The following is a 115,343-nucleotide window of genomic DNA, read 5'->3' on the forward strand; positions in this document are numbered from 1 at the left end:
CGTCCACCGGATGTCTCATCTCCCCGTTCATGACCTCGCCGACTGCCCGGTGAGCCGTAGGTCACACCATCCGCCCGGGAGCGGTCGGCGGTGGGTCCGGAACTCGTCCCGCCCTTTGCCGTCTCTCGGTGTCCCCATCACCTCTGGGTGGATACGATGCGTTCTGGTATGGCGTATCCACCACCGTGATCCACCTCAGAGGAGGCGGCGGCCGTGCGATCAGTGAATCGCAGCCACCTGGTGACAGTCGGGTTGGGGCTTGGCGCTGTCGGCGGCTTTGTCGGCAGCCTGTTCCGAGAACGGAGTGCGCTGGCAGCCGCGCGTGATGCGGCGGGCGAAGGAAGTGAGGAACCGCCTACATGGGGCGAAGGCTCGTACCGCTCACACTGGACAACCTTCCGGATCTCCCCAGGCGCTGCCGATCGTGTGTCTTCTGGGAACTTGATCCGGTCAGCGGGCAAGCTGCGGTAAAGGCCGGCCGGCCTGAACTCGAGAAAGAGTCCTGGATTTCCGCGGTGCTGTTGGAGTGGGGATCCTGCGGTCGGGTCGTCTACGTGGACGATGTCGCGGTCGGCTTCGTTCTCTACGCGCCGCCTGCGTACGTGCCACGTTCCACCGCGTTTCCGACCAGTCCCATATCCCCTGATGCCGTGCAGCTGATGACCGCACTGATCGTGCCGGGGTTTCAGGGACAGGGGCTGGGCCGCGTGATGGTCCAGACAGTGGCCAAGGACTTGCTGCGACGCGGCTTCAAAGCGATCGAGGCTTTTGGTGATGCGCGGTGGAAGGAACCGGCCTGTGTGCTGCCGGCCGACCATCTCCTCGCGGTCGGCTTCAAGACGGTGCGTCCACACCCCGCGCATCCACGGCTGAGGCTCGAGCTGCGTACGACGCTCTCCTGGAAGGAGGACGTCGAACTGGCACTGGACAGGCTGCTGGGCGCCGTGCAGAAGGAACCGGTGCTACGGCCTCTCTGACTGCCCAAGGCGCCCTGCTTCATGGCAGCACGCAGCGAAACGGGCCTACCCCGTGGGGTAGGCCCGTTTCACGTGAAACACTCAGCCGCTACTTCTGGACGATGAAGCCCTCGAGGTCGCGGAGGATCGCGGCCTTCGGCTTGGCACCGACGATGGTCTTGGCAACCTCGCCGCCTTGGTAGACGTTGAGCGTGGGGATCGACATCACGCCGTACTTCGCCGCAGTGGCCGGGTTCTCGTCGATGTTGAGCTTGACGATCTCGATGTCGTCGCCGTACTCGGCCGCGATGGCCTCCAGCGACGGCGCGATCTGGCGGCACGGGCCGCACCAGGCAGCCCAGAAGTCCACCAGTACGGGCTTCGTGTTCTTCAGGACGTCCTCATCGAAGGAGTCGTCGGTCACGTTCTTCAGGGCGCCGGCCACGGCGGCCTCCTTAACTTCGCGGGGGTGTGGGTTGGGGGAAGTAGTCAGACTGCCGGGGTCTTCTCCGGCTCGGGGAGCTGCTCGTCGGAGAGCGCCGCCAGGAATCGCTCTGCGTCGAGAGCTGCTGAGCAACCGGTCCCGGCGGCTGTGATGGCCTGACGATAGGTGTGGTCGACGACGTCGCCTGCGCCGAAGACACCCTTCAGGTTGGTGCGCGTCGAGGGAGCCTCGACCTTGAGGTAGCCCTCGTCGTCGAGGTCGAGCTGGCCCTTGAAGAGCTCTGTGCGGGGGTCGTGGCCGACAGCGATGAACAAGCCCGTAACGGCGAGCTCGGAGGTCTCGCCCGTCTTGGTGTTGCGCAGGGTGAGGCTGGAGAGCTTCTGATCCCCGTGGACCGTGGCCACCTCGCTGTCCCATGCGAACTTGATCTTCGGATCGGCGAAGGCGCGCTCCTGCATGGCCTTGGAGGCCCGGAGGGAGTCGCGGCGATGAACGATGGTGACGGACTTGGCGAACCGGGAGAGGAAGGTCGCCTCTTCCATGGCCGTGTCGCCACCGCCGATCACGGCGATGTCCTGGTCCTTGAAGAAGAAGCCGTCGCAGGTGGCGCACCAGGAGACACCGCGGCCGGAGAGGGCGTCCTCGTTGGGCAGGCCGAGCTTACGGTGCTGGGATCCTGTGGTGACGATGACGGCCTTGGCGCGGTGCACCGTCCCTGCGGTGTCTGTCACGGTCTTGACGTCTCCGGAGAGGTCCACCGACACCACATCGTCCGGGATCAGCTCCGCGCCGAAGCGCTCCGCCTGGGCGCGCATGTTGTCCATGAGCTCCGGACCCATGATTCCGTCCTGGAAGCCCGGGAAGTTCTCCACGTCGGTGGTGTTCATCAGCGCACCACCAGCGGTGACCGCGCCCTCGAACACCAGCGGCTTCAGCGACGCGCGAGCGGTGTACAGGGCGGCGGTGTAACCAGCCGGCCCGGAGCCGATGATGATCACATTACGGACGTCGCTCACGGGTTCTTCCTCGTCTCTGCGGACTGCCTACTGCCTACTGGGGTCGGTTCCACGACTCTCACCCCACCCAACGGATCCTACGGGGCATGCATTCCCGCGATACCGGTCCGGCTCCCGGCGAGGTCCTCAGGAGCGTGTGTAGGAGTGCGTGCTCAGCAACTGCCCCTTTGTCTCCGGCGCGGAATCGACGCATGTGGCGTCGACAACATAGGCCTGCACGAGGCTGGAGTCGGTTGCATGGGGCAGGACCACGAGGAAAGCGGCTACTCCTTCGTACTGACCTTCTTCCATGGCCAGGGCAGGCACGTTCCGGCCGATGCCCTGCTCGATGCACGGCGGAACTTCCACGATCGGTGCACGCAGGGGAGTGCGGGGGGACGCGCCCCCGGGAGACACGTCTCCCGGGGACGACTTGGTGTCCAGGGACGGCTTGTCTGGTTCATAGCCCGGAGTGGCGGAAGCCGACGCCTCGCTCAGAAGCGAATGGACGCGGCCTTCGAGCGTGCCCTTCGAAAGGTCTTCTTCGCTCTTCTCCGCGGCGCTGACCCCACGGTCTGCCGTCGAGCCGGCCGAATCCTGCGACGGTTGAAGCGACTGAAGCAGGAAAATGCTCACGCCCACGGCCGCAGCGCCGAATGCGGTACCAAGGATCATTGTGCGCCGCCGACGCAGGGAGGGACTCCGGCCGGGGCCGGTAGCGCCACGAGGACGACCGGCGGGCCGGGGCACGGACGTGCCCGCAGCCGGCAGGTCATGTGTTTCACGTGAAACACGGATCTCGGCGGTCGGCTTCGTGGCTGCAGACGTCGCCTCTGAGGCCAGCGCCGCGTCGATCCGGGCGCAAACGTCATCAGGCATGTGCTCACTGCGGGGAAGGACCTCCCCCAGAAGCGAGCGGACCTCTTCGAGGGAGGCGCGGATGTCGCCGCAGTCCGCGCAGGTGTCGATGTGGTGGCGGAGTGCCGCCTCACGGGACGGCGGGAGAAGACCCTCGGTGAGGTCGGAGATCTCCGACACGTCCGGGTGCTGAGCTGAGTCAGCTGTGGATGTCATGCAAGCCCACCTCCACCCTTCACAGCAGCAGGGTTGGTGTCGCCTGCGTCTCTTGGTCCTGACGCCGGTGGGACGGATGGCCCCTGCGTCCGGTTCCCTTCCATGGAGTCGTCCTTACCGGCCCCTCTGTTGCTGCGCAGATGGCTCAGCAAGGGGAGGAGCCTGGCCCGTCCCCTCGCGCAACGGCTCTTCACGGTCCCGGTCGGAACATCGAGGATGCGCGCGGCTTCTGCAACGGGAAAAGCCTGCATATCCACGAGGACGAGGGCAGCGCGTTGTTCGGCGGGCAGAGTGGCCAGTGCCGCCAGGAGCTCGCGATGCAGGTCCTGCCGCATAGCGGGCGCCTCGGCGGATTCGTGAGGCTCCATGAGCTGATCGAGCCGCTCGGTGTCGTCGACCGGCGTGGCCTTACGCGAAGCCGCCTTGCGAGCACGGTCCAGGCAGGCGTTCACCGTGATCCTGTGCAGCCAAGTGGTGACGGCGGACTGGCCACGGAAGGTGTGGGCGGCGCGGAACGCGGACACCAGGGCGTCCTGCACCGCGTCGGCGGCCTCCTCGCGGTCACCCAGCGTGCGGAGTGCTACCGCCCAGAGACGGTCACGGTGTCGCCGTACGAGCTCACCGAAGGCGTCCGGGACGCCTGCGACGTGCTGGGCCAGGAGATCCTGGTCGCTTGTGTCGGCGAAACTGGCGTCGTCCAACAGTGAGCCCCCTCCCCTGATGCCGTCAGCTGGTGACCTTGATATCCGAGATCTTTCCTCGGTAGTTCCCGCCATCACTCAACGGCAACTTGGTCAGCCAGACCAGAAGGTATCGCGCCTTCACCTGCTTGTCGGGTTTGAGGGACACGTTTGTTCCGGAACCTTGCGCAACCTTGGTGAAGCCGTCGGGCATCTGGGGAACGGACGAATCTTCGGTGGTCCTCAGCTCGACGGAGGTGCTACCGCCGAGGAAGGACACATCGACCGTGCCCACCTGCTGAACTTCACCGAGGTCGAGAACGACCCCGACACCCTTCTTGAGCCCGCCGAAACCGGCACTGTAGTAGCCGTCGGTGCTCCAGTAGGAGTTCTTGTCCCCGTCATAGATGTTCTTTATGGTGGCAGGCTTCTCGGACCCGTCAGCCAGCGGATCGTAGTCCCGGGCTCCCACGACAGTCAGGGGCTTGCTGGGTGCTACGGCGTTGTTGTTGTCGCCGTCGTCAGTGGTCTGCGTGGGGGTCGGGTCTCCGGAGTCGTTGTCCCGGTCGAGCACCGTCTCCGCCAGTTGCCAGCTGCCGAGGCCCAGAGCCGCGATGAGCAGCGCGGAGACGGCCCACTTGAGTGCCTTACCGGTACGGCTCTGCAAAGGAGGCGGAGGAACCGCGATGACAGGTTGAGTGGCGGACGACGGACGCGCGGACGGGCGCCCGTAGGTGCCCTGCTGGTATGTCGTGCGCTGATACTCGGGCGGCGCCGTGAAGGCCGGCTCCGGGGGCAGGATGCGCGGCATGGCCGCCACGGCCTTCGCCAGCTCGTCAGGGGTGGTGCACGGCTGTTCCTGTCGCGAGGCGGTGGCGCCGTCATTGGCGAGCGCACGCATGGCGAGTTCGGACAGGCCTCGGTGGACGCCGGCCCGCACCTGGTCCGGAGGGATCAGACCCAGGTCCTTGGGGAGACCTGAAAGCCCGTACGCGTCGCTCTCGTAGGGCCAGCGCCGGGTCAGTGCTGCATAGAGGAGCGCGCCGATGGCCTCGGTGTCCGTACGCAGTGGCTGGTCGGCGGTGATGCCGCGCAGCGCGGCGTTCACCGCGAGCCCGCGAATCCGGTACTGCCCCGTTGAGCTGCGCAGTACGGCGCCGGGGGTGAGGCGCAGGTGCGCGAGCCCTTCGCGATGGGCAGCGGCCATGGCCTGGGAGATCTGGCTCACGAGCTGGTACGCATCGTGGGCGTCCATGGGACCGGCCGCCAGCAGTGCCGTGAGTTCCGTGGCGTCGGGGAGCCATTCATGGACGACGTAGACGAGGTTGCCCTCCTCCACGGCGTCCAGGACCTGGACGAAACGTGGGTCACCGAGGAGCGCGGAGGAGCGGGCCGCGGCCAGCACCGAGCGAGCGCGCGGATGGTCGGCGGGCAGAAGATGAACCCCCACCGCACGGCGCAGCTTCTCGTCCACGGCCCGCCAGCTGCTGAATCCGTCCAGCCGAGTGACGCACTCCTCGAGGCGGTAGCGTCTGGCCAGTTTGTGGCCGCTGTGCATATCGGGCGATGCCGGTGCGGCGGCCGAGCCGTCTCGCCCGCTGACCGCGTCCGTCGAAGTCACGCTCTCTGCGTCCTGGGTTTCTGCCGTCCCGTCGGTCGAGGCCGCGTCCGCCTTGGCGGTCAGCGGCTCGTCGCCGCTGTTGTCGGCCACGTCGACAGCGGCCGTGCTACGTTCCGCCACCGTCGTTCCTGCCTCCCCATCCGTTGCGCGATGCCAGCCAGCTCTGCACAGTCATGCCAATTGTGCCCACACTCCGACGCTATGCACGACACGCGGTGTCCAGCGATGGTTGTGCGGGCCGGAGCGTGTCTCAGCGTCCGAGCCGTCCCCGGACCATGCCGACCATGCCGTTGAGCTCTTCGATACGCATCTTCTTCGCCGCGACGAAGAAGATGCCGATCAGGACGACGCTGCCACAGACCAGTGCGACCACGGAGCCGCCTGCGCCGTCCCCGAGGGCCTCGAGAAGGGCGAAGCCCACGCCGCCACCGACCAAGGCCGCCGGGATAGCGGCCAGGCAGAGACGGGCGTAGGTGCGCACCACGCGGGCGCCGTCGAGGTCGCCGCCGAGCCGGTTGCTCAGTCGTCGCCAGGCGATACCGACGCCGACCGCGTAGGCCAGCCCGTAGGAGGCCGCCATCCCCACGACTGCCCACTGGGCCGGAAGAATCACGTAGCAGAAAGCCGAGGCCGCCGCGTTGACCGCTGCGACGATGACCGTGTTGTAGAAGGGGGTGCGGGTGTCCTCGTACGCGTAGAAGCCACGCAGCACGACGTACTGCACGGAGTACGGGATGAGGCCCAGGCCGAACGCCATGAGGATGAAGCCCATGGACCGTGCGGCCTCGGTGCCGCTGGAGGCGTAGAGCAGGGTGCACATCGGCAGCCCGAGCGCGAGGAAGGTGAACGCGACCGGCACGATGGCCACGGCCGAGTTGCGCAGACCTTGCGAGATGTCGTCGCGGACGGCCCCGGGATCGTTGTCGTGCGCGGCGCGGGAGATGCGGGGCAGCAGGGCCGCCATCACCGAGACGGTGATGATGGCCTGCGGCATGCCCCAGATCAGCTGGGCATTGGAGTAGGCGAGGAAGCCCGCGCCGTCCTTGCCCGACAGCTTGCCGGCTGAGGTCGCCAGCTGCGTGACGACGATGACGCCTGCCTGGTTGGCCAGGACGAAGAGCACTGTCCACTTGGCGAGCCTGACCGTCTTGCCGAGCCCGTGACCCTTCCAGTCGAAGCGGGGACGGAAACGGAACCCTGCCTCCCGGAGGTACGGGATCATGGCCAAGGCTTGGACGACCAGGCCGAGCAGCGTACCGATGCCGAGCAGGCGGATACCCTCGGCAGGGATCGTCTCCACGTCCATCCGGGATTCGGCCGACGAGCCGTAGACCCAGATGAACAGGCCGAACGTGACGATCATGACGATGTTGTTGAGGACCGGGGTCCACATCATCGCGCCGAATTTCCCGCGGGCATTGAGGATCTGTCCCATGACCACGTGCACGCCCATGAAGAAGATGGTCGGCAGGCAGTAGCGGGCGAAGGTGACGGCCACGCTGTTCGCCGCCACGTCGTTCGCGATGGTCGGCGACATCATGTGGATGAGCCACGGAGCGGCGAAGACGGCGAGCCCGACGATCACGCCGAGGGTGACCATGACCAGGGTCAGCAGCCGGTTGGCGTACGCCTCCCCGCCGTCCTCGTCGTCCTTCATGGACCGGACGAGCTGAGGAACGAAGACGGAGTTGAGTCCACCGCCCACTGTCAGGATGTAGATCATCGTGGGCAGGGTGTACGCGATGGTGAAGCTGTCACCGAGCAGCGCCGCACCCAGTGCCGCGGTGATGACAAGGCTGCGGACGAAGCCGGTCAGCCTCGACGCCAGGGTGCCCGCCGCCATCAGCGCACTGGACTTCAGTATCCCGGAGGCACGGCCGCCTGACTTCGGTGGCACGGGTGCCGGATCCGCCTCGGGCTCGGCCGGAGGCCCGGGAGGCCGACCCGAGCCTTCCTGGTCTCGGAAGAGGTGAGCGAAGGCGTCCTGTTCTCCACGGTCACCGGAAGCCTGAGTGACCAGGTCGTCCACTCCCACGTACTGGGTGGTCGAGGCGTTGTCGCCGTACGGAAGATGCCGGGAGGGGCCTGAGGGCTCCGGTGGCGGCGTCTGGGCCCACAAGCGGGGGTCCGGGGCGTGCTGGGCCGCAGGAGGCTGCTGGTAGAGGGCCTGCGGCTCCTGATAGGTGCCGGGAGGAGGCGGCGGATGCGACGCGCGGTCGTACAGCGCCTCCGCCACCGGATCCTGCGCGGCCAGGTCCCGGGCGCGATACGGATCGTGGTCGTACGCGTGCTGCAGGTAGGGGTCGGGTGCCTCCCCGTCCCGGCCGGCGTCCGGTGGCTCAGGCTGGCCACCGGACGATCCAGCTCCGCCCGCGCCTTGGCCGCGGTCACCGTCGTACGGCGCGTTCATCGAAACCCCACCTCATTGTCCCCGGCCGACAGGCCCCGACAGACATCGCTCAACGGTCCACTTTCTCACCCGGGCCCGATGGGCCCCCGCTTTCCGGACCGGTGTCCGGCGTCGGGTCACTCGGCTGCTCGGGTTCACCGCCGTCGCTTCCCGCTGCGCCTCCCGCAACTGTTCGCTTGCGGTGGGTGTACATCCTGATGCCCGCGAGGACGAGCAGCAGCAGTCCGCCGGCGATCACCAGGAGCACCGTCGGTGTGACTTCCGAGACCTTCACGGTGAAGGTCATCTCCTCGCCGTACGGTGCGCCGTCCGCGGTGAACAGCCGCGCCTTTACCTGTGCCTGTCCGTTGGCGTTGGCCGAGGCGTCGAATTTCACCGACTGGCTGTGCCCGCCCGCGATCTTCACAGGCAGTTCGGCCACCGATCCGCCGTCGTTGAGCTTGAGCCGCGTGGCATTGCCCGACGTCAGGCGGAGTACGAGGTGATCCACACCCTGCACCAGCTTGTTCTGAACGGTCACTGGGATCGTGGCGCTGCGTCCGGAGAGGGTCACGTCCGACTTCGCGATCAACTGGACCTCGTTGGTGAGGCCCCGCAGATAGGTGCGGACAGCGTCACGGTACCGCTGAGCCTCCAGCGGCTTACCGCGCCATGACGTCGACACGGAGCGGTTGATCGCGTTCCCGAAGGGGGTCACCACCCGGTCGGGCTGCGTGAGGATGACCTGGAAGCTGTTGAGTGATTCCTGTGTCGTCCTGATGTCCTGGAACGCCTGTGTGGGCAGCTCCTGGCTCCGCAGCTTCTTCGGGTACTGGGAGGCCCCCGGCACCCTGGTGGTGGCCTGGGCATCGGGCTTCTGCTCAGCTGCCGCGGTCAGGTCGAGGGGCTGCGTCCAGCGCTCCGCGTTGAGTGCCTGCAGAGCGCGCGCCATGGTCTGTGCCTGTGCGGCGGTGGGCATTCGCTGAGGGGCGACGACGATGCTGCGCTCGGTGTCGGGGGCCTGCTCCGTCACTGCCAGCGTCTGGGCCAGAAATCTCTGGACGGCGAGGGTCGAGGCACCGGCCGAGGACATGTCGCCGGTGAACGCGGTGGAGAGCCGGTAGTCGGAGACGACGGCGGTGGTGCCACCGCCGATAGGCCGGGCCGAGGTCGGTGTGTAGGGCAGCCCTCCGGACTCCTCGAGGCTGTCGCTGCGGGCGATGACCCTGTGCGCGCCCGCTGAGGTGGCGACGTCCACGACCGAGGGATCGATCGCACCGTCCACCGGCCAGGCGAAGTCGGTGGACGGCTTCACGTGCAGGATGGTCTCCACGGTCAGGCCTGCGACCTCGGTCGCCGTCTGCAGATGGCTGAGGGCTCCTGAGACGTTCTTTCCGCGGTGGGCGATGGACGCCAGGTCGGGGTCGGCGAACGGCAGTGCCACCACCTCCCCGTCCTCCGCGGCCCCTTGCAGGTCCGCGAGCCACTTCTTGGCGATGCTCTGATTCGTCCCCGCGACTGTGGTGTCACCGGATTTGACGCGGTAGTTCTTCGTCATCGCATCGACGGAGGCCAGCAGGTCGGGGTCGACCACCCATGTCACGGGGAGCTGCCGCCCCAGTGAGACCAGTTGTTCCAGACGGCCGCCCGGAGCGAGTTCGAGGGCAAGATCGTCGTTGGCGAACACGGGCGTCTGCTGTTCGTCGGAGCCCGTCTCGGCCGTGATGTGTGCCGACGCGATCAGTGGCCAGAGGAACGTGAGTTTCGTCTTGCTCTCGGTGTCCTCCTGCTGCCACGGCAGGAAGGTCCGCTGGATGCCGAGCACCTGGTCGTAGGCGTAGTCGCTGGTCCGGCCCGTGAGCGACACTCCGAGCTGATACACGCCCTCGGCGTCCAGGTCCAGCTTGTCCACCGGAACGGCGAGGGTGAAGTCCTGGCTGACCCCGGAGGCGAGTTCAGCGACCTTCAGGGTGTACGCGCCGCCGAGCTTGAGGGGATCACTGCCGGGCAGGTACCCGGTGCGCTTGGCGGCCTCGTCGACAGCACCCCTGCCGGACAGCCTCGGCCCGACGCGCAGGTCGACCTCGGCGTCCGTGACCGTCTGTTTTCCCTTGTTGGTCAGGGTGCCCGAGACCGTGAGGGTGTCCCCTTCCACAGGCGCGCCGGGAGCCAGGGTGTCCAGGGACACGTCGACGGTGCGCGAGCCGGTCGGAGCCTTCGTCGCGGCCTCGGCGGCCCCGGCAGAGGGCGCCACAGGACCGGCCAGGAGGCCGGCGATCAGCGGTGCCCCGACGATCAAGGAGGCTGTGCGCCGGAGCCACCGGCGGGCAGGGGAGGGATTCGTCCCCTGAAAGTCTGCCGCCTCGGCCACGCGTATCCGTCCCTCGTCGTCGTCAGGCTGGTGCCGGCCCTGCCGGTCTCTGCTTCCCCGCATGGTAACGATGTGCCCGACACCTGAGTGCCGGGGACCGTGCCACATGATCGGGAGAGTCTCGCAGGGCCGCAGGAAGTGATGACGCCCGGGCCGGTCCGGGCACGTACCCTTTTCTGTTGTGCCGAACGCCAATGAAGACAGCCCCCGTGCACTGAGCCAGGTGCAGCACCGCGCAGTCAGCGAACTGCTGCGGGTGTCCCCCGTCGCCGATGCCCTCGCCGTCCGATTTCAGGAAGCCGGATTCGGCCTCGCTCTCGTCGGCGGATCGGTCCGCGATGCGTTGCTCGGCAGGCTCGGAAACGATCTCGACTTCACGACCGACGCCCGCCCGGAGGACGTACTCAAGATCGTCCGACCATGGGCCGACTCGGTCTGGGAGGTCGGAATCGCGTTCGGCACCGTCGGCTCGCAGAAGGACGGATACCAGATCGAGGTCACGACCTACCGGTCGGAGGCGTACGACAGGACTTCACGCAAACCTGAGGTCTCCTACGGAGACTCGATCGAGGAAGACCTCGTACGCCGAGACTTCACGGTGAACGCCATGGCCGTCGCGCTGCCGCAGAAAGAGTTCATCGACCCGTACGGCGGCCTCGATGACCTTGCCCAGCGTGTGCTGCGCACTCCAGGCACACCCGAAGCGTCCTTCTCCGACGATCCGCTGCGCATGCTGCGTGCGGCCCGCTTCGCCGCACAGCTGGACTTCGAGGTGGCCCCGGGCGTCGTGAAGGCCATGACGGACATGGCAGGGCGTATCGAGATCGTCTCGGCCGAGCGGGTCAGGGAGGAACTCAACAAGCTGCTGCTCTCCGGTCACCCCCGTAAGGGTCTGGGGCTGCTCGTGGACACGGGCCTCGCCGACCGGGTGCTCCCCGAGCTCCCGGCGCTGCGCCTGGAAAGTGACGAGCATCACCGTCACAAGGACGTCTATGAGCACTCCCTGACTGTTCTCGAGCAGGCCATCGACCTGGAGGAGGGCGGGCCGGACCTCGTGCTGCGTCTCGCTGCCCTGCTCCACGACATCGGGAAGCCGAGGACGCGGCGCTTCGAGAAGGACGGCCGGGTCTCGTTCCACCACCACGAGGTGGTGGGAGCCAAGATGGTCAAGAAGCGGATGTCCGAGCTCAAGTACTCCAATGACATGGTCAAGGACGTCTCGAAGCTGGTGGAGCTGCATCTGCGCTTCCACGGATACGGCGACGGGGAGTGGACGGACTCGGCGGTGCGCAGGTACGTACGCGATGCGGGGCCTCTGCTCGACCGCCTGCACAAGCTGACCCGCTCCGATTGCACGACGCGGAACAAGCGCAAGGCGAACGCCCTGTCTCGAACCTATGACGGTCTTGAGGAGCGCATCGGGCAACTGCAGGAGCAGGAGGAGCTGGAAGCGATCCGGCCCGACCTGGACGGCAACGAGATCATGCAGATCCTGGACGTACGGCCCGGTCCTGTGATTGGTCAGGCCTACTCATTCCTGCTGGAGCTGCGGCTGGAGAACGGCCCGCTGGAGCGCGATGCCGCTGTCGCGGCTCTCAAGGAATGGTGGGCGGCGCAGGACTGACGCCGGCTGTGGCCGGACCGCTACCGAAGCTTGGAAGGCTCTTCATGTTTCACGTGAAACATGACGGACGCGCGAGTACCGGCCTGGAGTGGCGTCGAGGGAGGGGCGTTGTTTCACGTGAAACAACGCCCCTCATCCCTTGGTGGGGGCCTGCCGGACACCGATGCTTACGCGTCGCCGGTGAAGCATGAGCACCGAGACGATGGCGTAGAGCACGGCGACGGTGAGCACCACGACGACAGACCGGCCGTCAGGGGGAAGCGCGAGGACGGACATTGCGGCGGCTGCGACGAAGGCGACGTTGAACAGCACGTCGTAGATCGAGAAGACTCGTCCGCGGTAGGCGTCGTCCACCGAAGTCTGCACCTCGGTATCCGTTGCGATCTTCGCCCCCTGGGTCACGAGACCGAGGATGAAGGCCGCGGCCAGCATCGGGGCAAGAGTGAACGGTAGCCCCAACGCCGGCTCCAGGAGGGCGGCTGCCCCGGCGCAGCCGGCCAGCCAGCCGTACCGTCCGAAGCGCCCGACGGCCCACGGGGACATCAAGGCCGCCGCGAAGTAGCCGGCGGCGGATGCGCCCAGTGCGAGGCCGAGGAGGGTAAGTCCGTCCGACTCGTCGTCGGACCAGGCGTAGCGGCACAGCATCAGCACCATCACGGTCAGCGCTCCGTAGCAGAAGCGGAGCACCGTCATGGCGGCCAGTGCGTATGCGGCGTCCTTCCGTTCGGCCAGATGGCGCAACCCGGCGGCGAGCCCTCGCGCAGTCGCGTTGAGTGCCTCCCGCAAAGGCACATGGTCCAGATTCCTGTCCGGTCCGAGAAGTGTGCGCGGGAAGGCCAGGGAGACCACTGCCGAGAGGAGGTAGAGGGTCGCCCCCAGCAGGACCACGGCGGCATCGGATCCGTCCGTCAGGAGCCGGATGGCCAGCGCGAGACCTCCGCCCGCGGTGGCGGCCAGCGTGCCGGCTGTCGGGGAGAGGGAGTTGGCAAGGACGAGCCGTTCGGTGTCGACGACGCGAGGCAGGGCTGCGGAAAGTCCAGCCAGTACGAAGCGGTTGACGGCGGTGACGCAGAGGGCGGAGGCATAGAACAGCCAGTCCGGAACGGGGCTCAGTAGTAGCAGAGCTGTGCAGCAGGCCAGCGTCGCACGCAACAGATTGCCGTAAATGAAGACCTGGCGGCGGGGCCAGCGGTCGAGCAGAACTCCGGCGAACGGGCCGATCAGCGAGTACGGCAGCAGCAGCACGGCCATGGCGGAGGCGATGGCGGCCGGCGTTGCCTGGTTCTCCGGTGAGAAAACGACATAGGTGGCGAGCGCTACCTGGTAGACGCCGTCGGCCGACTGTGAGAGAAGCCGTACGGCGAGCAGGCGACGGAAGTTCCGAAGGCGCAGGAGCACGCCCAGATCACGCACGACAGGCATGTGAGCAAGGGTCACACAGGTGGGGGGTCCTCAGGCGTATTGCCCGGGGACCCCCCACATGAAGAAGCGCCACTGAATCAGTGGACCACTGGGTCAGCGCTCGACGTCTCCGTTGATGAACTTCTCGACGTTCTCGCGGGCCTCGTCGTCGAAGTACTGGACCGGCGGGGACTTCATGAAGTACGAGGAGGCCGAGAGGATCGGGCCGCCGATACCGCGGTCCTTGGCGATCTTCGCGGCACGCACGGCGTCGATGATGACCCCGGCGGAGTTGGGGGAGTCCCAGACCTCGAGCTTGTACTCCAGGTTCAGCGGAACATCACCGAAGGCGCGGCCCTCGAGGCGCACGTACGCCCACTTGCGGTCGTCCAGCCAGGCCACGTAGTCCGAGGGGCCGATGTGGACGTTGTCCGCACCGAGCTCACGGTCGCGGATCTGTGAGGTGACGGCCTGCGTCTTCGAGATCTTCTTGGACTCCAGGCGCTCACGCTCGAGCATGTTCTTGAAGTCCATGTTGCCGCCGACGTTCAGCTGCATCGTGCGGTCCAGGATGACGCCCCGGTCCTCGAAGAGCTTCGCCATCACGCGGTGCGTGATGGTGGCGCCGACCTGGGACTTGATGTCGTCGCCGACGATCGGGACACCGGCCTCGGTGAACTTGTCGGCCCACTCCTTGGTGCCGGCGATGAACACAGGAAGGGCGTTGACGAACGCGACCTTGGCGTCGATGGCGCACTGCGCGTAGAACTTCGCAGCCACCTCGGACCCGACGGGCAGGTAGCAGACCAGGACGTCGACCTGCCTGTCCTTGAGGGTCTGGACGATGTCGACGGGGGCGTCGGCAGACTCCTCGATGGTCTCGCGGTAGTACTTGCCCAGGCCGTCGTGGGTGTGCCCGCGCTGAACGGTCACGCCGGTGTTCGGCACGTCGGCGAGCTTGATGGTGTTGTTCTCGCTGGCGCCGATGGCGTCCGCGAGGTCGAGGCCGACCTTCTTCGCGTCGACGTCGAAGGCGGCGACGAACTCGACGTCGCTCACGTGGTATTCGCCGAACTGGACGTGCATCAGACCGGGCACCTTGCCGGCCGGATCGGCGTCCTTGTAGTACTCGACGCCCTGCACCAGTGAGGCGGCGCAGTTGCCTACGCCGACGATGGCTACGCGAACCGAACCCATGCCGATTGCTCCCTGTGTGTTCTTGGTGTTCCCCGATGACGCCTTGCGGATCTGCGGGGATGTCACTTGGTGTCGTCGGACGGATCCGGTCGGGTGTCATCCCGGTGCCGGGGCAGGCCGCCCGTCTCTCCTGATGTGTCCGTGTCCTGCCGAGAGGAGCCCTCGGGTGAGGACCGTCGCCGGTCCCGCCCCGACCGCTCGCTCTCGATGAGCTCGTTCAGCCAGCGAACTTCGCGTTCCACGGACTCCATACCGTGTCGCTGCAGCTCGAGCGTGTAGTCGTCGAGCCGTTCGCGCGTGCGGGCGAGGGAGGCTCGCATCTTCTCGAGGCGCTCCTCCAGCCTGCTGCGGCGTCCTTCGAGTACGCGCATCCGCACCTCGCGCTCGGTCTGCCCGAAGAAGGCGAAACGAGCCGCGAAGTGCTCGTCCTCCCAGGAGTCCGGACCGGTGTGCGAGAGCAGCTCCTCGAAGTGCTCCTTACCTTCTGCCGTCAACCGGTAGACGATCTTGGCGCGGCGCCCGGCCAGCGAGGAAGAAGGGGCGGCCCCACGGCCCGTGGCCGGTGGTGCGACCGGAATACTTCCCGGCTCCTCGATCAACCAGCCGTTGGCGACCAGCGTCTTGAGGCAGGGGTAGAGGGTTCCGTAGCTGAAGGCGCGGAAGATCCCCAGCGAGGTGTTGAGGCGCTTGCGCAGCTCGTACCCGTGCATGGGGGACTCGCGGAGCAAGCCGAGTACGGCGAATTCGAGGATGCCGGAGCGTCTGCTCACCTTCGCCTCCTCATGCGTTCGATGCTGCCTCCGCGGGCCTTGAGACCCACCTTATGCCGTGCTGATGTATCGACTCGATACATCAGCACGATAGATCGACTCGTGATGTTCGACAAGGGGGCGTTTCGTGAGCGGCGTCACATCCTCGATTCATAGGGAGCGACTTGCGTAATTTGGGGTGAAGTTCGGTCCACAGAGGTTTTTGACCGTGCGTAGTCTGTGCGGCATGCAGACCACCGGGAACCGCGAGGCGCCACCGTGCGTCAGTTATCGCGGACTGCCGGATGCACTGCGGGTGAGCCTCCCGCAGGGCTCGGCCGTAATTCGGGGGGACCGGATCTCAACTGCCGCTTCCAGGCGCTCTCGCCTGCCCGAGGAGTAGTCGTTCGATGAGCGAGCACCGTCGCAAAGCGCCGCAACCTCAAGGTAGCGGGCGCGCAGCGGCCAGACGAGCCGCCCAACAGCCTGCTGGACGCCGCACCGATGCGTCACGCAGAGCAACGCCAGATTCATCGTCAGTGATGCACGATGAGGAACAGTCCTACGGCGGCCGTGCCGAGGCCCGTCGTGCCGCCCAGCGCGGCGGCAGACGGCGGGGAGGTGGCGACAACAGTGGTCACGAGGGCCGGGGCCCCGAGGGCTCCGGCAAGAAGCGCTTCATCGACTACCCGCGGACCGGGAAGTACGGTTTCCGCCGCTGGGTTCCGTCGTGGAGGCTGGTCTCCGGTCTGTGCCTGGGATTCCTGGGGCTCATGATGGGGGCGGCCGGCATCGCGTACGCGTTGGTGGTGCCACCCGAGGTCAACAAGCTGGCCAAGGCACAGAACAACGTCTACTACTGGGCCGACGACACACAGATGGTCGCTACAGGTGGGTCCGTGAACCGCCAGACGATCGAGTACGCCCAGATCCCCGCAGCGATGCGGAACGCCGTCATCTCGGCGGAGAACAAGTCGTTCGAGAAAGACAGGGGCATCGACCCCATGGGTATCGCCCGCGCCGTCTACAACATGGCCAAGGGGGGTGACACCCAGGGCGGTTCGACGATCACCCAGCAGTACGTGAAGAACTCCATGCTCTCTCAGGAGCAGACGCTGAGCCGCAAGGTGAAGGAACTCTTCATCACCCTCAAGGTCGGCGAGACGGTGCCGAAGAACGAGGTCATGCAGGGCTACCTCAACGTGTCCTACTACGGGCGGGGCGCCTCCGGACTCCAGGCGGCGGCACGTGCGTACTACGACAAGGACGCAACCGAACTGGACGAGAGCGAGTGCGCCTTCCTGGCGACCCTCCTCAAGGGCGCGAGCTACTACGACCCCGCTGGTGCCCCCGAGGTCGACCCGGTGAAGGCCTCCGCCAAGGAGAACACCCGGCGGGCCAAGGAACGCTGGACGTGGATCCTCGACGAAGAGGTCAAGGACGGCCACCTGAGCGCGGCCAAGCGCGCGACGTTCGACGAGTTCCCCATGCCGAAGCCGCCGAGGAAGGACGCCAAGCTGGGCGGCCAGACCGGGTACCTGGTCGACCTCGCCACGAAGTACTTCCTTGCGCACAACGACCAGGGTGTCACCGAGAAGGAACTGGCCCGGGGCGGCTACGAGATCCACACGACCTTCAAGAAGAGGCAGGTCGACCAGCTCGAGAAGTCGATCAAAAAGGTGTACGCCGCCAAGATCGACCCTGACAAGCGTCCCGACAAGGACACGCACGTGGAGTTCGGCGGTGCGTCGGTGGACACCGCGACGGGTGCCATCGTCGCCACGTACGGCGGCCAGGACGCGACGGAGCACTACACCAACAACGCCGACGCGACAGGTGCACAGGTCGGTTCGACGTTCAAGCCGTTCGTCCTGGCTGCTGCGATGCAGTACGGGAAGCGCAACCCCGAGGGCGGTACTGACCAGAGCGAGTCGGAGCGCACGCTCGTCTCGCCGAAGAGCACCTACAACGGCGACAACAAGCTGAGAATCAACCAGTACAACGGCGAGGTCTGGCTGAACGACGACGGTAACCCGTGGTTCCAGACCAACGACGGCGACAAGAGCTACGGAGACATCAGCCTCCGGTACGCCATGCAGGAGTCCGCCAACTCCCCCTATGTCCAGCTCGGGATGGATGTCGGCACCGACAAGGTGAAGCAGGCAGCGATCGCGGCTGGGCTGCGTGACGACAGCTACATGGCGAACTCGCACGTCCCCTCGTTCTCCATCGGTACGTCCTCGCCGAGCGCTATCCGGATGGCCGGTTCCTACGCCACCTTCGCCACCAGTGGTAAGCAGCGGGAGCCCTTCTCGGTCACCGAGGTCAAGCACGCGGGCAGTGTCATCTATCAACACGAGACGGTGCAGAAAAACGCGTTCCCGAGCATCATCGCGGACAACGTGACCGATGTGCTGAAGAACGTCGTCGAGAACGGAACGGGCACGCCGGCGCAACTCCCCGGACGAGATGTAGCCGGCAAGACGGGCACCACGGACGGCAACAAGTCGGCCTGGTTCGTCGGCTACACCCCGCAGTTGTCGACAGCCGTCAGCATGTTCCGGATGGACGACGACGAGACGAACAAGGACCGCGAGTTCCTGGAGATGTACGGCACGGGCGGCGAGAAGTCCATCCACGGTGCCTCGTTCCCCGCGCAGATCTGGCACGACTACATGGCCGAAGCGGTCAAGGGCACGAAGGTCGTCAAGTTCCCGAAGGCGGAGCCGTACGGCGACACGCTCTGGGGCGGCGGCGCGGTCAGCCCGAGCCCGACGCCGAGCCCGACGCCTTCGCCTTCGGAGACCACTGAAGAGCCCGCGTCGCCGTCTCCCACTCCGTCGTCTCCGTCCCCCAGCCCGAGTGAGACCTGCGCACCGCTCGACTGGGAGTGCAAGAACAACGAGAACGGCGGGACCACCAACGGCAACGCCAACGGCGGGACCACGGACGGTTCCACCGACGGGGGGACGGACGCGGGAACCACGGACGGCGGAACGGACACCGGGACGACCGAGGGAACGACCGACGGTACGACCGCGGGCGAGGAGAACGGCCGCGGCGGGATCTTCGGCGGCGGCGGATAGTGCTCGTTCGGGGAGCGCGGTGATGCCTGCGCCCCCGGGGACCCCGTCAGGGGGCCGCCGGACGCGCGTATGAGGGCCGTCGACACCTTCCAGGTGTCGACGGCCCTTCGTGTGTCCCGGACGTGGGCCACACCCGCCCGCAGCGCCGTACGGCAGGATGTGCGGCATGCCAAGCGCAGAAGACACGAGCGTGCACCAGGAGCCCTCCGTCGTACCGCCCACACGACAGGACGAGATCGCCGCAGCGGGCAGCGAGCTGATCGGTGGGCCTGCGGGCCGCTGGGCACGGTTCGGATCGGGACCGCTGACACCGGTGCGCGTCATCGTGCTCGTGGCGATCGGGATGTTCGCGCTCGGCATGGTGCAGAAGATCCCCTGCTACGACTGGGCATGGTTCCGTGGCACCAGCTCGCAGTACACGCACGCGTGCTACTCCGACATCCCGCACCTCTACGTCGGGCGGGGCTTCGCCGACGGCCTGGTGCCGTACGTCGACCGCCTCACCGGCGACATGGCGTACCTCGAGTACCCCGTCCTGACCGGCCTCTTCATGCAGGTCGCGTCCTGGCTGACGCTGACCCCCTCCTCGGACCCCGTGCAGCAGCGCGAGCAGATGTACTGGATGGTCAACGCGGGCATGCTGATGGTCTGCGCCGTGATCCTCGCGGTGTGTGTCGCCCGTACGCACCGGCGTCGCCCCTGGGACGGCCTCCTGGTCGCGCTCGCCCCCGCACTCGCGCTCACCGCGACGATCAACTGGGATCTGCTCGCCGTCGCGCTGACAGCCGCGGCGATGCTCATGTGGTCCCGCGGCAGGAACCTCTCCTTCGGCATCCTCATCGGTCTCGCGACCGCCGCCAAGCTTTACCCCGTGCTGCTCCTCGGGCCCCTGCTGGTGCTGTGCTGGCGGGCCGGGAGGTGGCGGGAGTACGGCTCGGCGTTCCTCGGCGCGGCGGCGGCCTGGCTGCTGGTGAACCTTCCGGTGATGGCGTACGCCCCGGAGGGGTGGAAGAAGTTCTACACGTTCAGCCAGGAACGGCAGATCGACTACGGCTCGTTCTGGCTGATCATCACGCAGCGCACCGGCCGGCCCATCGACGTCGGCACGGTGAACACGGCCTCGGTACTGCTGATGATCGTGCTGTGCGCGGGGATCGCAGGGCTGGCGCTGACCGCCCGGCGCCGGCCGCGCTTCGCCCAGCTCGCCTTTCTGGTGGTGGCGGCCTTCATCCTGACGAACAAGGTCTACTCACCGCAGTACGTGCTCTGGCTGATCCCCCTGGCCGCGCTGGCCAGGCCCCGCTGGCGGGACTTCCTCATCTGGCAGGCCTGCGAGGTCATGTACTTCCTGGGGATCTGGTTCTACCTCGCGTACACGACGAGCGGCGACAAGCACCAGGGGCTGCCGCAGGAGGGCTATCAGGTCGCGATCGCCCTGCATCTGCTGGGGACGCTCTACCTGTGCGCTGTGATCGTCAGGGACGTCCTGAGGCCGGATCGGGACCCCGTACGGCGCGACGGGTCCGACGATCCGTCGGGCGGAGTGCTCGACGGGGCGCCGGATCGTACGGCGCGGCTCGTTCAGGTGCGTTCTCGGCCGGCCCGGCACGAGGCACCCGCGGTCGAGGGACCGCGGGTGGAGTGGGGCACGGCCGGCAGAGCGGCCTCCGACTGAGGAGGGGCCGGGGCTACCGGTCCACGAGGCGGTCGAACTGTGTGGTGGTGTGGCGCAGATGTGCCACCAGTTCGTCGCCGACCTTCGGCTCCTGCGCGTCCGAAGGGACGAACAGGATCGACACCTGCATGTGCGGCGGTTCGGCGAACCAGCGCTGTTTGCCCGACCAGACGAACGGTGACAGGTTGCGGTTGACCGTTGCCAGCCCGGCACGAGCGACGCCCTTGGCGCGCGGCATCACACCGTGCAGGGCTTTGGGCGCCTCCAGACCGACTCCGTGGGAGGTCCCTCCGGCGACGACCACCAGCCACCCGTCGGACGCGGCCTTCTGCTGGCGGTAGCCGAAACGGTCCCCCTTCACGACGCGCGTGACGTCGAGCACCGCACCGCGGTACTCCGTCGCCTCGTGGTCGCCGAGCCAGAGCCGCGTGCCGATGCGTGCGCGGAAGAGCGTCTGCGGGAACTGCTGCCGGAGCCGCGCCAGCTCCTCGGCCCGCAGATGGCTGACGAACATCGTGTGCAGCGGAAGCCGGGCGGCGCGCAGACGGTCCATCCAGCCGATGACCTCCTCGACCGCGTCCGAACCGTCCGTGCGGTCGAGCGGCAGGTGCAGCGCGAAGCCCTCGAGGCGTACGTCCTCGATGGCCGCGTGCAGCTGCCCGAGCTCCTCCTCCTTCACCCCGTGGCGCTTCATCGAGCTCATGCACTCGATGACCACGCGCGCGCCCACCAGAGCGTGCACACCGTCCACGGAGGAGACGGAACGGATGACGCGGTCGGGCAGCGGTACCGGCTCCTCACCTCGGCGGAAGGGCGTGAGCACCAGCAGGTCGCCGCTGAACCAGTCCTTGATGCGGGCGGCCTCGTACGTGGTCCCGACGGCGAGTGTGTCGGAGCCGAAGCGGATCGCCTCGTCGGCCAGCCGCTCGTGGCCGAAGCCGTATCCGTTGCCCTTGCACACGGGGACGAGGCCGGGGAACTGGTCCAGAACGGACTTCTGGTGCGCCCGCCAGCGCGCGGTGTCGACGTAGAGGGAGAGCGCCATGGCCGGCCCGGAACCTTTCTGGTGGCTGCGGTGTAAGTGAGAGAGAAGAGGAACTGATGGACGGGGGCAGGGATGCGGTCAGCGGCGGGACATGTACATATCGAGTGCCTTGTGCAGCAGCTTGTTGAGGGGGAAGTCCCATTCGCCGACGTACTCGACGGCCTCGCCGCCGGTGCCGACCTTGAACTGGATCAGACCGAAGAGGTGGTCGGTCTCGTCCAGCGAGTCGCTGATGCCGCGCAGGTCGTAAACGGTCGCGCCCATCGCGTACGAGTCGCGGAGCATCCGCCACTGCATGGCGTTGGAGGGCCGGACCTCGCGCCCGATGTTGTCCGAGGCGCCGTAGGAGTACCAGACGTGCCCACCTACGACCAGCATCGTCGCCGCGGACAGGTTCACACCGTTGTGCCGGGCGAAGTACAGCCGCATGCGGTTGGGGTCCTCGGAGTTGAGCACCGACCACATGCGCTGGAAGTAAGAGAGCGGACGCGGCCGGAAATGGTCGCGCACGGCGGTGATCTCGTACAGCCGCTGCCATTCGGCGAGGTCCTCGTAGCCGCCCTGGACCACCTCTACACCGGCCTTGTCGGCCTTCTTGATGTTGCGCCGCCAGAGCTGGTTGAAGCCCTTGAGCACGTCCTCGAGGGAGCGGTTGGCCAGCGGCACCTGGAAGACGTAGCGGGGCTGGACGTCTCCGAAGCCGGCGCCGCCGTCCTCGCCCTGCTGCCAGCCCATCTTCCGCAGCCGGTCCGAGACCTCGAAGGCGCGCGGTTCGATCTGACTGGCCTCGACGTCACGCAGCCGCTTCACATCGGGATCCTGGATCCCCGACTTGATGGCGGCCGAGTCCCAGCGCCGGATGACCACCGGGGGCCCCATCTTCACCGAGAAGGCGCCCTGCTGCTTCAGGTGGGCGAGCATCGGCTGGAGCCAGTCGTCCAGATTCGGGGCGTACCAGTTGATGACCGGCCCCTCGGGGAGGTAGGCCAGATAGCGCTTGATCTTGGGCAGCTGGCGGTACAGCACCAAGCCAGCGCCGACCATCTCGCCGTTCTTGTCGAACCATCCCAGGTTCTCCGAGCGCCATTCGGTTTTCACATCAGCCCACGCCGGGACCTGGCAGTGACTGGCCGAAGGCAGATTCTGGATGTACGCCAGATGCTGCTCTCGGCTGATGGTCCTCAGGGTCAGGCTCATGCGGGGCGCTCCTCGGCAGGTGTGTCCCCATCGGTCAGGGGCTCCGGCTCTCGCGCCGAAGCCTACTGTGACCGAGAGGCGCCCGGTCTGGCCCGTCTGGACCGTACCGGCCGCCACCCGAGTGGGACTGCCTGGCTGGGCACCGCTGGATCGAGCCGGCCGGGACGCCCGCGGATCTGCCGGTCAGGTGACGACGCCGCCGAAGAGGCCGCCGTTCGCCATGCCGAGGAAGAAGCCGACGGCGGACGCGCCCAGCCCCATGATCAGACCGAACCGCTGCCAGGTGGTCCTGGAGATGTACTGCCCGTAGGCCCCGGTCAGAATGCCGATCAGCCCGGCCCACGAGCTGATCAGGTGCAGGCTGTGGAACATTGCCGTCACGAACGCGAGGACGCCGAGGACCCCGGTCACCGCCATCAGAACTTCCTGGAGCGGATGCGGCCGGCCGTCCGTAGCGAAGAGGGATCCGGTGGCCGGGCGGGCATCGGAGGTCCGGCGGTGAGCGGGCCGGCTACCGGCAGGTCGGGCTGTCTGTGCCATGGAGCACCTCCTGGCGGGGAAGGGCGGCGCAATGTAGTGCCTCTCACACCGCATCTGTCTTGATTGTGCGCCCTGAACACCGGATTTCAACCGGAAGCCGGTCTGCGGGTACTCTGTACGGTCTGCACCGGTGTCTGCCTCGAGCCAGCGCTGCGGCCCCCCTCCTCGACTCTCGAAGACGGGCGTTGTCAGTGGCGGCTGTTTTACTCGGAGACACTGTTGCTTACGCATCACGACCCTCCTGCCACGGAACGACCGTGGCCGCTGAGTCCAAAGGAGGTGGGTTCCACATGCGTCACTACGAGGTGATGGTCATCCTCGACCCCGATCTCGAGGAGCGAGCAGTCTCCCCGCTGATCGAGAACTTCCTCTCCGTCGTCCGTGAGGGCAGCGGAAAGGTTGAGAAGGTCGACACCTGGGGCCGTCGTCGTCTCTCTTACGAGATCAAGAAGAAGCCTGAGGGCATCTACTCGGTCATCGACCTGCAGGCCGAGCCTGCGGTCGTCAAGGAGCTCGACCGACAGATGAACCTGAACGAGTCGGTCCTCCGGACCAAGGTCCTCCGTCCCGAGATCCACTGAGCATCTAGCTCAGCGGTAATCGGGTTCGAGTAGCAAGCAGCCAGAAGCAATCCCCGCCGAGAGGTTCACCCATGGCAGGCGAGACCGTCATCACGGTCGTCGGCAATCTCGTCGACGACCCCGAGCTGCGCTTCACCCCGTCCGGTGCGGCGGTCGCGAAGTTCCGTGTCGCGTCCACTCCCCGCATCTTCGACCGGCAGACCAATGAGTGGAAGGACGGCGAAGGCCTGTTCCTCACCTGCTCGGTCTGGCGTCAGGCGGCGGAGAACGTCGCGGAGTCGCTCCAGCGAGGCATGCGCGTCGTCGTGCAGGGCCGGCTGAAGCAGCGGTCCTACGAGGACCGTGAGGGCGTCAAGCGCACGGTCTACGAGCTGGACGTCGAGGAAGTCGGCCCCAGCCTGAAGAACGCCACGGCCAAGGTCACCAAGACCACAGGTCGAGGTGGCCAGGGCGGCGGCCAGGGTGGATACGGCGGTGGCCAGCAGGGCGGCGGCAACTGGGGCGGCGGTCCCGGTGGCGGTGGCCAGCAGGGCGGCGGCGGTGCTCCCGCCGACGACCCGTGGGCCACCAACGCTCCGGCCGGTGGCCAGCAGGGCGGGGGCCAGCAGGGCGGCGGGGGTGGCTGGGGCGGAAACTCCGGCGGCTCCGGCGGCTCCGGCAACTCTGGCGGCGGCTACTCGGACGAGCCTCCCTTCTAGGGATGCTCGTACCCCACTTCTTGATCACACAGGAGAAACACCATGGCGAAGCCGCCTGTGCGCAAGCCTAAGAAGAAGGTCTGCGCGTTCTGCAAGGACAAGACCCAGTACGTGGACTACAAGGACACGAACATGCTGCGGAAGTTCATTTCCGACCGCGGCAAGATCCGTGCCCGCCGCGTGACCGGCAACTGCACGCAGCACCAGCGTGACGTCGCCACGGCAGTCAAGAACAGCCGTGAGATGGCGCTGCTGCCCTACACGTCCACCGCGCGATAAGGGAAGGGTGACCGAATCATGAAGATCATCCTCACCCACGAGGTCACTGGCCTCGGTGCCGCCGGCGACGTCGTGGACGTCAAGGACGGGTACGCCCGTAACTACCTGGTTCCGCGTGGCTTCGCCATCCGCTGGACCAAGGGTGGCGAGAAGGACGTGGCGCAGATCCGCCGCGCCCGCAAGATCCACGAGATCGCGACGATCGAGCAGGCCAACGAGATCAAGGCCAAGCTCGAGGCCGTGAAGGTCCGTCTGGCTGTTCGCTCCGGCGACGCCGGCCGTCTCTTCGGTTCCGTCACCCCGGCTGACATCGCCTCGGCGATCAAGTCTGCCGGTGGTCCGGATGTCGACAAGCGTCGCGTCGAGCTCGGTTCGCCGATCAAGACGCTGGGCGGACACCAGGTGTCTGTCCGTCTGCACCCCGAGGTTGCCGCGAAGCTCGGTATCGAGGTCGTTGCTGCCTAAGGGCACAGCTCAGCAGAGCTAGGTGAAGGGTCGCACCTCTGGGTGCGGCCCTTCGTCGTTTCACGTGAAACGGTTCTCTACCTGTCGAGGCCCTGTCGATGCCAGGTCGGGCGTGCGGAGCGTCAGCGCACGGCTCCGGTCACGATCCAGCGGCCGGACCTCATGCGCATCCAGAGCGTCACCAGTCGGACGGTCATCATCAACGTCATCGCTCCCCAGAGAGCGGTGAGGCCTCCTCCGAAGCGGGGGACGAGGACGGCAACCGGAGCGAAGACGGCCAGCGTCACCACCATGGCCCAGGCCAGGTAGCGCCCGTCGCCCGCTCCCATCAGTACTCCGTCGAGAACGAAGACCACCCCGGAGATCGGCTGGGAGAGTGCGACGACGAGGAGCGCGGGCAGCAGAGTGTCCTGCACGGATGAGTCGCCCGTGAACAGCGGGACGAACAGCGGCCTGGCAAGCACGATCACTGCCCCGAGTACCACCCCGGAAACGATCCCCCACTGAACCATCCGGCGGCATGCCTCGCGGGCGCCTTTGGCATCGTTCGCGCCCAGATAGCGGCCGATGATGGCCTGACCGGCGATGGCGATCGCGTCGAGCGCGAATGCCGTAAGGCTCCAGAGAGACAGGATGATCTGGTGGGCGGCGATATCCGTGTCGCCGAGCCGGGCGGCGACGGCGGTGGCGATCATGAGGACCGCTCTCAGTGAGAGCGTGCGAACCAGCAAGGGCACGCCTGCCTGGGCGCTGGCCCGGATGCCCGCAGCGTCGGGACGCAATGATGCCCCGTGTCGACGCGCCCCGCGGACCACGACGATCAGATATGCGAGCGCCATGCCCCACTGCGCGATGACCGTGCCCCATGCGGATCCTGCGACTCCCAGCCCGGCTCCGTAGACGAGTCCGACATTGAGGGCTCCGTTGGCCGTGAATCCACCGATGGCGACGTAGAGCGGCGTCCGGGTGTCCTGAAGGCCGCGTAGCACTCCCGTCGCCGCGAGTACGACGAGCATCGCAGGAATGCCGAAGCTGGAGATACGCAGATAGGTCGTGGCGTACGGCGTCGCAGTGTCGGATGTCCCGAGAAGTTCGACCAGCAGGGGTGTCAGAGGGAGCGTCACAGCGACGACAGCGGCACCGATCAGCAGAGCGAGCCAGATGCCGTCCATGCCCTGGCGGATGGCGGACGCCAGATCACCTGCGCCGACCTGGCGGGCCACCGCGGCGGTGGTGGCGTAGGCCAGGAAGACGAAGACGCTCACCGCGGTTGTCAGCAAGGCCGCGGCGACCGCCAGGCCGGCCAGTTGCGGAGTGCCGAGGTGGCCGACGATGGCACTGTCGACCATGACGAAAAGAGGCTCGGCAACGAGCGCGCCGAACGCCGGAACGGCGAGTGCGATGATCTCGCGGTCGTGCCGGCGGCGGGAAGGTGGCTGAGCCGTGGGCGCCTGGGTCATGGAGGCCAATCTAATCTTCCACAGGTAACGGATGCAATGCGCTACTGATCCTTACTCTGCTCGGGTTGTCGAGTCCGGTGCGGGGCTGTTTCCCCTGATCTTGAGCTGAGGGCAAAAGTTTTTCTCTCCCACAGCCAGTGGATTGAGAAACGCCAGCTCAGGGGGGTCTTTCGTGGCTCGATATGAGTTTGTCCACAGTGCTGTCCCCCGGTCCGTGCACAGGATCCGACCGGTTCTCCACAGCATCTGGTCCGTCATCCACAAGCCCTGTGGATAACCAGATTGGCTGACGGTGCGGACCGGCCTACCGTGGTGCGGCGCCCGCACTCCGTTCCGGCTTGGAAGTCTCCAGAACTTGACGCGCTGGAACCGGAGTCGGGCGTCTTGTTTGTCGGTGCCGTGCCGTAAGAAAGAGTGGCACGGCTAGGTCCGCGAAGCGGACGGGAGGAGGTGGCCCGGTGAGCATTCCCGAGCCTTTGGACGATCCCTGGGCCGATGTCGGTCCCGGTGACCGTCTGCCCGTTTCCCGTCAGCGGCGCGGAGAGGGCAAGGGCCGCGACGAACAGCACGAACGGGGCAGGGAGAGCGGCTGGGACGGTGGGGTGTCCGGCTTCGAGCGAGTGCCTCCGCAGGATCTCGACGCCGAGCAGTCAGTCCTCGGCGGCATGTTGCTCTCGAAGGACGCCATCGCGGACGTCGTGGAGATCATCAAGGGCCATGACTTCTACCGCCCCGCGCACGAGACCGTCTACACGGCGATTCTCGACCTCTACGCCAAGGGTGAGCCGGCCGACCCGATCACGGTGGCGGCCGAGCTGGTCAAGCGCGGCGAGATCACCAAGGTCGGCGGGGCCCCGTACCTGCACACGCTGGTGCAGTCCGTGCCGACGGCGGCCAACGCCTCGTACTACGCGGAGATCGTTCACGAGCGTGCCGTGCTCAGGCGTCTTGTCGAGGCGGGCACGAAGATCACCCAGATGGGATACGCCGCCGACGGGGACGTCGACGAGATCGTCAACTCGGCGCAGGCCGAGATCTACGCCGTCACTGAGCAGCGCACCAGCGAGGACTACCTGCCGCTCGGCGACATCATGGAAGGTGCCCTCGACGAGATCGAGGCCATCGGTTCCCGCAGTGGCGAGATGACCGGTGTACCGACCGGATTCACGGACCTCGACGCCCTCACCAACGGGCTGCACCCGGGCCAGATGATCGTCATCGCGGCCCGTCCCGCCATGGGTAAGTCCACTCTCGCGCTGGATTTCGCCCGCGCCTGCTCGATCAAGGGCAATCTGCCAAGTGTGATCTTCTCGCTCGAAATGGGGCGCAACGAGATCGCGATGCGCCTGCTGTCCGCCGAGGCCCGGGTGGCACTCCACCACATGCGCTCCGGCACCATGACCGACGAGGACTGGACCCGGCTCGCCCGTCGGATGCCGGATGTCTCCGCTGCTCCGCTCTACATCGACGATTCGCCGAACCTCTCGATGATGGAGATCCGTGCGAAGTGCCGTCGTCTGAAGCAGCGCAACGACCTGAAGCTCGTGGTCATCGACTATCTGCAGCTGATGCAGTCCGGAGGGGCCAAACGGGCGGAGAGCCGTCAGCAGGAGGTCTCGGACATGTCCCGGAACCTCAAGCTCCTCGCCAAGGAGCTGGAGCTTCCCGTCATCGCCCTGTCCCAGCTGAACCGAGGACCTGAACAGCGCACGGACAAGAAGCCGATGGTCTCCGACCTGCGTGAGTCCGGCTCCATCGAGCAGGACGCCGACATGGTGATCCTGCTGCACCGCGAGGACGCGTACGAGAAGGAGTCCCCGCGCGCCGGAGAGGCGGACCTGATCGTGGCCAAGCACCGAAACGGTCCGACGGCGACGATCACCGTGGCGTTCCAGGGCCACTACTCCCGCTTCGTGGACATGGCGCAGACCTGACCCACGCGGTTGTACGTTTCCAGATCCTGTGGCCGCCTTTCCGCCGGCGATGGCCCACCGGCTCCACACACCGAGAACCTTTCGGGAAGCGGTGGGATGTGCGAGAGGGATCCGAAGCGTGGCGCGGGCCGCCGCAGCTGAGCTCCATGGACCGGCGTCTGAGCGCCGGCCGCAGAAGATCCTTCGGCGGCAACCCAAAGACCCCAGGTGAACGCCTGCTCTCTCAGACGGTCCCGGTGAACCAGGAACCCCAGATCCCATTCATGGGTTTCCGCAGACTCGACTTTCGACCACGTCGGCCGCTCAGCCCCGCCGTGAGCCTTCTCCCGGCATCCCTGGACGATCTTCCAGAAGGAAGCGATGCCCACGGCGGGCATGACGGCAGGCGTTCATGACAGGCCTACGACATCGGGTGCGGGAGCAGCGCGGTGATGGGTCGCGAAATCCGTCTCCGGTGCGGGCGCCGGGCCGCCATCATGCTGAGATGGCCCACGACATTGTTTTCTTCCGCGCTCCCGACGATGACAGTGCCGCTGCGACGCGCCGGCGGGGACCCGGTCAGGCATTTGAGTCTGTGAACTGCCGTTTCATCGAGCCGGACAGTGCCATCGCGGAGTGGGACATGTACTTCGAGGAGCCCTCCTCCGGGGCCCCGCCGATTGAGCAGCTCTTGGGGTGGTCGTGGCCGGAGTGGGTCGTTCCCCCGTTGAACGATGGCGTCGAGGTGTTTGCTCTACCGCCGCGATTGACTCTGGCGCTGGCCTCCGCCAGTCCCACCGAACTGGAGGAGCTGGCAGATCGCTGGACCGCAAGGCTCAGGTCTGCCGACGGGGACGATATGACCGACGATGATCTACTGGCGGTCCTGCGGGGAGTGTCCCGGCTGGCGAAGTCCGCGGTGAGCACGGGTGGTGGCCTCTACAGCTGGAGCTTCTGACTGTCCCGTGAACCCACAGCGGTTACGAACGGTTGGCGGTGCTTGACGCCGGTCTTCACCTGCCCGAACGGGCAGGTCTTTCCCGTCCAGGTGAGGCCGCTGCGCCGACGGGCCGAGCGATGTGCAGTGGGTTCGTCAGGCCGGCAACGCACGGGTCATCCTTGGGTATGACCTCTTCCGAAGCCCTGCTCCCCGGCACCCGGCGTGCCTTGCTGCACCGCGTCGCCACCGCACAGTCCCAAGGCCGTTCCCCTTCCCTCGTGGCCGCGGTGCAGCGGGACGGCGGGATCGCCTGGAGCGGTGCACGCAGTTGCGTGGACGGCCATGAGCCCGATGGCGATACGCAGTACAGGATCGGCTCCATCACCAAGACGTTCACCGCCGTGCTGGTACTGCGTCTGCGGGACGAGGGGCTCCTGGATCTGGGTGATCCCCTGGAGAAGCACCTTCCGGGCACGGACGTGGGGGACGTGACCATCTTTCAGCTGCTGGGCCACAGCGGGGGGCTGAAGGCCGAGACGCCCGCCCCCTGGTGGGAGAGGACGCCGGGTGCCACACGTCCGGAGCTGAGGGACGTGCTCGGCGAGCGGCCGGTTGTCCACCCGGCCGGCCACGGGCACCACTACTCGAACCCTGGTTACACGTTGCTCGGCTCGCTCGTGGAGAGGCTGTGCGGTGACTCCTGGGCCGAGGTGCTGCGCCGCGAGATCCTGGAACCCCTGGGGATGGACCGTACGACTCCCCAGGCGGTCGCCCCGTATGCCGGCGGCTGGGCGGTACACCCGTGGGCCGACGTCATGCTGCCCGAGCCGGCTGCGGACCTCGGAGTGATGGCGCCGGCCGGGCAGCTCTGGTCGACCACCACCGATCTTCTCCGCTTCGCGGCCTTCCTGGCACACGGGGACGAACGGGTCCTGCGTGCGTCCTCGGTGGCGGAGATGCGTGCTCCGGCCGCTCCGCCCGAGGCAGGTGACTGGGCCGGCACGTACGGCCTCGGTCTTCAGGCCGTACGGCGTGGGCATCGCACGTTCCTCGGTCACTCGGGGTCGGTGCCGGGCTTCCTGGCCACAATGCTGTTCAGCATCGAAGACGATGTGGCGGCCGTGGTGCTCACGAACGCCACCTCCGGTCCGCTGACGGGTGCGGTCGCCGCCGACCTTTTGCACATCGTTGCCGAGGCGGAGCCCAGGATCCCGGAGGCATGGCGTCCGCTGCCCGAGGTCGACGAAGAACTGCTGGCCCTGACCGGGCCCTGGTACTGGGGTACGCAGGTCCACAGCCTGAGGCTGCTCGCGGACAGGGGGCTCGAGTTCCAGCCGCTCCAGGGCGTGGGTCGCGCGGCCCGGTTCCGGGCATGCCCCGACGGGACCTGGACGGGTCTGAACGGTTACTACGCGGGGGAGACGCTCCGCGTCGTACGCGCCGACGACGGCTCGGTGGACCACCTCGATCTGGGGTCATTCGTCTTCACGCGGGAGCCGTACGACCGTGGCGCAGCCATTCCCGGTGGCGTGGACGAAGGCGGCTGGCGAGGGCTGACCACCTGAGATGCCAGGGCGGCGTTTCACGTGAAACGCGACATGCCGCCCCAGCCACGGCCGTGCTCATCGGGGTGAATCGATCAGCTCGTCAGCTCGTCAGCTCGCGTTCCAGGGGCGTGCGGAAGCGTGGGGTCATCCGGCTGTCGCCCGTCCAGGCCGACAGCCGGGCAGCCTCTGCCTCGATGAGCAGTGAAGCCTCACGACCGATGTCGGACAACAGACGCCATACCAGCTCGCCGTCCGGGCGCTGGGCCCAGCCACCCACGATCCCGCCGTTCCACCACACCGTGGGGCCGATGTTGCCGGCACGGTCGAAGAGCGCGGCACGATGATCGGCCGGCAGATGGAAACCGCGATCGGCCCAGCCCATCCCGCTCGGGTCCAGACCGGGGAGCAGAGCCGCCCAAGGCTCCGGAGGAGGTTCCGTGGCGTGATCGCCCGGGGCGGCCCAGCCGACGGCTCCGCCGGCGAGCAGGACCTCCTCGGCGCCGACCGCGGTCAGGGCCTTACGCGTCTCGCGGATACCCCAGCCGGTCCACCACTTCAGATCGCCTTCGGTCGCCGGGCCGTAGGACCGGAGCCATCGTCCGGCCACCTCTGCCCTGGCCTCGGCCGCATCCGACGCAGGCCACGGTTCGGCCGCCGTCCAGCGGAACTGGCTGGAGGTCCATGAACCGCGGGGCAGGTCCCGTCGTAGGCGGCCATCCGCGGCCAGCACTCGAATCACCCGGGAAGCCACTCCCTGCACCGTCTCCTGCTTCGTCCCGGGAAACACGGTGATCTTCGTGCGCAGGGCGGGTACGGCGGCCGAAAGCTCGCTGCCCGTGGCACGGCCCCGAGCGGCGAGAGCAGCGAGCGTCTGCCGCTCGGTATCGGCGAGCCACCGCTCGTCGAGCCCGTTGCCGTCCTCCCGCAGGTGCCGGAGGAACTTCTGGCGTTCCTTGGCCGCCACCGGCCGTGCGCTCGACGCGTCGACGGCAGGCGCGACGTCCGTGGACATCGTGAACAACGTGTTCCGCATGGACAGCAGCCGCACCAGTGAGACGTCCTCGTACAGCGCGCGCTCCACTGCTCCGATTCCGGGGTCGGCCAGCCGCGCGCAGATGGAGAGATAGACCGTGGCGGCGTCGGTCGCATGCAGGGCGACGACGGCGTCGGCCACGTCGACCGCAGAGGCGGCCCGTACGGACGGAGCCAGGAGGTGCCGACGTCCGAGCCTGATCCTGCGCTGCTCGTCGCTGACGCGGTACACGTATGCCTCCTGGAGTGGCGAGCCGGCCCGAACCCCCATGGTTCACAGAGCGAGTTTGAACCCCACATGGCTCGAGGTGAAGCCGAGCCGTTCATAGAAACGGTGGGCATCGGTACGGGTGGCGTCCGAGGTCAACTGCGCCAACTGGCAGTCCTGACGCCTTGACTCGTCGACCGCCCACTGGATCAGCTGGGTGCCGAGGCCGCTGCCGCGCTCGTCAGCGTGGACGCGGACACCCTCGATGACGGAACGGGTCGCACCGCGTCGGGAGAGCCCGGGAACGATCGTGAGCTGGAGCGTCCCCACGACGCGGCCCTCGCGCACGGCCACGACCAGATGCTGGTTGGGGTCGTCGGCAAGCCGTCGGAACGCGGCCTGATAAGGGCCCAGGTCGTCCGGGGACTCGCGCTCGGCACCCAGAGGATCATCGGCGAGCATGGCCACGAGGACGGGGATGTCGGCGAGTGTTGCGGGACGTATGTCGAGATCGCTCATGATCGGCAGACTACGCAGAACCGCTGTCTCAGGCAGGGACCTTGAGCGCCTCGACCGTGCGGACCAGTGGAGCTAGCTCCGGGTTCTCGGCAGCTTCGTCGAGAGCGGCCCGCAGCGCGGTGTCGTTCGTCGGCCGGGCCTCGTTCAGCAGCGCGAGGCCTGCCTCGGTGACGTCCGTGTAGATGCCTCGCCGGTCCGTGTCGCACAGATACCGGGTCAGCAGTCCACGGTCCTCCAGCCTGGTGACCAGCCTGGTGGTGGCGCTCTGGCTGAGGACCACAGCATCCGCCACCTGCTTCATCTGCAGGTGGCCGCCCGTGCCGCTGTGCTGGCGGCTCAGGACGTCGAGCAGGGAGAACTCGCGCGCGCTCAGGCTGTGGCGGGACTGCAGGGCCCGCTCGATACGGGCCTCGATCTTGCCGTGCAGCAAGGAGAGGGCGCACCAGCTCTGCGCGAGGGCCGTCAGTGCGGGATCTGCCGCTGTCATGGGTCTCTCCTCCGTGCGGGAGCTGCTGCCTGCCTCCAGGATAGGGCACGAGTGCAATAGTCGGCGCTTGCCACTAGGCAGCGTCTGCAATTATTGTGGACGCCCGTAAGGTGCACACGCAATCTTCAGGAAGTGACACTCATGCCGCTCGCGCTCCTCGCCCTCGCCATAGGGGCATTCGGAATCGGCACCACCGAGTTCGTGATCATGGGATTGCTTCCCGACGTAGCGGCGGACTTCCAGGTCTCGATCCCCGCAGCTGGGTTCCTGGTCACGGGATACGCCCTCGGTGTGGTTCTCGGTGCTCCGCTGATGACCGTCCTGGGAACCCGGGTGACCAGAAAACGCATGCTGATGTTCCTGATGGTGCTGTTCATCGTGGGGAACGTGATCTCCGCCCTCGCCCCCGTCTTCGGCGTGATGCTCGCCGGACGGGTGATCGCCTCACTCGCTCATGGAGCCTTCTTCGGCATCGGATCGGTCGTGGCTGCGGATCTGGTCGCTCCGGAGAAGAAGGCGGGTGCCATATCCATGATGTTCACGGGGCTCACCGTCGCCAACGTCGTAGGGGTACCACTGGGGACCTCGATCGGCCAGAACTTCGGCTGGCGCGTCACGTTCTTCCTCGTCGCCGGGCTCGGTGTCCTGGGACTTCTCGGTGTGGCCAAGCTCGTTCCGGAGCAGCCGAAACCTGAAGGCGTAAGGATCCGCCACGAACTGGCGGCGTTCCGCAATGTTCAGGTGCTGCTCGCCATGGCTATGACGGTTCTGGGATTCGGTGGCGTCTTTGCGGCGATCACCTACATCACCCCGATGATGACGGAGACCGCTGGTTTCGCGACGTCATCGGTCACCTGGCTGCTCGTTCTCTTCGGGCTCGGCATGGTCGGCGGGAATCTGCTCGGCGGCAAGTTCGCCGATCGCCATCTGATGCCGATGCTGTATGTCTCACTCGGCGCGCTCGCCGCGGTCCTGGCCCTCTTCACGCTGACCGCGCACCACAAGATCGCCGCCGCGGTGACCGTCGTTCTCATCGGGGCCCTCGGCTTCGCCACCGTTCCGCCGCTTCAGAAGAGAGTCCTCGACCAGGCCGCCGGCGCGCCCACCCTGGCCTCGGCCGTCAACATCGGGGCCTTCAATCTCGGGAATGCGCTCTCGGCGTGGCTCGGCGGCATGGTCATCGCGGCCGGCTTCGGGTACACCGCGCCCAACTGGGTCGGTGCCGCGCTCGCAGCCTCGGCCTTGCTCCTGGCGGTGCTTTCCGGTGCGATCGAGCGCCGGACCGGCAACGATGGGCGGCCGGGTGTCCCGCACTCTCCTGCCCCCGCCGCAAGCGGCAGCCTCCAAGGCGCGATCCACCCGGCCTCGGTGTCGGCACCGCGGTGATGCAGCCCCACACGGCCGTGGCCATCCAGAGTGCGGCAGCCGGATCCCCGAGTGTCGTACTTAGGATCAGCCAACGGTCGAGTGGTTTCACGTGAAACACGGGAACCCGTGCGGAGCGTGCTCCGACCCGGGCCGTCAGCCCAGGTCGGGGGCGTGCATCGCCCGGATCCCCTCGATGTTGGCGTCCAGGTAGTGCCGCAGTGAGAGGGGCACGAGGTGCACAGCCGCGATTCCCATGCGGCTGAAGGGGACGCGAACGATCTCGTACTCCCCGCAGGGGTCATCGATCTCCGGCCCGTGACGACGCGAGAGGTCCATGGAAGCCAGTCGGCAAACGAAGAAGTGCTGCACCTTCACGCCTTTGATTCCGCCGCCGGCGATGTGCTCGACGGTATCGACGAAGCAGGGCACGACATCGAGGACCTTGGCGCCGAGCTCCTCGTCGACCTCGCGGTGCAGTGCCTCGACGACGGTGGCGTCCTCCGGCTCGACCCCGCCGCCCGGTGTCAGCCAGTACGGGTCGACACCTGGCTTGGTGCGCTTGATCAGGATGAGGTCATCGCCGTCGAGCAGGACGGCGCGTGCTGTGCGCTTGACCACGGGGCGTTCGGTCATGGCAAGAGAGTGGCCCAGGAAAGCGGGTCTGAAACTCCTGTCGGCCGACCGGTCACCAGTCCACAGCGGCGCGCACCAGCCATTCGTGCGCCCGCGCAATGTGCGGCAGGCCGAGTGTGCCGGTCCTGGCATTGAGGAAGTACGTGCGCAGAGGCGGTATCGGAGGGTCCAGCAACGCTACGACTTCTCCTCGCTCCAGCGCGTTCTCGCAGAGGTAGCGGGGCAGCACGGCGAGCCCGGCGCCCGCTGCCGTGCTCTCCAGAACCGCTCGTAGATCCGGTGCGATCACGGCGGCGGAGGCGGCGGGGCGGCTGTCGAAGACCGTTGCCCAGTAGCGGCTGACCAGAGGCATGCTCTCGTGGACCTCGACCACCGGCAGCTGTTCCAGCAGTACGGATCCCTTGTGCCGCAGAGTCCCCGGCCCCAGGCGTCCCGCCCAGCGCGGCGCGGCGACCAGTACGTGCTCCTCGTCGCAGAGGGTGGTCGACGTCAGCGGTCCACCGCGCGGGCGGGCGGTGGTGATGGCCAGATCATGATGTCCGGCCGCCAGTCCTGCGAGCGTGTCCTCGGCGTTCACGGCGAAGGTGCTGCGCAGCGCGAGCCCCTGGGAGATCAGCGGAGTGAGGGCCGGAAGCGCCCGTAGGGAGGTGAACTCGGGGGGCCCGGCCAGGTGCAGTGTCCTCGCCCCCGACTCGTCGTCGAGCCCTGCCTCGACGATGTCGACCAGCGCGTCCAGGTGAGGGGCGGCACGGTGGGCGAGTTCGTCGCCGGCAGTGGTCGGGGTCACCCCCCGAGCCCTGCGCAGGAACAGAGGTCGGCCCAATTGCCGTTCCAGGGCGCGTATCTGTGAGGTGACGGCGGGTTGGGACAGCCCGAGCAGCGTGGCGGCGCGGGTGAACGAACCGGCGCGGTGCACCGCGACGAATGTGCGCAGCAGGGCCAGGTCCATGGTTCGCCCCTTTCACCCTCGCGGCCGCCGCGCCGTCCCGCACCGCCCCTCACGACCGCCCCAACCATAAATATGTCGATAGGTCGCTGTCGCTACTGTGATTGGACACTGACGCACAGTCAATTAGCCTTGCTCAGACGGTTCTCGGTACAGGAACCGGGGTGGTCCGAGCCATGAGGGGGGAGGCTCGGACCGCTCGCCCGGTCAGGGCCGGCCCGGTGGACGGGGGTACCAGTCCCGGACCGGTCCTGCCCGGACCTGCGACGGGTCGTTCAGCGCACGGAATCGTCCAGCGCGCGTTGCACGTCTGCCAGCAGGTCCTCGGGGTCCTCTGCGCCGACCGAGAACCGCACGAAGCCCTCCGGCACCGCGTCTCCACCCCAGCGCGCCCGGCGTTCGGCCGTGGAGCGTACGCCGCCGAAGCTCGTCGCGTCGTCGACCAGCCGCAGTGCGGCCAGGAAGCGTTCCGCGGTGTCCTCGTCCGCCAGCACGAACGAGACCACGGACCCGAAGCGCCGCATCTGCCGGACGGCGGTCGCGTACGAAGGGTCTCCGGGGAGCCCCGGATACCGGAGACCCGCCACGTCCGCCCGCCCGGCCAGGGCTTCCGCAAGCGCCAGCGCCGTCGTGCACTGCCGGTCGACGCGCAGTTGCAGCGTGGCCAGCGACCTGTGCGCGAGCCAGGCTTCCATGGGGCCGGGAATGGCGCCGACGACCTTGCGCCAACGGCGCACTCCGGCTGTGAGCTGCGGGTCCCGGCAGCTCACATGGCCGAGCAGGATGTCCCCGTGCCCGGTCATGCCCTTCGTGTCGCTGGCCACCGAGAAGTCCGCCCCCAGATCGAGAGGGCGCTGGCCGAGGGGGGTCGCCAGGGTGTTGTCGACGGCGACCAGAACACCCGCGGCATGAGCGGCCTCGACCAGCCTGCGCACATCACAGACGTCGAGTCCCGGGTTGGAGGGCGTCTCGATCCACAGCAGCTTCGCTCCGTCAAGAAGCTCCAACTGGGCCTCGCCGCCCGTCGGCGCGGTCCGCACCTCGACGCCGTACGCCTCCAGCTGCTCCCGTACCAGGGGAAGTGCCTGATAGCCGTCGTCCGGCAGTACCACGATGTCGCCCGTTCGCGCCTGGGACAGCAGCACGGCCGAGACGGCCGCCATTCCGGAGGCGAAGACCGTGGTCCCGACCTCCTCCCCCGGCGCCTCCAGTTCGCCGATGGCCCGCTCCAGGTGGGTCCAGGTCGGGTTCGTCTCCCGGCCGTAGGTGTAAGGGCCGACCGGCTCGCCGGACAGATGGAAGTGCGCGGCGAAGACCGGGCCGGGAAGCGTGGGCTCGTACTGCTCGGGTTCGGGCAGCCCGGCTCGCACCGCTCGTGTCCCGTCGCCTGTGGTGCTCATTGTCACTACCTCGTCTCTCCCCGGCGGTCACCGGTCCGCTGTGCACTGTGTCACCGGTGAACGGTTCAGTCCTCGTCGGGGAGCACGACGTTCAGGGCCCAGGAGACGACCGAGATGATCAGGCCGCCCAGGACCGCGGTCCAGAAGCCGTCGACATGGAAGTTCAGATCGACGACGCCGGCCAGCCAGGAGGTGAGCATCAGCATCAGCGCGTTGACCACGAGCGTTATCAGCCCGAGTGTCAGGATGAACAGGGGCAGGGTGAGCAGCTTCACGACGGGCTTGACGACGATGTTCACCACGCCGAACAGCAGCGCCACCACGATCAGGGTGAGAACCTTGCGCCCGGTGTTGTCACCGGTCAGCGTGATGTCCTGGAGCAACCAGATGGCCACGGCCAGCGCACCGGCGTTGGCGAGCGTCTTGACTACGAAATTCTTCATGTGTCTGATCGTGGCAGACATGATCGGTGGCGGACACCGCCGGGACGGACGAGCGCGGGCGCGAGGGGCGGACTGACGATGAAGGCATTCAGACTGGACGAGCTGGAGGCGGAACGCGCCGCCAACGACGGCGCCTATCTGCAGTTCATCCGGGAACGCACCATGTCAGTGGGCCTGTACGCCCTGGACGCCGGTGCGCTGGACCCTCAGCAGCCGCACAAGCAGGACGAGGTGTACCTCGTCGTCAGCGGCCGCGCCTCGATCACGGTCGGTATGGAGACCACGCAGGTGGGCCGGGGGAGCGTCGTGTTCGTACCGGCGGGGACCGCCCACAAGTTCCACCATGTCACGGAGGACCTGCGGGTCATGGTGATCTTCTCGCCGCCGGAGGGCTGAGAGGGACGTTCTCGAGGGTCCGCCGGTGCCCGAGCCTGTCTCCGGGCCCGCTGTTCCCTAGGGGATCGCTCAGGGGACTTCAAGGGCTCCCGGCCTCCGTGGGCAGCCTCCGCGCATCTAGCATCGGAGCAGGTACTCACAGAGACGAGGTAACGGCGATGGCTGTGCGGGAGATTTTCGCGGGTATGCCCTGGTGGGTGAAGTGGGTCGCGGTGCCTCTCATCGCGATCGTCCTGTTCGGCGGCCTGATCGCCAGCGTGGTCGGCTTCGTCATCGGACTGCTGTTCAAGGTGTTGGTATTCGTCGTCCTCGTGGGTGGTCTGATCTTCGTGGTGCGGAAGTTCATGTCCTCGTCCGAACGAGGCGACCGCTGACGACGGTGCGCCGACACCCCATCGAGTGGCGATGCGCCGGGTACGCGTGACGGGTCTCGGCTTCGGCCATTAGCCCAGCTGAGCTAAGTCCACGACGAAACCTCACTCGTGACTCTACGTACGGATACAGTGGCGTACCGCTGCCGCCAGCTGGGAAATGACGGTCCGCCACCATCCTGCCCAGTGGTTTGTGCGACCGTCCGGTCTCCGGACCCCAGGCTCGCGGCGGGCCCGTGGGGGCGGCCCCCGCGGGAGGGCTGAGCGCCCGTCACCATGCCTGGGGGTGACCTGTGACCACGGCATCGAGCACCACTGTCCCGACGTTGATCGGTTCGGTTCAGCGGGCGTTGAGACTTATGGAGGCTGTGGGTACCCATCGTGACGGGGCGCCGGCCAAGCAGCTCGCCCGGGAGGCCGGACTGCCCCTTCCCACCGCCTACCACCTGCTGCGCACCCTGACCCACGAGGGGTATCTCCGCAGGGAGAACGGCGTCTTCCTGTTCGGAGCCGCGGCCGAGCGGCTCGGTGGCGGCCCCGCGACTCCGCGTCCCGGTGTCATCGTCGACTCGCTCGCGCGCTGGGCGGACGTCATCGGCGCCCCCGTCTACTGCGCCTTGTACAAGGATGGCGAGATCGAGATGGTCGCCGTCGCGGAGATCCCAGCCGTTCCCGCAGTGCACGAGTGGGCCTCGTTCCGCGAGACGGGCCATGCACACGCCCTGGGCCAGTGTCTTCTCGGGCAGCTGGACGAGCGGGCACGCGAGGATCATCTGGACCGGCACCCCGTCCGGCCACTGACGCGATACTCCGTAAGGGATCGTCAGGCGTTCCTCGACCGCCTGAGATCGATGAAACGTACGGAACCTGTCGTCGAACGGCAGGAGTACGCAATGGGAACTGTCTGTGCAGCCATTCCGATCACTGTGGGCTCCGCCGTTGCGGCCATGGCGGTTTCTCTCCCTCTGCACCAGGAAGAACGGTTGCTCCCCGCAGTCGAACAACTACGCTGCGAAGTGACCACCCTCTTGCGCTCGTTCGTGTTCTCTATCAGTATCTGAAAAATCACTCCTTGTGATCTGCTATCGCGTGCACCACGATGGCGTCAATAGGGCCATGGGGGATCATTCCTGGCCAGTTTCATCTACTGCGGGGTTGAACGATGCGCGAGTCGGTTCAAGCAGAGGTCATGATGAGCTTCCTCGTCTCCGAGGAGCTCTCCTTCCGTATTCCGGTGGAGCTCCGGTACGAGGTCAGCGATCCGTATGCGATCCGGATGACCTTCCACCTGCCGGGTGACGCCCCCGTCACCTGGGCATTCGGCCGTGAGCTGCTGCTCGACGGCCTCAACAGCCCCAGTGGTGACGGCGATGTGCACATCGGGCCGATCGAGCCCGAAGGGCTGTCGGACGTGCACATCCGCCTTCAGGTCGGTGCGGACCGCGCGCTCTTCAGGGCCGGCACGGCGCCTCTTGTCGCATTCCTCGACCGGACGGACAAGCTGGTGCCACTGGGACAGGAGCACACGCTGGGTGACTTCGACGGAAATCTGGAAGAGGCGCTGGGCCGCATCCTCGCCAAGGAACAGAACGCCGGCTGAACCCGAGGGCCCGGCTGAGCACCGAACGCCGGCGACCCGGGGTCATGCGTCCGGTAGCCGGTCTCACGCCTTGCGGCGTCGACCCCTCCCGGTCCGTGCGGGTGCAGGAGCTCCGGCTTCCGCGCCGAGCCCCGTGCGGTCCGCGGAGACCACCAAGGCCGCGAGCACCGTCGTCACCGGCACCGAGGCGACCAGCCCGATCGATCCGACCAGAGTCCGGACGATCTCCTCGGCGACCAGTTCGCTGTTGGCCACCGTGCCGACGCTGCTCTGCGCGATGGAGAAGAGCAGCAGCAGGGGCAGCGCCGCGCCCGCGTAGGCGAGTACGAGCGTGTTGACGACCGAGGCGATGTGGTCGCGCCCGATCCGGATGCCCGCGCGGTAGAGCCCGCGCACGCCCATCTTCGGGTCGGCCTGGTGGAGCTCCCAGACCGCTGACGTCTGGGTGACGGTCACGTCGTCGAGCACCCCGAGTGATCCGATGATCACACCGGCCAGCAGCAGGCCGCTCATATCGATGTCCGGGTACAGCCCATGGATGAGGCCGGTGTTGTCGTCCGTGTTTCCGGTCAGCCCTGCCCACCCGATGAAGAGCGAGCCCAGCAACCCGATCAGCAGCAACGAGATGAGCGTGCCGATGACGGCCACCGAGGTGCGGGCCGTCAGCCCGTGGCAGGTGTATAGGGCGATCAGCATGATCGCGCTGGCCCCGATCACCGCAACGACCAGCGGATTCGATCCCTGCAGGATCGCCGGCAGGATGAAGAGGGTCAGCACGCCGAAGGAGACGGCGAGAGCGATCAGTGCCATCAGCCCGCGCAGCCTTCCGACCACGACCACCGCGAGCGCGAAGATCCCGGCGAGCAGCGCCATCGGCACAGTGCGGTCCACATCGGTGACCGAGTACTGCAGATCCCGGGGTGCGTCGGGTGCGTACGCCACGACCACCCCCTGGCCTTCGTGCAACTGCCGTGGAGCATCGGGTTGGACGACCTCGACGAACGTACGCCCCTTGTCCTTACCGGTCGTCACTTCGACCGTGGCCTTCTTGCACTGTCCCGACTGCTCGTTGACGGCCTCCCGTCCGGAGGGCGTGGAGGTGTCGCCGGTCGCCGGCACCTGGGAGGCGTTCACGTCGGCGCAGTCGACCGACACGACCTTCGTCACCTGTCCGTCCTGGGTCTGCCGGTCGAATCCGACGCCGGTGCGCTCATGGGCGGGAGCTCCACCGGGCCAGAACGCCACGAGGCCCACCAGGACCGCGGTCGCGAAGGGGATCACCACGGCCGCGATGACCTTGCGCAGATGCTTGGACACCGGCGCGGCAGGGCCGTGGCTGTGGGTATGGCCGTGGGCATGACTCTGCGTGCTGCCTGATGCCTGGCCGTGGGGTTCAGGGGCGCTTCCGGGGGACGTCACCCGCCGATCATCCCAAGAACAGGGGATGCCCTCTGGCCAGCACGCCAGAGGGGAGGCTAGCGTGGAGGCGCATTTGTACACGCGGGAGCTCGGAGCACCGGGCTGAGAGGGCGCTGACCTCCGTACATCCATACGGAACACGCTGCGCCGACCGCCGAACCTGTTACCGGGTAATGCCGGCGTAGGGAGAAGGTCTCATGACCACAGCGGACGCACGCACGCCTGCCTCGACGCAGAATGCACCGAATGCGCCGTCACCGGCGGGGAAGGCGGACACGGCAGACGCCGTGAACTCCGCGAACGGCGACGGTGCGGGGAGCGAAGAGTCAGGAAGGTCCATCGGCTGGCACAAGGGGTACGTCCTGGGCTCACGTCCTGACCTCCGGGTGCCGGTCCGTCAGGTGCACCTCACCAACGGCAAGGACGTGACGCTGTACGACACGTCCGGGCCGTACACCGATCCCGCCACCGACACCGACGTGAGCCGAGGGCTCGACCCGCTCCGTGCGGGCTGGATCATCGGCCGCGGGGACACCGAGGAGTATGCGGGCCGTCCCGCGCGCCCCGAGGACGACGGACTCAGGCGCCCCTCGCCCCGAACGGGGTCTCCCCTGCTCGAGCCAGGGGGAGAACCCGGGGAGGGCCTGCGCAACCTCGACGCCGTCTTCCCTGGCCGTCCGCGGCAACCCCGACGAAGCCGTGACGGCCGGCCCGTCACGCAACTCGCGTACGCCCGGCGGGGGGAGATCACCCCGGAGATGGAGTACGTCGCGATCAGGGAGAACGTCGAACCCGAGGTCGTGCGCGAGGAGATCGCGGCGGGCCGGGCGGTCCTGCCGGCGAACGTCAACCACCCGGAGATCGAGCCGATGATCATCGGCAAGCGCTTCCTGGTGAAGGTGAACGCCAACATCGGCAACTCCGCCGTCACCTCCTCCATCGAGGAGGAGGTGGACAAGATGACCTGGGCCACCAAGTGGGGCGCCGACACGGTCATGGACCTCTCCACAGGCCGCAACATCCACACCACCCGGGAGTGGGTCCTGCGCAACTCCCCCGTCCCGATCGGCACCGTCCCCCTCTACCAGGCACTGGAGAAGGTCGACGGCCGGGCCGAGGAGCTGACGTGGGAGATCTACAGGGACACCGTCATCGAGCAGGCCGAGCAGGGTGTCGACTACATGACGGTGCACGCCGGTGTCCGGCTGCCGTACGTCCCGCTGACGGCTCGCCGTAAGACCGGGATCGTCTCGCGCGGCGGGTCCATCATGGCGGCCTGGTGCCTGGCGCACCACAAGGAGTCGTTCCTGTACGAGCACTTCGAGGAGCTCTGCGAGATCCTCGCGGCGTACGACGTGACGTACTCGCTCGGTGACGGGCTGCGCCCCGGTTCCATCGCCGACGCCAACGACGAGGCGCAGTTCGCCGAACTCCGTACGCTCGGCGAGCTCAACACCGTCGCCAAGCGGTTCGGCGTCCAGACGATGATCGAGGGCCCGGGGCACGTCCCGATGCACAAGATCAAGGAGAACATCGACCTGCAGCAGGAGATCTGCGAGGAGGCGCCGTTCTACACGCTCGGCCCCCTCACCACGGATGTCGCTCCCGCGTACGACCACATCACCTCCGGCATCGGCGCCGCGATGATCGCATGGTGGGGCACGGCGATGCTCTGTTACGTCACGCCCAAGGAGCACTTGGGGCTGCCGAACCGGGACGACGTGAAGACCGGTGTCATCACGTACAAGATCGCCGCCCACGCGGCGGATCTCGCCAAGGGGCATCCCGGGGCGCAGGAGTGGGACGACGCGCTTTCGGACGCGCGGTTCGAGTTCCGCTGGGAGGACCAGTTCAACCTGGCGCTCGACCCCGACACAGCACGGGAGTTCCACGACGAGACCCTCCCGGCCGAACCGGCCAAGACGGCGCACTTCTGCTCGATGTGCGGCCCCAAGTTCTGCTCGATGAAGATCAGCAGAAGCATCACCGAGCAGTTCGGTGGTGACGCGGATGCCACCTCGGAGGAGATCGAGGTCGGGATGCTGGAAAAGTCCAAGGAATTCGCTGCCGCCGGTAACCGGGTCTACCTGCCGCTGGCGGACTGATCCAGGGGGCGGGGCTCTGCGTCCCGGAGCCTCGCCCACCGCCGGGGCGGCCGAGACCGGCAAGAACCAGCCACGAGGTCCATGTTCTCGGCAGACTGGTGCCATGACGACGAGATCCCTCAGCAAGGGTGCCAACGTATCCGTGGAGTCTGTGGCCTTGCGCGTCGAGCTCGCCTGGTCCCACGGACCGGGCGTGCCTGACGTCGATGCTTCGGCATTGCTGCTGACCTCGACCGGCCGGGTCCGTGACGACGGCGACTTCGTCTTCTACAACCAGCCGCGGCACAGGTCCGAAGCCGTGGCACACCTGGGGAAACAGAGCGCCGCCGGTGTCACGAGCGACTCCGTGGCAGTGGACCTCCGCTCGCTCGACCCCGAGGTCGAGCGCGTCGCGTTGTGCGCCTCGGCCGACGGCGGAACCTTCGGCCAGGTGCCCGGGCTGACGCTGAGACTCCTCGACGCGGCTTCGGGGAGCGAGGTGGCGCGCTTCGACATGACGGCCGAGACCGAGACGGCGTTCATCTGCGGCGAGTTCTACCTGAGGCGGGGACAGTGGAAGTTCCGCGCGGTGGGCCAGGGTTACGCCGCAGGGCTCGCCGGTCTGGCCACGGAGTTCGGCATCGCGGTCGACGAGCCGTCCTCCGAGGCCGCGCCGCCGGCGCCCGCCGTGCCGGTTCCGCCCGCCGTACCGGTGTCGAGCGCGGCGTCCGGGGGCCCGCGCCTCGGCAACGGCGAGGATCGTCTCCCCGTGGACATGCGCAAGCGCCTGTCGCTGCGCAAGGAACAGGTCGCGGTCAGCCTGCGCAAGCACGGCGCGGAGGGGGTCGTCGCGCGCGTCGTCCTCGTGCTGGACGCTTCGGGCTCCATGAGCTTCCTGTACACGCGGGGCGTCGTGGCCGACGTGGTGGAGCGGATGGCCGCGATCGCCGCGCAGCTCGACGACGACGGTGAGATGCAGGCATGGACGTTCGCCTCTCAGCCGGCCCGGCTGCCCGATCTCCGGCTCGGTGAACTCCCGGATTGGCTGCGCCTGCACGTACGGGTCGGGCAAGTGGGTCTCTTCCGTCGCAACAAGAGGCCGAGGGGGCTTGAAGCCGGGCAGGTCGACATGCGGGCCGTGGGCATCCAGAACGAGGAGCAGCGGGTCATCGCGGAGGTGCGTTCCCACGTAGCGCAGCACCCCACCTCCGCCCCCACTCTGGTGCTGTTCTTCTCGGACGGCGGTGTCTACCGCAACGCCGAGATCGAGCAGGAGCTGCGGGCGGCGGTGGAGGAGCCGATCTTCTGGCAGTTCGTCGGCCTGGGCCGGTCAGACTACGGCGTGCTGGAACGGTTCGACTCCCTGCACGGACGTCGCGTCGACAATGTCGGCTTCTTCGCTGTCGACGACATCAGCACCGTCCCCGACCAAGAGCTCTACGACCGGCTTCTGTCCGAGTTCCCGAGCTGGACGACCGCCGCGCGCCAGGCAGGCATCCTCTGAACGGGACCTGCCGGATCGTCTCGTGAGTGCGATGCTCCTCGATGAGGGATCGGCCACGGCATCCGGCCGGAGCACCAGGACCACCGCGGCCCCGGCACCGCGCCCGTTCAGGACCACATGGTCGAACCGTGCGGCGGCCTGATCACTCCGGCTGGTGTTCGGGGCCGCCGAAGTCCGGGCTGGTGAAGTCGGGGCTGGTGAAGGTCGGGCGCGGCCCGGCGGAGGGCCCGTCCCCCGGCCCGGAGAAGTCCGGTCTGCTGTAGCCGATCTTCGGAATCCTGTGGGCCGAGCGGTGCGGCGTCCCAGCAGCGGGCCCAGCCGTCGGGTCGGCCAGCGCGTCCCGGAGGAAGGGCAGTATGCCGCGTTCCAGCAGGGCGTGGCGCCATGCCTCCCGGGCACGCGCCACCTCCTCCGGCAGTTCCTCCTCCTCGTCCACGGCGGGCAGCGCGGTGGCGCCGTTGCGCAGCGCGGTGACCAGAAGCCCCACGGCGGCGGCGAAGATGGCCGCGGCGGCGACGGCAGCGAAGAACCAGCCGGCGGCGACCATGGTCCTGGCGAAGGCCGGGGCCGGGTCGAGAGCCGTCAGGGGGTAGCCGACGAGCAGGAATATCAGAGCGGCCGTACCTGCGAGGACCGGCGCCAGGACAGCGAGCACCGCGAGCGTACCGGCGCCCGTGGGGTCGGCTTCGTCCGCGGCGGGTCCGAGGACGGATCCCTGAGCGTCCGGGTCGTCCGGCCCGCGCAGCTCGCCGCGGACCTTCACGTAGTGGTCGTACTCGGTGGCGGCCGACGCGGTGATCAGGGACGTGGCGTCGAGAGCCATCGTCCGGAGCTGTTCCGCGTTGAGCCGGTCGCCGACTCCGTCCAGATCCGGTCGTTCGTGAGCATGACGCAGTGCGTCGGCAAGGATCCGCTCGTATTCGGGGCGGTCCTCGGCCAGCAGGTGCGGAGCGCTTTTCATGTGCATCCCCCGATGCTCCGTAGGCCTGATCGACCGTGTGGACCGGGTGATCGGGTGAAACGGAGGAGAGCCTGCTACTGATACGCCGATGGTAGAGCGCCTACGGCACAGGGTGACAGGGGGTTTACGGAAATAGGTGCGTCCGCCGACGTGCCGGATCGTGACGGTTCTTCCCCGGCGACCGTCAGTCGGGCAGGGGAAGCTGGACGACCAACAGCTTTCCGGCCATGGTCACTCCGCCGTCCATGGCGATGGCCAGGCCGTCCGCGTAGACGTGCGGACCGTCCACCACGGGCCGCGCCGCGTCCTCGCCCTCCTCCGAACCGACCTCGCCGAGCAGGTACGGAATGGGGCTGTGTCCGTGGACGACGCGTCGGCCGCCGTATGTCGACATGAGTTCGCGGACGGCTTCCGCACCGCCCTCGTCGCGGAAGGCGAACCGCTTGGTGAGTTTGCGGAAGAGGTCCCAGCACTCATCGGCGTCGTTCCGCGTCAGAATGGCGTGCACCGTGTCGTTGACGTCCTCGATGGTCGATCCGTAGTCGAGGTAGGCAGTCGTGTCGGAGTGCATGAGCAGGTGCCCGTCCTCCTCGACGACCGCGTCGAGCCGGGCCATCCACTGGAGATGGACGTCCTGGAGCCGCTCCATGTCCGTCTTCTGACCGCCGTTGAGCAGCCAGGCGGCCTGGAACGTCGCGGTCCCGGCACCGGAGTTCACCGGGGTGCCGCCGAACCTCTTCGCGCCGAGCAGCAGCAGTTCGTGGTTGCCCATGAGGGCCTTGCAGTAGCCGCCGGCCGCCGCTGCCTCCGCGGAGAGGCGCATGACGAGATCGATGACGCCGATGCCGTCCGGACCGCGGTCGGTGAAGTCGCCGAGGAACCAGAGCCTGGCGTTGTCGGCCGCCCACCGGCCGTCCGCGTCGACGAGGCCCTGCGCGCCGAGGGCGGCCAGGAGTTCGTCCAGGTAGCCGTGGACGTCGCCGACGACGTACAGCGGACCGGGGCCGGACTCGCCGGTGGGGCGGGTCTCCGGGACCGCCTGCACCTGGACGGTGTCGCCGCGGTTGATCACGGGCAGATCGCGCTCGGTGGGGGTGTACCCCTCCGGGGGCTCGTGGCCCACCGCGACGTTGCCCGGGTGCGGCAAGGGCGCGTTCATCGGCACCTGCGCATACGGCGGTACGCGGAAGTCACGCAACGTCGCAGTCCGCACTACGGGTTCCTGACCGGCCCCCTGAGTCATCGACCCCTCCACCACCGTCGCGCCTCCGTACACCTGACGGGCCCTGCCTGGTAGAGGTGGTCCGCGGTGTCGTGCGCCCATCATAGGAATGCGGATCGTGCTGTGTGACGCACCAGGGGTGGTGAATCCTCGCGCGCACCCGGTTCATCGGCCGTTTGGTCCGGATTAATCCGATCAATCCCCGGCGGGTGATCGCGGAGCGCTGACCGTGGTGCGTGGTGGACGCCGCTGGGAGGACGTCCGGACGATGAGCTCCGTCGGTATGACCTGCTCCACCGGCCCGTCGTGTTCGACCCCTTCGATGGCGTCGATGAGGAGCTGGACGACCGCCGTGCCGATCCTTCGGGGCTTCAGCGAGAGTGTGGTGATGGGGGGTTCGGTCGACGCGTACACGGTGGATTCGCTGCAGCAGACCAGCAGCAGGTCCTCAGGGACACGCAGACCGTAGCGTCGTGCGGCGGCGAGCAGATCTGTCCCGTTGGGGTCGAAGAGCCCGTAGACGGCGTCGGGGCGGTCGGGGCGGGCGAGCAGGCGGTCCGCGGCCACGGCGCCCGCGCAGGGGTCGTGGGCGGGATAGGACTCGTAGACGGGGTCCTGGCCGACCCGCTCGCACCAGTGGAGGTAGGCGGTGGTCGAGAGGCGGGTGTACGTGTCGGTGGTCGTGCCGGTCAGCAGGCCGATACGGCGGGCTCCCGCGGCCGCGAGGTGGTCCAGGAGGTCGAGGACGGCCGCCCGGTGGTCGTTGTCGACCCAGGCGGTGACCGGAAGGGTGCCCGCCGGGCGCCCGTCGGAGACGACCGGCAGACCCTGGCGGACGAGCTCGGTCACCACCGGGTCCTGATCGGAGGGGTCGATGACGACCGTTCCGTCCAGCGCGACGTTCGACCAGACGTCGTGGCGTGAGGTGGCGGGAAGGATCACGAGGGCGTAGCCGCGGGCGAGCGCGGCCGATGTGGCGGCTCTGGCCATCTCCGCGAAGTACGCGAACTCGGTGAAGGTGAAAGGTTCATCCCCGTACGTGGTCACGGTCAGGCCGATGAGCCCCGACTTGCCGGTGCGGAGGGTTCGGGCCGCCGCGGACGGGCGGTAGCCCAGCCGTTCGGCGACCTCGCGGACATGGCTGCGGGTGGCATCCGGGAGCCTGCCCTTGCCGTTGAGGGCGTCGGACACGGTCGTGATGGAGACTCCGGCCGCCGCTGCTACGTCCCGGATCCCCGCCCGTCCCTGTCGGCCGCTGCGCCGGGGCGTCTCTGTCCGGCTCACCTGGTGCTTCCCTGCTGCTGTCATGGCGAGCCGATAGTAGGGCTCCGGCGGCGGGTAGGGACGGTCGCATATGCACACGTCGGCAGGCACGTTTCTGCATGGTCAGAAGGAGTTAAATGCCTTGAGAGTAAAGGGTGTTGAGGGCGTCAAGGTCGATGTGTCATGCATCGACGCGTGCGAACCTGCTGAATGGTCCAGGTCTCGAAGAGGTCTCAACTCACCTTTTCGAGGGATGCGCGCCACGGCGTGAGCGACCGGCGCGCGGAGGCATGCATGGCGCTCCCCCTCGCCGGGCGGCCGACGTCTGCCCGGAGCACACGTGGTCGGCGTCTCACGCCGGAGAGGCCAATTCCTGATCCTGGCCATTCGCACAGGTGCCCAATCCTCATAAGGTGAGCAGTATTGATGTGTACGGATGGTCGAGGAGGACCTGCGGTGAGCGAGAAGAGCCCCAAGCTGCGCGCCGAGCTGGACGGCGTCCCTGCGTATGTGCCGGGCAAGCCGGCGTCCGCGGAGGGACCGGTCGCCTTCAAGCTGTCCTCCAACGAGAACCCGTATCCCCCGTTGCCCGGAGTCATGGATTCGGTGCTCTCCGCGGCTGCGGCGTTCAACCGGTATCCGGACATGGCCTGCACCGGTCTGATGAACGAGCTGGCCGAGCGGTTCGGTGTGCCCGTGTCCCACCTGGCCACGGGTACGGGCTCGGTCGGTGTCGCCCAGCAGCTGCTCCAGGCCACCTCGGGCCCGGGTGACGAGGTCATCTACGCCTGGCGGTCGTTCGAGGCGTACCCGATCATCACGCAGATCAGCGGTGCGACGTCGGTCAAGGTGCCGCTGACCACCGGCGAGGTGCACGATCTCGACGCCATGGCCGGGGCGGTCACCGAACGGACCCGGATGATCTTCGTCTGCAATCCGAACAACCCGACCGGAACCGTCGTGCGCCGGGCGGAGCTGGAGCGGTTCCTGGACCGTGTCCCGGACGATGTCCTGGTCGTGCTCGACGAGGCGTACAAGGAGTTCATCCGGGACGCCGATGTGCCGGACGGCATCGAGATCTACCGTGACCGGCCCAATGTCGCGGTGCTCCGGACCTTCTCCAAGGCGTACGGCCTCGCGGGCCTGCGCATCGGCTTCGCGGTGGCGCACGAGCCCGTGGCGGCGGCCCTGCGCAAGACGGCCGTCCCCTTCGGTGTCAGCCAGGTCGCCCAGGACGCGGCAGTCGCCTCGCTGCGTGCCGAGGACGAGCTGCTGGGGCGGGTGGGATCGCTGGTCGGCGAGCGTGCCCGGGTGTACGACGGGCTGGTGCGGCAGGGCTGGACCGTTCCGGAGTCCCAGGCGAACTTCGTGTGGCTGCGGCTCGGGGACCGCACTCTCGATTTCGCCGGGGTCTGCGAGCGGGCGGGCGTGGTCGTGCGGCCCTTCGCCGGTGAGGGTGTGCGGGTCACGATCGGGGAGGCAGAGGCCAACGACGTGTTCCTGAAGGTGGCGGAGTCCTTCCACCAGGAGAAGTAGCGGCGCGGCCGACGGGCCTTCGGTGGCCCCGGACCTCGATCACCGAGGTCCGGGGCCACCGTTCTTTTCGTGCCCGGACCGGCTTCTCGCACCTGTCCGGTTTCGGGCGGGTCGGCAGGATCGGCCGGAAAGCACCCCCCACTCGAAACGTTCGAAGACATGTGCGCCATAATGCTTGTGAATGTGAACGCGTTCACAAGCGCGCCCCGTTTCCTCCCTTGATCGGGTGGATTGACCGGGCAATCTGCGGCTGTGATCACGGCGACGTAAGGAGAAGAGTCGTGGACCTGGCTCTGGCACCAGAGACTCTGGCGCGATGGCAGTTCGGCATCACCACCGTCTACCACTTCCTGTTCGTCCCCCTGACGATCTCTCTCGCCGCGCTCACAGCCGGCCTGCAGACCGCCTGGGTGCGCACGGACAACGAGAAGTACCTCAGGGCGACCAAGTTCTGGGGCAAGCTGTTTCTGATCAACATCGCCATGGGCGTGGTCACCGGCATCGTCCAGGAGTTCCAGTTCGGCATGAACTGGTCTGACTACTCGCGGTTCGTCGGTGACGTCTTCGGCGCCCCGCTCGCCTTCGAGGCGCTGATCGCGTTCTTCTTCGAGTCCACCTTCATCGGCCTGTGGATCTTCGGCTGGGACAAGCTGCCGAAGAAGATCCATCTCGCCTGCATATGGATGGTGTCCATAGGCACGATCCTCTCGACGTTCTTCATCCTGGCCGCCAACTCCTGGATGCAGCACCCGGTCGGTTACCGGATCAACGAGGAACGCGGCCGTGCCGAGCTCACCGACTTCTGGAAGGTGCTCACCCAGGACACCGCGCTCACCCAGTTCTTCCACACCATCACGGCGGCCTTCCTCGTCGGCGGCGCCTTCATGGTCGGCATCTCCGCCTTCCACCTGGCCCGCGGCAAGCACATCCGGGTGATGCGCACCTCCCTGCGGGTCGGGCTGGTCACGGTGGTGGCCGCGGGCATGCTCACCGCGGTCAGCGGGGACACGCTCGGCAAGGTGATGTTCAAGCAGCAGCCGATGAAGATGGCAGCGGCGGAGGCCCTGTGGGAGGGCGAGGACGGTGCGCCCTTCTCCCTCTTCGCGGTCGGTGACGTCGCCGAAGGGCACAACGACGTGGAGGTCTCCATCCCCGGGGTGCTCTCCTTCCTCGCGGACAACACCTTCACCTCGTACGTCCCGGGCATCAACGACATCAACGAGGAGTTGCAGGAGACCTACGGGCCCGGCGACTACCGGCCCAACATCCCGGTCGCCTTCTGGAGCTTCCGCTGGATGATCGGCTTCGGTATGGCGTCCTTCGGACTCGGTCTGCTGGGGCTCTGGCTGACGCGACGGAAGTTCCTGCTGCCGCCGGCCCTGCGCACCGGCGAGGACGAGGTGCCGAATCTGGTCCTGTTCAGGAACAAGGTGCTGAGCCCGAAGCTCGCGAAGCTCTACTGGATCACCGCGTTGTGGACCATGCTCTTCCCCCTGATCGCCAATTCCTGGGGCTGGATCTTCACCGAGATGGGCCGCCAGCCCTGGGTCGTGTACGGGGTGTTCCAGACCCGCGACGCGGTCTCACCAGGGGTCTCGCAGGGGGAGGTCCTCACCTCCATGATCGGCTTCACGGCGCTCTACGCGGTGCTCGCCGTCATCGAGGTCAAGCTCCTCCTCAAGTACGTCAAGGCCGGACCGCCCGAACTCACCGAGGCCGACCTCAACCCGCCCACCCGGATCGGCGGTCACGATCAGGACGCCGACCGGCCCATGGCCTTCTCCTACTGAGATCAAGCGGAGCTGAGAGATGGAACTCCACGACGTCTGGTTCGTGCTCATCGCCGTTCTGTGGACCGGCTATTTCTTCCTGGAGGGCTTCGACTTCGGTATCGGGGTCCTCACCAAGCTGCTGGCCCGTGACCGCAAGGAGCGCCGGGTGCTGATCAATACGATCGGGCCGGTCTGGGACGGGAACGAGGTGTGGCTGCTCAGCGCGGGCGGCGCGACCTTCGCGGCCTTCCCCGAGTGGTACGCCACCCTGTTCTCCGGTTTCTACCTGCCTCTGCTGGTCATCCTGCTCTGCCTGATCGTGCGGGGGGTGGCGTTCGAGTACCGGGCGAAGCGGCCCGAGGAGCGCTGGCAGACCAACTGGGAGCACGCGATCTTCTGGAGTTCGCTGATCCCGGCCGTCCTCTGGGGCGTGGCCTTCGGGAACATCGTCCGCGGCGTGAAGATCGATGCCGATATGGAGTACGTCGGCAACCTCTGGGACCTGCTCAACCCGTACGCCGTCCTGGGCGGGCTGGTCACGCTGTTCCTCTTCACCTTCCACGGAGCGGTGTTCGCCGCGCTCAAGACCGTCGGTGACATCAGGAAGCGTGCACGCGGGCTGGCCCTCAAGCTGGGCCTGGCCACCGCGGTCCTCGCGCTGGGCTTCCTCCTCTGGACCCAGGCGGACAACGGCAACGGCTGGAGCCTGGCAGCGATGATCATCGCTGTCCTGTCACTGGTCGTGTCCATCGGCGCCATCGCGGCGGGACGTGAGGGCTGGTCCTTCGCCTTCTCCGGGGTGACCATCGCGGCGGCGGTCGCGATGCTCTTCCTGACGCTCTTCCCGAACGTCATGCCGTCGTCGCTGAACGACGCCTGGAACCTCACGGTCTCCAACGCCTCCTCCAGTCCGTACACCCTCAAGATCATGACCTGGTGCGCCGGCATCGCCACCCCGGTGGTGCTGCTGTACCAGGGGTGGACGTACTGGGTGTTCCGGAAGCGCATCGGCACGCACCACATCGCCGATACGCACCAGTCGTCCTGACTCCCCAGGGAGCTGTTTCACGTGAAACCGATCGACCCTCGTCTGCTCCGGTACGCCCGAGCCACCCGGTTCTTCCTGGCGGCCGTGGTGGCGCTGGGCGTGGTCGGAGCCGCACTGGTCATCGCCCAGGCCATGCTCGTGGCCGAAGTGGTGGTGGGCGGATTCGAGGACGGGCTGACCGTTGCCGGGCTCCGCACACCACTGCTCCTGCTCGCCGCTGTCGCTCTGGGACGCGCGTTCGTGGCCTGGCTCACCGAACTGGCCGCCTACCGGGCCAGCTCCGCGGTCAAGTCCGAACTGCGCGGCCGCCTCATGGAACGGGCTTCGGACCTGGGGCCGGACTGGCTGAGCGGGCAGCGCACCGGGTCGCTGACAGCTCTCGCCACCCGGGGCGTCGACGCACTTGACGACTACTTCTCGCGCTACCTCCCGCAGCTCGGACTCGCAGTCGTCGTTCCGGTGGCGGTGCTGGCCCGGATCGTCACAGAGGACTGGGTCTCAGCGGCGATCATCGTCGTGACGCTGCCGCTGATTCCGCTCTTCATGATTCTCATCGGATGGGCCACCCAGTCCCGGATGGACCGTCAGTGGCAGCTGCTGTCACGGCTCTCAGGGCATTTTCTCGACGTGGTCGCCGGGCTGCCGACGCTGAAGGTCTTCGGGCGGGCCAAGGCTCAGGCCGAATCGATCCGCAGTATCACCTCGGAGTACCGCCGGGCCACGCTGAAGACCCTCCGGATCGCCTTCCTCTCCTCCTTCGCCCTGGAACTGCTGGCGACTCTCTCCGTGGCCCTGGTGGCGGTGACGATCGGAATGCGGCTCGTCCACGGGGAACTCGACCTCTACACGGGGCTGGTGGTACTCATCCTGGCGCCGGAGGCCTATCTGCCCATCCGCCAGGTCGGCGCGCAGTACCACGCGGCTGCCGAGGGGCTCTCGGCAGCCGAGGAGATCTTCGCCGTACTGGAGACCGAGCCCGCGGCCGGCGGTACCCAGGAGGTGCCGCAGTCGCTGCGGCTGGAGCTTCAGGGGGTGACGGTGCGGCACCCGGGCCGGATCGAGCCCTCCCTGGATGCCGCATCCCTCGTGGTCGAGCCGGGGGAGACGGTGGCCCTGGTCGGTCCCAGCGGCATCGGTAAGTCCACGCTCCTCGGCGTGGTGCTGGGATTCACCACGCCCGACGAGGGGTGGGTAAGGGTCGGCGGTACCCAGCTGTCGGACCTCTCCCCCGAACGCTGGCGTGAGCAGATCGCCTGGGTTCCGCAGCGCCCTCACCTCTTCGCCGGGACGATCGCGGAGAACGTACGACTGGCCCGCCCGGACGCGGACGATGCGTCGGTCATGGCCGCGCTCCGGGACGCAGGGGCGCTGGAGTTCGTCGACGCGTTGCCGGGCGGCGCCAGGACCGTGTTGGGCGAGGACGGTGCGGGGCTCTCCGCGGGGCAGCGGCAGCGGCTGGCGCTGGCGCGGGCTTTTCTCGCCGACCGGCCTCTGCTGCTGCTGGACGAACCTACGGCGAGCCTGGACGGCGAGACGGAGGCGGGCATCGTCGAGGCGGTGCGAAGGCTGGCCGTGGGACGTACCGTGCTGCTGGTCGTGCACCGGCCGGCGCTGCTCTCGGTCGCGGACCGGGTGGTGGCGCTCGAGCAGGGGCCGTGCGGTGCGCTGCCTCTGCGTGCGGAGCCGGACGCTGGGACGGCTCCCGGTCCTGTCGCTCCAGGTGTTCGGGACAGCCCCCGGCGGCTCGGTGCGGGGGAGTCCGCGCTGCTCAAGGACACCGTTTCGGGGGCCGGCGGCCGCGTGCTCACGCGGGTCCGGGAGGCCGCCGGTTCCCAGCACGGGAAGCTGGGGCTGGCCCTGCTGCTGGGCAGTCTCGCCGTGGGGTCGTCGGTCGGACTCATGGCCGTCTCCGGATGGCTGATCTCACGCGCCTCCGAGCAGCCCCCGGTGCTGTATCTGATGGTCGCGGTCACCGCGACCCGGGCGTTCGGTATCGGCCGGGCCGTCTTCCGCTACGCGGAGCGGCTGGTGTCCCACGACGCCGTGCTCAGGATGCTCGCCGAGCTCAGGGTGTCCGTCTATCGAGGGCTGGAGCGCATAGCGCCCGCCGGCCTTCGGGCCACGCGGCGGGGCGACCTGCTGTCCCGGCTCGTCGCCGACGTCGACGCCCTGCAGGACTACTGGCTGCGCTGGCTGCTGCCCGTGGGAACCGCCGTCGCGGTGGGGGCGGGGTCGGTCGCCTTCATCGGCTGGATGCTTCCGGAGGCAGGTGCCGTCCTGGCCGCCGGGCTGCTTCTCGCGGGAGTGGGCGTGCCGTGGCTGAGCGGGGCGTGCTCCCGTCGTGCCGAGCGCCAACTGGCACCCGCGAGGGCCGCGCTGGCCGTCCGGGTCACCGACCTTCTCGGCGGGACGGCCGAGCTGGCTGTCGCGGGCGCACTGCCGTCCCGTAGGGAACAGGTGCGCACGGCGGACGCCCTCCTCACCCGGATCGCGTCGCGCGCCGCGACCGCGACGGCGCTCGGCGGGGGGCTGTCCGCCCTGATCTGCGGGCTGACCGTCGTGGCTGCGGCGATCGTCGCGCTGCCCGCCGTGTACGACGGACGGTTGGCGGGCATCGAGCTCGCCGTCGTCGTGCTCACCCCCCTCGCCGCCTTCGAGGCGGTGACGGGGCTGCCGCTCGCGGTGCAGTACCGACAGCGGGTCGAGCGGAGCGCCGACCGGGTCTTCGAGGTGCTGGACGCCTCTGTACCGGTCGAGGAGCCTGTCGCACCGCCCGAGGCGCCGGCTTCGCCCTTCCCGCTCGACGTGCGAGGTCTGTCGGCCCGGTACGAGGGCGCGGAACGCGATGCCCTGCATTCCGTCGGTCTGACACTGCACGCCGGCAAGCGCGTGGCTGTCGTGGGACCGTCCGGTTCGGGCAAGACCACGCTGGCACAGGTCCTCCTCCGCTTCCTGGATCCCCGGGATGGGACGTACCGTCTCGGAGGTGTCGAAGCTTCCTCGCTGGACGGGGACACGGTCCGCACCTTCGTCGGGCTGTGCGCCCAGGACGCCCACGTCTTCGACAGCTCCATCCGCGAGAACCTGCGGCTCGCCCGCACCGGTGCGACGGACGACCTGCTGAGGGAGGCACTTGCCGGTGCCCGGCTTCTGGACTGGGTCCAGTCACTTCCGGACGGCCTCGACACGCTGGTGGGTGAACACGGGGCCCGGTTGTCGGGCGGTCAGAGGCAGCGCCTGGCGCTCGCCCGTGCGCTCCTCGCCGACTTCCCCGTACTCGTCCTCGACGAGCCCGCGGAGCACCTCGACCTGGCGACGGCGGACGCGCTGACCGCTGATCTGCTGGCGGCCACTCGAGGGCGTACGACTCTGCTGATCACCCATCGCCTGGCCGGTCTCGAGGCGGTCGACGAGATCCTGGTGCTGGACGCCGGCCGGGTCGTGCAGCAGGGCCCGTACGCCGCGCTCGCCGCCCACGACGGTCCGCTGCGTCGGATGCTCGAGCGTGAGCAGGACCCGGCGGGCGCCGAGCCGGAGCAGATGCGTCCGGCCGCGGCGTCGTGGGCACGGGCCTGAGGACACGGAGGCCCAAGATCCAACTTTCCGGAACATTCGGTATTAATTAGGCTCAGGTCATGCCTCAGCAGGATCCGAAGGACTCGCCCGGAGCCGCGCAGCAGACCGCGGGAAGCCTGCGAGGGCTTTCCGCGGAGTTGACCGCACGCGTTCCGCAGCTGCTGAAAGCGACGAGGTCCGTCGGCACGGGGCTGGAACTCCACTCGACCCTTGAGCGCATCTGCGAGACCGCGGCGGAGCTCGCCCATGCCCGCTATGCGGCCATCGGCGTCGTCGAGAAACCCGGTGAGAGCCTCAGCGACTTCATCACTCACGGGGTACCGGAGGAGACCGCCCGGGCGATCGGCCGCTCGCCCGACGGGCACACCGGACTCCTGGGCGCACTGATCAAGGACGGCGTGTCCATTCGGCTGGAGGATCTGGAGGCCGATCCGCGTTTCGCCGGTTTCCCGGCCGCGCATCCGAGGATGCGCACCTTCCTCGGGGTCCCGATCCGGGTCCAGGGGAGGATCTTCGGCAATCTCTACGTGACGGAGAAGCAGGGCGGCGGCGCATTCGGCGATGACGAGCTGCACATTCTGCGCGTGCTGGCCACGGAGGCCGGGATCGCCATCGGACACGCTCGGACCTATGAGGCCGCCCGGCAGCGGGAGCAGTGGATCGAGGGCTCGGTGGCTGTCACCACCGCTCTGCTCTCGGGCGGGGACGCCGACGAGGCGCTCGCCGTCGTCGCCGAACAGGCACGCCGCCTCGCCGACGCCGCGGCCGGCATCGTGCTGCTCCCGGCCGCGGGGGGAGGTCTTGAGATCGTCGCCGTCGCCGGAGACAGACCGTCCGCCTCCCTCGGAGTGATCATCCCGCCGAAGAGCCCCGTGGTCGCTGCGCTGCTGAGGGGCGAGGAGGTGTACCTGGAGGACCCGGTGGCCGACCCCCGCATGATCACCAGGCTGGCCGGTCAGTTCGGCCCGCACGTGCTGCTCCCCCTGCGCAGTGGGGGGCGGGTGCTCGGGGCGCTCTCCATCCCCCGGGCCCGGGGTGCCAGGCCGTTCACCCGGGCGGAACGGCTGCTCGCCACCCACTTCGCCGCGCAGGCCGCACTGGCCCTGAAACTGGCCGAGGCCCAGCGTGACCGGGAGAGGCTTGCCGTGTACGAGGACCGGGACCGCATCGCCCGCGACCTCCACGACCTCGTCATCCAGCGTCTGTTCGCCACCGGGATCATGCTGGAGGGTGCTCAGCGGCGCTCTCCGGTTTCCGCAGTGCAGGCCGGCATCGGGCGGGCCGTCGACGAACTGGACGTGACCATTCAGGAGATCCGTACAGCCATCTTCGCGCTGCAGCACGAACCGGAGGAGGCGCCCGCCGGGCTGCGGACCCGAGTGCTGCGGGAGATCAACATGGCGGCGGTGCCGCTGGGGTTCATGCCCTCGCACCGATTCTTCGGCCCTGTCGACTCACTGGTGGGGGAGCTCCCGGGCAAGAACCTCATCGCGGCTCTGCGTGAGGCGCTGTCCAACACGTTCCGTCACGCTGGAGCGTCACGCGTCGAGGTGAGGGTGGACGCGACCGCCGTACTGCCCGACGGGCGCGACGCGGTACGGCTGACGGTCACGGACGACGGGGTGGGGATCCCGGACGGCGGGCGGCGCAGCGGACTGCGCAACCTTGCCAGGCGCGCCGAGTCGCTGGGCGGCGAGAGCTGGTTCGGGCCGGGGGACGGGGAGGGCGGCAGCGGTACGACGGTGACCTGGCAGGTCCCGCTCTGACGGCACGGTGCCCCCAGGACGCGTCGGCTCGGAGTGCGTTTCGGTGTGCGGCCCGGGAAGGCCCGGGCGGCCTCAGTTGTCGACCTCGGTGAACGACCGTATGGAACGACCTCGGTGAACGGCCTCGGCGGGCCGCTCCAGCGTGCGGTGCAGCGCTGGCGGTTCAGCGGGCGGTGAGGATCCGCTCGATGACGACCGCGACACCGTCCTGGTCGTTCGTCAGCGTCACTCCGGACGCCGCGGCCACAGCGGCCGGGTGGGCGTTCCCCATGGCGAACGAGGCACCGGCCCAGCTCAGCATCTCCACGTCGTTGGGCATGTCCCCGAACGCGACCACCTCGTCCGGAGCGATCCCGCGCTCCGCGCAGCAGGCCGCCAGCGTGCGGGCCTTGGAGACCCCGAGGCCGCTGATCTCCAGGAGCGCGGTGGGGCTGGACCGGGTGAACGAAGCCTTACGTCCCGCGAGTTCGCGGGCCAGCGCGAGGAAGGCGTCCGGAGCCAGCTCGGGGTGGTGGGCGAGGACCTTGAGGACCGGCGTACCGGTGCCCGTGGCTTCCTCGTGGAGGAGCTTCTCCGCGACGGCGACCGTGGCACCCGGGTCCATGTGGAACGGGGGGTAGGCGGGCTCGTAGTGGATGCCGGTGGCCAGTTCGACGGCGAACGACACCCCGGGGGCGGCCTCGCGCAGAGCATCGACCACGCTCAGTGCGATCTCGCGGTCCAGCGGATGGACGCTGAGCAGCCGGCCGTCGCGGAGATCGGCGACAGCGGCCCCGTTCGCGCAGATCGCCATGCCGTGGCCCTGCACGTAGGGGCTGACGACGTCCATCCAGCGGGCGGGCCTTCCGGTGACGAAGAAGACTTCGATTCCGGCCTCTGCGGCTGCTGCCAGGGCGGCGATCGTACGGTCCGACAAGGTCTTGTCGTCGCGCAGGAGCGTGCCGTCCAGATCGGTGGCGATCAGCCGGGTCACGGCAGGCAGGGGCGAGTCGGTAGCTGAGGTCACCTGCTCATTCTCCCGTACAGAGTCGCACGGGCGTGCAGAGGGGCGCCCATCTGAGTAAGCGAGTCCCTGAGCTGCGGAACCTGACAGAGGCATATGCCGACGGCGCCCCGAGCGCCTCCCGGGCCGGATACGGTGCACCCCGGAGCGGCAGCCCGTCCTCGCCGTGTCGTCGGACGCAGGGCCGTTGCGCACCGTCCGGCTGCCGACGGAGGTCAGCTGAGCTGGGACAGCGCCTCGGTGGCGATGCGTTCGAACACGTCCTGGTCCTGGGCGAAGTCGGAGTCCGGCACCGGCCAGTGGACGACGATCTCGGTGAAACCGAGGTCGAAGTGCGTTCCCGCGAAATCCACGAACGCGTCGAAGGACTGCAGGGGGCGGCCCGGGGTGAAGCCGGTGAGCAGGATCTTGTCCAGCTCCGTCACGTCCCGGCCGGTTTCCTCGCAGGCCGCACCGAGCCGGGCGATCTGGCCGCGGATGGCTGCCACGGACTCCTCAGGGCTGCCGGTCCCGAACAACTTCGGATCACCCGTGGTCACCCACCCCTGGCCGTACCGCGCTGCGAGCCCGAGTCCGCGCGGCCCGGTCGCGGCAACCGCGAAGGGCAGCCGCGGGCGCTGTACACAGCCGGGGATGTTCCGGGCCTCGTTCGCGGCGTAGAACGGGCCCTCCTGCGTCACGGAGGGCTCCCGGAGCAGCCGGTCGAGCAGCGGGACGAACTCGTCGAAGTGGTCGGCGCGTTCACGTGGTGTCCACGGCTCCTCGCCGCTCCCGCGCAGTGTGGTCGCGTCGAAGCCGTTGCCGCCGGCACCGATGCCGAGCGTGATCCGTCCGTCGGAGACGTCGTCCAGGGTGATGAGGTCCTTGGCGAGCGTCACCGGGTGCCGGAAGTTGGGTGAGGTGACGAGCGTGCCCAGGCGCAGCCGCTCGGTGGCCGCGGCCGCTGCCGTCAGCGTCGGTACGGCTCCGAACCACGGGCCGTCGCGGAAGGTCCGCCAGGCCAGGTGGTCGTAGGTGTACGCGGCGTGGAATCCCAGCTCCTCGGCGCGTACCCACAGCGGTCGGCCGCCGTCGTGCCAGCGGCGGATGGGCAGGATCACGGTGCTCAGTCGACGGGAGGAGGTCATGGCCACGACTCTACGGCGACGACGCCGTGGCGCCGTCGGCCACCGGCAAACGGTGCGAACCACGGCGGGATCGCTGCCGGGAACGGGTGGCAGTGGTTGCCGGGGGGCGGAGCCGGGGCGACGCTGGAGAGGAACCCGGCCGGTCCCGCCCGCGCGTGTGCACGGCACCGGGCGCGGTTCTCCGGAAGGACTGAGTCGTCATGAGGATGTTGCTCACCGCACAGATGGACACCGAGACGTCGAACAGGGCGGCAGCCGACGGGACGATGTCCAAGATGATCGAGGGGATCGTCGAGCAGCTCAAGCCCGAAGCGGCGTACTTCACCCTCCAGAACGGTCAACGCGGCTGCCTGATGGTGTTCGACATGCAGGACCCCGCCCGGATGCCCCCGCTCCTGGAGCCGCTGTTCCAGGCGGGTTCCAAGATCGACCTGCGGCCCGTCATGAACCTGGACGACCTGCGTACCGGCCTCGGTGGCATGGAGCGCTGATCGCCGGGGCGCGTCATCCGCGCAGGCGTAGGTAGAGCGCCGGTACGGAGTCGGTGAGCCATACCCCGTTGGCGCTGACGTGGAAGTGGTGACCTGCCCGGTGCATGGCGCCCGCGTCGACGGCGAGGACGACCGGCACGCCGCGCCTGGCGCCCACCCGGACCGCGGTCTCGCGGTCGGCCGAGAGGTGGACATGGTGACGGTTCATGGGCCGGAGCCCCTCGGCGCGGACGGCGTCCAGCACACGTGCCACGGTGCCGTGGTAGAGGTACGCGGGCGGTTCGGCCCGGGGCAGGCCGAGGTCCACGGTCACGGAGTGCCCTTGGTTCGCTCGGATCCGTCCGCCCTCCACGGCGAAGCGTCGTTTGTCGTTGGACGTCACGACGTGGTCGAGTTCGCCTCGGGTGATCGGAAACGCGTGCTGTGCGCAGGCACGCAGCAACTCGTCGACGGACACCCATCCGTGGGGGTCGAGACTGAGCCCGATCCTGTCGGGTTCGTGCCGCAGATGCTTCGAAAGGTACTTGGACACCTTGACGGTGCGTTGTTCGTCCATCCCGCCAGGGTGCCCGCGTCGCGTCTTCCGGTGCACCTCGATTTCCACCAGGTTTTGAGCACTTGTTGCTGAGGACAGGTTTGATCCACAACCAACTCGACTTATCCACAGGAGTATTGGCGATCCTGTGGACAACTGATTGGCCAAATAACCGCTTTGCTCAAGTGGCGTTCAATTAGTGGCTCTTGTGGCCTTGCGGAACCCTTCATCGCCCAAAAGCGTTACGTACGAGGGCCTGTGACGAAGTCCGCTACCTACGGGCCTTGTTAGTTGCAAGGCGCTGCCGGACGACGCCAACAGGTCACCTGCATGGTTGTGTTGACGTCACAGACAGGCATCATCACGACGCCGGTCAGAGCGGCGGCCTCAGTCGAGCGACGCCTCGTAGGATCCGAGGACTGATCCGCGACAGCAGCCGCGCACCATGAGCCTCAGGCGTCACCGGCACCACCGCCCGGTTGTGCACCACGGCATCGAGAATCGCCCGAGCGACTTTCTCCGCAGGGTAGTTGCGGCGCTCGTACAGCTGGGCCGCCCGCCTGCGAAGGCGCTGTTCCTCCGCCTCGTCGGCTCCGGCGAAGTGTGCCGTTCCGGTGATCCCGGTGTTGATGAGGCCCGGGCATATCGCGCTGACCCCGATCGACCGGTCGGCCAGTTCCGCGCGCAGGCACTCGCTGAGCATCAGAACGGCCGCCTTGGACGTGCTGTACGCCGGCAGTGCACGTGACGGCTGGTAGGCGGCCGCAGACGCGACGTTGACGATATGGCCACCCTGACCTCGGTCGGCCATCTGCCTGCCGAAGACCCGACAGCCGTGGATGACTCCCCACAGATTGACATCGAGAACGTTTCGCCAGTCCTCGCTCGTCGTGTCGAGGAAGGAACCCGCCAGTCCGATACCGGCGTTGTTGACCAGTACGTCCACGACGCCCAACTCGGCGGCCACCTTCTCCGCGAGCTTCTCCATGGCCTGTTCGTCCCCGACGTCCACCACCTCACCCCACGCGGTGGGTGCGCCGATCAGTCGGGCGGTCGCCGCCGTCCGGGCAACGCCCTCCGCGTCGCGGTCCACGGCAACGACCCGCGCTCCCGCTTCCGCGAAGGCCATCGCGGTGGCGCGCCCGATGCCTGCTGCTGCGCCCGTCACCAGCACCAACTGGGCGCCGAAACGCTGGGCGTGGGCGCCCTTGACCGGTGCGACGGATGCAGCGGGTCCGGTGGAATCATCCGCTCCGCCGGTCTCGCCGCCTTCGACGAACTCGCTGATCCAGGCCGACAACTGGTCCGGCCTCGTGCGCGGGACCCAGTGCTTCGCCGGGAGAGCGCGGCGCACCAATCGGGGCACCCACCGCTCCAGTTCGTCGTAGAGGGACGGAGAAAGGAAGGCGTCGCCGGTCGGCGTGATCAACTGCACCGGCACATGAGCATGCGCGTCCGGGCGCGGCCGACGCAGGCGGGCCCGGACGTTGTCACGGTAGAGCCAGGCTCCGTGCGCCGCGTCCTGTGGCAGTGAGGTCGTCGGATACCCGTCCGCGGGCACCTTTTCCATCCGCTGCAGGATGCGTGGCCATTGCCTGCCGAGTACGCCGCGCCAGGCCATCTCGGGCAGAACGGGCGTGTGCAGGGCGTACACGTACCAGGACTTGGCACCCTGACCGAGCAGCTGTCCCACGCGACGTGGGCTCGGGTGGGTCAGCCGCCCTTTGATCCAGTGCCCGAAGTGGTCGAGGGACGGGCCCGACATCGACGTGAACGAGGCGATGCGGCCCCGGGTGCGCTCCACCGTCGCGAATTCCCAGGACTGGACCGACCCCCAGTCGTGGCCGACCACATGGACGGGCCGCTCCGGGCTCACGGCGTCCACGACGGCGAGGAAGTCGTCGGTCAGCTTCTCCAGCGTGAAGCCGCCGCGCAGCGGCTCGGGTGCCGTCGACCTGCCGTGCCCGCGGACGTCGTAGAGCACCACATGCCATCGCTCCGCCAGCCGTCCGGCGACCTCGGACCAGACCTCCTTGCTGTCCGGATAGCCGTGCACCAGCACGATCGTCGGCTGTGACGCATCGCCCAACTCGGCGACGCACAATTCGATCCCGCCCGTACGCACCCAGCGCTCACGCGCGCTTCGCAGCTCCACGCCGCCTCCTCGTCCAGTGCCGGCGTTGCGGTACGCGTCCGTAACGTGACACCGCTGAATGTGGCAACCGACCCGCGGCCGCGTCAAGGGATGGCCCGCACCTGTGGACAACGCCATGTGGACAAGCCCGCGCGGGAACTGTGGCCGTTCGGCCCCGCACGCGTACGAGCCGGCCCCGCGGCCCGCCCCCCCCGGCGGCGCCTCGCGGGCCTCCCGGCCGCGGTCTCCTCCCTCGTGGGGTCCCCCTACGGGTCCGTACGCCTCGAGTCGGACGCCGATACAACCGTCTGGTCTGACGACTCCTGTCGGTGCGCGCCGTTACCTTCGAAGACGTGACTGTGATCGCAACCGAAAGCCTGAGCAAGCGGTTCCCGAGGGTGACCGCGCTTGACCGGCTCTCCTTGGACATCGGACCGGGCGTAACCGGCCTGGTGGGTTCCAACGGGGCCGGCAAGTCCACGTTGATCAAGATCCTGCTGGGTCTGTCCCCCGCCACCGAAGGCCGGGCCGCGGTGCTCGGGCTCGATGTCGCCACCGAGGGCGCCGCGATCCGGGAGCAGGTCGGGTACATGCCCGAGCACGACTGCCTGCCGCCCGACGTCTCGGCGACCGAGTTCGTCGTCCACATGGCGCGGATGTCCGGACTGCCGCCGACCGCGGCGCGTGAGCGCACCGCGGACACCCTGCGGCACGTCGGCCTCTACGAGGAGCGCTACCGTCCGATCGGCGGTTACTCGACCGGTATGAAGCAACGGGTCAAGCTGGCCCAGGCTCTGGTCCACGACCCGAAGCTGGTCCTTCTCGACGAGCCGACCAACGGACTGGACCCGGTCGGGCGCGACGAGATGCTCGGTCTGATCCGCCGCGTCCACACCGATTTCGGCATCTCCGTGCTGGTCACCTCCCACCTCCTGGGAGAACTCGAGCGGACCTGTGACCACGTCGTCGTCATCGACGGCGGCGCCCTGCTGCGGTCCAGCTCGACCAGCGACTTCACGAGGACCACCACGACGCTCGCGGTCGAGGTGACCGACAGCGATGCCCACCCCGACGGCACGGACGCCCTGCGCAAGGTCCTCACCGGGGCCGGGACGAAGCTCGTGGGGCACGACGGACTCGACGCCGAAGGGCTGCCGGGAGCGGGTCACATCCTCCTGGTGGAGGCGACGGGCGAAGAGACCTACGACCTGGTCCGCGACAGTGTCGCCCAGCTCGGGCTGGGGCTCATCCGGATGGAACAGCGACGTCACCGCATCGCCGAGGTCTTCCGCGCCCAGGAGGCGCCCCAGGCGGCTGCGGCCGCGACAGCCGGTGCCGGGCAGGAGAAGGGGAGCGGTCGGGATGAACACTGAGACCACAACCGTGGCCGGGAGCGACAGCTCCCGCATCCACAACATCGGATACCGCTCCTACGAAGGTGCCCGGCTGGGCCGGGCGTACGCCCGGCGCTCGCTCTACTCGCAGTCCCTGCGGGGCTCGTTCGGGCTCGGCCGGTCCGCCAAGTCGAAGGTGCTGCCGATGCTCCTGTGCGGGGTGATGTGCCTCGTGGCGCTGATCCTCGTCGCGGTCGCCATCGCCACGCCCAACATGACGAAGCTCCCCATCAAGTACACGGACTTCGCCATCTACCTGCAGGCCGTGATCGGGCTCTTCATCGCCTCCCAGGCCCCGCAGTCCGTGTCCAGGGACCTTCGCTTCAAGAGTGTGCCCCTGTACTTCTCGCGCCCGATCGAGCGGGTCGACTACGTGCTCGCGAAGTTCGCGGCCATGGCGTCGGCGCTGCTCATCCTCACCGGGCTGCCCCTCGTCATCCTCTACGCGGGCTCGCTGCTCGCGAAGTTCGACTTCGCCGACCAGACCAAGGGCTTCGGGCAGGGGCTGGTCTCCGTGGCACTGCTCTCCGTGCTCTTCGCCGGGCTGGGTCTGGTCGTCGCCGCCCTGACACCGCGACGCGGATTCGGGGTCGCCGCGGTGATCGCCGTCCTGACCATCACCTACGGCGCGGTGTCCACGGTCCAGGCGATCGCCTGGCAGACGGACTCGGCCGGTGCCGTCACATGGCTGGGGCTGTTCTCTCCGATCACGCTGATCGACGGGGTGCAGACCGCGTTCCTCGGTGCCTCCTCCGCCTTCCCCGGTGGTGAAGGACCCGGGGCCGCCGCCGGCGTGGTCTATCTGATCGTTGTTCTCGCGCTCGTCGCCGGCTCGTACGCCGTACTGATGCGCCGCTACCGGAGGGTCGGGCTGTGACCACCATCGAGATCGACCACACCTCCCGCTGGTTCGGCAACGTGGTCGCCGTCAACGACGTGAGCATGACCGTGGGTCCCGGAGTCACCGGGCTGCTCGGCCCCAACGGAGCGGGCAAGTCCACGCTGATCAACATGATGGCCGGGTTCCTGGCGCCTTCGACCGGCAAGGTCACGCTCGACGGCACACGGATCTGGCGCAACGAAGCGGTCTACAGGGCCATCGGGATCGTGCCGGAGCGGGAGGGCATGTACGACTTCCTGACCGGCCGCGAGTTCGTCGTCGCCAATGCCGAGTTGCACGGACTGGGCGACGCGGCCGCACACAAGGCCCTGGCCACGGTCGAGATGGAGTACGCGCAGGACCGCAAGATCTCGACGTACAGCAAGGGCATGCGCCAGCGGGTGAAGATGGCGTCCGCGCTGGTCCACGACCCCTCGGTCCTGCTCCTCGACGAGCCTTTCAACGGCATGGACCCGCGGCAGCGGATGCAGCTCATGGAGCTGCTGCGACGGATGGGCGCGGAAGGCCGCACGGTGCTCTTCTCCTCCCACATCCTGGAGGAGGTCGAGCAGCTCGCCTCGCACATCGAGGTGATCGTGGCGGGCCGCCACGCCGCGTCCGGTGACTTCCGGAAGATCCGCCGGCTGATGACGGACCGGCCGCACCGCTACCTCGTCCGGTCCAGCGACGACCGTGCGCTCGCCGCGGCGCTCATCGCCGACCCCTCGACGGCGGGGATCGAGGTCGACGTGACGGACCGGGCGCTGCGCATCCAGGCGGTCGACTTCGGTCGCTTCACCACGCTGCTGCCGAAGGTCGCGCGGGAACACGGCATCCGGTTGCTCACCGTCTCCCCGTCCGACGAGTCCCTCGAATCGGTCTTTTCCTATCTCGTAGCGGCCTGAGTAGTGGCCTGAAAGGAGCTGTGAAGCGTCATGTACGACCCCACAGTCGCCCGGCTCACCTACCGGGCCCTGCTCGGCAGGCGCCGGGCCGCCATCCTGTTCGTCCTGCCGGTGCTGCTGGTGGCCATCGCCGTCGCGGTGCGGGCGTTCGCCGGTGCCGATGACGGTGTGGCCTCCGGTGTGCTGGGCGGGTTCGCCATCGCCACGATGGTCCCGCTCATCGGCGTCATCGCGGGCACCGGTGCCATCGGGCCCGAGATCGATGACGGCTCGATCGTCTATCTGCTGGCCAAGCCGGTGAAGCGGCCCACGATCATCTTCACCAAGCTGATCGTCGCAGTCGCCGTGACGATGCTCTTCTCGGCGCTGCCCACGCTGATCGCGGGCTTCATCCTCAACGGCAACGGCGGGCAGATCGCCGTGGCCTACACGATCGCGGCCCTGGTCGCCTCGATCGCGTACAGCGCGCTGTTCCTGCTGCTCGGAACGGTCAGCAGGCACGCGGTGGTCTTCGGCCTGGTCTACGCGCTGGTGTGGGAAGCGCTCTTCGGCAGTCTGGTGCCGGGGGCCAGGACGCTCAGCGTGCAGCAGTGGTCCCTGTCGGTCGCCGAGAAGGTCGCCGGGGAGGGCATGGTCACCTCGGACGTGGGCCTGCCGCTCGCCACCGTCCTGCTGGTCGGTGTCACGGTCGTGGCCACGTGGTACGCGGGTCAGAAGCTGCGGGCGCTGAAGCTCGCCGGCGAGGAGTGAGAACCGACGCCGTGCAACCCCCGCCCCTCGGGCGGGGGTTGTTCCATGTGGGCGAGCAGCCCGCGTGACGGTGCGCTTATCGGCTCGTTGTACAGGACGCGTGGAGGCAACTGGAATCCGTGGCGTCGAGCTTTCGTGAATTCGGGGAATGCCGGCATCGGTGAGGCAGCGCCCGCCGACCGGTCATCGAGCAAGTGGCAACCGTGAGCGCCCTCCACCCCCGCAGCCCGGGGAGAGGGCCGTTCTTGCCGTTCCCGCGCACGAAAGGCACACCCATGCCCACCGAAGTCGCCCTGCTCGAATCCCGTGCTCTCCGGGGCGAGCGGATGGGGCGCGTCGAAGCCCTGGACAAGGTCAAGAGCCTTGTCATGCTCCCCGACGGAATTCACCTTCGCACAGAGGATGTGGCTCGCTACTTCGAAGTATCCACAGCCTCGGTCAGGCGGCTGACCGACCGGCACCAGCCGGAGTTGGTCGACAACGGAATGAAGGTGCTGCGAGGGGCTGAGCTGCGCACCTTCCATAGCGACATGCTGTCGCTATGGAAGGGTGAGGGGACCGAAAGTTATCCACAGGCGAGTACGCAGCTGCGGCTGTACACCCGCAGGACCATCCTCAACGTCGCCATGCTTCTTCGCGACAGCGACATCGCTCGCAGCGTTCGGACCCATCTGCTCGACGCCGAGGACGACCTTCGGGCGTCGTACGTCTCTCTCGAACGGCGGGTCACCCGGATCGAGGGCTGCCTCCTCGGCGTGGGAAGCGCGCTCCAGGAGCTCGGCCCCGTGCTGGGGCGGATGTCGCAACGGCTGGACTCGCTCGACAGGAAGCTTGACGTCACGCATCAGGTCGTCGGCGCGATCAGCCTCCGGCTCACCGACGTCTCGCGGGACGTCGTCCGGCTCGATGCGCGGATGGACGATCTCTCGCAGCGGCTGCGGGATCTGAGCCGCCGCACGGACGGCTGAGGATTGGCCCGGGGCCACCCCGCAGAAAATGGGTGGTCCCGGGCGACGGCCTCGGGCACAGTGAAGGGGACGGCGCGCACAGCGGCGTCCGCGAGGACCGGGAGAGGAGCGCGGCGATGACCAGTGGTACGAGTCCGTCGAGTTCCCTGCAGGGTGGTCCGCAGCCGGCGCCCCGGTAGCTTCATCAGCTGCCCGGCGCCGCCGCAGCATGACCCCCGGGTGGCCCCTCAGCGCTTCGCGCGGCCACCTCCCGGAGGATTGGCCGAGTGGTGAGGCAGCGGCTTGCTGAGCCGTCGTCGGGGCGTCCCCCCGCGCGCGTTCGATCCGCGCATCCTCCGCACACAGCGAGCCGTCGCCGGAACAGCGGTGGCCGGTACCGGAAGCGTCTCGTGCGCTCTAGGCGCGCGGGACCGTCCGGAGCAGCTCCTCCAGCACGATCGCGATGCCGTCGTGCTCGTTCGACGCGGTGATCTCGTGCGCCACGGCCTTCAGGTCTTCATGCGCGTTGGCCATGGCGACGCCGTGCTGTGCCCAGCCGAACATCGGGATGTCGTTCGGCATGTCACCGAAGGCCAGCGTGTCCGCCGCCCTGAGACCCAGGCGGCGGGCGGCCAGCGACAGGCCGGTCGCCTTGCTCAGCCCCAGGGGCAGGATCTCCACGACCCCCGGACCCGCCATGACGACGTTCACCAGGCTGCCGACGGCCTGCTGCGCGGCCTTCGCCAGGGCGTCGTCGTCGAGCTCCGGGTGCTGGATGTAGACCTTGTTCAGCGGAGCGGACCACATCTCGGCGGGGTCGTCCATGTAGAGGGCGGGGAGGGGGCCTTCCTGGACCCGGTAACCCGGCCCGACCAGCACTTCGCCGTCGAGCCCGTCCCGGCTCGCCGCGAGGGCGAGCGGGCCGACCTCGGCCTCGATCTTGGACAGTGCGAGTCCGGCCAGCTGCCGGTCCAGGGTGAGGGAGGTCAGCAGCTTGTGCTCGCCCGCGTGGTAGACCTGTGCGCCCTGACCACACACCGCGAGGCCCTCGTAGCCGAGGTCGTCCAGAATGTGCCGGGTCCACGGAACCGCTCGTCCCGTGACGACGATGTGCGCGGCGCCGGCCGCGGTGGCAGCGGCCAGCGCCTCCCGGGTGCGGTCGGAGACCGTGTGGTCGTCACGCAGCAGGGTGCCGTCGAGATCGGTCGCGACGAGCTTGTACGGGAACGTCACTTGGAGACCGGCTCCAGCAGCTCGCGGCCGCCCAGGTACGGACGGAGAAGCTCGGGCACGCGCACCGAACCGTCGGGCAGCTGATGATTCTCCAGGATCGCCACGATTGTGCGCGGCACGGCGCAGAGGGTGCCGTTCAGCGTCGCCAGTGGCTGGACCTTCTTGCCGTCCCGCATACGCACGGAGAGCCTGCGGGCCTGGAAGCCGTCGCAGTTCGACGCGGAGGTCAGCTCGCGGTACTTGCCCTGGGTGGGGATCCACGCCTCGCAGTCGAACTTCCGCGAGGCCGAAGCCCCCAGGTCACCGGTGGCGACATCGATCACCTGGAACGGCAGCTCGAGGGCCGTGAGCCACTGCTTCTCCCAGTCCAGGAGCCTGCGGTGCTCGGCTTCGGCGTCCGCGGGGTCGACGTACGAGAACATCTCGACCTTGTCGAACTGGTGCACACGGAAGATGCCCCGGGTGTCCTTGCCGTACGTGCCCGCCTCGCGGCGGAAGCACGGGGAGTAGCCGGCGTACCGCAGGGGCAGCTTCTCGGCGTCGATGATCTCGTCCATGTGGTACGCCGCGAGGGGGACTTCCGAGGTGCCGACGAGGTAGAGCTCGTCCTTCTCCAGGTGGTACACGTTCTCCGCGGCCTGGCCGAGGAAGCCCGTGCCCTCCATCGCGCGGGGGCGGACCAGCGCCGGGGTCAGCATGGGGACGAAGCCGGCCTCGGTCGCCTGCGCGATCGCGGCGTTGACCAGGGCCAGCTCGAGGAGCGCGCCGATGCCGGTCAGGTAGTAGAAGCGTGATCCGGAGACCTTGGCACCGCGCTCCATGTCGATGGCGCCCAGGGCCTCGCCGAGCTCCAGGTGGTCCTTGGGCTCGAAGCCCTCCGCACCGAAGTCACGGATGGTTCCGTGCGTCTCCAGGACGACGAAGTCCTCCTCGCCGCCGACCGGCACGTCCTCGTGGACGATGTTGCCGAGCTGCAGGAGCAGTCGCTTGGCCTCGGCGTCGGCCTCGTCCTGTGCGGTGTCGGCCGCCTTGACCCCGGCCTTCAGCTGATCGGCCTTCTTGAGGAGCTCGGCGCGCTCCTCGGGGGTGGCCTTGGGGATCAGCTTGCCGAGCGACTTCTGCTCGGAGCGGAGTTCGTCGAAGCGGACGCCGGACGACCTGCGCAGCTCATCGGCGGAGAGAAGGGCGTCGACGAGGGCGACGTCCTCTCCACGGGCGCGCTGGGAGGCGCGAACACGGTCGGGGTCCTCACGGAGCAGGCGAAGGTCAATCACCCCTCAAGGCTACCGGTGCGCGGATCCGCCACTCGAACCGATATCGACGAGCGTGGCGCTTTGCCTGAATTGTCGGAATCGATAACCCTGAAGGAATCCGTGTACCTGCCAGTGGGTGGAGATCGTCAACAAAAGGGGCTCAATGTCTCGAAAAGGCGCAAACGCCCCTGCCTCTTGACTCATCGCCGGTGCAAGCGAGGGGAGTTGGAGGCGGAGGGCGCGCGTGTTGTCCACAGGGGCCCATTGATTCAATTAGTTATCCACAGGCTGTGAAGAAGATCTGTGGATGCCGGGAGAGATCGTTCCGAAAGCGGCATGCCGGGGCAGAGATTCGCGACTCAAACCCGATCCGCGCACTCGTTCGGGTGGGTATTGCCCTTCTTGATGAGTTGATCAACGGAATTCGGGCGACACGGGGGGCCTGTCGTTCCGCGAGGGCTCTGTGGTCACTGGGGCGATTTGTCGACCATGTCGTGTTGCGGTGTCGACTTGTCCCCAGCCCGGAGGGGTGCCCTGTGGATAACTTTGTGTGGGCTGAGAATCTGCAGGCAGAACCGGATGGGCAAGCTGTCGGCCCCTCTCCGCAGCCCTCAGACCCGGCCGTCCTGGCTGCGGGCCAGCCAGTCGGACGCCTCGGTGAAGTCCGTGTCGGACGTCCCGATCCGCAGGGGGCTCACCTCTTCGGGCGTCACTCCCGCGCGCGGGTACGAACCGAGGAACCGGACATTCGGGCAGATCCGCTTCAGCCCCATCAGCGCCTCGCCGACCCGGCGGTCCGCGATGTGCCCTTCCGCGTCCACGGCGAAGCAGTAGTTGCCGATCCCCTCCCCGGTGGGCCTGGACTGGATCAGCATCAGGTTGACCCCGCGGACGGCGAACTCCTGGAGCAGCTCGAGGAGGGCACCCGGACGGTCGTCGCCGAGCCAGATGACGACGGAGGTCTTGTCGGCTCCCGTAGGTGCGGACGGCCTGGCCGGTCGTCCCACCAGCACGAAGCGGGTCTGGGCGTTCTCGGCGTCGTGGATCTCCGTCACCAGCGGTTCCAGCCCGTAGGTCGCTGCGGCGAACTCACCGGCGAAAGCGGCGTCGTACCGCCCCTCCTGGACCAGCCGCGCACCGTCCGCGTTGGAGGCCGCCGACTCCCACACCGCTCGGGGCAGATGGGCGGCCATCCAGTTGCGTACCTGCGGCTGTGCGGCCGGATGGGCCGTGACGGTCTTGACGTCGGCCAGCTTCGTCCCGGGGCGCACCAGCAGTGCGAACGTGATGGAGAGCAGCACTTCGCGGTAGATCATCAGCGGAGCACCCGAGGCCAGCTCGTCGAGCGTCGTGCTGATCCCGCCCTCCACGGAGTTCTCGATGGGGACGAGCGCTGCCGCGGCCTCTCCGCTGCGCACCGCGTCCAGCGCGGCCGGTACCGAGACCATCGGGACGAGCTCGCGGGTGGCGGCTTCGGGGAGAGTGCGGAGGGCGACCTCGGTGAAGGTGCCCTCTGGACCGAGATAGGCGTAGCGCGTGGCTGACATACGGTCACCCTAGTAGCCCGACGGAGAGGGCCGTGCGCCTCATGCCTCCAGCAGGCGCTGCCCCACGTACTCCCCGGACGCGGCCCCGCCGGGTACGGCGAAGAGGCCGCTCGCCTCGTGCCGGACGAAGGGTGAGAGCGCGTCCCCGCGGTCGAGCTTGCGCTGGACCGGGATGAAGCCCTTGAACGGATCGGCCTGCCAGCAGACGAAGAGCAGCCCGGCGTCCGGAGTGCCGTCGTCGGAGATGCCGTCGTGGTACGAGAACGGGCGGCGCAGCATCGCGGCACCGCCGTTCCTGTCGGGGGAGGAGATCCGGGCGTGGGCGTTGCCGGGGATCAGCAGCTTGCCGTCCGGCCCCACCTTGTCCAGGTCCATCGCGCTGTCCTCCGAGCCGCCGCTGAGCGGGGCGCCGTCCGACTTGCGCCGCCCTATGACCTGCTCCTGCCGCTCGACCGTGAGTTCCTCCCAGTCGTCCAAGAGCATTCGGATCCGCCGGACGACGGCGTACGAACCTCCGGCCATCCAGGCGTACGCCGAGGAGTCGCCGAAGGGCACGAAGATCCGCTCCTCGAAGTCGCGCTCGGTGGGTTTCGGATTCCTGGTGCCGTCGACCTGGCCCATCAGGTTGCGTGCGGTCATCGGCCGGCCCGTCGCGCCCGGGGTGCGGTTGAAGCCGTTCATCTGCCACCGCACCCGGGCCGTCGGCCCGGCCTCCTTCTGGAGGGCGCGCAGCGCGTGGAAGGCGACGAGCGCGTCGTCGGCCCCGATCTGCACCCAGAGGTCGCCGTCGGACCGCTTGGCGTCGAGCCGGTCGGAGGAGAAGGCCGGCAGCGGGTCCAGGGCGGGCGGCCGGCTGGCTGTCAGCCCGGTGCGGGTGAAGAAGGTGCGTCCGAACCCGAAGGTGACGGTGAGGGACGAGGGCCCGGCGTCCAGAGCCACCCCGGTGTCGTGCCCCCGGCTGTCCGACGGTTCACCGGACATCAGCCGCTCCGCGGTGGCCGACCAGCGGCGCATCAGGGCGGCTGCCTGGCCGCGCCCCGCGCCGGGCGTCAGGTCGAAGGCCACCAGGTGCCCGCGTGCCTGAAGCGGAGTGGTGATCCCTGCCTGATGTTTCCCGTGAAACATCGCCTCGGTCGATCCGACCGAGGTCAGGGGCGTCGGGGCCGTCCCGCGCGTCGCGGCGTAGCCACCAGCACCGCCCGCCGCGCCCAGGACGAGCCCTGCCGCACCGGCCGCTCCCGCGCCGCCGATGAGCCGCCGCCGGGAAACGACACTCGCGCCGCCGGGGCCGGCGGCTTCGCGGTGGGCGGCGGGGGTGCCGTTCTCCCTGAGGTCGTGCTTCTTCTTGCTCACCCTGCTCAGCCGATCTTCACGTTCTTCTCGATGGTTGTCTGGTCGATGTCCGACGTACGCACCGTCACGGCGACCTTCCAGTCGCCCGCCATCGGGATCTGCACGCCGCTCGACGTCCAGTGCCCCTCGGTGAGGCGGTCGGGGACGACGGGCAGCGGGCCGATGTCCTTGGACTCCAGGGTGAAGGCGAGCTTCACCTCGGGTACGTCCAGGGGGCGTTCGTCGGGCCCGTCGATCCAGAGGTGCACGTTGTTCGAGCCGGTCGAGCCGGGCGACATGTCCAACCGCACCGTCCCCTTGCCGTTCTGGCCGCCGGTGTCGAAGGGAAGGCTCAGATTCAGCCGGGCGTCGGTCTCCGGCGCAGCCGCCGACGTGGTGCCGCCCCGGGCGGCCTCCTCCTCGGTGCGGCCGGGCTCGGTCGACGTCAGGATCGTCGTGACGACGAGCAGCACCACGGCGATACCCGTCTCCACCAGCACGGAACGCCGAAGACCGGAGCGGCCGGGGTCGGCGTCGCGGGCGCGCTTCTCCTTCGTCGCCGTCAGAGCGGCGCGCTGGCGGGCGAGCTGGGCGGCGCGCTCCGGCGTCGGCTCCTCCCCGGCCGACGCGACGGGAGAGGCCGGCTCCGTCGTTTCCGTCGCCGCGGCCGAATCCACAGCCGGAGCGGTCTCGTCGGCGGACCCGGTGAGCTCCGTCAGCCGCCCCGTCCACCGCCGGGATATCCACGCGACCCCGACGAGTACGGCGACGAGTGCCACCTTGACGAGCAGCACCTGCCCGTACCGGGTCCCGGTCAGCGCGGACCATGAACCGACCTGTCGCCAGGACTGGTAGAGGCCGGTCGCGGCGAGGACGAGCACACTGCCGAACGCCACGCGTGAGAACCGTCGTACCGCGCCGCTCGTGATGTCCGGCGTCCGGTACAGGGCGACCAGCAGCGCGGCGAGTCCGCCCAGCCAGCCGGCGACGGCGAGGAGGTGGAGCACGTCGACGGGCATGGCGATGCCTGGCTGTACACCCGTGGAGGCGTGCTCGGCCAGGGCCCACGTACCGGCGATACCCGCGGCGATGACCGCTCCGCCTGCCGCGAGTCCGAAGGTGAGGTCCTGCTTCTCCTTCTCGTCCTCGCGCTTGGCGTACGCCCCGAAGAGGACCGCGATGAAGAGCGCGGAGGCGCCCAGGAGGAGCAGCCGGGAGACCAGCGCGGCCCCCGGCTTGGTGTCGAGCACGGCCTGGAGACCGTCGAGGTCGAAGGCATCCGCGAGCCTGCCGGAGCCGGTGTAGGGGCTGCGCAGGAGCAGCATGACGAGCGTGGCAGCGGTCAGTGTGATCCAGCCGCCCACGACGAGCCGTTGCAGCGGGCGCGCCCCCGCCCCGCGCTGCCAGCAGGCGAGTACGAAGGCCGACCCGCCCGCGAGCAGGATGAATCCGGCGTACGCGGCATAGCGTGCGATGCCGTAGAGCGCACCCACGATTCCGCCGCCGGCGTCGTCCGAGGGCAGCGCCACGGTGGTCTCCGAGGGGGCGCCGACGGAGAAGGTGAAGGCTCCGGAGACCGGATGACTGTCGGCGGACACCGCCTGCCAGGCCACGGTGTACGTGCCGTCGGACAGACCGCTGCGGAGCTGGACGCCGTATCGCACGGTGCCACCGCTCGTCAGATCACGGGGAGCGCCGTCGTCCGCCCGCTCGCCGCTCGGGTCCAGGACCCGGATGGAGTCGTCGCCCATGGCGATCTGCTCGGAGAAGGTCAGCGTGACGTCCTGCGGAGCGGTGGCGACCACCGCCCCGTCCTGCGGGTTGCTCCCCGTGAGAGCGGCGTGCGCGGACGCGGGGCTCGCGCCGGCCAGCACCAGGCCGAACAGCAGGCCGGTCAGCGTGGCGAGGAGCGCGACCGCGGCGAGCGGCCGTCGTGCCGGGAAGGGCCCGAAGTGCGGGGCGGTGGCTGTCATGGGTGTCAGTACCTCACTGCTTCTTCGGGTTGTAGGTGGTCTCCTTCACGGGGATGTCGACCGTGATGGGTTGGGCCTTCTCGAAGTGCAGTTCGACGGAGACCGTCTCTCCTTGTCTGGGCTGCTTCTTCAGGTCCGTGAACATGATGTGGTTGCCGCCGCGCTCGAGGTCGAGCTCGCCGCCGGCGGGCACCTCGAACGACGTGACCATCCGCATCGTCCGGTCCTTCGTCTCGTGGATGGACACGTTGTCCGACAGGGAACTGGTCACTGAGGTGAGCCGGTCGGTGGTGTCCCCGCTGTTCTTCACGAGCAGGAATCCGGCTGCCATGTCGCTGACGGGCTGCGGCATGAAGGCACCGGTCACCTCCAGCTGCGGCACGCTCTGCGACGAACATGCCGTCAGCGCCATTCCTGTGGTGAGGACGAGGGCGCCCGCGAGGGCCGTGCGGCGGTTCACGGGGTCTCCCCCCTGACGAGCTCCGGGAGGTCCTCGGTGTAGTCCTCGGCCGTGGTGTCCTCGCTGTAGAGCACGTACCCCTTGTCGGTCTTCGGGGAGAACGCGATGACCTGGGCGCCGTGCATCGAGACGACCGTGCCGTCCTTCTCCTTCTTCGGAGGGTCGATGCCGATGCCGATCTGCCGTGCTCCCGCCTGGATGGTCGGGAAGTCGCCGGTGAGGCCGGTGAATCCGGGATCCTGAGCCCTGAGCCAGCTGCCCAGGGATGCCGGGGTGTCGCGTTCGGGGTCCGTCGTGACGAAGACGACCTGGAGCTTGTCCTGGTCGGCCTTGGGCAGTGCCCGTTTGGCGATGGCGATGTTGCTCATGGTCAGCGGGCACACGTCGGGGCAGTTGGTGTAGCCGAAGTAGATGAGTGTCGGCTTGCCCTTGGTCTGCTCGCGCAGGTCGTACTTCTTGCCGTGTGTGTCGGTGAGGACGAGGTCGGGCTTGGTGAAGGGCTGGTCGAGCACGGTGGCCGGTTCGGACCCGGTCCCGGAGGAGACCTCGGCGACCGAATCGTCCGCCTGGTCACCGCTGCTGCCGCAGGCCGACAGGGTCAGTGCGGCCACGGCGGCGAACGCCGTGGCCAGCACCGTCTTCTTGCTGTGCATGGAGAGCTGATTCCTGATCTGTGAAATGCGGGTGGTGGAGTCGGTGGCGTCAGACGCTGCGGCGACGGCCCGCGAGGACGCCGAACGCGACCCCCGCTACGCCGACGACGATGCCGACGATCCCGAGGACGCGGGCCGTGCTGTCCGTGCCGGAGGAGGAGGTGTCGTCCGACGACGCCGTCGTCTGCTTCGTCTCCGCCGCCTCGCTGTGCTTGTCATCCGGGGCCGCGGCACCGTGGGCGCCGGCCGAGGGGGCGGTCAGTGCGAGGACGGGGGCAGGGCTCTCGGGTTCTTCGCCGCCCTCGGTGGGCTCCTCGATCCAGCGGACGACTTCCTTGTTGCTGTACGTCTGGAGCGCCTTGAAGACGAGCTGGTCGGCGTCCTCGGGGAGCTGGCCGACGGAGAGCGGGAACTGCTGGAAGTAGCCCGCCTCGATGCCGTCACCCTCCGCGGTCCAGGTGACCTTGGAGACGGCTTCGTTGATCTTCTTGCCGTGCACGTCGAGCGGCTCGGCCAGCTTGCTCTTGGTGACGTCGATCTTCCAGCCGGACACCGGCTGCGGGCTGACGGACGCGAGCGGGTGGTCCGTGGGGAAATTGACCTCGAGCTTCACGGTCGAGGCGTCGTCGCGCTCGTTGGGGACCTTGAAGTTGACGGTCGCGTAGCCACCCTTGGCGGCCTCGCCCTGCGGCTGCACGCTGACGTGCGCGGAGGCGGTGCCGGCGAGCAGCAGGACGGTGGACGCGGCGACGCCGCCGGCGAGGGCGATGCGGGAAACGTTCATGGCAGGGATCACTCCACAGGTCATGAGGAAAGGTGGTCCGGCGCGCGGAGGCACGTCGGCATCACGACCACCTCCTCACCGGTTCCCGGCGGAGGGGTCGCGTCAGGCTGCGCGTACGTATACGGGCGGCGGCCCGCGCCTGATCACCATGTGCTGCAGAGGGTCCCCGGTGGCCGGAGCGGGAGCGTCGACGGCGCTGCGGAGAGGACGCGGCCCGGTCGTGGGCCGTCCCGGAAGGCCCGCGCGCAGGGCGCGCACGAGTGCCATCGCGGCACGCAGCGCGCGCAGCCTGGCCACGGCCGCGAGCCGGAGGCCGCCCTGCGCCGAGATCCTGGCGAGCCGGAAGAGGGCGATCTCGCCCCGCCGCAGCAGCCAGCCGGTGACGAGGGCGGCCAGCAGGTGCCCCAGGAACATGGGCAGGCCGGGCAGGCCGGACATCACCGTGGCCAGCGCCGTCGGGTCCGCGGCGGAGGCGGCGCCCGGAGCGGACGCCAGGTGTGTGTGCCCCTGGGCCACGGCGGCGGGGTCCAGTCCCGCGGTCGTCACGATGCGGTGGGCCTCACCGGCGCTCAGCTGCGCGGGTCCGGCACCGCACACCAGCCCGGCGGCGAAGCGGATCAGCGAGTCGTCACCCGACCCCGTCGCGGTGGCCGCGGTGTGCCGCCCGAGTCCGAAGAGGACGTGCAGGGCGAGCTGCCCGCCCGCCAGTGCGGCGCTGATCGGGAGGAGGGTCCGCTCGCGTCCGGCGAGCGCCGCGGCGACGGCGAAGACTCCGGCGAAGCCGGCCAGCAGGGTCCACAGGGGCACACCCGCGCCGGAGGCAAGGCCATGTCCGGCGGCTGCGAGCACGACGCAGACCGCGGTGAACACCGCGGTCCTCAAAAGCCGCATACCGGCTCCGGCGCGTGCGACAGGCATAGACATGGCCGGGTCATCATCCCACTGGGCCCCCGGTTCCCGTACGGCAGGTCCGGAAGGTCGGCATCCATCCCCATCAGGGAGTGATCAGGGGGTGTTGCACCTGTTCATGGGTGCTCCGAGCCCGTTGCCCGGATGCTCCGGGTACCTGCTCCGGGCCCGCCATACACCGGTGAGCGGAATATCCGCATCCGCCGAATGAGCGCTGTCACAGCGGATCCGTGCTTACGGAGCGCTCGTTGCGGCAATACGTAACGGTATGTCGAGCCGCAGCCAGGAGGCTGGAGCATGAGCATGTGGTGGTCACTCCATTTGCGGCGCGAAGCCGCGAGCGTTCCGCTCGCCCGTCGTTTCCTGCTCGGCACCATGGAGACCGCGGGGGTGGACCCGGACATCTCCTACGACCTCTCCGTCGCACTCAGCGAAGCCTGCGCGAACGCCGTTGAGCACGGAGGTGCCCGACGGGATGCGGACGAGGGCCATGACGCCGGTCCCGACTCCGCCGGAGACGAGTCGTCCGGACGAGCCTGCGGGCAGTACCGGGTCACCGCCTATCTGGACGGCGAGAAGTGCCGTATCGAAGTCGCCGACTCGGGCCCCGGATTCGGCGCCCGGCGCACGCTTCGCCCCGCCGCACCGTCATCCGTCGGGTATCCGCCGGACCTGCATCCGTCCGCCGCTCAGCCTGCGGGCGACCCTTCGCACGCGCGCACCGCCGTGCATCCTCCGGCCACGGCTGAGAGCGGCCGCGGGCTCTGCCTGATCGAGGAGCTCGCCGACCACGTCCACTTCGGCAACCGGCCGGGGCGTGGTGCGGTGGTGAGCTTCGACAAGGTCCTGAAATGGCGGGAGGGCGCGCTGCTCATGGTGTCCTGAGCAGCGCGCCCTCCCGCGCGGGTGACGCGGTCCGCCGTGTCAGCCCTTGAGCCGGGCCATCCAGGCCTCGACCTCTTCGGACCGGCGCGGCAGCGCGGCGGACAGGTTCCGGTTGCCGTCCTCGGTCACGAGGATGTCGTCCTCGATACGGACACCGATCCCCCGGTACTCCTCGGGCACGGTCAGGTCGTCGGCCTGGAAGTACAGTCCCGGTTCGACCGTCAGGCAGACTCCCGGCTCCAGCGTGCCGTTGACGTACGACTCCGTGCGTGCGACCGCGCAGTCGTGGACGTCCATGCCGAGCATGTGACCGGTGCCGTGCAGCGTCCAGCGGCGCTGCAGCCCCAGCTCCAGGACCTTCTCCACGGACAGGTCGCCCAACAGGCCCCACTCGACCAGTTTCTCGGCGAGGACCCGCTGTGCCGCGTCGTGGAAGTCGCGGAAGGCGGCACCGGGCTTCACGGCCGCGATGCCCGCCTCCTGGGCCTCGTACACCGCGTCGTAGATCTTCCGCTGCAGCGGCGAGAACGTGCCGTTGATGGGAAGTGTCCGCGTCACGTCGGCGGTGTAGAGCTCGTTGGTCTCCACGCCCGCGTCGAGCAGCAGGAGCTCGCCGGAGCGGACCGCGCCGTCGTTGCGGACCCAGTGCAGCGTGGTGGCGTGCGGGCCGGCCGCGCAGATCGAGCCGTAGCCGATGTCGTTGCCGTCGACGCGTGCGCGCAGGAAGAAGGTGCCCTCGATGTAGCGCTCGCTCGTGGCCTCGGCCTTGTCGAGGACCTTCACGACGTCCTCGAAGCCGCGTGCCGTGGCGTCGCAGGCCTTCTGGAGCTCGGCGACCTCGAAGGCGTCCTTGACCAGGCGGGCCTCGGAGAGGAAGACGCGCAGCTCTTCGTCGCGTTCCGCGGTGACCTTGTCGGTGAGAGCGGCCTCGATGCCCGCGTCGTGTCCGCGCACGTTGCGCACCGGGCCGGTGGCCTCGGTCAGTGCGGCCGGGAGCTCGCGGACGTCCTTCGCCGGGATGCCCAGCAGCTGCTCCGCCTCGGTGAGGGAGTGGCGGCGGCCGACCCAGAGCTCGCCCTGGCCGTCCAGCCAGAACTCGCCGTCCTCACGGTTGGAGCGGGGCAGCAGGTAGACCGTCGCCTCGTGCCCGTCGTCGGCCGGCTCGAGCACGAGGACGCCGTCCTGTGTCAGATCGCCGGTGAGGTACGCGTACTCGGTGGAGGCGCGGAAGGCGTACTCCGTGTCGTTGGAGCGGGTCTTCAGGTTGCCCGCGGGAACGACGAGCCGCTCGCCGGGGAAGCGCGCGGAGAGCGCGGCGCGGCGGGCGGCGGTGTACGAGGCCTGGGCGATCGGCTCCAGGCCGTGCAGCTCGGTATCGGCCCAGCCTGATGCCATGTTCTCGGCGAGCTCATCGGAAATGCCCGGGTACAGGCCGTTCTTCCGCTGCTTGACCGGCTCTGCCTCTGCTGTTTCCGGGGTCTCCGGGGCGAGCTCCTCAGACACGTTATGTCCTCCTTGTACGACACTGGGCCCTCTCATCGTACGGGCGTACGGAAGGGGGCCCGGTGCGGGAAGACCCGTGACGGTTCCCGGGCGGCCCGCGTCGCTGCCGTAGGCCGGCTCAGTCGAAGCGCGCGGCCAGCAGGGCGACGTCCTCGGTACCGTCGCCGCGGGCCGCGCCGTCGGGCAGGACGGCCCGCAGGATGTGGTCCACGACGGCTCCGGGGTCCCGGCGCAGGACCTTCGGAACACCGGCTGCCGCCGAGCGCAGCCGCGCGAACGCCCTGTCCGTGGTGTCTCCGGTCAGGCGCAGCAGTCCGTCGGTGTAGAACAGCACGGTCTCGCCGGGGCTGAGCGTGAACTCCACGCTCGGTGCTTCCCAGCAGGAGAGCATGCCCAGCGGGACGGAGACGGTCGTCTCCACGAATTCCGTGCGCCGTTCGCCGGTCACGAGCGGTGGGGTGTGCCCGGCACCGGCGAGCAGGACCGTGCGCCGGTCGGGCTCGCAGTACGCGAAGAGAGCGGTCGCCGCGCCGGCCGGTTCGGTCAGCCGCAGCAGCAGTTCGAGATCGGAGAGCACGGCGACGGGGTCCTCGCCCTCCATCACGGCGTAGGCGCGCAGACCGGCACGAAGCCGGACCATCGCGGCAAGGGCGGCAGGTCCCAAGCCGCCGACCGAGCCGACGGCAAGGCCGAGCGCGTCGTCGGGCAGGGCCAGCGCGTCGTACCAGTCACCGCCGCCGGCGGATCCGGCCCGACGGCGGGCCGCCAGCCGCACTCCCGGAATCCTGGGCAGCCGGTCGGCCAGGAGCTCCTCGCCGATGGCGGCGGCCTCCGCCCTGGCGCGTTCCAGCTCGAGCAGGCGGGCCAGGTGTTCGGCGGCGTAGCGGGCGTACACCCCGACGAGATGGCACTGGCGTTCCAGTGGTTCGGCCGGTTCGTCGTACAGCCATACGGCCACCCCCAGCCGGCCGGCGCTTTCGGTGGCGAGGGGCTGTGCGTAGCTCGCGGCGTATCCGAGCCGGGCGGCGACCTCGCGGCAGCGGGGGTCCAGGCCGGTGCCGCCGAGGATGTCGGGGGTGGCCCGGGGGCTGTCGGAATCCGGAAAGCCGTCCAGGAAACGGCCGTACGCGGTCGCGCTGCGGGGCACCGTCTCGATGTGGCCCAGTTCGGCGTGGGCGAGGCCGAGCCCGATCGTGCGGGACGGCCCGCCGCCGTCGGCGGGCTCGAGGACGAGGAGTCCCCGCCCGGCTCCGACCAGGGCCGCCCCGGCGCCCAGGAGTTCACGAAGGGCGCTGTCCAGGGTGCTGGTCGCGGCCAGCCGTTCGGTGAGTTCGTGGAGCGTGGTGAGGTCGGAGACCCAGCCCGCCAGCCGGTCCTGGATGAAGGCTCCCGGCGCGAAGGGCGTGTCGTCCGCAGGCGCTGCAGTGTGCGTTGAAACAGGAACCATGGGATCGATTCCAGCCACTTTCGGAAGGTGGGGGGCGCTCATGGCAGTCGGCTTGCCGACAGGTGCGTTGTGTCGAATAGCATCGCAAACCCCCATGTCGTTCCGCGCCGCTATCGGTGCAACCACATGTACACGCACCCACATGTACACGCACAACTGAGGTCATGTCCAGCATTGTCCTCGCGATATTTATGGTGTCCGTGAGACAGTTAACTTGGCCGGAAAATGCACCCCCGGGCCGCATTTTGCGGTCGACTGGGTGCGCTCGGCTGAGGGCGCCCTCGGGGTGAAATGCCGGAGGGAGCGTCATCCCGGGCATGCTGGGTACGTAATCGTGGATGACCAGGGGCGGTCGTGATCGCCCCGGAACCCGACAGCGCGCCCGGACGTCCTCACTGATGACGGACGCCCGCCCACCCCCGAGTTGCGGGGTTGCACAAGGGACGGCACGCGCGACGCGCACGCCGCCCGCGCGATGTTTTGACTGAACTCGGCTCGGTTCAACTCGGTTCGGTTCAACTCGGTTCGGCTCAGCCCCATTCTGTTCGGTTCCACTCTGCTCTGCCCGGCTCACGCGCGATACCGACTACCCGTCCGTACCGCAGACCTGATGAGCGGGCACGTACAGCGAAGAGACACACACGTGGCGTAACGGGCACGTGTGTGATGTGGACCTCGGCGTTCAACGGAAAGGAACGAGCGCTCATGCGCGAGATCCTCGGAAGGCGACGCAGGCCCCGTCGCAAGGGAAGTTCCGCCCAGCTCGACGCGGCGCTGACCTGTGCCACCCTGCGGAAATGGCCCGTGCTCCCCGGAGCGGGGCTCGCGGCGGGAGCCGTCCGCGGCGAGCGTGGCCCCGGCTGCGCCTGTCACGACCCCGAGTGCGCCGTGCCCGGCGCGCATCCCCTCGACCCCGGTCTCCTCGCGGCGACCACCGACGAGCGCATGGTGCGCTGGTGGTGGACCAGCCGGCCCACCGCCCCCGTCCTCCTGGCCACCGGCGGCCGGGCGCCCTGCGCCCTGAGTCTGCCCGCCGTCGCGGGATCCCGGGCGCTCACCGCGCTCGACGGCATGGGGCTGAGGCTCGGCCCCGTGGTGGCGACACCCACCAGGTGGTCGCTGCTGGTCGCCCCCTACTCCCTGGAGCGGCTCGGCGAACTGCTGCACGCCCAGGACCAGGTGCCCAGCTCTCTGCGCTTCCACGGCGAGGGCGGTTATCTTCTTCTGCCGCCGTACGAGGCGGATGCGGGGCAGGTGCGCTGGGAGCGTGCGCCGGCGGAGGGGGACGCCACGCCGTGGCTCCCCGATGTGGAGTCGGTCCTGGACGCGCTCGTCGAGGCGAGCAACGGCGCCCCGGACGGCGGCAGCCGTCTCACGTACTGAGCGGCCGGCTGCTGATCGCACGCGGTCACGTCGAGTGGCGGCCCACTTGGCCACGGGAAGTGGGGCCGCCCGGATACCGTGCGATCAGGCGCGTACCGGGCAGGTGCAATTGCATCCTCGGAAAAAACGTCGGCCCAGCTTTCCGGCTGTCTATTCGCAGTTCGTGGAAACGGTGCGCACGGTGATGCCGGAGTGAATGTCTTCCAGGCGCTGTGAGCCCATTCCCGGGTGGCAGGCCTCTCGATTTTCTGTCCGAAAGCGAACGCCCGGTGCGCCCTGAGGCCCGGCGTGCGCCGGGCCTCGGAGCACGGCGGAACCGGTGCCGTACGCAGGGATGCAAGGGGCGCGGACGGGCGCGGACCTGTGGCGGGAGAGATGCGCGAGGGTGAGGCGTCGGAATGGGGCCGGGCTGTCGCCGCAGGCCGCCGACGCGCCGAGTGCTCCGGCGTGCGCCCCGGCCGTACGGGCCCGGAAACGGGGGCGTCCGGCCGCTGGCGACGGGGGATGCACCAGCGACCGGACTTCCAGAACCGTAACAAGAGATCTGCCGTTAGCAAATTCGATCTCGCCTATTCGGACAGTGATTTACCGACGAGTACGAGGAGTTGTGACGGGAGTCACCGTCGCGCGTCGGCGGTCGTCACTGTCAGCTGAGCGTCACTTGGCGGTTGGTGAGCCCACCACGTGCCCGGCGCTCCTCGCCCGTCAGCGGAGCGTCCGACGCGAGGGCTTCCGCGAGCCGCTCCGCGAACTGCGCCGCGGGCTTCTCGCATTCCTCGGCCCCCATCGCGCTCGGCAGGTCCCAGACGGGGACCATCAGCCCGTGGGCGCGGAACGAGCCCACCAGCCGGGTTCCTTCGCCGAGCGAGGAGGTGCCCGCAGCGTGCAGCCGGGCGAGCGCGTCGAGGAGCTGCTCCTCCGGGTGCGGCATGACCCAGCGCAGGTGGTTCTTCTCCGGAGTCTCGCACCAGTAGGCCGCGTCCACGCCGGAGAGCCGGGTGGTGGGGATGGCCGCCGCGTTGGCGCGCTCGAGGGAGGCGGACACCTCCGCCGTGGCGTTCTCCGCGTCAGGGACCCAGAACTCGAATCCGGAGTGCACGACCGGCTCGAACGCGGCCGCGGGGTCGAGGACGTCCTGCAGTCGCGGGCCGTCGGCGGGCACCCGGCGGGCGGTGACCGGCGAACCGGGGTCGGCCTCCAGCGCACGCTGCAGAGTGTCCGCGAGGTCGCGGCTGAGGTCGCCCGACGAGGTGTCGTTCTGCAGGGCGAGCAGGACGGAACCGTCGTCACGGCGCAGCGCGGGCCAGGCCATCGGCAGCACGGTCGCGAGCGACACGGACGGCACGCCCTCGGGAAGTCCGCCCTTCAGCGTCAGCTCGACGGTGGCGGCCGGGACCAGCTCACGCAGGGCGACCCAGTCGCACTCCCCGGCGATTCCCTCGAAGGGGCGCTGAACCAGCTCGGTCACCGCGTGGGCGGCGGCGCGTCCGTGACACGCCTTGTAACGGCGGCCCGAACCGCACGGGCAGGGCTCGCGGGCCCCTACGACCGGAATCTCACCGTCCTTGAGCTGCGGCTTCCCGGCCTTGGTCTGAGGGCGCTTCTTGGCCATGGTGGGCGTCTCCCGATTGCGACAGTGCGGTCTCGGGCGCGAGCCTAGCCGTCCCTGCCATCGCCGGTGCACACCTGGCTCGGTGCCCTCGCGGCCCGCTCCGTCGTGCCGCGTGCCCGTACCGCTCTCGGCCCGTCGCTCTCAGCCCGCGTCGTCGAAGGCGTTGAGCACGTCGGTGAGCTCCAGTCCGTCGAGCGAGCCGAATCCGCTGATCCCGCGGAGCTCGTCCAGTCCGTTCAGCCCGGGCCGTTCGCGACGGGCGGGCCTCGCGGGGCCTGGGCCCGCGGTCGTGAAGCCGCCGTGTCCGTGGTCTGCGGGGACCAGCGCCCAGACGGTGACCTCGCCGACGGTGTCGTCCCGGACGCCCCACTCCCGGGCGAGGGCGCTGATGATGTTGAGCCCACGCCCGCCACGCGCGGTGACGGACGGGGTGGACGGAACCGGCCTTGTCGGCCCGCCGCCGTCGGTGACCTCCACGGTCAGGTCGCCTCTTCTGTCCACACGCCATGCGGCGCGGATGTCGCCGTCGCCCACCTCTGAGTGCTGCCCCAGCGGTCTGCCGTGCCGACAGGCGTTACTGAGGAGTTCGGAAAGGATCAGTACAGCGTCGTCGACCACGGTGTCCGCGACCCCGTTGCTGCGCAGTTGTTCGCGCATACGGTGTCGCGCCTGCCCCACGCCCGCAGGGCCATGGGGTACGGCCATGCTCGACGACGTCGGCACTTCCTGTGCCACCACAAACGCCACCCCCGAGACCTCCTTTGCCCCACGCCACGGATTGGATGCCCTCCTGGACTGCGCCGGAAACCGGCCAAAGCCCTGTCAGTGATGCACTCGTAACGATCGATTGCGGAGTGAATGCGCCGGTGCACCCCCTGTAACTGATATTAAGAGCGGCCGAGTTGTGACAGAACCTGTTTCGGGCGGTTCGTGATGATTGCTTCCACCCCTAGGCGTACACAGAGCTCGACGTCCGCCGGCTCGTTCACGGTCCACACGTGCACCCGGTGCCCCGCACGGTGCAGCCGCTCGATGTACCCGGGGTTGTTGCGTACGATCCGCATCCCCGGACCGGCGATCCGGGACCCGGCGGGGAGCCGCCCGTCGCGCAGCCGCGGCGAGACGAACTGCATCAGGAAGACGGTGGGCAGGGTGGGGGCGGCGGCCCGGACGCGGTAGAGGGACCGCGCGGAGAAGCTCATGACGCGTACCGGCGACGGACCCTCGGGCGGCGGAGTGTCGAGGCCGAACCGCCTGAGCAGGTGGAGCAGGCGCTCCTCGACCTGTCCGGCCCAGCGTGTGGGGTGTTTGGTCTCGATGGCCAGCTGGAGCGGCCGGCCGGCCGCCCGGACGTCGTGGGCCAGTTCGAGAAGCCGTTCCAGCGTGAGCACGGACGTGAGCTCACCCGGCACGGGGTCCCAGTCCGGCGACTCCTCGTGGTCCTTCCAGGAACCGAAGTCGAGGGTGGCGAGATCGGCCAGTTCCAGGGCGGAGACCGCTCCCCGGCCGTTCGACGTGCGGTTCACCCTGCGGTCGTGGACACAGACCAGCTGACCGTCCGCGGTGAGACGCACATCGCATTCCAGGGCGTCGGCCCCGTCCTCGATGGCTTTGCGGTACGCGGCCAGAGTGTGCTCGGGGGCGTCGTCCGACGACCCGCGGTGGGCGATGACCTGGATGGGAGGCCGGTGCGAGGGTAGGCGTGCGTGGGTCACCGCGTCATCGTGTCACCGGGAGACGCCCGGCACGGACACCTTGTTGCGTAGGACCGTTTTGCCTGATGTAAGGAATGGTGTGCGGATGCACAGGTCCTGCTTACAGTGGCCTGACGTGCTGTGGGAAAAGCTGACTGCAGACACGTGCACAGCGGATCTCTTGCCGAACGCCGAGTGGAACCGAGGAGTAAAGAGCTGTGAGCACCGAGAACGAGGGCAACGAGGGCAACGCGGTTCCGTCCGCACCGTCTGTTCCGTCCGTACCTCCCGTGCCGGCTGCCGCTCCCGAGGGCACCCCGCAGGGAGGCCCGCCCGCGCCGGAGGTCCCGCCCGCCGCTCCCGCGGACGCGCCGACGTCCCAGGTTCCGGGGGCCACACACCATGACGGCGCCGGTGGGGCGCACCATGACGGCGCAACCCCGGCCGCCGCCCACGAGCAGCACCCGTACGCGCCGCCGTCGCCGCAGCAGCCCCCGGCGGGCTCCGCCGGGTGGCCGCCGCCCCCTCCCGCGGTCCCCTCGTACGCGGACGGCGGCTCTCCGGCCTGGGGAGCCCCGGTGCCCTCCGATCCCGAGCCTCCGCGCAAGCGCCGGGCGAGCGGCCTGGTCGCCGCAGTGGCGGTGGCCGCACTGGTGGCGGGCGGAGTCGGCGGGGCCCTCGGCTACTGGGCCGCCGACAGCAACGACTCCGGTTCCTCGTCCGGGTCGACCACCGTCGCCGCCTCCAACAGTCCGAAGGACTTCAAGCGCGAGGCGGGCACGGTCGCGGGTGTGGCGGCGAGCGCGCTGCCCAGCGTGGTCACCATCGACGCACAGTCCGGTGACGGCGAGGGCGGTACGGGCACGGGCTTCGTGTACGACAAGGAAGGCCACATCCTCACGAACAACCACGTGGTGGCTTCCGCGGCGGACAGCGGCCAGCTGACCGCGACGTTCTCCAACGGCAAGAAGTACGACGCCGAGGTGGTCGGCCGGGCGCAGGGCTACGACGTGGCCGTGCTGAAGCTGAAGAACGCTCCGGACGGACTGACCCCGCTCGCCCTCGGCGACTCCGACAAGGTCGCGGTGGGTGACTCCACGATCGCTATCGGCGCACCGTTCGGTCTGTCCAACACGGTCACCACCGGCATCATCAGCGCGAAGGCCCGCCCGGTCGCCTCCGGTGACGGTTCCAGCAACAAGAACTCCTACATGAGTGCCCTGCAGACCGACGCCTCGATCAACCCGGGCAACTCGGGCGGACCGCTCCTGGACGCGGGCGGTGCCGTCATCGGCATCAACTCGGCCATCCAGTCCACCAGCGGCGGCGGAGTCGGCCAGTCCCAGGCGGGCTCCATCGGCCTGGGCTTCGCCATCCCGGTCAACCAGGCGAAGAACGTCGCCGAGCAGCTGATCAGGACGGGCCAGCCCGTCTACCCGGTGATCGGTGCGACGGTGACGATGGAGGAGAAGACGGGCGGCGCCGTGATCTCGGAAGAGGGCGCGGGCGGCACCCCCGCCGTCACTCCGGACGGCCCTGCGGCCGATGCGGGGCTGAAGGCGGGCGACGTGATCACCAAGTTCAACGACACGGTGGTCGAGAGCGGCCCGACGCTGATCGGCGAGATCTGGACCCACAAGCCGGGTGACAAGGTGACGCTCACCTACAAGCGCGACGGCAAGACGGCGACGGCCGAACTCACCCTGGGCGAGCGCAAGGGCGACAGCTGACCGGCTAGGCTGTTCCACGCATCGAGCCGTCCCCGGTCCGCCGGGGGTGCGGCGCCGACGCGGGGTGGGTTGCCCGAGCGGCCTAAGGGAACGGTCTTGAAAACCGTCGTGGCGCGAGTCACCGTGGGTTCAAATCCCACACCCACCGCAGGTGAACGGCCCCTGACCAGGTAAATCGGTCGGGGGCCGTCGTGCTGCAGAAGTGGCGTCGACCGGCGTGGGTCCCCGGGCCGTCGGGCATGGGACACGCACGGGGCACGGGTTTGAAGGCGGCTTCGGGGAGATCCGGAGGCCGCGTGGTGGCCCGCCACCGCTGCGGTACGTCTTCGTGTTCTGTCCCTGATGCCTGACGTGACTTGGATATCCGGTCCCGCCCGGATGAATCAGCAACTCCCGACCGCGTGGTAGATGAAGACCGTGCCGCCATCCGAATCGACCGTCTCGTAGACGTCCCACAGGGTGCCGCCGGCGCATTCCTGCGCCATGCGAAGGGCCGAGGGGCCACCCGTCGGAAACGGTACGCACTTATCGATTCTGCCCGGCGTGCGGGCGCCTCCCTTGGGTTTAGGTGCTGTCAGGGCCCTGGCCGACGCGCTGCTTATCTTCTCGACGACTATTTCGGCGTCGGGATCCACGTAATACGTGTACAGATCCTCGCCACCACTGCTCCGACGGCCTGAGGACTCCCTCTTGCGGATGCTGCCGTTGGTGATCCACCAGATCGAGTCGCCGTCGCAGCAGTCGCAGGGGTCCGTGACGCACACGCACAGGCAGGGAATGATGGGAACGCGATCTCCCCGGCTGAGGGGGTGGTCACCTCCGGGGCCCTCCAGAGGAACGGCCGTGACGCGGACTGTGGTTGCTCTTTCGACCCTGCCTGTCAGCGCCTGTTCGAACGTTTCCATTTCAACTCCTTTGCTCGGACATTTCTCCTCTCAGCCCAGACTGCCCACAGGGGTCACTGATCGCAATTTGGGCTCCCAGCGTCGTGTCCATTGCTCCCCAAGGGGTGCTTCACATAAGCGGGATGGAGAATTCCTGAGCGGAAACTCGCTGTCACGGAGCAAGTTGTGAGGGGACGTTCCTGCCTGTGTGGGGCTGGTCCGGAGAGCGGGGGCGACGGAGACGGGCCGTGCCAGGAATTCATTTGACGGTGGGTCGGGAGTGCTGGACAGACTGTGCGGGCCCCGGGTGCTCGCAAGCTCGGGGGGCATGGACCGGCGTTCGCGCCGGCGAGCACTTGCTCCTGAGCAAGGCCGTCGCGAGACGGGCGATCGCCGGTCACTCGAGCGCGGTCACCGGTGCCCGTCCGGATATGGCCGCATGAGTGGTGACGGGCCAAGTGCCTCGCGGATGTGCGGCAGCTGCCGGGGCGGCGGTGTGGGCTGCCGGAGTTGCCCAGGGCGCTGCCCCCGCTGGTCTGCTCCGCGGCCCGGGCCGCCTCGGTCCACAGGCGGTCGAGATGGCCGGGGTGCTCCTCGCTGCCCGGGAAAGAGGGCGACGAGGAGCGCGCGGTCAGGGTGTCCGGCGCGGGGTGGTCAGGCGTGCTGCGGAGGCGATCGTGGCGCGGGCCTCCTGTCCGGTGAGGCCGGTGCTCGTCGCCGCCTCGGTGAGCGCCTCCGCGAGGTCGTCGCCGAAGCCGTGTTCGTACGCGCGGCAGGCGGCCCAGAACAGGCGGGTGTTGCGCTGGCCTTCGTGTGCCTCCCGTACGAACTGGGCCAGTCCCTGACCCCGCCGGGCGGGGGACGTCCGGCCGACGGGGTGGTCGGTGTGCTGCCGGGTCGTCAGCAGGCGCAGGAGGCCGCGGGGGCAGGGGGCCGGTACCAGGTGCGCCGTACCGGGGGCGAGTCTGTAGCGGCCGTGGGCCGTGACCGATCCGGGGCCGACGAGGTAGCCGCCCGCGCCGCGTACGTCGATGCCGGGAGCGAGGCGGCCTGCCGAGTTGGACACGGAGACGCCGGACGGGCCGGTCAGCCAGAGGTGTCGGCCGCCGCTGGGCGTGAGCACCGTGACGGTGGCCGGGATGGTGAACAGGTGCTGGAGGGCCAGGTGCTGGAGCGCGGCCACGGAGTCGTTGCCGTGAACGGTGTCGATGTCGAGATCGATGCCGATCAGGCGGTGCGGCGGTCGGCCGCAGGCGATGCCGTAGCCGGTTGCCTTGGGTGCTGCGGCGAAGAGGGCGCGAACCGCGGCCGGGTCGGTGGTGGCGTCGTGGACCCCGTGCCCGGGCAGCCCGCAGGCGCCCCGGCAGCGCACGGGCGGTGTCTCGTCGCGGTGAGGAGAGCGCAGGGCGGGGAGCTTGGTGGCTGACAGCGGGAAGACGGGGAGCCCGCGCTCGGCGGCGGAGAGCGCGTGGGCCAAGGCCAGGGTGGCGGTCTGACTGTCGGTGGTGGCCATGGAGCTATTTTCGTACAGATGTTCGAGGAAGGGAAGGGGGGTGCTCGGGGTGGAGTGCTTCTTCGCGGCAGGGTTTACCAGGGGTTCGTCATACGTGCGAGGGAATCGCGCAGCATGGGCGGTTCGCCGGGGATGCGGTGGGAAGTTCTGCTCCTGCGACGTCGTGACCAGCACCGAGGCGGTCGGCCAACTGCTTCGGAACCAGCCGTACCAAGCCGCATCTTCGGTTCCTGGAGGAAATTGACATGGCAAGTATCCGTACCGCTCGCGCCCTCGCCGTCGTCGCCGCTCTGCCTCTTGCCGCCGCCTTGTTCGGAGGGGTCGCGGTGGCCGACAACGGTTCGTTCGCGAAGGACGGATCGAACGCGGCGGTGGCGACCATCGGGTCCGGCGGTGTCGGCGGGAACAACTCCGGCAATTCGTCCACGTCGCAGCAGCAGGCCGTCGGTCTCGGCGCTTCCAACCACAGCAACTCCGCCCAGGTGACCGGATCGGCCTTCACGGTGATCGACCAGTCCACGGACATCATCGCGGTCAACTTCACACCGCTCTGGTGAACTGAGAGGGTCGGCCCGTGCGGCGGTGGCCACGGCCGCTGCCGCACGGGCCGCTGCCGCATGTGTGCCCCCGTGCAGGCCGCTTCCGCGTGTGCCGGGTCGTCTCCCGGGGCGGGGCCCTGAGGTGAGGACCCTGAGGCGGGTGCGCCGTTCCTCCACCTTCAGGAGGTCGGCCCCGCCGGGCGCCTACAACCTGAGGCGGACGCGGCTTCGGGACCTGGGGCCGATCCCCTCGTCCGCGCCCGCTCCTAGCGTGGAGGAATGACCACGCCAGTCTGCACCGGCGCCTCCACGGCGGTCGCTGCCTCCGCCGGACACCGCCGTTATCCGTCGTTCTCGTCCTACGTACGGGCCAGGGGCCCCGTGCTGCTGCGCACCGCGCGTTCCCTCACCGCGAATCCGAGCGACGCCGAGGACCTGCTGCAGACCGCCCTCACCAAGACGTACGTCGCCTGGGAGCGGATCGAGGACCACCGGGCCCTGGACGGGTACGTCCGCCGCGCACTGGTGAACACCCGGACCTCGCAGTGGCGCAAGCGCAAGGTCGACGAGTTCGCCTGCGGGGAGCTCCCGGAGAAGGAGGCCCCGCCCGCGCCTGACCCGGCCGAGCGGCAGTCACTGCACGACGCGATGTGGCGGGCCGTGCTCAAGCTCCCGGACCGCCAGCGCGCGATGGTCGTCCTGAGGTACTACGAAGACCTCAGCGAGGTCCAGACGGCCGAGGTGCTGGGGGTGACCGTCGGAACGGTCAAGAGCGCGGTGTCGCGTGCGCTCGGGAAGCTCCGTGAGGATCCCGAGCTCAGCCCGGTCCGGTGACCGAGGGAGGTTCCGTGAGGATCCTGAGCTCAGCCCGGTGCGGTGACCGAGGGAGGTTCCGTGAGGATCCTGAGCTCAGCCCGGTGCGGTGACAGAGGTGCCCTCTGCCGGCGGCCCGGCCCCGGGAACCGGGAACCCGGTGACCAGGCCCCTTCCGGCGCCGCCCCGCACTCGCCCCGCAGCCCGGATCTGCGGGCCGACATCGATTCGTGCTCCCGGAAGTAGTGACATACCGCTTGGTATGTGAGCAGAATCAACGCACCTTTTCTGCCGCGTAGCGCCCACCGGGAGGACGCCGTGCTGAGCACCATGCAGGACGTACCGCTGACTGTGACCCGCATCCTGACCCATGGGATGACCATCCACGGGAAGTCGCAGGTGACGACCTGGACCGGCGAACCGGAGCCGCAGCGGCGCAGTTTCGCCGAGATCGGGGCGCGCGCCTCGCAGCTGGCGCACGCTCTGCGTGACGAGCTGGGCGTCGAGGGCGACCAGCGCGTCGCCACCCTCATGTGGAACAACGCCGAGCACGTCGAGGCGTATCTGGCGATTCCCTCCATGGGCGCCGTCCTGCACACGCTCAACCTACGGCTCCCCGCGGAACAGCTGGTCTGGATCGTCGACCACGCCGACGACAAGGTCGTCCTCGTCAACGGTTCTCTGCTCCCGCTGCTGGCACCGCTGCTCCCCCACCTGCCCTCCGTCGAGCACGTGGTGGTGTCCGGCCCGGGCGACCGCTCCGCGCTCGACGGCATCACGCCCCGGGTGCACGAGTACGAGGAGCTGATCGCGGGCCGTCCCGTCTCCTACGCATGGCCCGAGCTGGACGAACGCCAGGCGGCCGCCATGTGTTACACGTCCGGGACCACCGGGGACCCCAAGGGCGTCGTCTACTCCCACCGTTCCATCTACCTGCACTCCATGCAGGTCAACATGGCCGAGTCGATGGGTCTGACCGACAAGGACACGACCCTTGTCGTGGTGCCGCAGTTCCACGTGAACGCGTGGGGGCTGCCGCACGCGACGTTCATGACCGGCGTCAACATGCTCATGCCCGATCGCTTCCTGCAGCCGGCTCCGCTTGCCGACATGATCGAGAAGGAGCGGCCGACGCATGCCGCCGCCGTCCCCACGATCTGGCAGGGGCTGCTGGCCGAGGTCACCGCCAAGCCGCGCGACCTCTCCTCCATGGCCAGGGTCACCATCGGCGGCGCAGCCTGTCCGCCCGCCCTGATGGAGGCGTACGACAAGCTCGGTGTCCGCCTCTGTCACGCCTGGGGCATGACGGAGACGTCTCCACTCGGCACCATGTCCAACCCGCCCGCCGGGCTGACCGAGGAGCAGGAGTGGCCGTACCGCGTCACCCAGGGCCGCTTCCCGGCCGGTGTCGAGGCGCGGCTGACCGGCCCCGGAGGCGAACACCTGCCGTGGGACAACGAGTCGGCGGGGGAGCTGGAGGTCCGCGGCCCCTGGATCGCCGGCGCGTACTACGGCGGTGCGCACGGCGAGGACCTGCGTCCCGGGGACAAGTTCAGCGAGGACGGCTGGCTGCGGACGGGTGACGTCGGCGTGATCAGCCGGGAGGGGTACCTCACGCTGACCGACCGTGCCAAGGACGTCATCAAGTCCGGCGGTGAGTGGATCTCCAGCGTCGACCTGGAGAACGCGATCATGGCGCACCCGGATGTGGCCGAGGCCGCGGTGGTCGCCGTCCCCGACGAGAAGTGGGGCGAGCGTCCCCTCGCGACCGTCGTCCTCAAGGAGGGCGCCACCGCCGACTATGCGGCGCTCAGGACCTTCCTCGCCCAGTCCGTCGCCAAGTGGCAGCTGCCCGAGCGCTGGACGATCGTCCCGGCGGTGCCGAAGACGAGCGTGGGCAAGTTCGACAAGAAGGTGATCCGCAGGCAGTACGCCGACGGAGAGCTGGACGTCACACAGCTCTGAGCCGCGACGCCCCGGAGGGCCGGGGCCCGGCCGTTGCCGAAGCGGCCGGGCAGGTCGTCCGACGCCCGGGCAGGTGGTCCGACGGCCGGGAGCGGCCGCACAGGACGAGGGCGGTACGGGAACCCCCCGTACCGCCCTCGTCGTAGGCCGCCCGATGCCGTCGTCCGAGCGGGTCAGTTCGTCCCTATCTTCGCCAGCAGATCCACGATCCGGGACTGCACCTCGTCGCTCGTCGAGCGCTCGGCCAGGAAGAGCACCGTCTCACCGGAAGCGAGCCTCGGAAGGTCCGCCTCCTCCATGCCGGCCGAGGTGTAGACGACCAGCGGCGTGTGGTTCAGCGAGCCGTTCGCACGGAGCCAGTCGATGATCCCGGCGCGGCGGCGGCGTACCTGCATCAGGTCCATCACCACCAGATTCGGACGCATCCGGGTGGCGAGGTCGACCGCCTCGCTGTCACCCGCCGCCCGTGCCACCTGCATGCCGCGCCGCTCCAGCGTCTCCGTCAGCGCCAGGGCGATCTCCTCGTGTTCCTCGATCACCAGGACCCTCGGCGGATGCTGGTCGCTGTCGCGCGGGGCGAGCGCCTTGAGGAGCACGGCAGGGTCGGCACCGTACGCCGCTTCCCTGGTCGCCTGCCCCAGACCGGCCGTCACCAGCACCGGGACCTCTGCCGCAACAGCCGCCTGACGCAGCGACTGCAGCGCCGTACGGGTGATCGGCCCGGTCAGCGGGTCGACGAACAGTGCGGCGGGGAACGCCGCGATCTGGGCGTCGACCTCCTCGCGGGAGTGCACGATCACCGGGCGGTAGCCGCGGTCGCTGAGGGCCTGCTGCGTCGAGACGTCAGGCGCCGGCCATACGAGCAGCCGGCGCGGATTGTCCAGCGGCTCCGGAGGCAGTTCGTCGTCGACGGGCTGCGGCTGCGGCCGGTTGGCCACCTCTACGGCGCCCCCGGGGCCGTCCAGCGGCTCAGGCCCCTCGGCTCCCTCGTCGGGGGCGCCGATCGCGTACGAACGGCCCTCGGACGCGGGGGCGGACATCAGACGGCCGGAACCGCTGCCCTGCACGGTGTTTCCCTGCGCCTGCGCCTGCGCCGTGGGCTGCGGAGGCGCAGGCGCAGGAGCGGGCTGCGCAGGCGCGGGGGCCATGGCGGGCGGGGCCTGGTGCTCGGCCTCGGGCGGGGCGGCGAGCTTACGGCGCCGGCCCGCACCACCGAGCGTCTGGTTCTGCTGGTGCGCGAGGTGCTGCGCGAAGGGCACGCCCTGCCCCAGGGTCCGCACGCTGAAAGCGCGGCCCTGGGTCGAGTCCGAGGAGGCCGGCATGGGCGCCTCGGCGGGCAGCGGCTGGCGTCGTGCGTCAGGGACGGGCACCGGCGCGTCGGTGTCGGCCGGGTGCGGCTCCGGTGCGGGGGCGGAAGCGGGCGCGGGGCCGGCCGGAGCGGCGATCGTGCCCGTGGTGTGGGTGGTGCCGGCCGGGCCGGCCCAGGGCCCGTCACCGGCCGGGTCCGTGTCGTCCACACGAGCCGGTGCGGCCTGCTCCTGCACCGGGGCGCCGCTCTGCGCCCAGTCGGGCTGCGGAGGAACGGCGGGCAGCGGCTGGCCCGGAACGGGATGGCCCGGGCGAGCCATCGGCTCCGGAGCATCCGAGGGCCGTGCCCTTCGGCGGCCGGACGGTGCGGGGTGCGGTTGCGGCGGGGTGTGATCCGCGTCCGGCGCGGTCCGTACGGCGTCGTGGCGCTCGGGCAGCGAAGCGCTCCCGGCCGTGACCGGCTGCGCGCCCGGGGGCACGGGCCGGGGCGCGGCCGGTACGGGGACGGGCTGCGGGGCGGGTGCGGCCGGGCTCCCGGCCGGCGGTGCCACGACAGGTGAACCCGGAGCCACCGGCGGGATCCGGTCCGCCGCGGCAGGCGGCAGCGCGAAGGCCGTGCGCGGCCCAGTGGGCTCGGCCGCCGCGGCGCGTTCCTGTGCCGCGGCGAGAGCCCGGCGGGCCCGTCGTCCTCCGGGCTGCTGATCCTGCTGCGCCTGCTGAGCCGGGCCCTCGGGTGAGGCGAGGGCGGGCAGCGCGGGCCGGCCGCCGCCCTGCTGACCGGTCCGCCCGGAGGCGTTCTGCGGCACACCCTGGGGCGGCACCGTCTGTCCGCGCTGCGGGCGTCCGCCGCCCCCCTGCGCACCCTCGGCCGCCGTGACCACGGACCCCTCCGAGGGGGCGGAGGCCGCCGCGGGGAGCGCCAGCGCCTGCCGGGGCTGCTCCGCCGGGGCTTCCGCACCCGACTCCGCGGGGCTGGGCCGGCCGCGCCTGCGGCCGGAGCCCTCGCTCCGCTGAGGCGCGGTCAGCTCCTCTTCCTGCCGCTGTTCCTGCGGGGGAGTGGAATCACGGCGTGCCCGGCGCCGGCCGGTCGGCTCCGCCGCCGCGGTGTCGCCGGACTCCGGAGCGTCCGCTTCCGCGTCGACAGAGCTGTCCAGGAACGCGTCCGTCGACGCCCGGCGCGCGCGGCGGCGGCCGCCCTGTGCGGGCTGGGGAGCGGGCTCCGGTACGGCGATCTCCTCGGGCACCGCTACGGCGGTTTCCTCCGCCACCGGGAGCGGCGGGGGCGCGACGGTCCCGGAGCCCGTGCCGAGCGGCACCTCCAGGACGTACGCGCTGCCGCTCATCCCGGCCATCTCGTGGGTCTGGAGCACACCGCCGTGCGCGCGTACGATCCCGCGGACGATCGGCACATGCACCGGGTCGCCCCCGGCGAACGGCCCGCGCACCTCGATGCGTACGACGTCACCCCGCTGCGCCGCGGCCACGACGACCGTGGAGTCGACGTAACCGCCGCCCGGCACCGGCCGGGCCTTGCCGGTCGAGTCGACACCTGCCACGTCGGCGACGAGATGGGCGAGTGCCGTGATCAGACGGCTCGCGTCGACCTCGGCCTCGATCGGCGGTGCGTGCACCGCGAACTGCGCACGCCCGGGACCGATCAGCTCGACCGCGCCGTCGATGCCCGCGGTCACCACGGCGTCGAGCAGCACCGGCTGCTTGACGAGATCCTCGGTGCCGGTGTCCAGGCGCTGGTAGCTCAGTACGTTGTCGACGAGCGTCGTCATGCGCGCGTAGCCCGCGGCCAGGTGGTGCAGGATCTGGTTGGCCTCGGGCCAGAGCTGACCGGCCGGGTCCGCGGCGAGGGCCGAGAGTTCGCCTCGCAGCTCCTCCAGCGGCCCACGCAAGGACTCGCCGAGCACGGCTGTCAGCTGGGTGTGCCGCGCTTCGAGACCGGTGAGACGCTCCGCCTGCTCCTCCAGCTCGGAGGCGTACCGCTCGGTCCGGTCCGCGCTCTCGGCCGCGTGCTGTTCGGTGAGCGCGGTGACCTCGGCACGGTGGTTCTCGGTGAGCGCGGCGACCTCGCTCCGGTGGCTTTCCGTGAGCGCGGCGATCTCGGCGGCGTGCTGCTCGGCCAGCCCGGAGACCTCACCGGTGTGCTGCTGCGTCAGCTCCTCGAACGGCCTGCGGTCGGTGAACGTCATGACGGCGCCGACCAGCTGGTCCCCGTCGCGCACCGGCGCGGTCGTGAGGTCCACCGGTACCTGGGCACCGCTCTTGGACCAGAGCACCTGCCCGCGCACCCGGTGCTTGCGGCCGGACCTCAGGGTGTCGGCGAGCGGCGACTCCTCGTAAGGGAACGGGCCGCCCTCCGCGCGGGAGTGCAGGATCAGCGGGTGCAGCTCCTGGCCGCCGAGGTCGCTGGCGCGGAAACCGAGGATCTGTGCGGCGGCGGGGTTGACCAGGACGACCCTGCCGTCCGTGTCGGTGCCGACGACACCCTCCGAGGCGGCCCGCAGGATCATCTCGGTCTGGCGCTGCGAACGGGCCAGCTCGGCCTCCGTGTCCACAGTGCCGGAGAGATCCCGTACGACGAGCATCAGCAGCTCGTCGCCGGTGAAGCTGGAGTGGATGTCGTTGTATCCGGCCTGACCGCTGTCCAGGGAGGCACTGGTGACCTCGACGGGATAGTCGGTGCCGTCCGTCCGGCGCGCGGTCATCCGCGTCGGCTTCGTCCTGCCCTGCTCGTCCGCGGTGTCCGGCGTGCGCATCGACCCCGGGATCAGCCTCGAGTCGAACTCGGGAAGCAGGTCGAGCAGTCCGCGCCCCACGAGCGCGGTGCCCGGGGTCTCGAACATCTCGAGTGCGATGGTGTTGGCGTTGACGACCGTGCCGTTGCAGTTGACGAGCAGGAGCCCGTCCGGGAGGGCGTCGAGGATGGCTGCGAGGCGAGCAGCGCCTCGGGATGGCCTGCTGCTCACGAGACGCTTCCTCCCTGAATACCGCACCTTGCCGACAGCGGGCCCGATCCTGCCCCTCGGGCCTCAGGCTGTCACTGGAGGAGTCTAAAGGCAGGGAGCGCGTGGCGGGCGGTGGATGAGGGGGAGCTCTCACCAAGGTTCTGTGCGCACGGTGTACGCCGGGGGGTCATGTCGCGAGCTCGGGCGCCCCCTCTGACGTGCGTCGATGCGCTGCGACAGGGTTCGCGGGCGGCCCGAAGTGCCCCTGGAACACGCCTGAACGGGCCCCGGGGGCGGCCTGTGTGCGCCCCCGGGTGCGTCGTCCCGCCCGGGCTGAGCCCCGGCGCACGCTGCGCCGAACCGGTTACCTCGCGGAGGGGAGCACCGGCACCAGATCGTTCCACCGCGAGATCTCGCAGCCGTTGGCCCGGCTGAACCGGGCGTCGATGTCAGTCCCCTGCCAGGTGCCCTGCACCCGGGCGGCGGCCGGCCCGCCGGCCTGCTGGGTGCACATGGCGTTGCGGTCCGTGGCCGTGAAGGGGTTGTCCCCCGACTCCGCGGCCTCGTCCAGCAGGTCGCAGGCACGCTGCGCGGCGGGGTGACTGCCGCCCGCCGGGCCGCACTCCAGCTCGAAGGTCCCGTCGGCCGCCGGGTTCCCGGACTCCGAGACCGTCACGGTGAGCCGGGTCCTCATGTCCTGCGCAGCCGGCCAGTCCCCTTGGAGCAGGGGAAGCGGGGGCAGCGGTACGAGGGGGGACGCGGCCGTGGCGACGGGCGCGGCGGCGGACAGCGCGGCGAGGGACGCGACGGCGGTGAGGGTGAGGCGGCGCAGCATGCGGGGCTCCTGTTGTTCTGGCGCGCCCTGGAGCGCGCCGGCCTGCTCCGGTGCACGGCCGGGTGAGGGCGGGCGCCGGGGACATGGGTGTCGGGACGGAGGGCGGAGCCCTCGTTCTCTCTAACGCTCCTTACGCCCGCACGTTGCGCAACTCATGGGGGGCCGACCGGAAAAGCGGCTCCCGAACGTCTGACCGGTCCGCGGTGGAAGCCCGGACGCTGCGCCCGGCCGGGCGCGCAAGGGCGGGCGGGCGCAGCCAGGTCCCCCGCAGGGCGCTTTGCCTCGCCGCCCACCTGCCTAGTACCGTGGGCGGCGATTGGTGACAGCGCGCTCGACTGTGTCATCATCTGCACGCACCACTCGCGCTTGCGCGAGGTGTGCTGGAGGCGTCGCCTAGTCCGGTCTATGGCGCCGCACTGCTAATGCGGTTTGGGTCTTAAAGCCCATCGAGGGTTCAAATCCCTCCGCCTCCGCAAGATCCCGAAGCCCCGTGCCCCCGGCACGGGGCTTCGGTCTTTCCCGGCCGCGCGAACTTGCTCCAGAACGGAGTTTTCGCAGCTCAGCCCTGGTTTGGCTAATGGATTTCGCGTCACGGCACAGGTCATGTAATGTTGTTCTCGCAACGCCGACCGGGGAGAAAAAACCGGGAAGCGGGACCGAGGCTCAGGCCGAGGACAAGCACTCGTAGCTTAACGGATAGAGCATCTGACTACGGATCAGAAGGTTGCAGGTTCGAATCCTGCCGAGTGCACAGCAGGCCAGAGGCCCTCAGGAGAAATCCTGAGGGCCTCTGCCGTTTGCGCCTGCGCCATGGCGGTACCTGTACCGCTCTGCCCCGGGAACCGGCCGGACGGGGCTGACGGGTGAAGGGGCATCATGCCCGATGCCAGGACCGGGACGACCGGGCCGAGTCCCCTTCGCCTGCGAGGCGGCGGAGTCTCGGGCCCGGCCGGGTCAGGCCGACTCCTTGACGGTCGTGGCCGCTCCGGCTCGCTCCCGCACCACGCGGCGGCGCCGGACCGGGAGCCCGAACGTCGGGTTGCCGACCCCCCAGGCCGCGCCTTTGCAGACCAGCTCCTTGTAGACGGCGGCGAGCCGTCCGGTCAGGGCCGCCCGGACCGCGCGGTCGTCGGCGGTGACGTACTGGATCAGGCCCTCCCTGCGCCCCAGGGAGATGCACTGGTTGAAGTAGCGGATCGGCACGGTCGGAAGCTTCGCGCCGGTCAGGCGTGCCGCGATGGCGTCGGAGGCCTGCAGCGCGGTGAAGCCGCCCGAGGCGCACGACATCCGTAGCGGCTTGTCTCCGGGGCCCATCGCCATGGCCGCGTCGCCGATGGCGTAGACGTCCGGGTGCGAGGGCGAGCGCATGGTCCCGTCGACCACGATCTGGCCCGTGCCGGTGACTTCCAGCGTGGTCGCCTGCGCGATCGGGTGGACCGCGAAGCCGGTCGTCCACACGGTGACCGCGGCGGGGATCTTCTCGCCGTCGGCCGTGGTGACGTGGCCGGCCTCGACGGCGGTGACGGCCGTGTGTTCGTGCACGGTGATGCCGAGTTCTCCGAAGACCTTCCGCACGTGTCCGCGGCCCTTGGGCGAGAGCCAGTCGCCGAGCGTGCCTCGGGCGGCGAGGGCGACATCGAGGTCCGGGCGGGCCTCGGCGATCTCGGTCGCGGCCTCCAGGCCCGTGAGGCCGCCGCCTACGACGACAACGGGCTGACCTGCGTCCAGACCGGCAAGACGCTCGCGCAGGCGGAGTGCTCCGGGGCGCCCGGTGATGTCGTGGGCGTACTCGGTGGTGCCGGGGACGCCCTGGGTGTTCCAGCCACTGCCGAGGGCGTACACAAGGCTGTCGTACTCCAGGTCCTCGGTGCCGGTCGCGCCGGGGGCGCTGACGGTGACGGTCCTGCGGTCGACGTCGACGCCGGTGACCTTCGCGAGCTTCAGTTCGACGCCGGTGCCCGCGAACATCTTCCCGAAGGCGCGCGGTTCGAGGTCGTGGCCGACCGCCAGCTGGTGCATCCGGACGCGCTCGACGAAGTCGGGCTCGGCGTTGACGAGGGTGATCGAGACGTCCTCGCGGTGGAGGCGCCTGGCGAGGCGGCCGGCGGCTGTGGCCCCCGTGTATCCGGCTCCGAGGACGATGATGCGGTGCTTCATTTTCCTGCTCCTGTCTCGCGGGTTCGCCACTTGAACCGGGCAGGCCTCCGTTTCCTGACAGGGCCGCGATGTGAAGCACGTCACGCCGCGGTCAGAAGGGGATGAGCAGGGGCTCCCCGTGATCGGAGGCCGCCCACTGCCGGGTCGCGCGTTCGAGCTTGTCGGGGTTGACCTGGCTGCGGAACGCGGCGATGCCGCCGGCGGTGATCTCCAGGCACATGACGGCGATGACCCGGCCGTCGAGAACGACCACGAGGGACGGGGTGTTGTTCGCGGCCGCGGCGTAGACCGAGGGGGAGCCCCCCACGAGGGCGCGCTTGGCCTTTCCGGGCGTGAACATGCCCCGCATGAACCTGGCCACCGCGGGTGCGCCCTCGAACGGTGTGGCGCGGGCCGGCACCTTTCCGCCGCCGTCGCCGATCGAGACGGCGTCGTCGGTGAGCAGCCGCAGGAGGGGCTCGGTCCGGCCGCCGGCGGCGGCCGTGAGGAACTCGGCGACGATCCGGTGGGCGGCGGTCTCGTCGATCTCGGTGCGGGTCCTGCCCTCCGCGACGTGCTTCCTGGCGCGGTGGAAGATCTGCTGGCAGGCGGCTTCGGTGATGTCGAGGATCTCCGCGATCCTCCGGTGCGGGTAGTCGAACGCCTCACGCAGCACGTACACGACCCGCTCGTTCGGGGAGAGGCGCTCCATGAGGGTGAGGACCGCGTACGAAACGGATTCGCGCTGCTCGGCGGTGTCGGCAGGGCCGAGCATCGGGTCCCCGGCGAGCAAGGGCTCGGGCAGCCACTGGCCCACATAGGTCTCGCGCCGGGCGCGTGCCGAGGTGAGCTGGTTGAGGCACAGGTTGGTCAGGACCTTCGTCAGCCAGGCCTCGGGGACCTCGATGCGGCCGGTGTCGGCGGCCTGCCAGCGCAGGTACGTGTCCTGGACGGCGTCCTCGGCATCGCTCGCGGAGCCGAGGAAGCGGTAGGCGATGGCCTTCAGGCGGGGCATGGAGGCCTCGAACCGCTCCATGTCGTTCATGGTCGGAGCCATGGCCCGGATCCTAGCCCTCGTGGCGGGCGCCCGGCCGTCGGGTGCGCGGTGCGGGTGCCGGGCACCCGACCGGGCCGAACCAGTTCGGTCTGCGGCGTGGCCCCGCCGGTGGTGGCGTGGCGTCGGCCGAGAAGCCTCGTCCGTTAGGGTCTCCACGCGTCTCGTGGCGCGAGCGGAGAGGGGCGGCATGGGTGGCTGGCGGTGTACCGGGCTGCGCTGGCCCCACGGGGAGCCCGCGCTCGGGTGGGCGCGGAGCGACGGGTCCGGGCGGGGGCGGGTCAGCGTCCTCGCGTACGGCAGGGAGCTCGGGTTCCGGGCCGGGGGAGAGCGGACCTGCCTGGGCGCGCGCGGGAACCCGTGCCCGGTCGCGGCCGTGGTGCCCGCACGGAGTACGGGGGCGCGGTGCGCGGAGTGCGCGCGGCTGGACCGGGCGCACTCGGTGGCCGCCGACACGATTGCCGACGACCCGCGGACGTACCGCGTCTATCTGGCCTGGTTCGGTCCGGGCATGGTCAAGGTCGGCATCACCGGTGAGGCGCGGGAGGCCGCCCGGCTGCGGGAGCAGGGTGCCGTGGTCTTCAGCTGGCTGGGGCGTGGGCCGCTGATGGCCGCGCGGCGTACGGAGGAACTGCTGCGCTCGGCGCTCGGGGTGCCCGACCGGATCCCGTACGCGCGCAAGCGTGCCGCGCGGGACGAGCTGCCGGGGCCGGCGGAACGGGCCGCCGAGATCGAAGCGCTGTACGGGCGCGCGGCGGCGCTGGAGGGCGCCGGGTGGCCCGAGGCGCTGGAGCGGCTGCCGTTCGAGGCGGTCGACCACGCCGGGGTGTTCGGGCTCGACGGGGTGGGGCCCGCGGCGCGCGTGGTGACGGAGCTGGTGGGCGGCGGTGCGGTGGCCGGGCGGCTGGTGGCGGCGGCCGGGCCCGACCTGCATCTGGAGACCGCCGGCGACGGGATCGTCGTGCTGGACACGCGACTGGTCACCGGCTGGGACCTGGTGGGCGCCGACGCGCGGGCGGGGCTGAGCGTGCCGGTCGTGGCCGCGGGGGCCGGTGGCGTGCAGGACGGGCTGTTCTGACATCGTCACCGGAGATCGTTCCCGGTGACGTACGAGGCGGGAGGTGGGGCGGATGAGCGGCGACGACCGTGACCGTGACGACGTCGTGCGGTTCTGGCAGGGGCTCGGGCTGCCCGGGATCATCGATGTCCACACGCACTTCATGCCGGAGCGGGTGCTCAGCAAGGTGTGGGCGTACTTCGACGCCGCGGGACCGCTGACCGGGCTGGAGTGGCCGATCACCTACCGGCGGGACGAGGACGAGCGCCTCGCGTTGCTCCGTTCGTTCGGCGTGCTCCGGTTCACCTCGATGCTCTACCCGCACAAGGCCGGCATGGCGGCATGGCTCAACGGCTGGGCGGAGGCGTTCGCGGCCCGGGTGCCGGACTGCCTGCACACCGCGACGTTCTTCCCGGAGGAGGGCGCGGAGACGTATGTGCGCGAGGCGGTCGAGGCAGGCGCGCGCGTCTTCAAGTCCCATCTTCAGGTGGGTGGCTACGACCCGAACGATCCGCTGCTGGAGCCCGTGTGGGGGCTGTTGGCGGAGGCCGGTGTCCCGGTGGTGACGCACTGCGGTTCCGGGCCGGCTCCCGGCGCGTACACGGGCCCCGGGCCGATCGGACGGCTGCTGTCCCGCCATCCCCGGCTGAAGCTGGTGGTGGCGCACATGGGGATGCCGGAGTACGCGGAGTTCCTGGGGCTGGCGGCGGTGTACCCCGGGGTGCGGCTCGACACGACGATGGCGTTCACGGACTTCACCGAGGGCCTCACGCCGTTCCCGGCGGCTGAGCGCGGGCGTCTGGCCGATCTGGGGGACCGGATACTGCTCGGCACGGACTTCCCGAACATCCCGTATCCGTACGCCCATCAGCTGCACGCCCTGGAGCGGCTCGGCCTGGGCGACGCGTGGCTGCGGGCGGTCTGTCACGGGAACGCGAGCGAGCTCTTCCGGCAGGCATGAGGGCCCGCCGACGCGTTTCTCAGGAAATTCACAGGTAGGCGAAAGCTCGTTCTCACGGCCGGCTCACAGGCTTGAGGCCATGACGACGACCTCGCCCCAGGGGCGTACAGAACTCCTCAGGCCCGACCACAGCCCCGTCCGCGTACTGGTCGTGGACGACGAGGCCCCGCTCGCCGAGCTGCTCTCGATGGCCCTGCGCTACGAGGGGTGGGACGTGCGCAGCGCCGGGGACGGTGCGGGCGCCGTCCGTACGGCACGCGATTTCCGCCCCGACGCGGTGGTCCTCGACGTGATGCTCCCCGACATGGACGGGCTGGCCGTGCTGGGCCGGCTGCGGCGTGAGATCTCGGACGTGCCGGTGCTGTTCCTGACCGCGCGTGACGCGGTGGAGGACCGGATCGCCGGGCTCACGGCGGGGGGCGACGACTACGTCACCAAGCCGTTCAGCCTGGAGGAGGTCGTGGCGCGGCTGCGCGGTCTGATCCGCCGTTCCGGCACGGCGGCGGTCCGCAGCGAGTCGACCCTCGTCGTGGGCGATCTGGTGCTGGACGAGGACAGCCACGAGGTGAGCCGGGGCGACCACTCGATCCACCTCACGGCGACCGAGTTCGAGCTGCTGCGTTTCCTGATGCGCAACCCGCGCCGGGTGCTGAGCAAGGCTCAGATACTCGACCGGGTCTGGAACTACGACTTCGGCGGCCAGGCCAATGTCGTCGAGCTGTACATCTCCTACCTCCGCAAGAAGATCGACGCGGGGCGCACCCCGATGATCCACACCCGTCGCGGGGCCGGGTACCTGATCAAGCCCGGGGAGTAGCCGCGTGAGCGGGAAGGGCGCACGCCGCCCGTGGACGCTGCGGACCCGGCTCGTCGTGTACGCGGTCACGCTCATCGCGGTCGTCGCCGCTGTGATCGGTTCGGTCACCGCGATCGCGTTCCAGAGCTACATGTACGGGAAGCTGGACGGCCAGCTGCGCGACATCACCAGACTGGCCGAGGCCCGTCCGCCGGGCGGAGGCAGGATCACCCCGGGCGGCCCGGAGAGCGAGGACCCGCTGGACTTCGTCGGCAGGGGCGGCCCCGACACGTTCGGTGCCGTGGTGACCGACGGTTTTGTCACCGTCTCGAAGGTGATGAACGGTCCGAACGCCCAGCAGAGCAGCGAGGAGCTGTCGGACGCGCAGAAGAAGGCCCTCGAAGCCTCGGGGGTGACCCCGGACGGCGAACCCCATGACGTCGACCTTCCCGGGCTGGGCAGTCACCGCGTGCAGGTCGTTCCGTCGAGCGGCGGTACGTCCGTCCTCGTCGGCATCCCCACGGCGGAGGTGGACAAGGCCGTCACCACCCTCGTGCTCGTCGAGGTCTGCGTCACCGGCGCCGGGCTCATCGCCGCCGGGATCGCGGGCGCCGCCATGGTCGGCGTCGCCCTGCGGCCGCTGCGCAGGGTGGCGGCCACCGCGACCCGGGTCTCCGAACTCCCCTTGCACAGCGGCGAGGTCGCCCTGCTCGAACGGGTCCCGGAGGCCGAGGCGGATCCGCGTACCGAGGTCGGTCAGGTCGGCGCGGCCCTCAACCGGATGCTCGGGCACGTCGGTTCCGCCCTGGAGTCGCGGCAGAAGAGCGAGACGCGGGTACGGCAGTTCGTCGCGGACGCCAGCCATGAGCTGCGCACACCGCTCGCCTCGATCCGTGGGTACGCCGAACTGACCCGCCGGGGCCGGGAGAACGCCGGACCCGACACCCGGCACGCCCTGGGACGGATCGAGTCCGAGGCGGAGCGGATGACGGGCATGGTCGAGGACCTGCTCCTCCTGGCACGCCTCGACGCCGGACGCCCGCTCTCGTACGAGAGCACCGACCTCTCGCCACTCGTCATCGACGCGGTGAGGGACGCCCGCGTCGCGGACCGCACCCCCGGCGGTGCCCCGGGGGCCACACATCACTGGCGGCTCGAGCTGCCCGAGGTGCCCGCGACGGTGCTCGCCGATCCGACGAGGATCCAGCAGGTTCTGGTCAACCTGCTCGCGAACGCCCGTACGCACACACCGCCTGGAACCACCGTCACGGTGCGCGTGCGTCAGGCGAGCAGGGAACTGCCCCGGGTGACCCTGGAGGTCCAGGACGACGGGCCCGGTATCCCGGCCGGTCTGCAGCCGCGTGTCTTCGAGCGGTTCGCCCGCGGCGACGCCTCGCGCTCCCGGCACGCCGGGTCGACGGGGCTCGGCCTCGCCATCGTGCAGGCCGTCGTGGCCGCGCACGGCGGGCTGGCCGAGGTGCGGTCGGTGCCGGGCGACACGGTGTTCGCCGTCCACCTGCCGGCGGACGCGGTGCATGCGGGAGGCCGGGAGAACGGCCCCGGAGGCACTCCCCCGGCCGGGCCGGACCGCACCCTCCACGCTCCCGTGACGCACTCACAGGCGGACCACAGGCTCAGCACACGGATGTGACAGCGCGGTTGGCGAGTGTCGATGCCATGCGAACCGACACTCCCTGGAGCACCCTGCCGGCCCGGGATCATCTCCTGGCCGCAGCGGTCGGCGCTCCCGTACTCGATGTGGTGATCCCCGTGTACAACGAGGAGAAGGACCTCGAAACGTGTGTGCTGCGCCTGCACGACCACCTGGCGCGGACGTTCCCCTACGGTTTCCGGATCACCGTGGCGGACAACGCGAGCACCGACCGTACGCCCCGGGTGGCGGCGCGGCTCGCGGACCTCATTCCCGAGGTGCGGTCGTACCGGCTGGAGGAGAAGGGCCGGGGGCGGGCGCTGCGGACGGTCTGGTCCCACTCCGACTCCCCGGTCCTCGCCTACATGGACGTGGACCTCTCGACCGACCTGAACGCCCTGCTCCCGCTGGTCGCCCCGCTGATCTCCGGGCACTCGGACCTCGCCATCGGCTCGCGACTGGCCCGCAGTTCGCGGGTGGTGCGGGGCTCGAAGCGGGAGTTCATCTCACGGGCCTACAACCTGATCCTCCGGTCCTCGCTGGCCGCCGGGTTCAGTGACGCCCAGTGCGGCTTCAAGGCCATACGACGAGAGGTCGCGCAGCGACTGCTGCCCATGGTCGAGGACACCGGCTGGTTCTTCGACACCGAGATGCTGGTGCTCGCCGAGCGTGCCGGGCTGCGGATCCACGAGGTGCCGGTGGACTGGGTCGACGACCCCGACTCCACCGTGCACATCGTGAGGACCGCGACGGAGGACCTCAAGGGGGTCTGGCGGGTGGGCCGGGCCCTGGCCACCGGGGCGCTGCCCCTGGACCGGCTCGCGCGGCCCTTCGGCGACGATCCGCGCGACCGGGCCGTGCCCGGGGTGCCGCGCGGACTTGCCCGGCAACTGGTCGGCTTCTGTGTCGTGGGCGCACTGTCCACCCTCGTCTACCTCGCCCTGTACTCCCTCTTCCGATGGGGCGTCGGCCCGCAGTTCGCCAACGCGGCGGCCCTCCTCGTGTCCGCCGTGGCCAACACGGCGGCGAACCGGAGGCTCACCTTCGGGGTACGCGGCCGGGGCGGCGCCGCGCGCCACCAGGCGCAGGGGCTCGTCGTCTTCGCGATCGGACTCGCCCTCACCAGCGGCTCGCTCGCCGCGCTGGGCACGGCGTCCGGATCGGCGTCGCACGGCACGGAACTCGCCGTGCTGATCGCGGCCAACCTCGCGGCGACGGTGCTCCGGTTTCTGCTCTTCCGCGCATGGGTCTTCCCCGACCGGCGCACCGACCACCAGGACGCCCGCACGGGTGCCGCCCACGAACTGAGGAACGTCCGATGACCGCCGCCGCCACGCACCCGGACCACTACCAGGCCCCGCCCGACACCCCAGGGGCGCCCGCGTACGCCGCGGGCAGGCGGGAGCCGCCGGCACGGCGCATACACCGGGGCAGGCCCGAGGACCCGCGCTGGGCGAGGCCCGCCTTCCTCGGCATGCTGCTGGTCATCGCGCTCGCGTACCTGTGGAACCTGAGCGCTTCCGGGTACGCCAACTCGTTCTACTCGGCGGCCGTTCAGGCCGGCAGCCAGAGCTGGAAGGCCTTCTTCTTCGGCTCGCTGGACTCCGCGAACGCGATCACCGTCGACAAGCCCCCCGCCACGCTCTGGCCGATGGCCCTGTCGGTGCGGATCTTCGGGCTGAGCTCATGGGCGATCCTCGCGCCCCAGGTGCTGATGGGCGTCGCCACGGCGGGCGTCCTGTACGCGGCCGTGCGCCGCCGCTTCAGTGCGGGCGCCGGGATGATCACGATGGCGGTCTTCGCGCTGACGCCGGTGGCCGCGCTGATGTTCCGCTTCAACAACCCGGACGCGCTGCTCGCGCTCCTGATGACCGTCACCGTCTACTGCGTGCTGCGCGCGTTCGAGGGCGGCCGGACGAAGTGGCTGGTCTGGGCGGGCGTCGCGGTGGGCCTCGCGTTCCTCTCGAAGACGCTGCAGGCCTTCCTGATCCTCCCGCCCCTGGCCGTGCTGTACGCGGTGTTCGCGCCGGTGTCGGTACGGAGGCGTTTCGGGCAGCTGGGTCTGGCGGCGCTGGCGACGGTCGTGTCCGGCGGCTGGTGGGTGGCGATCCTCGAGCTGTGGCCCGCCTCCTCACGTCCGTACATCGGCGGCTCGCAGAACAACTCCTTCCTCGAGCTCACCTTCGGCTACAACGGACTCGGCCGGATCAACGGCGAGGAGACCGGCAGCGTCGGCGGGGGCCAGGGGGGCGGCTGGGGTGAGACCGGCATCGGCCGGATGTTCAACTCCGAGATCGGCAGCCAGATCTCGTGGCTGCTGCCCGCCGCGCTGATCCTGCTGGTCGCGGGTATCTGGCTGACCTGGCGGGCGAAGCGGACCGACACGGCCCGTGCGGCGTTCCTCGCCTGGGGCGGGTCGCTGCTGATGACGGCCTTCGTCTTCAGCTTCATGGCCGGCATCTTCCACCAGTACTACACCGTGGCCCTGGCGCCCTACATCGCGGCGCTGGTCGGCATGGGCGCCTCGGTCCTCTGGGAGGAGCGGGGCAAGTGGTGGGCGGGCGCCACCCTCGGCGCCACCGTCGCGGCGACGGCCGTCTGGTCGTACGTCCTGCTGGGGCGCACGCCGGACTACGTCCCGTGGCTGCGCTGGGCCGTTCCGGCCGGCGGCCTCGTGGCCGCCGTGGGGCTGCTGCTCGCGGCGCGACTGGGCCGGGTGCTGGCGCTCGGCGTGGTGGGCCTCGGTCTCGCCGCCTCGCTGGCCGGCCCGGCGGCGTACACGGTCAGCACGCTGAACACCGGGCACCAGGGCTCGATCGTCACCGCGGGTCCGTCGGGCTCGGGCATGGGCGGTCCCGGCGGCGGCACGGGCGGCCGGCCCCCCGGCCAGGGAACCCAGCGGGACGGCGGCCAGGGAATGCCGCAGGGCGGTCAGGCCCCGGGCAACGGGCCGGGCAACGTCCAGGGCGGCGGCTTCCCCGGCGGTGGAGCGCCCGGCCAGGGGCAGCAGGGGCAGGGCCAGATGCCCGGTGGTCGGCAGGGCGGCATGCCCGGCGGCGGCACGGGTGAAGGCGGCATGGGCGGCGGAGGCGGCGGTATGGGCGGCCTCCTCGACGGCGCCTCGGTCGACTCCGAGGCGAAGACGCTCCTGAAGCAGAACGCCGACGCCTACACCTGGACCGCTGCGGCCATCGGTTCGCAGAACGCCGCGAGTTACCAGCTCGCCACCGGTGACCCGGTGATGGCGATCGGCGGATTCAACGGCAGCGACCCGTCCCCGACGCTCGCGCGGTTCAAGGAGTACGTGGAGGACGGCAAGATCCACTACTTCATCTCCGGCGGCACGGGCGGCGGTATGGGTGGCGAGGGCACCTCGTCACAGATCTCGGCGTGGGTGGAGGAGAACTTCGAGGAGGTCACCGCGGGGAGCGCGACCTTCTACGACCTCACCCAGCCGAAGAGCTGAGCCGCGGGGACGGAGCGTCGGCGCAGGGGCGGCGACCACAGGGCGCACGGCAGGGCGGTAGCCCCGGAGGAGTACGTCTCCGGGGCCACCGCCCTGCCGTGCCACGGAGCGGTACACCTATTGCGTTGTACGGCGTACAGGAATGCCATACGGTGTATGGCGACATGCCCCACACACCGTACGAGTGCACCGGAATCAGGAGTCCGCATGACGGCGACCGCCGCCGAGGAGAATGGCCTCGCACCCCGGACCGGCCACGCCCGGCGCTGGCTGATCCTCGGAGTCATCTGCCTCGCCCAGCTCACCGTGCTGCTCGACAACACCGTCCTGAACGTCGCGATCCCCTCGCTCACCGCCGATCTCCACGCCTCCACCGCGGACGTGCAGTGGATGATCAACGCGTACGCGCTGGTCCAGGCCGGCCTCGTGCTCACCGCGGGCAGCTCCGCCGACCGCTACGGCCGAAAGAAGATGCTGGTCACGGGCCTCGCGCTGTTCGGGATCGGTTCGCTGGCAGCGGGACTCGCCCAGTCCTCCGGACAGTTGATCGCCGCCCGCGCGGGCATGGGCGTCGGAGGCGCGCTGCTGATGACGACCACCCTCGCGGTGGTGGTGCAGATCTTCGACGACACCGAGCGCGTCAAGGCGATCGGCATCTGGTCCACCGTCAACTCCCTGGGATTCGCGGCCGGTCCGCTGATCGGCGGGGCGATGCTCAACCACTTCTGGTGGGGCGCGATCTTCCTGATCAACATCCCCGTGGCGGTCATCGGTCTCGTCGCGGTCCTCAGGCTCGTACCGGAGACGAAGAACCCCAGCGGTGACCGCCCCGACCTGGTGGGCGCGCTGCTGTCCACCGTCGGCATGACCGCCGTCGTGTACGCGATCATCTCCGGCCCGGAGCACGGCTGGGGGTCCGGCCCGGTGCTGCTGACCGCCTTCGCCGGGGTCGCCGTACTCACCGGGTTCGTCCTGTGGGAGCTGCACGTCCCGCACCCCATGCTGGACATGCACTTCTTCCGCAACCAGAGGTTCACCGGCGCGGTCGCGGGAACGATCCTCGTCGCCTTCGGGATGACGGGTTCGCTCTTCCTCCTGACCCAGCACCTCCAGTTCGTCCTCGGCTACGAGCCGCTGGAGGCCGGACTGCGCACGGCTCCGCTCGCCCTCACCGTCGTCGCGCTCAACCTCACGGGGCTGGGTGCCCGGCTCGTCGTGAGGATGGGTACGCCGGTCGTCATCGCCACCGGGATGAGCCTGCTGGCCGCCGGGCTCGGGGCGATCGCCCTGCTCGGCGGGCGGGACTACGGCGGGATGCTGCTCGGCCTGGTCGTGATGGGGGCGGGCGTCGCGCTCGCCATGCCCGCGATGGCCAACGCGATCATGAGCGCCATCCCACCGGAGAAGGCGGGTGTGGGGGCCGGGGTGAACGGCACACTCGCCGAGTTCGGCAACGGGCTCGGGGTCGCCGTGCTCGGCGCCGTGCTCAACTCCCGCTTCGCCGCTCTCGTTCCGGGCGCCGTCGGGGCCGCCTCACTGCCCGCCGCACTCGCCACCGCGGACGGAGCGGCGGACCGCGAGCGCATCACCGACGCCTTCGCCTCGGGTCTGGGGACCAGCCAACTGGTCGGCGCGGCAGCTGTCCTGGCCGGCGGACTGCTGGCCGCGTTCCTGCTGCGGAGGGCGGAGCGCGCGGAGAAGTCCTGAGGGCCCAGGTGACGGGCATAGCATCGGACGGGGGGTGCCGGTACGCAGGAGTGCCACCGCAAGACGAGGAGCGTGCGCCATGGGGTCCGCGGCAGACCGTGTGAACAACCCGTCCCGGGTCAGTGTGTGGCTGGACCGGCGGACACCCTCGCGCACCCGCAAGGCGGATCAGCCGGCCGGCCTCGACCGCGACAGGATCACGGCGGCGACCGTCAGGCTGCTGGACGCCGACGGCCTCGCGAAGTTCTCCATGCGGCGCCTCGCAGCCGAGCTGGACGTCACGGCGATGTCCCTCTACTGGTACGTCGACACCAAGGACGACCTGCTGGAACTCGCCCTGGACACGGTCTTCGGCGAGATTCCGGCCACAGCCGAGGACTCCGGCTGGCGGGACCGGCTCCGCGAACTGGCCACCAGCTACCGGAAGATGCTGGTCCGCCACCCCTGGGTGTCGACGCTGATCGGCGGCTTCCTGAACATCGGACCGCACTCGATGCTGTTCTCGTACGCCGTCCAGGACGTCATCCGGGCCACCGGACTGCCGCCGGGAGACCGTACGGGGGCGATGTCGGCCGTCTTCCAGTTCGTGTACGGCTTCGGGTCCGTCGAGGGCCACTTCGTGCAGCGCACGGTGGAGGCCGGACTCAGCCAGGACGAGTACTTCCGGCGGGCGATGGGCACGATCCGCGCCGACCCCGAGCTCAAGCGGCTCATGGAGCCCTCGGAGAGCCTGATGGAGGCGCGCGGCGGGGACACGGTGGAGGAGATGCGGGAGCGGGACTTCGTGTTCGCGCTGGACCTCCTGATCGCGGGCGTCGAGGCGATGCGCGCCCGCGCGGCACGCCACCCGTAGGCGGCGCGCCGCTGGACCGTGTGCGTCGGTCCCCTCAGTAGCCGCGCCGGGTGTCCACGGCCAGCGGGGGCGTACGCCCCACGGTCACCGCATCCCAGCAGGCCTCGAAGTCGGCGACGACGTCCTCCTCGGCCGTGATGCCCGCCGAGTGAGACGTGATCACCGTGCGCGGCAGCCGCCAGACCCGGTCGCCGGGCGCGGCGGGCTCGTCGGGCAGCACGTCGAGTACGGCGCGGCTCACCGAACCGTTGTGCAGCGCGGTCTCGAGTGCCGCCATGTCCACGGTCGCGCCACGGCCCACGTTGACGAAGGTGGCGCCCCGCATCGCGCCGAACCTGGACGCGTCGAAGAATCGCTCGGTGGCGCCGGTCAGGGGAAGGGCGGAAACCACCCACCGGGCGTCCGCGAGTGCCGAAGTCTCCTCCCGCGATCCGGCCCGGACCGTCCGGTCGAAGCCGACCGGCCCGGCACGGAGGGTGCGACTCACCCCGACCGTGCGCACGGAACAGGCCCGCAGAAGTCCTGCGATCGCGGAGCCGATGCGACCCGTTCCGTGCACGACGGCGGTCTGCCCGGCGGCGAGCTCGGACGGGAGGCGGCGCCACTCGGACCTGGCGTGCTGCGCGGTGTGTTCCGGCACGGACTGGCACTCGGCGAGGACCCAGGCCAGCGTGTACTGGGCGATCCGCTCGTCCATCCGCCCCACGGTCCGCGTCAGCAGGGCTTCTTCGGGCCAGGGCCCTGCGGCGAGCAGCGCGTCCGTACCCGCGTTGACGCTGTGGAACCACAGGAGCCGCGCGGTCCGCAGCGCTTCGGGCAGCGTGTCCCCCACGAACACGAAGGGCCCGTCGGGCTCCTCGGCGTACGCGGGCCCGGCCGGCCGCCCGGTGATCCGTTCCAGCTCGTGGACCACGGCGGGGCCCACGGAGGGGGAGGTCAGCAGTCGGGCCCGCGCGAGCGTGTCCGGGTGGGGCGGCTTCATCGGTACGGTCAGCTGCCGGCTGCCAGGTGGGCGGGGAAGCCACCGGTGGCGACGGGGCTCCAGCGCTCCGGAGTGATCCGGATGATGGACTTCCCCTGCTTGAGCATCGCCGCCCGGTACTCGTCCCAGTCCGGGTGCTCGCCGGAGATGTTGCGGAAGTACTCGACGAGGGGCTCGACCGAGTCCGGTGAGTCGATCACCTCGGCCGAGCCGTCGACCTGGACCCACGGCCCGTTCCAGTCGTCCGACAGGACGATCACGCTCACCCGATCGTCCCGCTTGGCGTTGCGGGTCTTGGCCCGTTCGGGGTACGTCGAGACGACGATCCGTCCGGCGTCGTCGACACCGCAGGTGAGCGGGGAGCCCTGGGGCCGGCCGTCGGCCCGGGTGGTGAGCAGGATCGCCCGGTGCCTGGGCCGCACGAAGTCCAGCAGTTCCCCGAGTTCCACTGCGGTGTTGGTCGCGATGTTGGGTGCCATACGGCCAACCCTAGGGGGTGTCGGCGGAGTCCCGCCGTACGCCCGGACGGGACACCGGCACCCCCGGGGCCGCGGCCGGTCTCAGCCGGGGACGGAGTCGCCCTGGACGGCCTGGATGTCGAGCTCCACCCGCAGGGTCGTGCCGATCGCGGAGATACCGGCCTGCAGCACCTGGTTGTAGTTCATGGCGAAGTCGTCACGACGAAGCTCCGCCGAGGCGTGGAAGGCGGCGCGCACCCCGCCCCACGGGTCGGGACCGGTGCCCAGGTAGCTGAGGTCGAGATCGACGTCCCGCGCGATGCCGTGCATGGTGAGTACGCCGTGAACCGTCCAGCGGTCGG

At 69.3% G+C, this 115,343-nt stretch carries 95 protein-coding genes, 4 tRNA genes and 1 riboswitch (1 of these 100 running past the window's edge); of the genes, 47 read left to right on the plus strand and 52 right to left on the minus strand.

What is annotated here, in order from left to right:
* The first annotated feature begins 359 nt into the window (after positions 1-359).
* Complete coding sequence (locus tag ABZ441_RS13980) at positions 360-977, plus strand: GNAT family N-acetyltransferase (protein WP_205019128.1); 618 nt, start codon at positions 360-362, stop codon at positions 975-977.
* 88 nt (positions 978-1,065) lie between these two features.
* Here ABZ441_RS13980 and trxA read toward each other — a convergent pair whose 3' ends face one another.
* From trxA to ABZ441_RS14015, 7 genes are all read right to left on the minus strand, one after another.
* Positions 1,066-1,401, minus strand: a complete 336-nt coding sequence (trxA, locus tag ABZ441_RS13985; RefSeq protein WP_031090385.1) for a thioredoxin — start codon at positions 1,399-1,401, stop codon at positions 1,066-1,068.
* 44 nt (positions 1,402-1,445) lie between these two features.
* Positions 1,446-2,417 carry a thioredoxin-disulfide reductase gene (gene trxB, locus ABZ441_RS13990; RefSeq protein WP_358972464.1) on the minus strand — a complete coding sequence of 324 codons (972 nt, stop codon included), beginning with the start codon at positions 2,415-2,417 and terminating at the stop codon, positions 1,446-1,448.
* Positions 2,418-2,543: 126 nt separating this feature from the next.
* Entirely contained in the window at positions 2,544-3,470 is a 927-nt protein-coding gene (locus tag ABZ441_RS13995) for a hypothetical protein (RefSeq protein WP_358972469.1), read from the minus strand.
* Positions 3,467-4,171 (minus strand): RNA polymerase sigma factor SigM, encoded by a 705-nt coding sequence (gene sigM / locus ABZ441_RS14000; protein ID WP_358972471.1) that lies wholly within the window; start codon positions 4,169-4,171, stop codon positions 3,467-3,469. The genes ABZ441_RS13995 and sigM overlap by 4 nt, the downstream gene beginning before the upstream one ends.
* 25 nt (positions 4,172-4,196) lie before the next feature.
* Positions 4,197-5,891, minus strand: a complete 1,695-nt coding sequence (locus ABZ441_RS14005) for a serine/threonine protein kinase (protein WP_358972473.1) — start codon at positions 5,889-5,891, stop codon at positions 4,197-4,199.
* A 130-nt stretch (positions 5,892-6,021) separates the two neighbouring features.
* The gene (gene murJ / locus ABZ441_RS14010) at positions 6,022-8,181 is read right to left on the minus strand and encodes a murein biosynthesis integral membrane protein MurJ (protein ID WP_358972476.1); all 2,160 of its coding nucleotides are present in this window, start codon (positions 8,179-8,181) and stop codon (positions 6,022-6,024) included.
* Positions 8,182-8,230: 49 nt separating this feature from the next.
* On the minus strand, positions 8,231-10,531 hold the full coding sequence (locus ABZ441_RS14015) for a DUF6049 family protein (protein ID WP_358972839.1): 2,301 nt from the start codon (positions 10,529-10,531) through the stop codon (positions 8,231-8,233).
* A gap of 181 nt (positions 10,532-10,712) precedes the next feature.
* On the opposite strand from ABZ441_RS14015, the gene ABZ441_RS14020 reads away from it, so the two are divergent.
* Positions 10,713-12,155 carry a CCA tRNA nucleotidyltransferase gene (locus ABZ441_RS14020; protein WP_358972479.1) on the plus strand — a complete coding sequence of 481 codons (1,443 nt, stop codon included), beginning with the start codon at positions 10,713-10,715 and terminating at the stop codon, positions 12,153-12,155.
* A 132-nt stretch (positions 12,156-12,287) separates the two neighbouring features.
* Here the strand turns inward: ABZ441_RS14020 and ABZ441_RS14025 are convergent, their stop codons facing one another.
* The 3 genes from ABZ441_RS14025 to ABZ441_RS14035 form a co-directional block, all read right to left on the minus strand.
* Positions 12,288-13,577, minus strand: coding sequence for an MFS transporter (locus ABZ441_RS14025; protein WP_358972482.1), 1,290 nt, complete (start codon positions 13,575-13,577; stop codon positions 12,288-12,290).
* Positions 13,578-13,670: 93 nt separating this feature from the next.
* Positions 13,671-14,753 carry an inositol-3-phosphate synthase gene (locus ABZ441_RS14030; protein WP_358972484.1) on the minus strand — a complete coding sequence of 361 codons (1,083 nt, stop codon included), beginning with the start codon at positions 14,751-14,753 and terminating at the stop codon, positions 13,671-13,673.
* Between the two features lie 62 nt (positions 14,754-14,815).
* Positions 14,816-15,523 carry a helix-turn-helix transcriptional regulator gene (locus ABZ441_RS14035; RefSeq protein WP_358972487.1) on the minus strand — a complete coding sequence of 236 codons (708 nt, stop codon included), beginning with the start codon at positions 15,521-15,523 and terminating at the stop codon, positions 14,816-14,818.
* A gap of 389 nt (positions 15,524-15,912) precedes the next feature.
* On the opposite strand from ABZ441_RS14035, the gene ABZ441_RS14040 reads away from it, so the two are divergent.
* Together ABZ441_RS14040 and ABZ441_RS14045 are read left to right on the plus strand one after the other, a co-directional pair.
* Positions 15,913-18,588, plus strand: a complete 2,676-nt coding sequence (locus tag ABZ441_RS14040) for a transglycosylase domain-containing protein (protein WP_358972489.1) — start codon at positions 15,913-15,915, stop codon at positions 18,586-18,588.
* Positions 18,589-18,754: 166 nt separating this feature from the next.
* Positions 18,755-20,263 carry a glycosyltransferase 87 family protein gene (locus ABZ441_RS14045; protein ID WP_358972492.1) on the plus strand — a complete coding sequence of 503 codons (1,509 nt, stop codon included), beginning with the start codon at positions 18,755-18,757 and terminating at the stop codon, positions 20,261-20,263.
* 13 nt (positions 20,264-20,276) lie between these two features.
* Here ABZ441_RS14045 and ABZ441_RS14050 read toward each other — a convergent pair whose 3' ends face one another.
* From ABZ441_RS14050 to ABZ441_RS14060, 3 genes are all read right to left on the minus strand, one after another.
* A complete protein-coding gene (locus tag ABZ441_RS14050; protein ID WP_358972495.1) occupies positions 20,277-21,308 on the minus strand; it encodes an alanine racemase in 1,032 nt (343 codons plus the stop codon).
* A 78-nt stretch (positions 21,309-21,386) separates the two neighbouring features.
* On the minus strand, positions 21,387-22,505 hold the full coding sequence (locus tag ABZ441_RS14055) for a peptidoglycan bridge formation glycyltransferase FemA/FemB family protein (RefSeq protein ID WP_358972498.1): 1,119 nt from the start codon (positions 22,503-22,505) through the stop codon (positions 21,387-21,389).
* 183 nt (positions 22,506-22,688) lie between these two features.
* Positions 22,689-23,045 (minus strand): hypothetical protein, encoded by a 357-nt coding sequence (locus ABZ441_RS14060; protein WP_358972501.1) that lies wholly within the window; start codon positions 23,043-23,045, stop codon positions 22,689-22,691.
* Between the two features lie 290 nt (positions 23,046-23,335).
* Here ABZ441_RS14060 and rpsF point away from each other — a divergent pair, with 290 nt between their 5' ends.
* The 4 genes from rpsF (at position 23,336) to rplI (ending at position 25,068) form a co-directional block, all read left to right on the plus strand.
* The gene (gene rpsF / locus ABZ441_RS14065; protein ID WP_358972504.1) at positions 23,336-23,626 is read left to right on the plus strand and encodes a 30S ribosomal protein S6; all 291 of its coding nucleotides are present in this window, start codon (positions 23,336-23,338) and stop codon (positions 23,624-23,626) included.
* 71 nt (positions 23,627-23,697) lie between these two features.
* Positions 23,698-24,324, plus strand: a complete 627-nt coding sequence (locus ABZ441_RS14070; protein ID WP_205019142.1) for a single-stranded DNA-binding protein — start codon at positions 23,698-23,700, stop codon at positions 24,322-24,324.
* Positions 24,325-24,366: 42 nt separating this feature from the next.
* Positions 24,367-24,603, plus strand: a complete 237-nt coding sequence (rpsR, locus tag ABZ441_RS14075; protein ID WP_003967857.1) for a 30S ribosomal protein S18 — start codon at positions 24,367-24,369, stop codon at positions 24,601-24,603.
* 18 nt (positions 24,604-24,621) lie between these two features.
* Entirely contained in the window at positions 24,622-25,068 is a 447-nt protein-coding gene (gene rplI / locus ABZ441_RS14080; protein ID WP_014155197.1) for a 50S ribosomal protein L9, read from the plus strand.
* A 122-nt stretch (positions 25,069-25,190) separates the two neighbouring features.
* Here the strand turns inward: rplI and ABZ441_RS14085 are convergent, their stop codons facing one another.
* Positions 25,191-26,528 carry an MATE family efflux transporter gene (locus tag ABZ441_RS14085; protein ID WP_358972507.1) on the minus strand — a complete coding sequence of 446 codons (1,338 nt, stop codon included), beginning with the start codon at positions 26,526-26,528 and terminating at the stop codon, positions 25,191-25,193.
* 476 nt (positions 26,529-27,004) lie between these two features.
* Here ABZ441_RS14085 and dnaB point away from each other — a divergent pair, with 476 nt between their 5' ends.
* The 3 genes from dnaB (at position 27,005) to ABZ441_RS14100 (ending at position 30,946) form a co-directional block, all read left to right on the plus strand.
* Positions 27,005-28,462, plus strand: a complete 1,458-nt coding sequence (dnaB, locus tag ABZ441_RS14090; protein WP_358972842.1) for a replicative DNA helicase — start codon at positions 27,005-27,007, stop codon at positions 28,460-28,462.
* A gap of 484 nt (positions 28,463-28,946) precedes the next feature.
* On the plus strand, positions 28,947-29,399 hold the full coding sequence (locus ABZ441_RS14095) for a hypothetical protein (RefSeq protein ID WP_358972510.1): 453 nt from the start codon (positions 28,947-28,949) through the stop codon (positions 29,397-29,399).
* A 167-nt stretch (positions 29,400-29,566) separates the two neighbouring features.
* On the plus strand, positions 29,567-30,946 hold the full coding sequence (locus ABZ441_RS14100; protein ID WP_358972513.1) for a serine hydrolase domain-containing protein: 1,380 nt from the start codon (positions 29,567-29,569) through the stop codon (positions 30,944-30,946).
* Between the two features lie 82 nt (positions 30,947-31,028).
* On the opposite strand, the gene ABZ441_RS14105 is transcribed toward ABZ441_RS14100, so the two are convergent.
* From ABZ441_RS14105 to ABZ441_RS14115, 3 genes are read right to left on the minus strand one after another with little or no spacing between them, the layout of a single operon-like run.
* Positions 31,029-32,192, minus strand: coding sequence for a winged helix DNA-binding domain-containing protein (locus ABZ441_RS14105; RefSeq protein WP_358972516.1), 1,164 nt, complete (start codon positions 32,190-32,192; stop codon positions 31,029-31,031).
* A 42-nt stretch (positions 32,193-32,234) separates the two neighbouring features.
* Complete coding sequence (locus ABZ441_RS14110) at positions 32,235-32,687, minus strand: GNAT family N-acetyltransferase (RefSeq protein ID WP_358972519.1); 453 nt, start codon at positions 32,685-32,687, stop codon at positions 32,235-32,237.
* Positions 32,688-32,715: 28 nt separating this feature from the next.
* Positions 32,716-33,174, minus strand: coding sequence for a MarR family transcriptional regulator (locus tag ABZ441_RS14115; protein WP_358972522.1), 459 nt, complete (start codon positions 33,172-33,174; stop codon positions 32,716-32,718).
* Positions 33,175-33,315: 141 nt separating this feature from the next.
* Between ABZ441_RS14115 and ABZ441_RS14120 the strand changes: the two genes are divergently transcribed.
* A complete protein-coding gene (locus tag ABZ441_RS14120; RefSeq protein WP_358972525.1) occupies positions 33,316-34,560 on the plus strand; it encodes an MFS transporter in 1,245 nt (414 codons plus the stop codon).
* A 135-nt stretch (positions 34,561-34,695) separates the two neighbouring features.
* Here the strand turns inward: ABZ441_RS14120 and ABZ441_RS14125 are convergent, their stop codons facing one another.
* The 4 genes from ABZ441_RS14125 to ABZ441_RS14140 form a co-directional block, all read right to left on the minus strand.
* A complete protein-coding gene (locus tag ABZ441_RS14125; protein WP_358972528.1) occupies positions 34,696-35,175 on the minus strand; it encodes an NUDIX hydrolase in 480 nt (159 codons plus the stop codon).
* A 52-nt stretch (positions 35,176-35,227) separates the two neighbouring features.
* Complete coding sequence (locus ABZ441_RS14130) at positions 35,228-36,124, minus strand: LysR family transcriptional regulator (protein ID WP_358972531.1); 897 nt, start codon at positions 36,122-36,124, stop codon at positions 35,228-35,230.
* Positions 36,125-36,396: 272 nt separating this feature from the next.
* Positions 36,397-37,521, minus strand: coding sequence for a cystathionine gamma-lyase (locus ABZ441_RS14135; protein ID WP_358972534.1), 1,125 nt, complete (start codon positions 37,519-37,521; stop codon positions 36,397-36,399).
* Between the two features lie 65 nt (positions 37,522-37,586).
* Positions 37,587-37,964 carry a phage holin family protein gene (locus ABZ441_RS14140; protein ID WP_358972537.1) on the minus strand — a complete coding sequence of 126 codons (378 nt, stop codon included), beginning with the start codon at positions 37,962-37,964 and terminating at the stop codon, positions 37,587-37,589.
* 78 nt (positions 37,965-38,042) lie between these two features.
* Between ABZ441_RS14140 and ABZ441_RS14145 the strand changes: the two genes are divergently transcribed.
* The 4 genes from ABZ441_RS14145 to ABZ441_RS14160 all read left to right on the plus strand — a co-directional run bounded on the left by ABZ441_RS14145 (position 38,043) and on the right by ABZ441_RS14160 (position 40,331).
* Positions 38,043-38,360 carry a cupin domain-containing protein gene (locus ABZ441_RS14145; RefSeq protein WP_205019156.1) on the plus strand — a complete coding sequence of 106 codons (318 nt, stop codon included), beginning with the start codon at positions 38,043-38,045 and terminating at the stop codon, positions 38,358-38,360.
* Positions 38,361-38,524: 164 nt separating this feature from the next.
* Entirely contained in the window at positions 38,525-38,734 is a 210-nt protein-coding gene (locus tag ABZ441_RS14150; RefSeq protein ID WP_205019345.1) for a DUF5326 family protein, read from the plus strand.
* A 290-nt stretch (positions 38,735-39,024) separates the two neighbouring features.
* Positions 39,025-39,792, plus strand: coding sequence for a helix-turn-helix domain-containing protein (locus tag ABZ441_RS14155; RefSeq protein WP_358972541.1), 768 nt, complete (start codon positions 39,025-39,027; stop codon positions 39,790-39,792).
* Positions 39,793-39,893: 101 nt separating this feature from the next.
* Positions 39,894-40,331 (plus strand): SsgA family sporulation/cell division regulator, encoded by a 438-nt coding sequence (locus tag ABZ441_RS14160; RefSeq protein ID WP_030123081.1) that lies wholly within the window; start codon positions 39,894-39,896, stop codon positions 40,329-40,331.
* A gap of 63 nt (positions 40,332-40,394) precedes the next feature.
* Here ABZ441_RS14160 and ABZ441_RS14165 read toward each other — a convergent pair whose 3' ends face one another.
* Positions 40,395-41,750 carry a YibE/F family protein gene (locus ABZ441_RS14165; RefSeq protein ID WP_358972545.1) on the minus strand — a complete coding sequence of 452 codons (1,356 nt, stop codon included), beginning with the start codon at positions 41,748-41,750 and terminating at the stop codon, positions 40,395-40,397.
* A 71-nt stretch (positions 41,751-41,821) separates the two neighbouring features.
* Positions 41,822-41,955: riboswitch (TPP riboswitch) on the plus strand.
* Here ABZ441_RS14165 and thiC point away from each other — a divergent pair.
* Both thiC and ABZ441_RS14175 read left to right on the plus strand, forming a co-directional pair.
* Positions 41,948-43,855: a phosphomethylpyrimidine synthase ThiC gene (thiC, locus tag ABZ441_RS14170; protein WP_358972548.1), complete on the plus strand. Its 1,908-nt coding sequence runs from the start codon at positions 41,948-41,950 to the stop codon at positions 43,853-43,855. Its footprint overlaps the riboswitch before it by 8 nt.
* A gap of 103 nt (positions 43,856-43,958) precedes the next feature.
* Positions 43,959-45,338 (plus strand): VWA domain-containing protein, encoded by a 1,380-nt coding sequence (locus ABZ441_RS14175; RefSeq protein WP_358972551.1) that lies wholly within the window; start codon positions 43,959-43,961, stop codon positions 45,336-45,338.
* Positions 45,339-45,480: 142 nt separating this feature from the next.
* Here the strand turns inward: ABZ441_RS14175 and ABZ441_RS14180 are convergent, their stop codons facing one another.
* The 3 genes from ABZ441_RS14180 to ABZ441_RS14190 form a co-directional block, all read right to left on the minus strand.
* Entirely contained in the window at positions 45,481-46,305 is an 825-nt protein-coding gene (locus tag ABZ441_RS14180) for a hypothetical protein (RefSeq protein WP_358972553.1), read from the minus strand.
* A 178-nt stretch (positions 46,306-46,483) separates the two neighbouring features.
* Complete coding sequence (locus tag ABZ441_RS14185) at positions 46,484-47,542, minus strand: metallophosphoesterase (RefSeq protein WP_358972556.1); 1,059 nt, start codon at positions 47,540-47,542, stop codon at positions 46,484-46,486.
* Between the two features lie 174 nt (positions 47,543-47,716).
* Positions 47,717-48,829, minus strand: coding sequence for a LacI family DNA-binding transcriptional regulator (locus ABZ441_RS14190; protein ID WP_078850484.1), 1,113 nt, complete (start codon positions 48,827-48,829; stop codon positions 47,717-47,719).
* 411 nt (positions 48,830-49,240) lie between these two features.
* On the opposite strand from ABZ441_RS14190, the gene hisC reads away from it, so the two are divergent.
* The 5 genes from hisC to ABZ441_RS14215 all read left to right on the plus strand — a co-directional run bounded on the left by hisC (position 49,241) and on the right by ABZ441_RS14215 (position 58,482).
* Complete coding sequence (gene hisC, locus ABZ441_RS14195; RefSeq protein WP_358972560.1) at positions 49,241-50,320, plus strand: histidinol-phosphate transaminase; 1,080 nt, start codon at positions 49,241-49,243, stop codon at positions 50,318-50,320.
* A 281-nt stretch (positions 50,321-50,601) separates the two neighbouring features.
* Positions 50,602-52,110: a cytochrome ubiquinol oxidase subunit I gene (locus ABZ441_RS14200; RefSeq protein ID WP_358972562.1), complete on the plus strand. Its 1,509-nt coding sequence runs from the start codon at positions 50,602-50,604 to the stop codon at positions 52,108-52,110.
* 19 nt (positions 52,111-52,129) lie between these two features.
* Complete coding sequence (gene cydB / locus ABZ441_RS14205; RefSeq protein ID WP_358972564.1) at positions 52,130-53,140, plus strand: cytochrome d ubiquinol oxidase subunit II; 1,011 nt, start codon at positions 52,130-52,132, stop codon at positions 53,138-53,140.
* 21 nt (positions 53,141-53,161) lie between these two features.
* Positions 53,162-56,716, plus strand: coding sequence for a thiol reductant ABC exporter subunit CydD (cydD, locus tag ABZ441_RS14210; RefSeq protein WP_358972567.1), 3,555 nt, complete (start codon positions 53,162-53,164; stop codon positions 56,714-56,716).
* A 59-nt stretch (positions 56,717-56,775) separates the two neighbouring features.
* Entirely contained in the window at positions 56,776-58,482 is a 1,707-nt protein-coding gene (locus tag ABZ441_RS14215; protein ID WP_358972570.1) for a GAF domain-containing protein, read from the plus strand.
* Between the two features lie 163 nt (positions 58,483-58,645).
* On the opposite strand, the gene ABZ441_RS14220 is transcribed toward ABZ441_RS14215, so the two are convergent.
* Both ABZ441_RS14220 and ABZ441_RS14225 read right to left on the minus strand, forming a co-directional pair.
* Entirely contained in the window at positions 58,646-59,488 is an 843-nt protein-coding gene (locus tag ABZ441_RS14220; protein ID WP_358972573.1) for a Cof-type HAD-IIB family hydrolase, read from the minus strand.
* A gap of 212 nt (positions 59,489-59,700) precedes the next feature.
* Positions 59,701-60,612, minus strand: a complete 912-nt coding sequence (locus ABZ441_RS14225; protein WP_358972576.1) for an LLM class flavin-dependent oxidoreductase — start codon at positions 60,610-60,612, stop codon at positions 59,701-59,703.
* A 200-nt stretch (positions 60,613-60,812) separates the two neighbouring features.
* Here ABZ441_RS14225 and ABZ441_RS14230 point away from each other — a divergent pair, with 200 nt between their 5' ends.
* The gene (locus ABZ441_RS14230; protein WP_358972579.1) at positions 60,813-61,103 is read left to right on the plus strand and encodes a hypothetical protein; all 291 of its coding nucleotides are present in this window, start codon (positions 60,813-60,815) and stop codon (positions 61,101-61,103) included.
* Positions 61,104-61,116: 13 nt separating this feature from the next.
* Here the strand turns inward: ABZ441_RS14230 and ABZ441_RS14235 are convergent, their stop codons facing one another.
* Together ABZ441_RS14235 and ABZ441_RS14240 are read right to left on the minus strand one after the other, a co-directional pair.
* Positions 61,117-61,659 carry an RNA 2'-phosphotransferase gene (locus ABZ441_RS14235; RefSeq protein ID WP_358972582.1) on the minus strand — a complete coding sequence of 181 codons (543 nt, stop codon included), beginning with the start codon at positions 61,657-61,659 and terminating at the stop codon, positions 61,117-61,119.
* A 352-nt stretch (positions 61,660-62,011) separates the two neighbouring features.
* On the minus strand, positions 62,012-63,793 hold the full coding sequence (locus ABZ441_RS14240) for an SDR family oxidoreductase (RefSeq protein WP_358972585.1): 1,782 nt from the start codon (positions 63,791-63,793) through the stop codon (positions 62,012-62,014).
* Positions 63,794-64,131: 338 nt separating this feature from the next.
* Between ABZ441_RS14240 and ABZ441_RS14245 the strand changes: the two genes are divergently transcribed.
* The 6 genes from ABZ441_RS14245 to ABZ441_RS14270 all read left to right on the plus strand — a co-directional run bounded on the left by ABZ441_RS14245 (position 64,132) and on the right by ABZ441_RS14270 (position 69,007).
* Positions 64,132-65,145: an ABC transporter ATP-binding protein gene (locus tag ABZ441_RS14245; RefSeq protein WP_358972847.1), complete on the plus strand. Its 1,014-nt coding sequence runs from the start codon at positions 64,132-64,134 to the stop codon at positions 65,143-65,145.
* Positions 65,135-66,043: an ABC transporter permease gene (locus ABZ441_RS14250; protein WP_358972588.1), complete on the plus strand. Its 909-nt coding sequence runs from the start codon at positions 65,135-65,137 to the stop codon at positions 66,041-66,043. Before ABZ441_RS14245 ends, ABZ441_RS14250 begins: the two co-directional genes overlap by 11 nt.
* Positions 66,040-66,951 carry an ABC transporter ATP-binding protein gene (locus tag ABZ441_RS14255; RefSeq protein WP_358972591.1) on the plus strand — a complete coding sequence of 304 codons (912 nt, stop codon included), beginning with the start codon at positions 66,040-66,042 and terminating at the stop codon, positions 66,949-66,951. The genes ABZ441_RS14250 and ABZ441_RS14255 overlap by 4 nt, the downstream gene beginning before the upstream one ends.
* Before the next feature lie 30 nt (positions 66,952-66,981).
* Entirely contained in the window at positions 66,982-67,701 is a 720-nt protein-coding gene (locus ABZ441_RS14260; RefSeq protein ID WP_358972594.1) for an ABC transporter permease, read from the plus strand.
* 275 nt (positions 67,702-67,976) lie between these two features.
* Positions 67,977-68,669 carry a hypothetical protein gene (locus ABZ441_RS14265; protein WP_358972597.1) on the plus strand — a complete coding sequence of 231 codons (693 nt, stop codon included), beginning with the start codon at positions 67,977-67,979 and terminating at the stop codon, positions 68,667-68,669.
* Between the two features lie 252 nt (positions 68,670-68,921).
* A tRNA-Ser gene (locus ABZ441_RS14270) sits at positions 68,922-69,007 on the plus strand.
* Between the two features lie 58 nt (positions 69,008-69,065).
* Here the strand turns inward: ABZ441_RS14270 and ABZ441_RS14275 are convergent.
* From ABZ441_RS14275 to ABZ441_RS14315, 9 genes are all read right to left on the minus strand, one after another.
* On the minus strand, positions 69,066-69,881 hold the full coding sequence (locus ABZ441_RS14275) for an HAD family hydrolase (RefSeq protein WP_358972601.1): 816 nt from the start codon (positions 69,879-69,881) through the stop codon (positions 69,066-69,068).
* Complete coding sequence (gene serS / locus ABZ441_RS14280; RefSeq protein ID WP_358972604.1) at positions 69,878-71,155, minus strand: serine--tRNA ligase; 1,278 nt, start codon at positions 71,153-71,155, stop codon at positions 69,878-69,880. Before serS ends, ABZ441_RS14275 begins: the two co-directional genes overlap by 4 nt.
* A gap of 590 nt (positions 71,156-71,745) precedes the next feature.
* Positions 71,746-72,681, minus strand: a complete 936-nt coding sequence (gene pheA, locus ABZ441_RS14285) for a prephenate dehydratase (RefSeq protein WP_358972607.1) — start codon at positions 72,679-72,681, stop codon at positions 71,746-71,748.
* Between the two features lie 39 nt (positions 72,682-72,720).
* Positions 72,721-74,034 (minus strand): iron uptake transporter deferrochelatase/peroxidase subunit, encoded by a 1,314-nt coding sequence (gene efeB, locus ABZ441_RS14290; protein ID WP_358972610.1) that lies wholly within the window; start codon positions 74,032-74,034, stop codon positions 72,721-72,723.
* A 5-nt stretch (positions 74,035-74,039) separates the two neighbouring features.
* Complete coding sequence (locus tag ABZ441_RS14295) at positions 74,040-75,986, minus strand: copper resistance protein CopC (protein WP_358972613.1); 1,947 nt, start codon at positions 75,984-75,986, stop codon at positions 74,040-74,042.
* A 13-nt stretch (positions 75,987-75,999) separates the two neighbouring features.
* Positions 76,000-76,446, minus strand: coding sequence for a copper chaperone PCu(A)C (locus tag ABZ441_RS14300; RefSeq protein ID WP_358972616.1), 447 nt, complete (start codon positions 76,444-76,446; stop codon positions 76,000-76,002).
* Positions 76,443-77,099: an SCO family protein gene (locus tag ABZ441_RS14305; RefSeq protein ID WP_358972619.1), complete on the minus strand. Its 657-nt coding sequence runs from the start codon at positions 77,097-77,099 to the stop codon at positions 76,443-76,445. The genes ABZ441_RS14300 and ABZ441_RS14305 overlap by 4 nt, the downstream gene beginning before the upstream one ends.
* Before the next feature lie 49 nt (positions 77,100-77,148).
* Positions 77,149-77,883 (minus strand): YcnI family protein, encoded by a 735-nt coding sequence (locus ABZ441_RS14310; RefSeq protein WP_358972622.1) that lies wholly within the window; start codon positions 77,881-77,883, stop codon positions 77,149-77,151.
* A gap of 102 nt (positions 77,884-77,985) precedes the next feature.
* Complete coding sequence (locus tag ABZ441_RS14315; protein ID WP_358972625.1) at positions 77,986-78,807, minus strand: hypothetical protein; 822 nt, start codon at positions 78,805-78,807, stop codon at positions 77,986-77,988.
* A gap of 282 nt (positions 78,808-79,089) precedes the next feature.
* On the opposite strand from ABZ441_RS14315, the gene ABZ441_RS14320 reads away from it, so the two are divergent.
* Positions 79,090-79,677 carry an ATP-binding protein gene (locus tag ABZ441_RS14320; RefSeq protein ID WP_358972627.1) on the plus strand — a complete coding sequence of 196 codons (588 nt, stop codon included), beginning with the start codon at positions 79,090-79,092 and terminating at the stop codon, positions 79,675-79,677.
* Positions 79,678-79,716: 39 nt separating this feature from the next.
* Here ABZ441_RS14320 and ABZ441_RS14325 read toward each other — a convergent pair whose 3' ends face one another.
* Positions 79,717-81,180, minus strand: a complete 1,464-nt coding sequence (locus tag ABZ441_RS14325; RefSeq protein ID WP_358972630.1) for an aminopeptidase P family protein — start codon at positions 81,178-81,180, stop codon at positions 79,717-79,719.
* 118 nt (positions 81,181-81,298) lie between these two features.
* Positions 81,299-82,723 carry a PP2C family protein-serine/threonine phosphatase gene (locus ABZ441_RS14330; protein WP_358972633.1) on the minus strand — a complete coding sequence of 475 codons (1,425 nt, stop codon included), beginning with the start codon at positions 82,721-82,723 and terminating at the stop codon, positions 81,299-81,301.
* Between the two features lie 609 nt (positions 82,724-83,332).
* Here ABZ441_RS14330 and ABZ441_RS14335 point away from each other — a divergent pair.
* Positions 83,333-84,010, plus strand: a complete 678-nt coding sequence (locus ABZ441_RS14335; RefSeq protein WP_358972636.1) for a bifunctional DNA primase/polymerase — start codon at positions 83,333-83,335, stop codon at positions 84,008-84,010.
* Between the two features lie 646 nt (positions 84,011-84,656).
* Here ABZ441_RS14335 and ABZ441_RS14340 read toward each other — a convergent pair.
* The 3 genes from ABZ441_RS14340 to ABZ441_RS14350 all read right to left on the minus strand — a co-directional run bounded on the left by ABZ441_RS14340 (position 84,657) and on the right by ABZ441_RS14350 (position 87,337).
* Positions 84,657-85,622 (minus strand): DUF5926 family protein, encoded by a 966-nt coding sequence (locus tag ABZ441_RS14340; protein ID WP_358972639.1) that lies wholly within the window; start codon positions 85,620-85,622, stop codon positions 84,657-84,659.
* Between the two features lie 141 nt (positions 85,623-85,763).
* Positions 85,764-86,327 (minus strand): ATP-binding protein, encoded by a 564-nt coding sequence (locus tag ABZ441_RS14345; RefSeq protein WP_358972850.1) that lies wholly within the window; start codon positions 86,325-86,327, stop codon positions 85,764-85,766.
* A 182-nt stretch (positions 86,328-86,509) separates the two neighbouring features.
* A complete protein-coding gene (locus tag ABZ441_RS14350) occupies positions 86,510-87,337 on the minus strand; it encodes a glycerophosphodiester phosphodiesterase (RefSeq protein ID WP_358972642.1) in 828 nt (275 codons plus the stop codon).
* A gap of 197 nt (positions 87,338-87,534) precedes the next feature.
* Between ABZ441_RS14350 and ABZ441_RS14355 the strand changes: the two genes are divergently transcribed.
* Positions 87,535-89,046 carry a trypsin-like peptidase domain-containing protein gene (locus ABZ441_RS14355; RefSeq protein ID WP_358972645.1) on the plus strand — a complete coding sequence of 504 codons (1,512 nt, stop codon included), beginning with the start codon at positions 87,535-87,537 and terminating at the stop codon, positions 89,044-89,046.
* Positions 89,047-89,109: 63 nt separating this feature from the next.
* Positions 89,110-89,194, plus strand: a tRNA-Ser gene (locus ABZ441_RS14360).
* 235 nt (positions 89,195-89,429) lie between these two features.
* Here ABZ441_RS14360 and ABZ441_RS14365 read toward each other — a convergent pair.
* Both ABZ441_RS14365 and ABZ441_RS14370 read right to left on the minus strand, forming a co-directional pair.
* The gene (locus tag ABZ441_RS14365; RefSeq protein ID WP_358972648.1) at positions 89,430-89,951 is read right to left on the minus strand and encodes a hypothetical protein; all 522 of its coding nucleotides are present in this window, start codon (positions 89,949-89,951) and stop codon (positions 89,430-89,432) included.
* Positions 89,952-90,561: 610 nt separating this feature from the next.
* Entirely contained in the window at positions 90,562-91,443 is an 882-nt protein-coding gene (locus tag ABZ441_RS14370) for a bifunctional DNA primase/polymerase (protein ID WP_358972651.1), read from the minus strand.
* Between the two features lie 245 nt (positions 91,444-91,688).
* On the opposite strand from ABZ441_RS14370, the gene ABZ441_RS14375 reads away from it, so the two are divergent.
* The 3 genes from ABZ441_RS14375 (at position 91,689) to ABZ441_RS14385 (ending at position 94,760) form a co-directional block, all read left to right on the plus strand.
* Positions 91,689-92,000 (plus strand): hypothetical protein, encoded by a 312-nt coding sequence (locus ABZ441_RS14375; RefSeq protein ID WP_358972654.1) that lies wholly within the window; start codon positions 91,689-91,691, stop codon positions 91,998-92,000.
* A 261-nt stretch (positions 92,001-92,261) separates the two neighbouring features.
* Positions 92,262-92,816 carry a SigE family RNA polymerase sigma factor gene (locus ABZ441_RS14380; protein WP_358972657.1) on the plus strand — a complete coding sequence of 185 codons (555 nt, stop codon included), beginning with the start codon at positions 92,262-92,264 and terminating at the stop codon, positions 92,814-92,816.
* 297 nt (positions 92,817-93,113) lie between these two features.
* Complete coding sequence (locus ABZ441_RS14385; protein WP_358972660.1) at positions 93,114-94,760, plus strand: long-chain fatty acid--CoA ligase; 1,647 nt, start codon at positions 93,114-93,116, stop codon at positions 94,758-94,760.
* A gap of 173 nt (positions 94,761-94,933) precedes the next feature.
* Here ABZ441_RS14385 and ABZ441_RS14390 read toward each other — a convergent pair whose 3' ends face one another.
* Positions 94,934-99,046 (minus strand): PAS domain-containing protein, encoded by a 4,113-nt coding sequence (locus ABZ441_RS14390; protein WP_358972663.1) that lies wholly within the window; start codon positions 99,044-99,046, stop codon positions 94,934-94,936.
* 343 nt (positions 99,047-99,389) lie between these two features.
* Entirely contained in the window at positions 99,390-99,860 is a 471-nt protein-coding gene (locus ABZ441_RS14395) for an SSI family serine proteinase inhibitor (RefSeq protein WP_358972666.1), read from the minus strand.
* Between the two features lie 382 nt (positions 99,861-100,242).
* Between ABZ441_RS14395 and ABZ441_RS14400 the strand changes: the two genes are divergently transcribed.
* Positions 100,243-100,333 (plus strand) — tRNA-Ser (locus ABZ441_RS14400).
* 205 nt (positions 100,334-100,538) lie between these two features.
* Positions 100,539-100,611: transfer RNA gene (locus ABZ441_RS14405), tRNA-Arg, on the plus strand.
* A 203-nt stretch (positions 100,612-100,814) separates the two neighbouring features.
* Here the strand turns inward: ABZ441_RS14405 and ABZ441_RS14410 are convergent.
* Positions 100,815-102,017, minus strand: coding sequence for an FAD-dependent oxidoreductase (locus ABZ441_RS14410; RefSeq protein WP_358972669.1), 1,203 nt, complete (start codon positions 102,015-102,017; stop codon positions 100,815-100,817).
* A 91-nt stretch (positions 102,018-102,108) separates the two neighbouring features.
* Positions 102,109-103,053: an RNA polymerase sigma-70 factor gene (locus tag ABZ441_RS14415; RefSeq protein WP_358972672.1), complete on the minus strand. Its 945-nt coding sequence runs from the start codon at positions 103,051-103,053 to the stop codon at positions 102,109-102,111.
* A gap of 187 nt (positions 103,054-103,240) precedes the next feature.
* On the opposite strand from ABZ441_RS14415, the gene ABZ441_RS14420 reads away from it, so the two are divergent.
* The 8 genes from ABZ441_RS14420 to ABZ441_RS14455 all read left to right on the plus strand — a co-directional run bounded on the left by ABZ441_RS14420 (position 103,241) and on the right by ABZ441_RS14455 (position 113,541).
* Positions 103,241-104,128: a DUF2797 domain-containing protein gene (locus ABZ441_RS14420; RefSeq protein WP_358972675.1), complete on the plus strand. Its 888-nt coding sequence runs from the start codon at positions 103,241-103,243 to the stop codon at positions 104,126-104,128.
* 52 nt (positions 104,129-104,180) lie between these two features.
* Positions 104,181-105,068, plus strand: coding sequence for an amidohydrolase family protein (locus ABZ441_RS14425; RefSeq protein ID WP_358972678.1), 888 nt, complete (start codon positions 104,181-104,183; stop codon positions 105,066-105,068).
* 79 nt (positions 105,069-105,147) lie between these two features.
* Positions 105,148-105,885, plus strand: coding sequence for a response regulator transcription factor (locus ABZ441_RS14430; RefSeq protein ID WP_358972681.1), 738 nt, complete (start codon positions 105,148-105,150; stop codon positions 105,883-105,885).
* Between the two features lie 4 nt (positions 105,886-105,889).
* A complete protein-coding gene (locus ABZ441_RS14435) occupies positions 105,890-107,515 on the plus strand; it encodes a HAMP domain-containing sensor histidine kinase (RefSeq protein ID WP_358972684.1) in 1,626 nt (541 codons plus the stop codon).
* Positions 107,516-107,541: 26 nt separating this feature from the next.
* Complete coding sequence (locus tag ABZ441_RS14440; protein WP_358972687.1) at positions 107,542-108,837, plus strand: bifunctional glycosyltransferase family 2/GtrA family protein; 1,296 nt, start codon at positions 107,542-107,544, stop codon at positions 108,835-108,837.
* Positions 108,834-110,981 (plus strand): glycosyltransferase family 39 protein, encoded by a 2,148-nt coding sequence (locus tag ABZ441_RS14445; protein ID WP_358972691.1) that lies wholly within the window; start codon positions 108,834-108,836, stop codon positions 110,979-110,981. Before ABZ441_RS14440 ends, ABZ441_RS14445 begins: the two co-directional genes overlap by 4 nt.
* A 207-nt stretch (positions 110,982-111,188) precedes the next feature.
* Entirely contained in the window at positions 111,189-112,688 is a 1,500-nt protein-coding gene (locus ABZ441_RS14450) for an MFS transporter (RefSeq protein WP_358972694.1), read from the plus strand.
* Positions 112,689-112,767: 79 nt separating this feature from the next.
* Positions 112,768-113,541 (plus strand): TetR/AcrR family transcriptional regulator, encoded by a 774-nt coding sequence (locus tag ABZ441_RS14455; RefSeq protein WP_358972696.1) that lies wholly within the window; start codon positions 112,768-112,770, stop codon positions 113,539-113,541.
* Between the two features lie 34 nt (positions 113,542-113,575).
* Here ABZ441_RS14455 and ABZ441_RS14460 read toward each other — a convergent pair whose 3' ends face one another.
* The 3 genes from ABZ441_RS14460 to ABZ441_RS14470 all read right to left on the minus strand — a co-directional run.
* The gene (locus ABZ441_RS14460) at positions 113,576-114,523 is read right to left on the minus strand and encodes an NAD(P)-dependent oxidoreductase (RefSeq protein ID WP_358972699.1); all 948 of its coding nucleotides are present in this window, start codon (positions 114,521-114,523) and stop codon (positions 113,576-113,578) included.
* An 8-nt stretch (positions 114,524-114,531) separates the two neighbouring features.
* Positions 114,532-115,002, minus strand: a complete 471-nt coding sequence (locus ABZ441_RS14465) for a PPOX class F420-dependent oxidoreductase (protein WP_358972702.1) — start codon at positions 115,000-115,002, stop codon at positions 114,532-114,534.
* An 81-nt stretch (positions 115,003-115,083) separates the two neighbouring features.
* On the minus strand, positions 115,084-115,343 hold the end of the coding sequence (locus tag ABZ441_RS14470) for a YceI family protein (RefSeq protein ID WP_358972705.1). 556 nt of this gene lie beyond the right edge of the window; 260 of the gene's 816 nt are visible here — the last part of the coding sequence; the start codon falls outside the window, past its right edge; the stop codon is at positions 115,084-115,086.

It is taken from the genome of Streptomyces sp. NPDC005752 (assembly GCF_040630715.1).
In the GTDB taxonomy this organism is placed as follows: Bacteria; Actinomycetota; Actinomycetes; order Streptomycetales; family Streptomycetaceae; genus Streptomyces.

What these genes read in the sequence shown, in the direction of transcription:
- ABZ441_RS13980 (WP_205019128.1), top strand. Translation starts at nt 360, where the DNA reads ATGGGGCGAAGGCTCGTACCGCTCACACTGGACAACCTTCCGGATCTC.
- ABZ441_RS13995 (WP_358972469.1), bottom strand. Translation starts at nt 3,470, where the DNA reads ATGACATCCACAGCTGACTCAGCTCAGCACCCGGACGTGTCGGAGATC.
- murJ (WP_358972476.1), bottom strand. Translation starts at nt 8,181, where the DNA reads ATGAACGCGCCGTACGACGGTGACCGCGGCCAAGGCGCGGGCGGAGCT.
- ABZ441_RS14025 (WP_358972482.1), bottom strand. Translation starts at nt 13,577, where the DNA reads ATGCCTGTCGTGCGTGATCTGGGCGTGCTCCTGCGCCTTCGGAACTTC.
- ABZ441_RS14030 (WP_358972484.1), bottom strand. Translation starts at nt 14,753, where the DNA reads ATGGGTTCGGTTCGCGTAGCCATCGTCGGCGTAGGCAACTGCGCCGCC.
- ABZ441_RS14040 (WP_358972489.1), top strand. Translation starts at nt 15,913, where the DNA reads ATGAGCGAGCACCGTCGCAAAGCGCCGCAACCTCAAGGTAGCGGGCGC.
- ABZ441_RS14045 (WP_358972492.1), top strand. Translation starts at nt 18,755, where the DNA reads ATGCCAAGCGCAGAAGACACGAGCGTGCACCAGGAGCCCTCCGTCGTA.
- ABZ441_RS14050 (WP_358972495.1), bottom strand. Translation starts at nt 21,308, where the DNA reads ATGGCGCTCTCCCTCTACGTCGACACCGCGCGCTGGCGGGCGCACCAG.
- ABZ441_RS14055 (WP_358972498.1), bottom strand. Translation starts at nt 22,505, where the DNA reads ATGAGCCTGACCCTGAGGACCATCAGCCGAGAGCAGCATCTGGCGTAC.
- ABZ441_RS14060 (WP_358972501.1), bottom strand. Translation starts at nt 23,045, where the DNA reads ATGGCACAGACAGCCCGACCTGCCGGTAGCCGGCCCGCTCACCGCCGG.
- rpsF (WP_358972504.1), top strand. Translation starts at nt 23,336, where the DNA reads ATGCGTCACTACGAGGTGATGGTCATCCTCGACCCCGATCTCGAGGAG.
- ABZ441_RS14070 (WP_205019142.1), top strand. Translation starts at nt 23,698, where the DNA reads ATGGCAGGCGAGACCGTCATCACGGTCGTCGGCAATCTCGTCGACGAC.
- rpsR (WP_003967857.1), top strand. Translation starts at nt 24,367, where the DNA reads ATGGCGAAGCCGCCTGTGCGCAAGCCTAAGAAGAAGGTCTGCGCGTTC.
- rplI (WP_014155197.1), top strand. Translation starts at nt 24,622, where the DNA reads ATGAAGATCATCCTCACCCACGAGGTCACTGGCCTCGGTGCCGCCGGC.
- ABZ441_RS14085 (WP_358972507.1), bottom strand. Translation starts at nt 26,528, where the DNA reads ATGACCCAGGCGCCCACGGCTCAGCCACCTTCCCGCCGCCGGCACGAC.
- ABZ441_RS14095 (WP_358972510.1), top strand. Translation starts at nt 28,947, where the DNA reads ATGGCCCACGACATTGTTTTCTTCCGCGCTCCCGACGATGACAGTGCC.
- ABZ441_RS14100 (WP_358972513.1), top strand. Translation starts at nt 29,567, where the DNA reads ATGACCTCTTCCGAAGCCCTGCTCCCCGGCACCCGGCGTGCCTTGCTG.
- ABZ441_RS14110 (WP_358972519.1), bottom strand. Translation starts at nt 32,687, where the DNA reads ATGAGCGATCTCGACATACGTCCCGCAACACTCGCCGACATCCCCGTC.
- ABZ441_RS14115 (WP_358972522.1), bottom strand. Translation starts at nt 33,174, where the DNA reads ATGACAGCGGCAGATCCCGCACTGACGGCCCTCGCGCAGAGCTGGTGC.
- ABZ441_RS14120 (WP_358972525.1), top strand. Translation starts at nt 33,316, where the DNA reads ATGCCGCTCGCGCTCCTCGCCCTCGCCATAGGGGCATTCGGAATCGGC.
- ABZ441_RS14125 (WP_358972528.1), bottom strand. Translation starts at nt 35,175, where the DNA reads ATGACCGAACGCCCCGTGGTCAAGCGCACAGCACGCGCCGTCCTGCTC.
- ABZ441_RS14130 (WP_358972531.1), bottom strand. Translation starts at nt 36,124, where the DNA reads ATGGACCTGGCCCTGCTGCGCACATTCGTCGCGGTGCACCGCGCCGGT.
- ABZ441_RS14135 (WP_358972534.1), bottom strand. Translation starts at nt 37,521, where the DNA reads ATGAGCACCACAGGCGACGGGACACGAGCGGTGCGAGCCGGGCTGCCC.
- ABZ441_RS14140 (WP_358972537.1), bottom strand. Translation starts at nt 37,964, where the DNA reads ATGAAGAATTTCGTAGTCAAGACGCTCGCCAACGCCGGTGCGCTGGCC.
- ABZ441_RS14145 (WP_205019156.1), top strand. Translation starts at nt 38,043, where the DNA reads ATGAAGGCATTCAGACTGGACGAGCTGGAGGCGGAACGCGCCGCCAAC.
- ABZ441_RS14160 (WP_030123081.1), top strand. Translation starts at nt 39,894, where the DNA reads ATGCGCGAGTCGGTTCAAGCAGAGGTCATGATGAGCTTCCTCGTCTCC.
- thiC (WP_358972548.1), top strand. Translation starts at nt 41,948, where the DNA reads ATGACCACAGCGGACGCACGCACGCCTGCCTCGACGCAGAATGCACCG.
- ABZ441_RS14175 (WP_358972551.1), top strand. Translation starts at nt 43,959, where the DNA reads ATGACGACGAGATCCCTCAGCAAGGGTGCCAACGTATCCGTGGAGTCT.
- ABZ441_RS14180 (WP_358972553.1), bottom strand. Translation starts at nt 46,305, where the DNA reads ATGCACATGAAAAGCGCTCCGCACCTGCTGGCCGAGGACCGCCCCGAA.
- ABZ441_RS14185 (WP_358972556.1), bottom strand. Translation starts at nt 47,542, where the DNA reads ATGACTCAGGGGGCCGGTCAGGAACCCGTAGTGCGGACTGCGACGTTG.
- ABZ441_RS14190 (WP_078850484.1), bottom strand. Translation starts at nt 48,829, where the DNA reads ATGACAGCAGCAGGGAAGCACCAGGTGAGCCGGACAGAGACGCCCCGG.
- cydB (WP_358972564.1), top strand. Translation starts at nt 52,130, where the DNA reads ATGGAACTCCACGACGTCTGGTTCGTGCTCATCGCCGTTCTGTGGACC.
- ABZ441_RS14215 (WP_358972570.1), top strand. Translation starts at nt 56,776, where the DNA reads ATGCCTCAGCAGGATCCGAAGGACTCGCCCGGAGCCGCGCAGCAGACC.
- ABZ441_RS14225 (WP_358972576.1), bottom strand. Translation starts at nt 60,612, where the DNA reads ATGACCTCCTCCCGTCGACTGAGCACCGTGATCCTGCCCATCCGCCGC.
- ABZ441_RS14230 (WP_358972579.1), top strand. Translation starts at nt 60,813, where the DNA reads ATGAGGATGTTGCTCACCGCACAGATGGACACCGAGACGTCGAACAGG.
- ABZ441_RS14235 (WP_358972582.1), bottom strand. Translation starts at nt 61,659, where the DNA reads ATGGACGAACAACGCACCGTCAAGGTGTCCAAGTACCTTTCGAAGCAT.
- ABZ441_RS14250 (WP_358972588.1), top strand. Translation starts at nt 65,135, where the DNA reads ATGAACACTGAGACCACAACCGTGGCCGGGAGCGACAGCTCCCGCATC.
- ABZ441_RS14260 (WP_358972594.1), top strand. Translation starts at nt 66,982, where the DNA reads ATGTACGACCCCACAGTCGCCCGGCTCACCTACCGGGCCCTGCTCGGC.
- ABZ441_RS14265 (WP_358972597.1), top strand. Translation starts at nt 67,977, where the DNA reads ATGCCCACCGAAGTCGCCCTGCTCGAATCCCGTGCTCTCCGGGGCGAG.
- pheA (WP_358972607.1), bottom strand. Translation starts at nt 72,681, where the DNA reads ATGTCAGCCACGCGCTACGCCTATCTCGGTCCAGAGGGCACCTTCACC.
- ABZ441_RS14295 (WP_358972613.1), bottom strand. Translation starts at nt 75,986, where the DNA reads ATGACAGCCACCGCCCCGCACTTCGGGCCCTTCCCGGCACGACGGCCG.
- ABZ441_RS14305 (WP_358972619.1), bottom strand. Translation starts at nt 77,099, where the DNA reads ATGCACAGCAAGAAGACGGTGCTGGCCACGGCGTTCGCCGCCGTGGCC.
- ABZ441_RS14310 (WP_358972622.1), bottom strand. Translation starts at nt 77,883, where the DNA reads ATGAACGTTTCCCGCATCGCCCTCGCCGGCGGCGTCGCCGCGTCCACC.
- ABZ441_RS14315 (WP_358972625.1), bottom strand. Translation starts at nt 78,807, where the DNA reads ATGTCTATGCCTGTCGCACGCGCCGGAGCCGGTATGCGGCTTTTGAGG.
- ABZ441_RS14320 (WP_358972627.1), top strand. Translation starts at nt 79,090, where the DNA reads ATGAGCATGTGGTGGTCACTCCATTTGCGGCGCGAAGCCGCGAGCGTT.
- ABZ441_RS14330 (WP_358972633.1), bottom strand. Translation starts at nt 82,723, where the DNA reads ATGGGGGTTTGCGATGCTATTCGACACAACGCACCTGTCGGCAAGCCG.
- ABZ441_RS14335 (WP_358972636.1), top strand. Translation starts at nt 83,333, where the DNA reads ATGCGCGAGATCCTCGGAAGGCGACGCAGGCCCCGTCGCAAGGGAAGT.
- ABZ441_RS14340 (WP_358972639.1), bottom strand. Translation starts at nt 85,622, where the DNA reads ATGGCCAAGAAGCGCCCTCAGACCAAGGCCGGGAAGCCGCAGCTCAAG.
- ABZ441_RS14345 (WP_358972850.1), bottom strand. Translation starts at nt 86,327, where the DNA reads ATGGCCGTACCCCATGGCCCTGCGGGCGTGGGGCAGGCGCGACACCGT.
- ABZ441_RS14365 (WP_358972648.1), bottom strand. Translation starts at nt 89,951, where the DNA reads ATGGAAACGTTCGAACAGGCGCTGACAGGCAGGGTCGAAAGAGCAACC.
- ABZ441_RS14370 (WP_358972651.1), bottom strand. Translation starts at nt 91,443, where the DNA reads ATGGCCACCACCGACAGTCAGACCGCCACCCTGGCCTTGGCCCACGCG.
- ABZ441_RS14375 (WP_358972654.1), top strand. Translation starts at nt 91,689, where the DNA reads ATGGCAAGTATCCGTACCGCTCGCGCCCTCGCCGTCGTCGCCGCTCTG.
- ABZ441_RS14380 (WP_358972657.1), top strand. Translation starts at nt 92,262, where the DNA reads ATGACCACGCCAGTCTGCACCGGCGCCTCCACGGCGGTCGCTGCCTCC.
- ABZ441_RS14395 (WP_358972666.1), bottom strand. Translation starts at nt 99,860, where the DNA reads ATGCTGCGCCGCCTCACCCTCACCGCCGTCGCGTCCCTCGCCGCGCTG.
- ABZ441_RS14410 (WP_358972669.1), bottom strand. Translation starts at nt 102,017, where the DNA reads ATGAAGCACCGCATCATCGTCCTCGGAGCCGGATACACGGGGGCCACA.
- ABZ441_RS14415 (WP_358972672.1), bottom strand. Translation starts at nt 103,053, where the DNA reads ATGGCTCCGACCATGAACGACATGGAGCGGTTCGAGGCCTCCATGCCC.
- ABZ441_RS14420 (WP_358972675.1), top strand. Translation starts at nt 103,241, where the DNA reads ATGGGTGGCTGGCGGTGTACCGGGCTGCGCTGGCCCCACGGGGAGCCC.
- ABZ441_RS14425 (WP_358972678.1), top strand. Translation starts at nt 104,181, where the DNA reads ATGAGCGGCGACGACCGTGACCGTGACGACGTCGTGCGGTTCTGGCAG.
- ABZ441_RS14430 (WP_358972681.1), top strand. Translation starts at nt 105,148, where the DNA reads ATGACGACGACCTCGCCCCAGGGGCGTACAGAACTCCTCAGGCCCGAC.
- ABZ441_RS14440 (WP_358972687.1), top strand. Translation starts at nt 107,542, where the DNA reads ATGCGAACCGACACTCCCTGGAGCACCCTGCCGGCCCGGGATCATCTC.
- ABZ441_RS14445 (WP_358972691.1), top strand. Translation starts at nt 108,834, where the DNA reads ATGACCGCCGCCGCCACGCACCCGGACCACTACCAGGCCCCGCCCGAC.
- ABZ441_RS14450 (WP_358972694.1), top strand. Translation starts at nt 111,189, where the DNA reads ATGACGGCGACCGCCGCCGAGGAGAATGGCCTCGCACCCCGGACCGGC.
- ABZ441_RS14455 (WP_358972696.1), top strand. Translation starts at nt 112,768, where the DNA reads ATGGGGTCCGCGGCAGACCGTGTGAACAACCCGTCCCGGGTCAGTGTG.
- ABZ441_RS14460 (WP_358972699.1), bottom strand. Translation starts at nt 114,523, where the DNA reads ATGAAGCCGCCCCACCCGGACACGCTCGCGCGGGCCCGACTGCTGACC.
- ABZ441_RS14465 (WP_358972702.1), bottom strand. Translation starts at nt 115,002, where the DNA reads ATGGCACCCAACATCGCGACCAACACCGCAGTGGAACTCGGGGAACTG.